Origin of the sequence: Bacteroides cutis (genome assembly GCF_900241005.1) — a bacterium.
GTDB classification, from domain to species: domain Bacteria; phylum Bacteroidota; class Bacteroidia; order Bacteroidales; family Bacteroidaceae; genus Bacteroides; species Bacteroides cutis.
On record NZ_OEST01000008.1, the window covers coordinates 1 to 115,343 of the forward strand.

89 protein-coding genes and 1 riboswitch (1 of these 90 running past the window's edge) are annotated in these 115,343 nt (G+C 41.8%); of the genes, 50 read left to right on the forward strand and 39 right to left on the reverse strand.

Going from position 1 to position 115,343, the window contains the following annotated elements; genetic code table 11:
• Nucleotides 1–417: 417 nt before the first annotated feature.
• Nucleotides 418–1,002 (reverse strand): HdeD family acid-resistance protein, encoded by a 585-nt coding sequence (locus C1A09_RS14540; RefSeq protein WP_101545564.1) that lies wholly within the window; start codon nt 1,000–1,002, stop codon nt 418–420.
• A 641-nt stretch (nt 1,003–1,643) separates the two neighbouring features.
• Here C1A09_RS14540 and trpB point away from each other — a divergent pair.
• The 19 genes from trpB to C1A09_RS16405 all read left to right on the forward strand — a co-directional run bounded on the left by trpB (nt 1,644) and on the right by C1A09_RS16405 (nt 24,860).
• Nucleotides 1,644–2,828: a tryptophan synthase subunit beta gene (trpB, locus tag C1A09_RS14550; RefSeq protein ID WP_101545911.1), complete on the forward strand. Its 1,185-nt coding sequence runs from the start codon at nt 1,644–1,646 to the stop codon at nt 2,826–2,828.
• On the forward strand, nt 2,825–4,225 hold the full coding sequence (locus tag C1A09_RS14555) for an anthranilate synthase component I family protein (protein WP_101545568.1): 1,401 nt from the start codon (nt 2,825–2,827) through the stop codon (nt 4,223–4,225). Before trpB ends, C1A09_RS14555 begins: the two co-directional genes overlap by 4 nt.
• Before the next feature lie 87 nt (nt 4,226–4,312).
• Nucleotides 4,313–4,933: an anthranilate synthase component II gene (locus C1A09_RS14560; RefSeq protein ID WP_101545572.1), complete on the forward strand. Its 621-nt coding sequence runs from the start codon at nt 4,313–4,315 to the stop codon at nt 4,931–4,933.
• 132 nt (nt 4,934–5,065) lie between these two features.
• Nucleotides 5,066–6,061 (forward strand): anthranilate phosphoribosyltransferase, encoded by a 996-nt coding sequence (gene trpD, locus C1A09_RS14565; protein ID WP_101545576.1) that lies wholly within the window; start codon nt 5,066–5,068, stop codon nt 6,059–6,061.
• Between the two features lie 31 nt (nt 6,062–6,092).
• Nucleotides 6,093–6,947: an indole-3-glycerol phosphate synthase TrpC gene (gene trpC, locus C1A09_RS14570; RefSeq protein WP_101545580.1), complete on the forward strand. Its 855-nt coding sequence runs from the start codon at nt 6,093–6,095 to the stop codon at nt 6,945–6,947.
• 36 nt (nt 6,948–6,983) lie between these two features.
• Nucleotides 6,984–7,640, forward strand: coding sequence for a phosphoribosylanthranilate isomerase (locus C1A09_RS14575; RefSeq protein WP_101545913.1), 657 nt, complete (start codon nt 6,984–6,986; stop codon nt 7,638–7,640).
• Between the two features lie 52 nt (nt 7,641–7,692).
• A complete protein-coding gene (gene trpA, locus C1A09_RS14580) occupies nt 7,693–8,481 on the forward strand; it encodes a tryptophan synthase subunit alpha (protein ID WP_101545915.1) in 789 nt (262 codons plus the stop codon).
• 142 nt (nt 8,482–8,623) lie between these two features.
• Nucleotides 8,624–9,664, forward strand: a complete 1,041-nt coding sequence (locus tag C1A09_RS14585; RefSeq protein WP_101545584.1) for an asparaginase — start codon at nt 8,624–8,626, stop codon at nt 9,662–9,664.
• A gap of 252 nt (nt 9,665–9,916) precedes the next feature.
• Nucleotides 9,917–12,148 carry a DUF4842 domain-containing protein gene (locus C1A09_RS14590; RefSeq protein ID WP_101545588.1) on the forward strand — a complete coding sequence of 744 codons (2,232 nt, stop codon included), beginning with the start codon at nt 9,917–9,919 and terminating at the stop codon, nt 12,146–12,148.
• Between the two features lie 258 nt (nt 12,149–12,406).
• Nucleotides 12,407–14,890 carry an LruC domain-containing protein gene (locus tag C1A09_RS14595; protein WP_101545592.1) on the forward strand — a complete coding sequence of 828 codons (2,484 nt, stop codon included), beginning with the start codon at nt 12,407–12,409 and terminating at the stop codon, nt 14,888–14,890.
• A 44-nt stretch (nt 14,891–14,934) separates the two neighbouring features.
• Nucleotides 14,935–15,297, forward strand: coding sequence for a response regulator (locus C1A09_RS14600; protein WP_101545595.1), 363 nt, complete (start codon nt 14,935–14,937; stop codon nt 15,295–15,297).
• A 21-nt stretch (nt 15,298–15,318) separates the two neighbouring features.
• Nucleotides 15,319–16,485 (forward strand): sugar transferase, encoded by a 1,167-nt coding sequence (locus C1A09_RS14605; protein WP_101545597.1) that lies wholly within the window; start codon nt 15,319–15,321, stop codon nt 16,483–16,485.
• A gap of 99 nt (nt 16,486–16,584) precedes the next feature.
• Nucleotides 16,585–17,421 carry a TolC family protein gene (locus tag C1A09_RS14610; RefSeq protein WP_101545599.1) on the forward strand — a complete coding sequence of 279 codons (837 nt, stop codon included), beginning with the start codon at nt 16,585–16,587 and terminating at the stop codon, nt 17,419–17,421.
• 12 nt (nt 17,422–17,433) lie between these two features.
• Nucleotides 17,434–19,599, forward strand: a complete 2,166-nt coding sequence (locus tag C1A09_RS14615; protein WP_101545603.1) for a GumC family protein — start codon at nt 17,434–17,436, stop codon at nt 19,597–19,599.
• Nucleotides 19,600–19,626: 27 nt separating this feature from the next.
• Nucleotides 19,627–21,084, forward strand: coding sequence for an O-antigen ligase family protein (locus tag C1A09_RS14620; protein WP_101545606.1), 1,458 nt, complete (start codon nt 19,627–19,629; stop codon nt 21,082–21,084).
• Between the two features lie 4 nt (nt 21,085–21,088).
• The gene (locus C1A09_RS14625) at nt 21,089–22,282 is read left to right on the forward strand and encodes a glycosyltransferase family 2 protein (protein WP_101545609.1); all 1,194 of its coding nucleotides are present in this window, start codon (nt 21,089–21,091) and stop codon (nt 22,280–22,282) included.
• Nucleotides 22,279–23,406, forward strand: coding sequence for a glycosyltransferase family 4 protein (locus C1A09_RS14630; RefSeq protein WP_101545613.1), 1,128 nt, complete (start codon nt 22,279–22,281; stop codon nt 23,404–23,406). The genes C1A09_RS14625 and C1A09_RS14630 overlap by 4 nt, the downstream gene beginning before the upstream one ends.
• Nucleotides 23,407–23,415: 9 nt before the next feature.
• Entirely contained in the window at nt 23,416–24,642 is a 1,227-nt protein-coding gene (locus tag C1A09_RS14635; protein ID WP_101545616.1) for a glycosyltransferase, read from the forward strand.
• A gap of 146 nt (nt 24,643–24,788) precedes the next feature.
• Nucleotides 24,789–24,860: a smalltalk protein gene (locus C1A09_RS16405; RefSeq protein ID WP_158557872.1), complete on the forward strand. Its 72-nt coding sequence runs from the start codon at nt 24,789–24,791 to the stop codon at nt 24,858–24,860.
• A gap of 96 nt (nt 24,861–24,956) precedes the next feature.
• On the opposite strand, the gene C1A09_RS14640 is transcribed toward C1A09_RS16405, so the two are convergent.
• From C1A09_RS14640 to C1A09_RS14650, 3 genes are read right to left on the reverse strand one after another with little or no spacing between them, the layout of a single operon-like run.
• The gene (locus tag C1A09_RS14640; RefSeq protein WP_101545619.1) at nt 24,957–26,009 is read right to left on the reverse strand and encodes a glycosyltransferase family 2 protein; all 1,053 of its coding nucleotides are present in this window, start codon (nt 26,007–26,009) and stop codon (nt 24,957–24,959) included.
• 5 nt (nt 26,010–26,014) lie between these two features.
• On the reverse strand, nt 26,015–26,887 hold the full coding sequence (locus C1A09_RS14645; protein ID WP_101545622.1) for a glycosyltransferase family 2 protein: 873 nt from the start codon (nt 26,885–26,887) through the stop codon (nt 26,015–26,017).
• Nucleotides 26,866–27,954 (reverse strand): glycosyltransferase family 2 protein, encoded by a 1,089-nt coding sequence (locus tag C1A09_RS14650; RefSeq protein ID WP_101545625.1) that lies wholly within the window; start codon nt 27,952–27,954, stop codon nt 26,866–26,868. Before C1A09_RS14650 ends, C1A09_RS14645 begins: the two co-directional genes overlap by 22 nt.
• A 70-nt stretch (nt 27,955–28,024) precedes the next feature.
• Here C1A09_RS14650 and C1A09_RS14655 point away from each other — a divergent pair, with 70 nt between their 5' ends.
• The gene (locus C1A09_RS14655; RefSeq protein ID WP_101545628.1) at nt 28,025–29,557 is read left to right on the forward strand and encodes a lipopolysaccharide biosynthesis protein; all 1,533 of its coding nucleotides are present in this window, start codon (nt 28,025–28,027) and stop codon (nt 29,555–29,557) included.
• A gap of 4 nt (nt 29,558–29,561) precedes the next feature.
• Here the strand turns inward: C1A09_RS14655 and C1A09_RS14660 are convergent, their stop codons facing one another.
• The 6 genes from C1A09_RS14660 to C1A09_RS14685 form a co-directional block, all read right to left on the reverse strand.
• Nucleotides 29,562–30,434 carry an alpha-1,2-fucosyltransferase gene (locus C1A09_RS14660; protein ID WP_101545630.1) on the reverse strand — a complete coding sequence of 291 codons (873 nt, stop codon included), beginning with the start codon at nt 30,432–30,434 and terminating at the stop codon, nt 29,562–29,564.
• 12 nt (nt 30,435–30,446) lie between these two features.
• Nucleotides 30,447–31,487 (reverse strand): glycosyltransferase family 2 protein, encoded by a 1,041-nt coding sequence (locus C1A09_RS14665; RefSeq protein WP_158557866.1) that lies wholly within the window; start codon nt 31,485–31,487, stop codon nt 30,447–30,449.
• Nucleotides 31,484–32,422 (reverse strand): glycosyltransferase family 8 protein, encoded by a 939-nt coding sequence (locus tag C1A09_RS14670; protein WP_101545636.1) that lies wholly within the window; start codon nt 32,420–32,422, stop codon nt 31,484–31,486. Before C1A09_RS14670 ends, C1A09_RS14665 begins: the two co-directional genes overlap by 4 nt.
• A gap of 157 nt (nt 32,423–32,579) precedes the next feature.
• Nucleotides 32,580–33,761 carry a glycosyltransferase family 2 protein gene (locus C1A09_RS14675; protein ID WP_101545639.1) on the reverse strand — a complete coding sequence of 394 codons (1,182 nt, stop codon included), beginning with the start codon at nt 33,759–33,761 and terminating at the stop codon, nt 32,580–32,582.
• A 605-nt stretch (nt 33,762–34,366) separates the two neighbouring features.
• Nucleotides 34,367–35,035 carry a bifunctional 4-hydroxy-2-oxoglutarate aldolase/2-dehydro-3-deoxy-phosphogluconate aldolase gene (locus tag C1A09_RS14680; protein ID WP_101545643.1) on the reverse strand — a complete coding sequence of 223 codons (669 nt, stop codon included), beginning with the start codon at nt 35,033–35,035 and terminating at the stop codon, nt 34,367–34,369.
• A gap of 86 nt (nt 35,036–35,121) precedes the next feature.
• Nucleotides 35,122–36,147: a sugar kinase gene (locus C1A09_RS14685; RefSeq protein ID WP_101545647.1), complete on the reverse strand. Its 1,026-nt coding sequence runs from the start codon at nt 36,145–36,147 to the stop codon at nt 35,122–35,124.
• Between the two features lie 348 nt (nt 36,148–36,495).
• On the opposite strand from C1A09_RS14685, the gene C1A09_RS14690 reads away from it, so the two are divergent.
• The 5 genes from C1A09_RS14690 to C1A09_RS14710 all read left to right on the forward strand — a co-directional run bounded on the left by C1A09_RS14690 (nt 36,496) and on the right by C1A09_RS14710 (nt 42,456).
• Nucleotides 36,496–37,578: a LacI family DNA-binding transcriptional regulator gene (locus C1A09_RS14690; protein ID WP_101545650.1), complete on the forward strand. Its 1,083-nt coding sequence runs from the start codon at nt 36,496–36,498 to the stop codon at nt 37,576–37,578.
• Nucleotides 37,579–37,604: 26 nt separating this feature from the next.
• Nucleotides 37,605–39,095 (forward strand): UxaA family hydrolase, encoded by a 1,491-nt coding sequence (locus tag C1A09_RS14695; protein ID WP_101545653.1) that lies wholly within the window; start codon nt 37,605–37,607, stop codon nt 39,093–39,095.
• A gap of 117 nt (nt 39,096–39,212) precedes the next feature.
• Nucleotides 39,213–40,520, forward strand: a complete 1,308-nt coding sequence (locus C1A09_RS14700; RefSeq protein ID WP_101545657.1) for a Na+/H+ antiporter NhaC family protein — start codon at nt 39,213–39,215, stop codon at nt 40,518–40,520.
• A 157-nt stretch (nt 40,521–40,677) separates the two neighbouring features.
• On the forward strand, nt 40,678–41,232 hold the full coding sequence (locus C1A09_RS14705) for a 30S ribosomal protein S16 (RefSeq protein WP_101545661.1): 555 nt from the start codon (nt 40,678–40,680) through the stop codon (nt 41,230–41,232).
• Nucleotides 41,233–41,355: 123 nt separating this feature from the next.
• Entirely contained in the window at nt 41,356–42,456 is a 1,101-nt protein-coding gene (locus tag C1A09_RS14710) for a TlpA disulfide reductase family protein (RefSeq protein WP_101545665.1), read from the forward strand.
• Between the two features lie 161 nt (nt 42,457–42,617).
• On the opposite strand, the gene C1A09_RS14715 is transcribed toward C1A09_RS14710, so the two are convergent.
• Nucleotides 42,618–43,586, reverse strand: coding sequence for a uroporphyrinogen decarboxylase/cobalamine-independent methonine synthase family protein (locus C1A09_RS14715; RefSeq protein WP_101545668.1), 969 nt, complete (start codon nt 43,584–43,586; stop codon nt 42,618–42,620).
• Nucleotides 43,587–43,641: 55 nt separating this feature from the next.
• Nucleotides 43,642–43,861, reverse strand: a riboswitch (cobalamin riboswitch).
• 278 nt (nt 43,862–44,139) lie between these two features.
• Here C1A09_RS14715 and C1A09_RS14720 point away from each other — a divergent pair.
• The 10 genes from C1A09_RS14720 to C1A09_RS14765 all read left to right on the forward strand — a co-directional run bounded on the left by C1A09_RS14720 (nt 44,140) and on the right by C1A09_RS14765 (nt 55,334).
• Complete coding sequence (locus C1A09_RS14720; RefSeq protein WP_101545671.1) at nt 44,140–46,347, forward strand: anaerobic ribonucleoside triphosphate reductase; 2,208 nt, start codon at nt 44,140–44,142, stop codon at nt 46,345–46,347.
• A gap of 11 nt (nt 46,348–46,358) precedes the next feature.
• Entirely contained in the window at nt 46,359–46,859 is a 501-nt protein-coding gene (nrdG, locus tag C1A09_RS14725; protein WP_101545675.1) for an anaerobic ribonucleoside-triphosphate reductase activating protein, read from the forward strand.
• A gap of 126 nt (nt 46,860–46,985) precedes the next feature.
• Nucleotides 46,986–49,439, forward strand: coding sequence for an adenosylmethionine--8-amino-7-oxononanoate transaminase (gene bioA, locus C1A09_RS14730; protein ID WP_101545678.1), 2,454 nt, complete (start codon nt 46,986–46,988; stop codon nt 49,437–49,439).
• Nucleotides 49,440–49,441: 2 nt separating this feature from the next.
• On the forward strand, nt 49,442–50,605 hold the full coding sequence (locus C1A09_RS14735) for an 8-amino-7-oxononanoate synthase (protein ID WP_101545682.1): 1,164 nt from the start codon (nt 49,442–49,444) through the stop codon (nt 50,603–50,605).
• A gap of 39 nt (nt 50,606–50,644) precedes the next feature.
• Nucleotides 50,645–51,415, forward strand: coding sequence for a pimeloyl-ACP methyl esterase BioG family protein (locus C1A09_RS14740; protein ID WP_101545685.1), 771 nt, complete (start codon nt 50,645–50,647; stop codon nt 51,413–51,415).
• A gap of 13 nt (nt 51,416–51,428) precedes the next feature.
• A complete protein-coding gene (bioC, locus tag C1A09_RS14745; RefSeq protein WP_101545689.1) occupies nt 51,429–52,244 on the forward strand; it encodes a malonyl-ACP O-methyltransferase BioC in 816 nt (271 codons plus the stop codon).
• Nucleotides 52,241–52,885 (forward strand): dethiobiotin synthase, encoded by a 645-nt coding sequence (gene bioD, locus C1A09_RS14750; protein ID WP_101545691.1) that lies wholly within the window; start codon nt 52,241–52,243, stop codon nt 52,883–52,885. Before bioC ends, bioD begins: the two co-directional genes overlap by 4 nt.
• Before the next feature lie 78 nt (nt 52,886–52,963).
• Nucleotides 52,964–53,302, forward strand: coding sequence for a hypothetical protein (locus tag C1A09_RS14755; RefSeq protein ID WP_101545694.1), 339 nt, complete (start codon nt 52,964–52,966; stop codon nt 53,300–53,302).
• A 28-nt stretch (nt 53,303–53,330) separates the two neighbouring features.
• Nucleotides 53,331–54,056 carry a type II restriction enzyme NmeDI-related protein gene (locus tag C1A09_RS14760; protein ID WP_101545697.1) on the forward strand — a complete coding sequence of 242 codons (726 nt, stop codon included), beginning with the start codon at nt 53,331–53,333 and terminating at the stop codon, nt 54,054–54,056.
• A 105-nt stretch (nt 54,057–54,161) separates the two neighbouring features.
• Nucleotides 54,162–55,334, forward strand: a complete 1,173-nt coding sequence (locus C1A09_RS14765; RefSeq protein WP_101545701.1) for a glycosyltransferase — start codon at nt 54,162–54,164, stop codon at nt 55,332–55,334.
• A gap of 139 nt (nt 55,335–55,473) precedes the next feature.
• On the opposite strand, the gene C1A09_RS14770 is transcribed toward C1A09_RS14765, so the two are convergent.
• Nucleotides 55,474–56,718 carry an ABC transporter permease gene (locus C1A09_RS14770; RefSeq protein ID WP_101545917.1) on the reverse strand — a complete coding sequence of 415 codons (1,245 nt, stop codon included), beginning with the start codon at nt 56,716–56,718 and terminating at the stop codon, nt 55,474–55,476.
• Nucleotides 56,719–56,723: 5 nt separating this feature from the next.
• Nucleotides 56,724–57,923, reverse strand: coding sequence for a pyridoxal phosphate-dependent aminotransferase (locus C1A09_RS14775; RefSeq protein WP_101545704.1), 1,200 nt, complete (start codon nt 57,921–57,923; stop codon nt 56,724–56,726).
• Between the two features lie 225 nt (nt 57,924–58,148).
• Between C1A09_RS14775 and C1A09_RS14780 the strand changes: the two genes are divergently transcribed.
• Nucleotides 58,149–59,384 carry a fucose isomerase gene (locus C1A09_RS14780; protein WP_101545708.1) on the forward strand — a complete coding sequence of 412 codons (1,236 nt, stop codon included), beginning with the start codon at nt 58,149–58,151 and terminating at the stop codon, nt 59,382–59,384.
• Nucleotides 59,385–59,394: 10 nt separating this feature from the next.
• Here C1A09_RS14780 and C1A09_RS14785 read toward each other — a convergent pair whose 3' ends face one another.
• The 7 genes from C1A09_RS14785 to C1A09_RS14815 form a co-directional block, all read right to left on the reverse strand.
• Nucleotides 59,395–62,001 carry a sensor histidine kinase gene (locus C1A09_RS14785; protein WP_101545711.1) on the reverse strand — a complete coding sequence of 869 codons (2,607 nt, stop codon included), beginning with the start codon at nt 61,999–62,001 and terminating at the stop codon, nt 59,395–59,397.
• Nucleotides 62,002–62,282: 281 nt separating this feature from the next.
• On the reverse strand, nt 62,283–63,836 hold the full coding sequence (locus C1A09_RS14790; RefSeq protein ID WP_101545714.1) for a sulfatase-like hydrolase/transferase: 1,554 nt from the start codon (nt 63,834–63,836) through the stop codon (nt 62,283–62,285).
• Between the two features lie 40 nt (nt 63,837–63,876).
• A complete protein-coding gene (locus tag C1A09_RS14795) occupies nt 63,877–66,696 on the reverse strand; it encodes a M60 family metallopeptidase (protein ID WP_101545718.1) in 2,820 nt (939 codons plus the stop codon).
• A gap of 106 nt (nt 66,697–66,802) precedes the next feature.
• Nucleotides 66,803–68,128: a BT_3987 domain-containing protein gene (locus C1A09_RS14800; RefSeq protein ID WP_101545720.1), complete on the reverse strand. Its 1,326-nt coding sequence runs from the start codon at nt 68,126–68,128 to the stop codon at nt 66,803–66,805.
• A 37-nt stretch (nt 68,129–68,165) separates the two neighbouring features.
• Nucleotides 68,166–70,100: a RagB/SusD family nutrient uptake outer membrane protein gene (locus C1A09_RS14805; protein ID WP_101545724.1), complete on the reverse strand. Its 1,935-nt coding sequence runs from the start codon at nt 70,098–70,100 to the stop codon at nt 68,166–68,168.
• A 19-nt stretch (nt 70,101–70,119) separates the two neighbouring features.
• Nucleotides 70,120–73,494, reverse strand: a complete 3,375-nt coding sequence (locus tag C1A09_RS14810; protein ID WP_101545728.1) for a TonB-dependent receptor — start codon at nt 73,492–73,494, stop codon at nt 70,120–70,122.
• Between the two features lie 46 nt (nt 73,495–73,540).
• Nucleotides 73,541–74,479, reverse strand: coding sequence for a FecR family protein (locus C1A09_RS14815; protein ID WP_101545732.1), 939 nt, complete (start codon nt 74,477–74,479; stop codon nt 73,541–73,543).
• A gap of 144 nt (nt 74,480–74,623) precedes the next feature.
• On the opposite strand from C1A09_RS14815, the gene C1A09_RS14820 reads away from it, so the two are divergent.
• Nucleotides 74,624–75,169 carry an RNA polymerase sigma-70 factor gene (locus C1A09_RS14820; RefSeq protein WP_101545734.1) on the forward strand — a complete coding sequence of 182 codons (546 nt, stop codon included), beginning with the start codon at nt 74,624–74,626 and terminating at the stop codon, nt 75,167–75,169.
• Between the two features lie 43 nt (nt 75,170–75,212).
• Here the strand turns inward: C1A09_RS14820 and C1A09_RS14825 are convergent, their stop codons facing one another.
• From C1A09_RS14825 to C1A09_RS14870, 10 genes are all read right to left on the reverse strand, one after another.
• Nucleotides 75,213–76,481: an ABC transporter permease gene (locus tag C1A09_RS14825; protein WP_101545738.1), complete on the reverse strand. Its 1,269-nt coding sequence runs from the start codon at nt 76,479–76,481 to the stop codon at nt 75,213–75,215.
• A 3-nt stretch (nt 76,482–76,484) separates the two neighbouring features.
• A complete protein-coding gene (locus C1A09_RS14830; RefSeq protein ID WP_101545741.1) occupies nt 76,485–77,765 on the reverse strand; it encodes an ABC transporter permease in 1,281 nt (426 codons plus the stop codon).
• A 20-nt stretch (nt 77,766–77,785) separates the two neighbouring features.
• Complete coding sequence (locus C1A09_RS14835) at nt 77,786–79,033, reverse strand: ABC transporter permease (RefSeq protein ID WP_101545743.1); 1,248 nt, start codon at nt 79,031–79,033, stop codon at nt 77,786–77,788.
• A 26-nt stretch (nt 79,034–79,059) separates the two neighbouring features.
• A complete protein-coding gene (locus C1A09_RS14840) occupies nt 79,060–80,352 on the reverse strand; it encodes an ABC transporter permease (protein WP_101545746.1) in 1,293 nt (430 codons plus the stop codon).
• Nucleotides 80,353–80,401: 49 nt separating this feature from the next.
• On the reverse strand, nt 80,402–81,019 hold the full coding sequence (locus tag C1A09_RS14845; protein WP_101545750.1) for a GIN domain-containing protein: 618 nt from the start codon (nt 81,017–81,019) through the stop codon (nt 80,402–80,404).
• A 33-nt stretch (nt 81,020–81,052) separates the two neighbouring features.
• A complete protein-coding gene (locus tag C1A09_RS14850) occupies nt 81,053–81,718 on the reverse strand; it encodes an ABC transporter ATP-binding protein (RefSeq protein WP_101545753.1) in 666 nt (221 codons plus the stop codon).
• Between the two features lie 34 nt (nt 81,719–81,752).
• Entirely contained in the window at nt 81,753–83,048 is a 1,296-nt protein-coding gene (locus C1A09_RS14855) for an ABC transporter permease (RefSeq protein WP_101545756.1), read from the reverse strand.
• 8 nt (nt 83,049–83,056) lie between these two features.
• Nucleotides 83,057–84,376, reverse strand: coding sequence for an ABC transporter permease (locus C1A09_RS14860; protein ID WP_101545759.1), 1,320 nt, complete (start codon nt 84,374–84,376; stop codon nt 83,057–83,059).
• On the reverse strand, nt 84,373–85,620 hold the full coding sequence (locus tag C1A09_RS14865) for an efflux RND transporter periplasmic adaptor subunit (RefSeq protein WP_101545762.1): 1,248 nt from the start codon (nt 85,618–85,620) through the stop codon (nt 84,373–84,375). The genes C1A09_RS14860 and C1A09_RS14865 overlap by 4 nt, the downstream gene beginning before the upstream one ends.
• A gap of 215 nt (nt 85,621–85,835) precedes the next feature.
• On the reverse strand, nt 85,836–86,756 hold the full coding sequence (locus tag C1A09_RS14870) for a glucosaminidase domain-containing protein (protein WP_101545764.1): 921 nt from the start codon (nt 86,754–86,756) through the stop codon (nt 85,836–85,838).
• 101 nt (nt 86,757–86,857) lie between these two features.
• Between C1A09_RS14870 and C1A09_RS14875 the strand changes: the two genes are divergently transcribed.
• The 9 genes from C1A09_RS14875 to C1A09_RS14915 all read left to right on the forward strand — a co-directional run bounded on the left by C1A09_RS14875 (nt 86,858) and on the right by C1A09_RS14915 (nt 96,362).
• Complete coding sequence (locus C1A09_RS14875) at nt 86,858–87,340, forward strand: cytidine deaminase (RefSeq protein ID WP_101545767.1); 483 nt, start codon at nt 86,858–86,860, stop codon at nt 87,338–87,340.
• A gap of 364 nt (nt 87,341–87,704) precedes the next feature.
• Nucleotides 87,705–88,244: a flavodoxin family protein gene (locus C1A09_RS14880; RefSeq protein ID WP_101545771.1), complete on the forward strand. Its 540-nt coding sequence runs from the start codon at nt 87,705–87,707 to the stop codon at nt 88,242–88,244.
• A gap of 19 nt (nt 88,245–88,263) precedes the next feature.
• Nucleotides 88,264–89,763, forward strand: a complete 1,500-nt coding sequence (locus C1A09_RS14885; RefSeq protein ID WP_101545774.1) for a 4Fe-4S binding protein — start codon at nt 88,264–88,266, stop codon at nt 89,761–89,763.
• A gap of 13 nt (nt 89,764–89,776) precedes the next feature.
• Nucleotides 89,777–91,180, forward strand: a complete 1,404-nt coding sequence (locus tag C1A09_RS14890; RefSeq protein ID WP_101545778.1) for an aldo/keto reductase — start codon at nt 89,777–89,779, stop codon at nt 91,178–91,180.
• Nucleotides 91,181–91,244: 64 nt separating this feature from the next.
• The gene (locus C1A09_RS14895; RefSeq protein WP_101545793.1) at nt 91,245–93,137 is read left to right on the forward strand and encodes a TonB-dependent receptor; all 1,893 of its coding nucleotides are present in this window, start codon (nt 91,245–91,247) and stop codon (nt 93,135–93,137) included.
• A 277-nt stretch (nt 93,138–93,414) separates the two neighbouring features.
• Entirely contained in the window at nt 93,415–94,089 is a 675-nt protein-coding gene (locus C1A09_RS14900; protein WP_101545795.1) for a flavodoxin, read from the forward strand.
• A gap of 134 nt (nt 94,090–94,223) precedes the next feature.
• A complete protein-coding gene (locus C1A09_RS14905) occupies nt 94,224–95,039 on the forward strand; it encodes a carboxymuconolactone decarboxylase family protein (RefSeq protein WP_101545797.1) in 816 nt (271 codons plus the stop codon).
• A 318-nt stretch (nt 95,040–95,357) separates the two neighbouring features.
• Nucleotides 95,358–95,921, forward strand: coding sequence for a YiiX/YebB-like N1pC/P60 family cysteine hydrolase (locus tag C1A09_RS14910; RefSeq protein WP_101545799.1), 564 nt, complete (start codon nt 95,358–95,360; stop codon nt 95,919–95,921).
• 30 nt (nt 95,922–95,951) lie between these two features.
• A complete protein-coding gene (locus C1A09_RS14915) occupies nt 95,952–96,362 on the forward strand; it encodes a DUF4878 domain-containing protein (protein WP_101545801.1) in 411 nt (136 codons plus the stop codon).
• 118 nt (nt 96,363–96,480) lie between these two features.
• Here the strand turns inward: C1A09_RS14915 and C1A09_RS14920 are convergent, their stop codons facing one another.
• The 5 genes from C1A09_RS14920 to C1A09_RS14940 form a co-directional block, all read right to left on the reverse strand.
• Nucleotides 96,481–97,362: a helix-turn-helix domain-containing protein gene (locus C1A09_RS14920; protein ID WP_101545804.1), complete on the reverse strand. Its 882-nt coding sequence runs from the start codon at nt 97,360–97,362 to the stop codon at nt 96,481–96,483.
• Between the two features lie 86 nt (nt 97,363–97,448).
• Nucleotides 97,449–99,746 (reverse strand): TonB-dependent receptor, encoded by a 2,298-nt coding sequence (locus tag C1A09_RS14925; protein ID WP_101545808.1) that lies wholly within the window; start codon nt 99,744–99,746, stop codon nt 97,449–97,451.
• 135 nt (nt 99,747–99,881) lie between these two features.
• Nucleotides 99,882–100,223 (reverse strand): DUF8478 family putative metalloprotein, encoded by a 342-nt coding sequence (locus C1A09_RS14930; RefSeq protein WP_101545811.1) that lies wholly within the window; start codon nt 100,221–100,223, stop codon nt 99,882–99,884.
• Nucleotides 100,224–100,267: 44 nt separating this feature from the next.
• On the reverse strand, nt 100,268–102,013 hold the full coding sequence (locus C1A09_RS14935; RefSeq protein WP_101545813.1) for a bifunctional metallophosphatase/5'-nucleotidase: 1,746 nt from the start codon (nt 102,011–102,013) through the stop codon (nt 100,268–100,270).
• A gap of 13 nt (nt 102,014–102,026) precedes the next feature.
• A complete protein-coding gene (locus tag C1A09_RS14940) occupies nt 102,027–103,901 on the reverse strand; it encodes a sensor histidine kinase (RefSeq protein WP_370448218.1) in 1,875 nt (624 codons plus the stop codon).
• Nucleotides 103,902–104,053: 152 nt separating this feature from the next.
• On the opposite strand from C1A09_RS14940, the gene C1A09_RS14945 reads away from it, so the two are divergent.
• Nucleotides 104,054–106,195, forward strand: a complete 2,142-nt coding sequence (locus tag C1A09_RS14945) for a Tex family protein (protein ID WP_101545819.1) — start codon at nt 104,054–104,056, stop codon at nt 106,193–106,195.
• Here the strand turns inward: C1A09_RS14945 and C1A09_RS14950 are convergent.
• Entirely contained in the window at nt 106,128–107,018 is an 891-nt protein-coding gene (locus C1A09_RS14950) for a CPBP family intramembrane glutamic endopeptidase (RefSeq protein WP_101545825.1), read from the reverse strand. The two genes, C1A09_RS14945 and C1A09_RS14950, sit on opposite strands and share 68 nt — an antisense overlap.
• A gap of 121 nt (nt 107,019–107,139) precedes the next feature.
• On the opposite strand from C1A09_RS14950, the gene C1A09_RS14955 reads away from it, so the two are divergent.
• On the forward strand, nt 107,140–108,186 hold the full coding sequence (locus C1A09_RS14955; protein WP_101545828.1) for a leucine-rich repeat domain-containing protein: 1,047 nt from the start codon (nt 107,140–107,142) through the stop codon (nt 108,184–108,186).
• A 127-nt stretch (nt 108,187–108,313) separates the two neighbouring features.
• Here the strand turns inward: C1A09_RS14955 and C1A09_RS14960 are convergent, their stop codons facing one another.
• Entirely contained in the window at nt 108,314–109,930 is a 1,617-nt protein-coding gene (locus C1A09_RS14960) for an ABC-F family ATP-binding cassette domain-containing protein (protein ID WP_101545831.1), read from the reverse strand.
• A 314-nt stretch (nt 109,931–110,244) separates the two neighbouring features.
• Between C1A09_RS14960 and C1A09_RS14965 the strand changes: the two genes are divergently transcribed.
• Both C1A09_RS14965 and dnaJ read left to right on the forward strand, forming a co-directional pair.
• Nucleotides 110,245–110,871 (forward strand): nucleotide exchange factor GrpE, encoded by a 627-nt coding sequence (locus C1A09_RS14965; protein WP_101545919.1) that lies wholly within the window; start codon nt 110,245–110,247, stop codon nt 110,869–110,871.
• A gap of 12 nt (nt 110,872–110,883) precedes the next feature.
• On the forward strand, nt 110,884–112,050 hold the full coding sequence (gene dnaJ / locus C1A09_RS14970; protein ID WP_101545833.1) for a molecular chaperone DnaJ: 1,167 nt from the start codon (nt 110,884–110,886) through the stop codon (nt 112,048–112,050).
• 76 nt (nt 112,051–112,126) lie between these two features.
• Here dnaJ and C1A09_RS14975 read toward each other — a convergent pair whose 3' ends face one another.
• Together C1A09_RS14975 and C1A09_RS14980 are read right to left on the reverse strand one after the other, a co-directional pair.
• On the reverse strand, nt 112,127–115,264 hold the full coding sequence (locus C1A09_RS14975) for a cyclically-permuted mutarotase family protein (RefSeq protein ID WP_101545837.1): 3,138 nt from the start codon (nt 115,262–115,264) through the stop codon (nt 112,127–112,129).
• Nucleotides 115,265–115,271: 7 nt separating this feature from the next.
• Nucleotides 115,272–115,343: the end of a family 20 glycosylhydrolase gene (locus C1A09_RS14980; protein ID WP_245875056.1), read on the reverse strand. Its footprint extends 1,926 nt past the window's final position; the window shows 72 of its 1,998 coding nt (coding positions 1,927–1,998); its start codon lies beyond the right edge, outside the window — the gene reads right to left on this strand; it ends in the stop codon at nt 115,272–115,274.

Here is a 115,343-nt window from a genome sequence, read left to right on the forward strand (position 1 = left end):
GCTGAAATCGTATGGAAACGAATGCCAAAGAGCAGAAAAATGACAGGGTTCTTACACCGTTTCTGCCAGAATGTCAAACCATCGCTGCTCTCGTTCCCGAAAGCGGATGCAAAAGTAGGGCATTTGACAATAACACGCAAATATATATGACTCTTTTTTTAAAAAAAAAATCAAACTTTTTGCTAATACGCTGACTGATAAGGATGTTATAAAACATACCTTTCAAGAAAAGAAGAACAAAGACAAAGACAGAGCACATTATATATATATGCACGCGCGAAGAAAGCGTACATATTATATAATATACATACGCGCGGAAAGTGATTTCAAAAACAATGGTAGAGTTTTTATAAAAAGACTCGTCACACTTATGATGGTAGTAATGACATAAAAAAGCTACTAAACATAAATTATTTTTTAACCAATAATCTCCGCATCTTCAATAACATTGTCGGCCTCAGTAATCTTTCCAGATGTAACAGGTGTCTGAGGACGGCGGCGCGTAAATTTAAACCAGTTTATCAGCTCGGAAACCGCATAAACCAAACTTGTGACTCCGATAATAATAAATACAGTTTTTTGCGCTCCGATGGGGTTAAACAACGCAATGAGTCCAGCTATCAAAATCAAAACAGGGACAATGTAGAATACACTGGGAACCAACATCCAACGACGAGCGGCAGCAAGAGAAGATATTTGCTGAACTCCTCCCATCACAAGGATAAAGCCCAAAACGATTGTCAGGAATTTCGAAAAGAAGCCCGCCATAATAATGAGCAACAGTCCAAACAACAGGCTTCCCACTCCTTCAATAGGAAAACGTTTCTTTACTTCAGCATTCTGCACAAGATATCCAATGATACTAATGAGCGATGGTATCAGAAAAACGACGCCAATCGTTATTATAAAATACTCACCGGCACGATCAGGAAACATAACTAAAACCAAACCGATTATCAACGCGCATATAATACGCAAAAATGAAAAACTTAGTCCTTTCATGAGTTTATGATTTTCTGCGAAGATACATTTTTATCCGAATAACTCCATACTAAAATTCCGAAAAATCAATTTACATTCAGCCAGGCATTCAGGTCTTCGGCCACAAAAAGCCAGTAAAGTAGTAGTATTATTGCAATGACAACGCCTATGGTAACTAAATATTTTCTATTCATAAATTTATTCCTTTCTATCTGTTTATTAATAATAGCTTGTTTTCTCATTATAAAACAAAATTTCAAGAAAATTGTTCTTGTATTAAAAAAAAGTAAGATTTAGTTTGCTATTTAAAACAAAGTGCATATATTTGCTGCCGTTAAAAACAAAAAAGATAATGAAAACTATATTCGTAAATACATATTGGTGGTGGCACTCGTTACAACTCCGACAGTCGTAAGGGAGCAGCGCTCGTATGTATATATAATATATTATAGAAATGAAAAGAGCCCTGTCGCAACCTTGCGACAGGGCTCTTTTCATTTAGCCATGCTTATCTTCCCAAATATTAAATCAAAAGGCAGCCGCAAACAGTCACTGAAATTGTGCACCCCATAAGCATAGCGATATTTTCTACCGAAAATATACACTTAATGAAAGGAAAAATAACATTACAAACAAAGTTAAATAGTAAAATCGAAAATAAAATGAAAAGTTTTTTAGTTGACAAAGAAGGTTATTACGGAGAATTCGGTGGTGCATACGTCCCCGAAATACTCCACAAATGTGTGGAAGAGCTACAGAAAACTTACCTCGAAGTGTTGCAGAGTGAAGACTTCAAGCGCGAATACGACCAGTTGTTACGCGACTACGTAGGCCGTCCTTCCCCACTCTATCAGGCCCACCGTCTTTCTGAAAAGTATGGTTGCAAGATTTACCTAAAGCGTGAAGACCTGAACCATACCGGTGCGCATAAAATAAATAACACCATCGGCCAGATATTGCTGGCACGCCGCATGGGCAAACATCGCATCATCGCCGAAACCGGTGCCGGACAACACGGAGTTGCCACCGCTACCGTATGTGCCCTGATGAATATGGAGTGTATCGTCTATATGGGCAAGACCGACGTGGAACGCCAACATGTCAATGTGGAAAAAATGAAAATGCTCGGCGCGACAGTGGTGCCCGTCACCAGTGGCAACATGACCCTGAAGGACGCCACCAACGAAGCCATCCGCGACTGGTGTTGCCATCCGTCGAACACCTATTATATAATAGGCTCCACCGTAGGTCCGCATCCCTATCCCGACATGGTGGCATGTCTGCAATCCGTTATCAGCGAAGAAATCAAAAAACAACTCCAGGAAAAGGAAGGACGCGACTACCCCGATTACCTCATAGCCTGTGTAGGTGGTGGAAGTAATGCTGCCGGAACCATTTACCATTATATCGACGACAGCCGCGTACAGATAGTACTTGCCGAAGCCGGAGGCAAAGGTGTAGATACGGGTATGACCGCCGCCACCATTGCTCTCGGAAAAATGGGTATCATTCACGGCGCCCGTACATACGTTATTCAAAATGAGGACGGTCAGATAGAAGAGCCCTATTCCATTTCCGCCGGACTGGATTATCCGGGTATTGGACCCATGCACGCCAATCTCGCCGCCCAAAAGCGTGCCATCGTATTGTCGGTAAATGACGATGAAGCTATCCGTGCAGCCTACGAATTGACGAAACTGGAAGGTATCATTCCTGCCCTGGAAAGCGCTCATGCCCTCGGTACTCTAGAGAAACTGAATTTCAAATCGGAGGATGTAGTGGTGCTGACAGTTTCGGGCCGGGGAGATAAGGATATAGAAACATACTTAAATTATGCTCAACTATGAAAACCTACAACTACACCACCGTCAGCCGTACCATACTCGGCGACCTGCACACTCCGGTGAGCACTTATCTGAAAGTACGTGACATCTTTCCGCAAAGCGCACTCATGGAAAGTTCCGACTATCACGGCAGTGAAAACAACCGTTCCTTCATCGGTCTCTGTCCCGTAGCAAGTGTCAGCATAGACCACGGTATCGCCATCTTCCGCCTGCCCGACGGAACACGCGAAGAACACCTCGTGACCGATGAATATCGCGTAGAAAACGCACTCAGTGACTTTCTGAACCGCTTCAAGGCAGAGGGTGAGTACAGCAATTATTGCGGACTTTATGGCTATACCTCCTTTAATGCTATCCGTTATTTTGAAAACATCCCTGTGAAAGATAGTCGCGAAGCCACCAATGATGCACCCGACATGCTATACATATTATATAAGTATCTCATCGTCTTCAACGATTTCAAAAACGAGATGTTACTACTTGAAATGCTTGTACCAGGAGAAACCAGCGAATTGGACAAGGTACAGAAGGCCATCTACAACCGCAACTACACCGCATACGACTTTCGTGCAGTGGGTGAAACCACTTCTCCGCTGACCGACGAGGAGCATAAAACGAACATCCGCCAAGGCATAGCACATTGTCTGCGCGGAGACGTCTTCCAGATTGTACTTTCCAGACGTTTCGAGCAGCATTTCGTGGGCGATGACTTCAAGCTATATCGTGCCCTACGCAGTATCAATCCCTCTCCTTACCTGTTCTACTTCGATTTCGGCGGTTTCCGCATCTTCGGTTCGTCACCCGAAACGCATTGCCGCATCGAAGGCAGGCATGCCTATATCGACCCTATCGCCGGAACTACCCGGCGTACCGGAAACCCGGAGCAAGACGCTGTCAACGCGCAATATCTGCACGATGACCCGAAAGAAAATGCAGAGCACGTGATGCTTGTAGACCTTGCCCGCAACGACCTCAGCCGTAATTGTCACGACGTAAAAGTGGACTTCTACAAGGATATGCAATATTACAGCCATGTCATCCACCTGGTGAGCCGTGTCTGTGGTACGTTGAACGAAGATGCGAATACAATCAAGGCATTCATCGATACTTTCCCTGCCGGGACATTGAGTGGTGCACCCAAAGTACGTGCCATGCAGCTCATCAGCGAGCTGGAACCGCACAACCGTGGTGCTTATGGCGGATGCATCGGTTTTATCGGACTGAACGGCAGTTTGAATCAGGCGATCACCATACGTACCTTTGTCAGCCGTAATGGTGTACTCTGGTTTCAGGCAGGTGGTGGCATTGTTGCCAAAAGTAACGAAGAATATGAATTGCAAGAAGTAAACAATAAACTGGGGGCTCTAAAGAAAGCCATTGAAATGGCAGAAAAGATGTAAGTGTACAGTGTCCCCGGCAAAATCACCATTCGGCATACACACAAATTATCATTTAATTAACAAATTACTCAGTAAATACAGATAATAATGAAAATAGTAATCATTGATAATTACGATTCGTTCACCTATAACCTGGCACATCTGGTGAAAGAGCTTGGTGTAAATGTGGAAGTACTTCGCAATGACCGGTTTAAACTTGAAGAATTGGAAAAGTACGATAAAATTATTCTTTCCCCCGGTCCCGGTATTCCCGAAGAAGCAGGGTTATTGCTGGATGTTATCCATACTTATAAAGGAAAAAAGCCCATACTTGGTGTCTGTTTGGGCGAACAAGCCATCGGGCAAGCGTTCGGTGGAAAGTTGAGCAATCTGAGCGACGTGTTCCATGGGGTACAAACAACTGTAAAAATTAAAGAAGGAAACGGCAAGTTCAAAGATATTTCCAGAGAGAGTAAGGAGAATTCGATTGCAGAAGACTACATCTTCCGTGACCTTCCCGAAAAAATTCCTGTAGGGCGATATCACTCTTGGGTAGTCGATACGGAAGGGCTTCCCGACGAACTTGCCGTGACCGCCATCAGTCCCGAGGGACAGATTATGGCATTGAAACACCGGAAATATGATATACATGGTATCCAGTTCCATCCCGAATCAGTGCTGACCCCTGATGGAAAAAAGATTATGGAAAACTGGCTGAATCATAGCTGATGCAGAATTTGTAATGATGCACTTCAATGAGACAGATTTAAGAAATATTTTTAACCGTATATCATAAATGTACCTATGTGCCACAATCAAAGGATGCGGCACAACCGTAGAAAATAAATCGTAAACAAACAGATGAAAGCAATATTAACCCGTCTCTTCAACCATGAAGAGCTCACTTCGGAGGAAACCAAACAGATACTCCTCAATATCACCCGGGAAATGTATCCCGAAGCACAGATAGCAGCATTACTCACTGTCTTTCAGATGCGCGGCATCACCGTAGATGAGCTTATCGGTTTCCGCGAAGCGCTTATGGAGACTCGTATACCGATAAACTTCGCGCCTTATCGTCCCATCGATATCGTGGGCACCGGCGGCGACGGAAAAAACACATTCAATATCTCTACGTGTGCCTGTTTTGTGGTAGCAGGAGCCGGATATAAAGTAGCCAAGCATGGCAATTACGGAGCAACTTCCGTCAGCGGAGCCAGTAATGTCATCGAACAGCACGGGGTTCGTTTCACCAACAACCCCGATACCCTGAAACGCAGTATGGAAGAATGCAATATCGCATACCTACACGCACAACTATTCAATCCGGCAATGAAATTTGTAGGACCTGTACGCAAGGCGTTAGGGGTACGTACACTGTTCAACCTGCTGGGTCCTTTGGTGAATCCCTGCAAACCGGCTTATCAATTACTCGGCGTGGCAGACCTCTCACAGATGCGTCTTTACACGAATGTGTTCTATAAACTCGGCATCGACTTTGCCGTTGTCAATAGCCTGGACAGTTACGATGAAATCTCCCTGACGGACGAGTTTAAAGTGATGACACGTCACTATGAGCGCATCTATCGTCCGCAAGCCCTCGGTTTCAGCGATGCACGTCCCGAAGAACTCTTCGGAGGTGCTTGTAAAGAAGATGCCGCTCGTATTTTCGATAATATTCTGACGAACCATGCCACTCCCGCCCAAGCGCAGTGCGTCATAGTGAATGCCGCATTTGCCATCCAGGTGATGGAACCGGATAAGGAAATAGATGAGTGTATCGCCATTGCCCGTAAATCGCTGGAAAGTGGACAGGCATTGAAAACATTGAAAAAATTTATTGAAATAAACAGTTAATCACACTCCCATTTATAAAAACATCAGGGCAATGAAAGATATATTATCCGAAATAATAAAGCATAAACGTATAGAAGTGGAAATGCAAAAACAGGCTATTTCATCGGAACATTTACGCGCACAAGTAGACGTTCTAATGAATGAAAACTCACCCCGGCGCAGTATGAAAAAAGCACTTGCCGCTTCTACTACCGGCATTATCGCCGAGTTCAAACGTCGTTCTCCGTCCAAAGGATGGATATACGAAGCTGCCGATGCCGAACAGATTCCAGCAGCATACGAAGCTGCCGGTGCTTCCGCAATTTCCATTCTGACGGATGAGAAATATTTCGGAGGTTCCTTACGCGATATCCGTATCGCCCGACCACTCGTCAACAGTCCTATTCTTCGCAAAGATTTCATCATTGACGAGTATCAATTGTTCCAAGCACGGATTGTAGAAGCAGATGCCATATTGTTGATAGCCGCTTGTCTCAGCCGGGAAGAATGCTCTCGACTCACTGCCCGGGCACACGCTCTTGGCCTGGAAGTATTGCTCGAAATCCACTCCCCCTCCGAACTCAGCTATATCAGTCAGGAAATAGATATGATAGGTATAAACAATCGCAATCTCGGTACCTTCGTTACGGATGTGGAGAATTCCTTCCGTCTAGCCGGACAACTCAGTCAAGCCGTCGTCCACTCACATGAGCCCTCTGCCAAAATCCCGGAAAACCTCCCGCTACTCGTTTCAGAAAGTGGTATTACCCATCCGGAAACGATCCGCAAGCTTCGTATGACCGGTTTCCGCGGTTTTCTTATGGGAGAAACATTTATGAGAACGGAACATCCCGAAAACACGTTGAAAGAATTCATATCACAAACCTATCCAACACAAGGATACTAAGAACCTCTGTCGTTGAAACAAAAAAAGAATAACGCCATGAATAAGATTATCAAAGTATGCGGAATGACCGAAGCGGAAAATATTCGCAATGTAGAACAACTGGGTGTCAACATGATTGGGTTTATCTTTTACCCCAAATCTCCCCGTTACCTATACGAGATACCTGAGTATCTGCCCGTTCACGCCAAGCGTGTCGGTGTCTTTGTAAATGAGACGAAAGAGAATATCCTGATGTATGCCGATCGTTTCAGTCTGAATTACATCCAATTGCACGGCAAAGAATCTCCTGAGTATTGCCGTTCATTATATAATAACGGTCTGCATATCATTAAAACTTTCTCTATATCCTCGCCCAAAGATTTAGCAGTGACAACTGCCTATCAGGGGTTATGTGATTACTATTTGTTTGATACCAAAAGTCCGCAGTTCGGTGGTTCCGGCAGTCAGTTCGACTGGAACATACTGAAATTCTATAATGGCATCACGTCTTTCCTACTTAGCGGTGGCATCAACTCATACAGTGTCAAGGCTCTTAAAGAGTTCCATCATCATCGGTTTGCTGGTATCGACATCAACAGTCGCTTTGAAATCGCCCCGGGCATAAAAGATGTAGAACGTATCCGATGTTTCTTAAAAGAGCTGAAAGAAGATTTCACCACAGATAGCACGTTCAGCATAAGTGAAACCGATTAATACAGCCTTTTTCTGTAGCAAAAAATATGAACCTTATAACAATAAAATTAAAATGAATCGTATTAACCAACTTTTCCAAGACACTCCCCAAAATCTGTTGTCCATCTATTTCTGTGCCGGATGTCCCACCCTTGAAGGTACTGCCGAGGTTATTCGTACCCTCGAAAAGAATGGTGTCAACATGATAGAAATCGGTATCCCTTTCAGTGATCCGATGGCCGACGGTATCGTTATTCAGAATGCAGCTACCTGCGCTCTGCGAAACGGCATGTCCCTACGCCTTCTCTTTGAACAACTGAGAGATATCCGTCGCGACGTACATATACCCCTTATCCTCATGGGTTACCTCAATCCCATCATGCAATTCGGCTTCGAAGCTTTCTGTAAACAATGTACAGTGTGCGGCATCGATGGTGTCATCATCCCTGACCTTCCTTTCAAAGATTATGAAAAAAATTACAAAACCATATCACAAAAATATGATATCCGCGTCATCATGCTCATCACTCCCGAAACCTGTGAAGCACGAATCCGCGAAATAGATGTTCATACCGACGGCTTCATCTACATGGTTTCCTCGGCCGCCACCACAGGCGTACAGAAAGATTTCGACACACAGAAACAAGCTTATTTCAAGAAAATTCAAGCTATGAATTTACGAAATCCACGCATGATAGGTTTCGGTATCAGTAATAAACAAACTTTTGACTCCGCCTGTGCCAACTCTTCCGGTGCCATCATCGGGAGCCGTTTCGTGAGCCTGCTTAATGAAAGCAAAGGAGATGCAGAAAAAGCGATCAGGCAGTTAAAAATGGAAATTAACGAAACGGAACAGGGGTGATAAAGTAAAAGGGCGATCAGGTGGCTGTATTACGTTATCACTCTATCTTATCGCCCTACCACTTTTTAATTATCATCTCCCACAACTTTTCCATAACTTTTATGTATCTTTGTGCCCGAAAAACAACAAAAGCAAGGCATTTATGAAAGCAGATTACCCTTCTGTACTCTTGATTTACACCGGAGGTACTATCGGAATGATAGAAAACCCAGAAACCGGAGCGCTTGAAAACTTCAACTTCGACCAACTGCTCAAACATGTTCCCGAACTGAAACGTTTCAACTACCGTATCTCCTCCTATCAGTTCGATCCACCTATCGATTCTTCTGACATGGAACCATCTTTCTGGGCAAAGATTGTAAAAATAATTAACTATAATTACGATTACTTTGACGGCTTTGTCATCCTGCATGGAACCGATACGATGGCCTACACAGCCTCTGCCCTCAGCTTCATGCTCGAAAATCTGGCAAAACCCGTTATCCTAACCGGCTCACAACTTCCTATCGGCATGTTGCGTACCGACGGCAAAGAAAACCTCATCACTTCCATCGAAATAGCTGCTGCCAAGCATCCCGACGGCACTCCCATCGTTCCAGAAGTGTGTATCTTTTTCGAAAACGAGTTGATGCGCGGCAACCGTACCACCAAAATCAATGCTGAGAATTTCAATGCCTTCCGTTCTTTTAACTATCCTGCGATAGCCAAAGTCGGTATTCATATCCGTTATAACGAAACCCTCATCCGCCGCCCCGACACCATGCGTCCCATGAAGCCTCATTATCTCTTCGATACCAATGTCGTGGTGCTCACCCTTTTCCCTGGTATCCAAGAGAGTATCATCAACTCCGTACTTCATGTCCCCGGTCTAAAAGCAGTCGTGCTCAAAACCTTCGGTTCGGGCAACGCTCCGCAAAAAGACTGGTTCATCCGCCAGCTCAAAGATGCCACGGATCGTGGCATCATCATAGTCAACATCACCCAATGCCAATCCGGCGCGGTCGAGATGGGACGATACGAAACCGGCCTCCAACTTCTCCAGGCAGGTGTCATCAGCGGTTATGACAGTACTCCCGAATGTGCCGTCACCAAACTCATGTTCCTTCTCGGTCACGGACTCAGTCAAGAAGAAATCCGCTACCGCATGAACTCTGACCTGGCAGGCGAGATTACAAAAGAGTAATCTCGCAGGCTCTTTTTATTCTCCCCATAGTTTCTCTCTTCCATATCATTGGATAACATTTGCAAGTTTACAAAAACGGCAAAACAGTACGAATATTAACAATTTAGGTACATATATAAAATAATCAAGAAAATAAAGTTGATTATTTTACACCTATAATAATATATTCCGTACCTTTGTTGCATTAAACGGTCAATAAATATATATGATATTATCATATAATATAACATTGACGCCTAATCTACACTAATTATGGAAGGTGAAAATTTAAACCTATCTCACATTCTTCCCACTATACTATTGGGAGGAATTCTTGTTCTATCAGGCTGCAACGATAATAACGGCGTCTACAACCCTGACCGTATTCAAGAGGAAGCCCAAGCAGACTTCCCGGTAAAAAACATTGATCCAAACCAGACATGGGAAACAAGTGCAGTGTGTAATGCATCCGTCTCTGTCAATGAAGACAACAAGAATACTTATACAATCAAGGTATATACGGCAAATCCGTATTATGTCGATGGCGACGCCACACTGCTTGCCCAAACCACCGTAACGGATGGTCAAATCGTGAATTTTAAATTCGACGTACCGGCTGCTCTACAGTATCTATATGTGATGAAAATAAACAGTAAAGGATACAGTTCTGCAATACCCGTAGCGGTTAAAAACAAGACAGTTAAAGTGACGTTCGGAGAAGGCGGTGGAACAACACGGGCAATAAGCGGCAAAGGCTCCATTCAAGGAAGCGGCATCAACCTCTCTAATCCCCCGAGAGATCTGCCGGAAGGAAGTATCAAGTTATCCACATTGAACAACCAATGGACTGATGTAACCGAAAACGGCAACTACATAGTCACTTCAGACATAACAGAAGTAAATATCGGTAAACCGGTTCATCTATATATAGAAGGAAATGTTACATTATCCAAACTATATATCCAGAAGCCATGGGATGCCCCTGTCGGATTAGCCAAGATATACCTTTTACCCCACTCCAAGCTTACGCTCATTGCTGATAAAAATAAAGCGATAAACAACGTATCAGGAGAGTCCGAGACCATAAGAGCTTTCAGTATGGAATCGGGATATGAAATCGGAATTACCAGAGAAGCTGAATTGATTTGCGAAAATGCAATTATCTTTAACGCAAACACAAATATCAACAATCGCGGAAAGATCAGCGCCACTCACCTGGAATTCAACAACAACTCCCAGCTACTCAATAATGGAGAAGTTGCTCTTACCAATCTTTTCAGTTGTGAAAATGGAAGGACTGTAATCGAAAACAATTATCATATCACAGCAGGGTCATTCCATCTGGCAGGCAGCTCCGCTTTCTATAACGAGACTCTTGGTGAAGTTATGATCAACGGGCTTTCAAATATCGATAGTAACTCCTCCACGTGGTATAACGACGGTCTCTTCCATACAACCAATATCACCTTCAACGCATCCTCTCCCAACTGGATTAACAAATGCCGTCTGTATGTAGATGAAAAATTCACTTACGATGTCAGCAACAACAACGACGGGCTCATCATGGATGCGGGTTCCTACGTCCAGTGCGGCACATTCTATGCAGACCAAGCCAACATCAGAATGGGTAACAAATCTTTCTTCAACGTAATAGGAGAAGCCAGATTTAATCATAACCCGATAGGATTTGTCACCACAGGCGATGATTATGCCCTCCTAAAAATGGGAAGTGCGGTCCAAGAAGACCCGATGCAAGGATTTTCCATAACCTATGACGGAAAGCTTTATGTGGCCTGCAGCAAGCATTTTGCACAGGGAAACGACGGTTCTCCCGAGCGCCCGTTAATCAGTATAAAGAACGGAGCCGAAATGACCAAGTCCGACAAATCTGATATCATCATAGAACATTCACATTGCAACCCCGGTTACAAACCGAATCTTGACGATAAAGATAATGAAGACAAACTTCAGACATACGCCTATGCATTTGAAGATATGGCAAAAGGCGTAGGAGACTACGACTTCAACGACGTAGTGCTCTACGTCACCGTACCCTACAACAAAGACGGTAAAAAAGTGATAGACGTAACGCTGAAAGCAGCCGGAGCCTCCAAGCAACTGGCAGTACTCTTCAACAACAAGACAATATTCGGGAATGTGCATGAAGCTCTAGGAGTTCCGACAGGTACCCTCGTAAACACAGGGCAAGCAACAGGAACCGCAAAGACCGAAACCATCGAAGTGGGAAGTGACTTCAACCTGACAACTAATGGAGATTTCTATATCTCCGACGGAAAAAGCAGTATACATATTCCCAACTTCACCACCGGCTTCATGAAAGGAAATGTTCCTTATGCCCTTCGCATAGCCAACGTCGACTGGAAATGGCCGAAAGAAAAAATCAGCATAGCCGAAGCTTATACAAACTTTGAAAAATGGGCGCAAGACACTTCGGCCGAACTTACCTGGTATAAGATATACGACAGCAATAAAGTGATGAATTAACTGCCATAATTATGGTAATCCCATAAAAGATTTCTTCCAAATATATGACATAAGCCCGATGGATAGATAAATCAACTCTATACCACCGGGCTTGTTGGCAAAAAAACACTTTAAAGGCCGAGTAACAAGCGGTAGAACCGACAATCGCCCTTAAATAGTTTAAAAAAGTTAACAAATATACTTTTATCCCACTTCATCAGATATTATTCACCTAAATAAACGTATTTTTGCTTGTTATCAAATCAAAGAAATATAGCGATGAAAAGAAACTTAAGATTAATTCACTGCATACCGTTCGCAATGTTTGTTACAGGTATGTTTTTTCATAGCTGTAAAGACGATGTCTTTAATGCGGAAAAGGTAAAAGCAACCTATCAAAACAAGTTCCCGGTAAAAGACATCGATCCCAATATGGATTGGAAAATGACACGCCAAGTAGCAGTTGACATTTCTGTCCACGAAGACTACGGAGTGAATTATACTGTTGAAATATTTGACCATAACCCATTTGCAACGGATACGATAATCCATTTACTTGCCAAAGGTACAGCCAATCAAGATTTGCCATTCACCACAACAATCGATTGTCCCTCGATCATTTCCACCCTATACGTTACACGTGTAGATCCGGCCGGACGACGTACCATGAAACCGGTATATATATCCAATGACAAACTAATCACCTCTTTCGGCAGCAAACCAATAACGACCCGTGCCGCATCGCCCCAAAGCAAAGAAGTAACTTTGCAAACGATGACACGCCCTTATACCGACCGGGAAATAGCAGACATGCTATCAAAAGCGACAGAATATACCGGACAAGATATGGATGTAAACCTCACCCAACATACTCTATACAAAATAACAGGACAATATAAAGGCGGCATCAACCATGCCGGTACCCTTACCCCCAATGCCGGTACGATAAAACTGATCGTAGCCCCCGGCGCAGAATGGGAAATACCTTCCCTACAAACCATCAATCAAGGTCTGGAAATAATAGTTGCGTCCCAAGGAAAAATAGAATTGAAAGCCGGTAGTCAACAGAAACCGTCATTAAAATTCACCAATACCTCATCGCTCGTTGTCTTAGGAACCGCTTACCAGGAAGATGAAGATGATGATGAAGAAGACCTCCGAGGTAAGATATCAGGTAACGGTTGGATTGAGTTTTCCAACGGAGGCATCCACTATAATGCCGGAGATATTGATATAGACGGAATTAACAATAATGGCGGTACTTTCTTTAATTATGGCGAAACAGATGTAGAAGAATTGATAGGATCTTCTACCGGAAGCCTGTACGTCAATCATGGCGACCTGGAAGCCGACAAGATCGGTGCAGATGAGAGTACAGGGCCGAAACTGGAAAACAGCTGTAAAATAAAGGTAGAAACACATTTATCCAGTACAGGTATCAAGATGGGAACAGGTGCGCAGATTAAATGTAAACATCTATATGCGTATGGTTATATCGACCTCAGTGAAAACTCCATGATCAAGGTAGAGAACAACACCAAATTTTACAACTGTAACATTACAGGCCCTACTGCAGACAAAAGCTATGCCTTGCTGAAACTGAAAACCATATCGGAAGCCAGTTGGAAAGGTACCTATGGAATAGAAGGTACCTATGGAATAGAATGTACGGCAGGTTATCTCATTAACAATATATATTGTGAATACAAAGCCGAAAACTCCAGCTGGGATTTCACCAATTGCTACTTAAACGGAAAAGCCGGCGGCAATGGTCGGAAAGGTAATGGCAATGCAGTTCTATGCCGAGAAGGCGAAGCTCCCGCCTATATTCCCGCCGGAAGATGTACCGGTGAAGGAAATACTCCGGATGAAGGAGGAGAAGATATCCCCGCTCCCCCCATCACCCACACCTATGTTTTCGAAGACAACTTCCCATTGGTCGGAGACTATGACTTTAACGATGTTGTACTAGATGCGCAACTGTTCTACGACCGCGAAGGCGACGATGAAACGGATGTCAACAATAAGATAAAGAAAGTAAAAATATACGTCACGCTTGCAGCAGTAGGCGCCAGCAAGGAACTGGGAGCCGGCCTGCGCATTATCGGTCTTCACGAAGCCGACATCAAAGAACTGAAATGCAAAGGCAATGCCGACAGGCAATACTTCAGTACACTCAGCGGTTCATTCTTTGCCAACGGCTACAACAACATCAGCGACGGCCACCGTTATACAGACAGCAACGAGGGGATTGTCATCCCCCTCTTCGGTGATGCCCACAAAGCCATTCTCGGTCAAAGCGCGCTGACTTCACGTCTCTTTGTCAACACATTGACCGAAGGCATTAGCCACACCGATCTAAAGACCTACGAAATAGAGATAGAGCTACACAAGGACCGGCAAACCACTACCCCGTATGTCACCTTAGACGACCTCGATTTTTTTATCGGTTATCGCTATAAGAATATGGAACAACGCATGGAAGTTCACCTCTATGAGTTCTGGCAACTCACCGCCACAGGCCATCCCAAATATGGCCCTACCCCCGGTGGAACCATGCAGACTGCCAACCTCGACCTTGCAGGTAACAACACATGGGCCATCTGTGTACCCAACTTCAGTTACCCTAAAGAATATATCAATATCAGCGATCGAGAAAACAAAGATGATTGCGCATATCCCCTATTTATCGGCTGGGCATGCGACCGCAATACCAATCAAGACTGGTATATGCGTCCTAACAAAAAAAATATATATAGGTAATATACAGGAATAAGTGAATATATCAAAAAAACAAAAACAATATAATGAAAAAAAAGATATTATTAGTGGACGATAAAGCCACTATTGGAAAAGTACTCAATATCTATTTGATCAAGGATTTCGATGTAATATATCATGAAAATGTGATAAAAGCCATTCAATGGTTAAATGAAGGCAACTATCCCGACCTCATTATATCCGATATCCGTATGCCATACATGACAGGAAAAGAATTCCTTATGTTTTTAAAAAAGAACGAACTGTATAAAAACATACCGATCATCATGCTCTCCAGTGAAGAAAGCACCACAGAACGGATTGAATTACTCCAAGCCGGAGCGATAGATTATATTCTCAAACCCTTCAACCCCTTGGAATTAAAAGTACGTATCATGAAACTTTTCTAAACAAAACTTAAAGGACAAGAAATGTTATACTACATCTATATAGGAAATAATAAAATCATCATCGATCACTTAAGTAAAGTCACCGGAGGTATGTTTATTGCCGTTTCCAGCAGTCATAAAGCTGCCAAAGTCATAGATGGAATTCGTGAACGATATAACACTTCTATCCTCTACGAGCAAACCGACTCACAAAAAGACTGTCTCGAAATAACATATCTCCACAAAAGATTTCCGAGAGTATATATCACCCTCATAACCGAAGAACTACTTGCAGAAGACCGGCAACTCTATCTGCAAGCAGGTGTCAACAATACTTTGCCTCCTCAGGCCGATGAAGAAAGTATCCAATTCATGAATAAATTCCTGCAAATACGCAAAACACACAAAATGCGGGAATTCAGCGATGCCCACCGTAAAAAGCTAAACACATTTCACCTTCCTTTATGGAAGCGCTTGTTCGACATCTTCTTTGCCATGGGCGCCATTGTGGTACTCTCCCCCTTATTGATAGGTACTGCCATTGCCATCCGCCTCGAAAGTAAAGGAAAAGTTATATACAAATCCCAGCGGGTAGGCAGCAACTACCAAATATTCAACTTCCTGAAATTCCGTTCCATGTTTACCAATGCAGACAAACGTTTGAAGGAATTGAACGCCCTCAACCAGTACAAAATGGAAGAAGAAACAGGCAACGACACCCCTGAAATCCTTTTTGACGAACTAACCGGAAATCTGGAGGAAGAAGGCAACCTGCTGATCTCGGATGATTTCGTAATCTCCGAAGAAGACTATCTCAAGCAAAAAGCCCAGGAAACCCAAAATACATTCGTCAAGATAGAGAACGACCCACGCGTCACCCGCGTAGGCCGTTTCATCCGTAAATACAGCATCGACGAGCTGCCGCAACTCTTCAACATCCTGAAAGGTGACATGAGCATCGTGGGCAACCGCCCCCTCCCCCTTTACGAAGCGGAACTGCTGACCAGCGACGCATACATCGACCGCTTCATGGGTCCTGCCGGGCTCACCGGGCTGTGGCAGGTAGAGAAGCGCGGAGGTACTGGTAAAATGTCGGCTGAGGAACGGAAGCAACTCGACATAAAGTATGCCCGTGAATTCTCTTTCTGGCTGGATATGAAAATACTACTGAGAACATTTACGGCATTTGTGCAGAAAGAAAACGTATAAAAGAAACGCATTAATGATGAGTGATGAACAATAGATAAAAGTTGAACAACAAATGATAAGTAAATCACAATCATTTTATAATTTATAACCAGTAACATAATGAACAGTTTTTCTAAAATAATCGTATACAGCATAACTCTTTGGAGTCTTTTTGGTCTTCCTCTCCTCGTCTCGGCGCAACAGGAAATGACACGTGAAGAACGTATCAAAGCATTGGAAAAGTTAAAGTTACAAGATACAAAGTTAGAAGCAAATACCAGTGGCTTGATTGAGCAAAGTATGCCCTACGAAGTAGAGAAATTGGAACTTCCCCCTTTGTCCGTTTTCCTGGATGCAGTAACGGAAAACGCAACAGTGAAACGTGTACAATCACAAGTTGCACAAGTTCAAAACGAATATCGTTTGCAAAAACGTGATTGGTGGAATTATTTTCGCTTAAACGCAAACTATGCTTATGGACGTTTCAACACTCTCAATGAAAACAGTGAAACATTAGTTGACTGGTATCAAACAACAACTGTAGGTTCTCGCCACACATTTAATGTAGGAGCAAGTTTCAGTGTTGGATTAGGAGATTTATTTAATAGGCGCATTAAACTTAAAAAATACAAATACGATATTGAACAGTTGCAATATACCCAAGATGAAGTAATGGAGGAACGTCGTCTCAGGGTGCTTGAAGCATACAATGCGGTAACCGAACAACTTGCCACTATTAAGGCTAAGGCTGAAACGGCAGCGCTATATAATGCGCAGATGAAGATTTCCGAATACAATTTTATACAAGGAAAAATGGACATTACTTCATTATCTATGGAACGTGCACGTCGTACTGGTGCTGTCACAGCTTACGAACAAGCCCGAGTTATGCTACACAACTCAATCATTTTATTAGAAATGTTGACTAATGTCAAAGTTATTAAAGATAATTTGTAACAGAATACACACATGGATATAGCTCAATTCATAGCTCAGTTTCTTTATCGTATCCGTTATTGGTTACTATGGGGAACCTTAATTATCACAGGCATTGTAATTTATATTACCCAATTTCTACCTTTTAGTTATACAGTAGAAGGTAGTTTATATGCTGGAATTACAAACTCTACATCCATTGACGGAAGTGCAGTCAACGGATTTACCGTTAACAGTACATTTGATAACCTGATAAGTATAGCAAAATCACGGGGAACACTTGAAAAAGTGTCTATCCGCCTGTTAGCCAATGCACTTACTTATGGTGAAGAATGGAAAGATAATCACTACATTCAAGCTAAAAATTATCGTAAATTACTCCAAATGACCCCTAAGGAAGTTTTAGCCTTGGTAGATCATAAAAACTTAGACAAGACCGTTGAAAAACTAACTTCTTATCGCAAAGAGACAGAAAATAACTTTGTCTACATGATGTTCAATCGTCCTGTAGCCTTTTACAGCGCAAAAGCCCTTGAGGAAATTATTGTAAAACGTGCCGGTTCCAGTGATATTCTCAACATATCATATACCTCATCCGATCCGGGCATGACTCAACAGACCATTGAAATTTTAATAGATGAACTCATTAAAGCTTACGAAGTATTACGTTTCAAGTCGACATTAGATGTTATTGCCTATTTTAAAGAACAAGTAAGGCTCGCCAAAATAGAACTCAAAAAAGAGGAAGATGATTTGATGAACTATTGCGTACAAGAACAAGTCATCAATTATGGAGAAGAGACTAAAGCTTTGGCAAATACCCGATATAATGTAGAAGACCGTCTGGAAGAGGTTACACGTAACTATGAGAGTGCCGTACAACTCCGTTCCATGCTCGATAAGGAGATGGATATCCGTGCAAAAATGATTCGTAACAACAGCCAACTATTGCAAAAGTTGGAAAAGGTAAGTAACCTGAACCAGGAAATTATGGAGCAAGAAATCTTCATATCCGATAAAGTTCAAAAAGACAATGAAAAACTAAAAAAGAATAAACAAGAACTTCGTAAAACGGAAGAAGAAATAAATTCTATTTCCGATAACCTCAATGAGTATGGAATTTCGAAAGAGGGAATCTCCATTCAAAATATGGTAGACGAATGGCTTGCTGCCCTTATCAATGAAGCCAAAGCCAAAGCCGAGTTGAAAGTCATCAAAAATAGACAAGAAGACATATTCAAACAATACGGACACATGTCCCCCATCGGAACTCAAGTCAACCGTAAGCAGCGTGCCATAGGCATTGCCGAGGATAATTACCGGACTCAACTAAACGGTTTGGCAAGTGCTAACCTCCGTCTGAAAAACATAGAAATGAGTACCAGTAACCTACAAGTTATTGCCGCTCCCACCTATCCACTCACCGACAATGGCCGCAGACGTGCAATATATGTATTGGTTGCTTTCATCGGAAGCGTATTCTTCATTATAGGTTATTTCCTGATAATAGAGCTGTTAGACCGCACGCTACGAGATCCCATCAGGAGTAAGCGTCTCAGCGGTCTCTCCGTCATCGCAGCATTCAATGGTACCAGTAACCTAAAATTTCGTGGTTTCCTGAAATTGTGTAATCGCCTGGCCGCCGCCTATAGTTGCCGAAGATTTAACAATTTTCTGCAATCCAGCCGACCTACTGTCATCAATCTACTCAGTATGGAAAAAGGAGAAGGTAAATCTTTCCTTAGTAAATATTTCGCTGCTTACTGGGAATTGGAAGGTATGAATGTACGTATCGTGAAGTATGGAGAAGATTTCACTACCGACAACGTTTCTTATGTAAATGCTCGCCAACTCTCCGACTTCTGGAAACTCAACGAAGCAGAAATAGAGCCAGACATTATTCTGGTAGAATATCCAGCCGCCAGTACTTCAAGTATTCCGTTGCCGGTACTCCAAAAGGCAGATCTCAATCTTATGGTTGCCAACGCCTGTCGTTTGTGGAGTTACGATGACGTCTCTCGGATGAAGCCGTTCAAAGAAGCCCTTGCCTCCGTACCTTTCTACCTTTATCTAAACAATGCCGATCGTGAAGTGGTAGAAATGTTTACTGGTGATTTGCCGCCCAAAACCCCAGTTCATTCATTCTTCAGCCGCATTGCCCAGTTAGGTTTAACCTCTAAAAGCGCAGCTGTAAAATAACAACTTGAATAAAGATTATCAGATGAGATGCTAACATTTACAGAGAACTATAAAGAAATTCTATCGCCTAAGATGGTTACAATCCTACTACTCATAGCAGGATTGTGCGGTATCGTTTTTTTTGTACTTTCTCAAAACTGGGTTGCTCTAGTAAGTGTCTGTACCACTCCCCTTTTTATTCTTTTATTTGTGTACAGCACCAAATATCCCATTATAAGTTTTACCCTATATGCAGCAACAGCCTACTTTTTCGGAGCTCTTGACCGTTATACAGATATCGAAGGAATTAGTATTGTATTGGATGTAACCCTGTTCTATACTCTGATCACATTAATTCTTAATTATATCTCACATACAAACTCAAAAATCCATTTTAGAAATATAGCTAACACGCTTACAATAAGCTACCTATTTTGGATGGTGTTTATTATTTTACAACTTATCAATCAAGGAACTGATTTACAAAAAATAACGACCAGTTCCCGTAGTTGGTTTTTAGGTATTCCCATTTTATATATTTTGGCCTCTCTATTGCTGGACAGTCCTAAACGTTTACGTAACGCTCTCATCACACTAGGTATTTTTACCATTATAGCATTCGGTAAATTATTGTGGCAGAAATACCGTTGGTTCGATACAGCCGAAACAGCCTGGCTCTTGGAAGGTAGTTGGCACACACATTTATTAAGTACCGGCATACGTTATTTCTCCCTATTCAGTGACGCCGGAAATTTTGGCGCAATCATGGGAATGACCACTACCGTATATTCCATTCTATTTACCAAAACATCATCCCGGAAATTACGCAATTTCTATTTAGTCATTGCAATCATGGGATTTTTAGGCATGCTGATGTCAGGGACACGCGGTAGCGTGATGATCCCATTAGGAGGACTTCTGTTATACTGCTTGATTTGTCGTAACATAAAAGCCACTATAGTTACAGCTGTTAGTGGAATAACCATTTTTTGTTTTTTCTCTTTTACCGATATAGGTGAAAGTAATGCGATGATACGTCGTATGCGTACAGCTTTCAGACCCACAGAAGACGCCTCGTTCAACGTACGCTTGGAAAATCAAGAGAAAATAGCCCGATATCTTGAAGAGCATCCTATGGGAGCAGGTATCGGGGGAAGTATTCTCACTACGATATGGGAGGGTGACAAATACCAGGACTACACCATTCCCCCCGACTCTTTCTATGTAGATATATGGACTCAAACAGGCTCTTTAGGTTTAGGACTCTATATACTGATCCTGTCGTGTATAACGCTCCGTTGTTGCTACATCATCATGTTCCGTATCCACAATCCGGAGTTGCGGAATACATTTGCCGCCCTACTTTGCGGTGTCTTCGGATTATTCTTAAATGGATACGTAGGACGAGGTATGGGATTTCAACCCGGGGTCAGCATAATAGGTATATTTCTGGCATTTATACTGAATGGTCCCTATATAGAACAACAAATTACGAAAAATAAATAATAATATGAACGATTTTTTTTCCATATTTAATCCCGAATGGTGGATAAACGAGAACAATAATGCCTTGCAAATGGCAGATGCTATCTTATTCCTATTATTGGCAATACCGGTAGTTTATCTTTTCATCTACGCACTAGCATCTCTAAAGAAATATAAAAATCCCTATCCCCCTGCTAATAAGTCCCACCGTTTTTTGGTGCTATTTGTCGTATTGCGTAACGGGAAAGAAGTTATCGAATCCATTAATCATTTTTTGGATACACAAATATACCCACGTGAAAAATACGATATAGCCGTAGCCGCAACACAACTCCCAGAAGACGATCTGGTAGCTTTACTACAAATGCCCGTTAACATTGTTGTACCCGACAAGGAATATTGCACCAAAATCTATGCCATCCAGCAGGTCATGGAGCGTTATTCTCCTCAAGAATACGATGCAATCACCATATTCAATTCAGACAATAAAGTAGTACCCAATGCGCTCCAACTTTTCAACAACGCATACTATTCCGGTTGCGATGCCATCCAAGCCCACCGTATGACGGAGAACCTCACCAGCAGCGTGGCTGTACTGAGTGCCGCCAGTGAAGAAATAAATAATCATCTATTCCGTAAAGCTCATACGACATTAGGATTTTCATCCGCACTGATAGGATCGGGTATGATGTTTGATTTTGAAATGTTCCATCGCCTAACTCCCCGTTTGACCGGAAGTGACCTGACAAAAGCGATGGAAATGGAACTATTGCGAGAAAACATTTACACTGAATATATGGAAGAGGTAGTATGCTATTGTAAAAAAACAGAAGATACCTCCGGTTACAGCAAGGAACGCCAACGTTGGTTGAAAGCACAATACAAAAGTTTTCTGATTGCCATAACCCAATTTCCTTTCGCCTTTCTGCAAGGTAAGTGGGATCTATGCGAAAAACTGTTCCAATGGCTCATGCCCTCACGTTTACTACTTATTGCTTACATTGTATTGTGCGCACTTGCCATGACTATGCTTGATTGGACACTTTGTCTGAAATGGTATGTTTTGTTAGGTATCCTCTTCCTTTCATACTTGCTGGCATTACCCGAAGGTGAAATCAACCATCGTTTCCGCAAAGCATTCTGGACATTACCATTGCTAATTTTCACCTCCGCGTTCAGCCACTTCAAACATACGTCAAGAAAAACAAGAGAAAGATGAAAATAGGCATCGAAGCGCAACGGATATTCCGTCCGGATAAGCATGGAATGGATTTTGTCATTCTAGAGGTATTACGTCGATTGCAACGCCAAAAAGGTAAACATGAATATTTTGTATTTACTGCTCCCGGAGAAGACCGTTGCCTTACGAGTGCCAGACAAATGCACATAGTAGAAATACATTGCCCCACCTACCTCTTATGGGAACAATGGGCATTACCTCACGCCGTACGTAAATACAAGGTTGAAGTATTACACTGTACATCCAATACAGCTCCACTACGTTGCTCCGTACCACTGATACTGACCCTGCACGATATTATTTTCCTGCAAAACCAAAAACCTCTGGGAATGTCACTTTATCAACAAATGGGTTGGTACTACCGCCGTTGGAACGTTCCCCACATCATTAACCACTGCCAACATATTATCACGGTTTCTAAAACCGAACAAAATAATATTCTAAAACGCTTTTCCCAGATAAAAGATAACCTCCATGTGATATACAATGGTTATAGTGATTGTTATCGTCCCATAACTGACGCTTATTCCATTACCCGTCAATATTTATCAGACTCAACATATCTTCTTTTTCTAGGCAATACTGATCCGCGAAAAAATCTGGATGGTATATTATATGCCTACAATGAATATCTCAATCGTTCAAAACGAAGATTAAAACTTATTATCACCGGGGTGACTCAAGAGCATGTGGAAAATCGTTTAAGTAAACTAAATATCGAAATATGCGCTTCCAACCTCATTTATACAGGATATATTGCAAGTTCCGATTTACCGGCTTTGTATAATGGAGCTTTCGCCTTTCTCTGTCCTTCTTTGCTCGAAGGTTTCGGTATACCCGTACTCGAATCCATGGCCTGCGGTACTCCGGTTATTACCAGTAATTGCTCCTCCTTGCCTGAAGTAGCAGGCAAGGACAGTATACTCATCAACCCTTATATCCCATGCGAAATCACCGACGCCCTGATACGCTTGGAAGAAGATCCAGAATGGTATCAGCAACAAGTGAACTACGGCCTGGAACGAGTAAAACAATTTTCATGGGAACATACAGCCAATGAATACCTGAAAATCTACGAACAGTTACATCCTCAAAACTCTTAAGATATAGCCATGAGAGACTTCATCATCACCAGCCTGCAACCCTGGGACATCGAGATAGGCAGTACGATAAAGAATACAGCCCTTGAAATCTCCAAACAGCACCGGGTGTTGTACATCAGCCCCCCCCTAAATCTGATAACCCGCCTGAAACGGAGAGGTAAAGAAAGTACGGCCTATCGCCGTCGCATAGACGTCATCCGTGGAAAAGTCTCCCCGATAAGGCGGATCAATGAAAACCTGTGGGTATCGGACTGCCCTTTCACACTATTGTCTATCAACAAACTACCCGCCGCGCTATTCGATTTTTTCAACCGGAAGAACAACAGGAAACTGGGAAAATGGATTGTGGAGCAAGCCTCCGGACTCGGATTTAAAGAGTACATACACCTGATAGACACCGACCTCTACCGCAGCCGTTACCTGAAGGAATACATCCGCCCCGCCATCAGCATCTACTACCGCCGCGACTACATCATCGGTTTCCCCTATTGGCGCAAACACGGCCCGCGCTGTGAAGAAGCCCTGGTACGCCAGTCGGATATAGTGCTTGCCAACTCCAGCTACTTTGCCGGACAACTCCGCCCGTGGAATTCCCGTACCTGCGTACTGAATACGGGGGTGAATCTTGATCTATACAATCCCCGCCGCCCCTGGGAACAGCCGGAAGACCTGAAAAACATCCCCTCACCGGTGATAGGATATACCGGAGCCATTATCGAAAGCCGTCTGGACAGCAGCCTGTTATACGAAACAGCCAGCCAACTGCCCCAATACAGCTTCGTCTTTGTGGGCCCCGAAGACAGGCACTTCGAACAGCACCCGCTACACCGGCTGAAGAACGTATACTTCACCGGCCGTAAGGAAGTGGAACAGTTACCCCAATACATACGATATTTCGATGTCTGCATCAATCCGCAAGTTCTCAACCCGATAACAGACGGTAACTATCCGTTGAAAATAGACGAGTATCTCGCCATGGGCAAACCTGTGGTAGCCACCTCCACCCACACCATGCGCGATGTCTTCGCAGACTACACGTACCTGGCCGGTTCTACGCCCCTGGCATGGGTGGACGCGCTACATACCGCCGTGACAGAAGCTACCGATGCCCCCCTGCGTGAAAAGCGCATCGCCTTTGCGCAGACACACAGCTGGGAAAATAGCGTCAAGAAAATATACGAAACGATCAAAGAATACGAACACACCCAGACTTTATCACAAAAAATGACAGAATGAGTCATAATATCCATAAAAGTACAACTTTCGCAATATTTTTTCAACAAACATGATATGATAAAAAATGTATTCAGACTCTTTGTATTGAAAACGAAGAGAAACATCGCCTAAATACTTTAGTTTTATAACATTAAAACTTATTGAGCATGAAAAAATCTGTCTGGAGTACAATCTTGAAGTTTGTCATCACCATTGCAACCGTCATACTCAGTGTATAGTATAAAAGCGATAACAGTCTGATTATAGGTAGAATATTCTTAACCGTATCTCTTAATGATGAAAAACACACTCTCTCTTTTTTATCGTTAAAACCCTCAGAAATGTATCCAACGACGAATTATCTGCTTTAGTTGTACGGCTACCATTACCCGTATCACTCCTAACTTACCAAACATGGGTAATGCAAAAAAAACACGAAAGAAAAGATATTTCAAAGTCCGCTTTCCCGCTTTCTTTCGCGGTGAAAGACATGAACAGGTTAGCAATTCACGCAACAACTCATTCTTGCATATTTTTGACAACAGAGGTGTACAACCAATCCTATAAGCATGATAAACACTCATCTGCATGATATCCACCAACAAGTTACGGTAAAAACTTTCATTAGCCAATCCACTGATATATGCTGACTTCAATTTCTGTACATCGACATACTGGCGGGCAATTTTTTCCGAATAACCCTTAGCTGCCGAAATACCAGATACTGATTGAGGATTGTACGTGTAAAACAAAGTACATTCCGGTATCAATCTGCAAGAAGCGGCATTGATGATGACTTGGTACGTAAACCAAGGGTCCTCATTAAGGTGTCCCTCCTTGCAGCAGATGTGATAACGTTTAAGGAACTCCAATGAATAAAGTTTGTTCCAAGTAGCTACAAAAATCTCCTTTTCTTGCCCATAGCGATAACGAGCTACCGGGTGGCGTTCTCCTTCTATCAACGTATCGGTATACTGGCATCCTGGATATTGTTTACCCTCCATATCTATGCGTACAAAAGAACCTGCCACAAAATCCACCGGATACCGGAACATGTAACCATACAGAGTTTCTATGCAATCCGGAGTTATCAGATCGTCACAATCCATAGTAAAGAGATAATCACCTGTAGCATATTCCAAAATAGTATTACGAGCCGCTCCAATTCCCCTATTCCTTCCTTGGTCAATAATTCGTACGGCACTCCTCCGCGGATGTTCCGCTACCACTCGTTTTACAATGTCCATACTGTTACCTTTATCGTCTACAAATACATACTCGATATTAGGGTACGTCTGATTTAAGACAGACAACAAAGTCCGTTCTATCAGTCCGGCAGCATTATAAATAGGAATTCCCAAAGTAATAAGAGGTAATTTTTTTCCCATAACCCTCAATAAATTTTAGCGAACAATCCAGCAAACGTACCTTTCCATATGGAAGAAATCATATTCCAATTGCCCTTGCCCACATAGTTCAGCATTTTATAGGGAGCAGATATTACAACGAGGTATAGGCAAGACAAAAAACAGGAAACACCTTTATTATTCCTTCTGGCGAATATGATACGACTCCGTGTCAGATAGTAGTTACGAAGAGGAGTCTTTGACTTTATGGTCATGCTCTCTTTGTGGTAAACATTCGACGAAGGTTCATAAAACAATTTATATCCCGCTTCACGAAAACGACGACTCCAATCGAATTCTTCATAGAAAAGGAAATATGTTTCAGCCATCAACCCCACTTTTTCGATAGCTTCCCGGCGAAACATCATGGCTCCTCCATGCAATACTTCAGTCGGCACAGGTCTGAGAAAATTTTCCCTACGTGCCGGATCAAACAGTTCGGTAGTGTGGCGTAGTGTAATGCGCGTCATATCATGATAACCATAATATTGTATCTGCCCCGGTTTATACAAGAAATGGATGCAGGGAGAAACCCCGGCATAATCTCCCTCTTGCAAGCTATGAACCAACGGTGCCAAAAAAGAAGATTTTATCAGCATATCATTGTTCAGAAAGAGAATATAATTTCCACTAGCATACCGATAGCCCAAATTATTTCCACCGGCAAACCCTAAATTCCTATCACTCGCCACAACTTGTATGTCTGGAAATGCATTACGCAAACGCTGTACATCATCTCCTTTTGACGCATTGTCCACCACAATTACTTCATAAGGATAAGTCTCGTATCGCTTTAGGGAATCTATCAATTCACAGGTATCCTGCCAGCCGTTATAGTTTATCGTAATAATTGAAACCACACCTCTCTACTTTTATTTTTTACCGGCCCTCTGAAAATAGGAACAAAACCTAACTTAAAAAGGAAACGCATATATATATCATAAACAGTAAAATAACGAAAGCGAAGAAGAATCTTTCCCAAACGGTCACTTTTACACACCGGATAATAACACCGGCACATTATTTCATAATTAGTAACTATCAGTTTCTTGAGATTATCCAATCGCATTTTTCCAGACACTTTTTTTCTATGATAGAATTGATAATCAGTCTTCAATGCTCTTTGAAAACATTTCATCATAGCATTGATGATATGAGGAATTACAGATGATGACAAATTGAAAACTGACATTAAAGCTTGTACACGCTTCTGGTATTCCATAAAGCAAAGATATTCCATTTCAAAAGGATGAAGCACAGCCGAAAGAGAAGATGGATACTTTACATATGCATAATCTTGCGCATTACCTATAACCAAAAAATCGGCATGCAACAAATAATCATACATAAAAAGAAGATCTTCACAAAAGGATATACGTTCATCGAAATGTATATCATAAGTTTCCAATAAACTCCTATTATAGAGTTTTGAAACAGAAAAACCACATTCTCCCAAATCAAACTTCTCAATCATCTTTCCGATATCGGCTCTATCAGTAGAAAACGTATATTGGAAAAACTTATCTTCACCCCATCTTTTCCCATCCGGACTATACGATTGAAAGCCTTGTACAACCAATCCGCTCCTATCATCTTTGGGAACAAGCTCTAAAAGATGTAACAAATAATCAGGCATTACCCAATCATCCGCATCAACAAATACAACGTATTTTCCTTGGGAACATGCTATTCCTTTATTACGAGCCGCACTAACCCCCAAATTATACTGATGAATGGCTTTTATTCTTTTATCTTTTTTACACCATTCATCGCACAGTTTTCCGGAAGCATCCATACTTCCGTCGTTCACCAATATAAGCTCAAAATCCATAAAAGACTGTTTCAAAACACTTTCAACGCATCTTGAGAGTAAATCTTCTTTATTAAATATCGGAATAATAACTGATATTAAAGGAAAATCATCCATACATAAGTCTTTTAATCATACAAAGATACGATAAATTGTATACCTTTGTAGCATTAAGAAATAAAAAACTATGCCGCAAGAGTCACGTGTAAAAAAATCTCTTCTAAATGCCCGGATTAACCTGATATTCTATTTCTTAAGCCTGGTATTCGCTTTCTTCTCCAGAAAGACCTATCTTGACATGCTAGGAGATGACTTCATGGGACTTACAGGAACATTACAAAACTTATTAAGCTTCCTCAATCTGGCAGAGTTAGGAATAGGAAGTGCTATCGGATATGTGCTTTACAAACCTCTATATACCCAAAACCATGAAAAAATCAATGAGATAATATCTGTATTCGGATATATTTATCGCCAAATAGGATTTATCATCCTTGGTGGCGGTATTATTATGGGAGGATGTCTACCCTTCATTTTTCCAAACTCAATCTTTCCACTTGGAGTTACTTTCTTTGCATTCTCTTCTTATTTATTTACTTCACTCATCAGTTACTTCATCAACTATAAACAGACCTTACTTAGCGCCGATCAAAAAAATTATGTAGTAACCGCTTATTTTCAAAGCGCTGTTTTGATAAAAACCATCCTTCAAATAGCATGCGCTTACTATACAAGAAATTTCTACTTATGGATATCCATGGAAGTTTTATTAGGTATAACCTACTCTCTTATTTTGAACTGGAAAATCAAACAAGTGTATCCATGGCTAAAGAGTGAAATACGGTTAGGAAGAAAAATCTTCCGAAAATATCCGGAAGTAATAACCTATACAAAACAAATTTTTATCCACAAGATGGGTAGCTTTGTACAATCTCAAACCGTACCTTTTCTAATCTATGCATTCGTTTCGTTAAAAATTGTCGCCTTTTACGGTAACTACACCATTATTGTGGACAAAGTAGCACAATTTGTCAATAATCTATTGGGAAGTACCAGCGCAGGAGTAGGAAATCTCATTGCAGAGGGTAATACACAAAAAATAAAGCAAGTCTTTTGGGAATTATTAGGAATCCGTTTTTTTATAGCAGGGATCATCTCTTTTGCACTATTTCATCTCACAGAACCTTTTATATCCCTATGGATAGGCAAAGAATACATATTATCTACCCATATACTCTTTTTAATAATCCTCAATACTTTCATTGGATACACCCGGGGAGCAACTGATCAATTTCTCTATGGATATGGATTATTCTCGGACACATGGGCACCCATAACAGAGATTTGTATAAATCTTACTGTCGCCATTATAGGTGGCTATTTATGGGGGTTACCCGGAGTATTGTTAGGAGGTATAACCAGCTTAATTATCATTATAACTTTTTGGAAACCTTATTTTTTATTCAAAGCGGGATTTAAAACTTCTATCTGGATATATTGGTGGAAATATCTTACTCATTTATTCCTAATCTTATTGCCCGGTTTCGCCTGTCATATAATTATCCTACCTAAATATTTCCGTCCGGAAACGTCATTCTTACAATGGATTTTGTATGCCGTATGTATCTGTATAACATATGCTCTACTGACTTATCTCCTTCTCTACCTTTTTACACAAGGTATACGTGATTTTACACATAGGATCATTAAAAGGAAATAGACTACTACAGTCTTATCCATTCATCGGGAACTACATCATCGTGTTCAAAGTAATACCACCATTTACGAGGAGCTATCACTTTCTTATCAGGATTGGCATTCAAAAATGCTCCCCACCAACTAAATGTAGAATTGGCAATTATATTATGAGAGCATCTGCTCATCAGAAACATGTCTTGCCAGGAGTTGCTGTCTCGGTTTCCGTCTACAAAAACAATATTATCAGCTTTCAGATATTGTCGGACATATTCTATATCATCTGAAAATACAAAAAATACAGGTTTCTCCATATGCTCCTCCATATAAGAGACAGCACGCTGATAATAATCCATTGGACAACACAGTAATAAACCATCGTATTTTCCCGAAGCATAGTCTCCTCTACGTACATGTATACTCACACTATTTTTATATTCACTTATCCTCTTCAACATGGCCACCGAATAGGATGACATCATCTTCTCGTCGAAAGTAAAAGTTTTCAGTATTTCCGGTACAACGTGAGCAAAGTATTTTGGGCTTTGCCAAGTACCACGAAACAAACAATTTTCACCTTTATGTTCAAAAACATCCTCGTAATAGATGAAATTTTCTTTAGGACGGATTTCTCTAAACGGATATGTTATCAGCTTATAATGCGGTAATCCAGCTGCCCCTAGAAATTCTACGAAATGTACATAAATTTTCTGAAAAAAATTCAACCCTTCATAAGGTTTAACCTTAAACAGTTTTTCCAATTCGTAGCCTTGATGATCAAACCTTGATCTCTTATGAACAAAGAAACAACATCCTTCTTTGCTCCTGAAACGCAACTCGCAGAGAAATGCATATTGAAACATCACATTTCCTAATCCCCACGCAGGTATCACAATCTTCATAACATTATCTCTTTAAAACGGAGGACAAAACATTTTCTTAACTTTCAACCGAAACAAAAGAGTAAATAATCTGTCGTATATCCACACATAATTACTTTTTAATAAGAAACGTCCTAATTTATCTATCAAATAAGCCGGTATATAGTAGGAAGTCATATAGTCTAAAGAAACTGCCCTCAATAGTTTTAGATGTTCTCTTCTCTCAGTTCCAGAAACACTACTTAATACATGATAATCTGCTTTCAGCGCTCTACAAAGAGGTAAATATAATGCCTGAAACGGTGCTTCTATTTCACGGCTATTCAACCTATATTTCTTCGACAAACTGTTTATCATTTTATCGCACAGAACAAACGCATTGTATTCTGAATAAAAAGAACTTACTTTTCGAGATAACGTTCCAGCCCGAAGAATATAATGGTAATCTACACAATCACCTACAACAATATAATTACTATGTAATATAGAGTTCAATATGAACAATACATCTTCGAAATAACTGAGTTGAGGTTCAAACCGTAAATGATGTTCATTCAGAAAACTACGACTAAATAATTTAGCCCATGGACTAAACATTCCACCAAATTCTTTACTTTTGAGAAGAATTTTTATTTCCTCATTAAAATAACACCGGAACATGAAGTGCTTATTTTCTATATTTAGTCCGTTCCCATCGTTTTTTTCATACCCTTGCACAACAAAACCGTCTTCATTCCTTCCATCTGGTAATAATTGATATAAATGTAACAGATAATCGGGCTCTACATAATCATCAGGGTCACAAAATACGATATACCTTCCCTGTGCCTGCTCTATTCCTTCATTACGTGCAGAACTGACGCCTCCATTCTTCTTATGGAATACGCGAATACGCTTATCCCGTATCCCCCAAACATCACATAACTCCGGAGTACCATCGGTACTTCCGTCATCTATCAACAAAAGTTCAAAATCTGTAAAAGTCTGTCTCTGAAACGAATACAAGCAACCAGACAAGTATTTCTCTTGATTATATATGGGAAAGACAACTGATATTTCAGGCATGGTATTCATAACTCTAAATTTCGATAACCATTCTTCAACAAGCCAAGAGAAATTCTTATAGTATGTATTCTCCATTTCGCACGTTTCCATATTGAAGCCTTTGGTTTGAAACTTCTCCATGGAGAGAGTCGCAAATATTTATAGTATTCAAAGCACAATGGATTGTCACATGGGTATATCCATGGTTTCCAAGCACATGTATAGTGTATAATCACCCGTTCCTCTATTTCTTTGTCTATCTCTTTTAATAATTCTGGAGTATAATAAGGAAAAGGACGCATCAACGTATTCATCACATTCCAACGATAAGGAAGACGTAACCAACATTTATGAAACAGCAAGTTTAGTATATCTTGATCGTGCCATAGTAAAATATCCGACTTTGTTTCCGTTATCCGTAAGGCCTTCCCAAAAACATCCACTTTACGCCAATAATCTAAATTGATAAGTAATGTTCCTGAATTAAAATATCCATCACCGACAGGCAAAGATAGACGACTAAAAGTCTCAGGAGTGAAAAACAAATTATCCATCACCGCTGCAACAGCTTTTCCATTCATGTCAACATCCCATAAAGGACGGAGCAAGCCGGTTACAATCATATCACAATCTAAATACAATATACGAGATATCTCTTCCGGAAGTAACTCCACTAACATTAAACGGTAATATGCCGCAATAGATATATGGTCTCTAGTTCGTAACGGAAATTCTTTAAAGAGGATCTTATCCATCTCGTAAAAAATCAGGCGTTGTCCATATTGCAGATCTACAATTTGGGATAATAACCGTTTATTTTTATCCGAAATATTATCTGTCATCAGATGGATAAGCATAGTTTCTTCCCTATTATTCTCAAATATAGAGACAAGCAATACACCCAAATGCTGAACATATGCATCATCCGAAGCTAAAACGATATGAATAGTATCTGCTTTTGACATTTCGCCCTATTTTTCCTGTAAATATATACTATTTCCAAGATATTTCCAACTTACGGTCAAGTTTTCAATATTCAACGTCTCCGTTTTTCTCTTATTGAATTACTCCCACCAATGACGAACCTCAGCAAGTATAAAACGTAGATCATTGTTATATCTGTTATTTCGAATTCCCGGTTTCTATGCCGTGTGACGTATGAATGAAGTTTTTATTCGCTCCTTTCAACTTAAACACATTGGTTACCATCAGCAGGAATGTATAGGGCAACGACCTGATGGCCATTGCCAGGCGGCTGGTACAATATCTGCGGGGAACGGCTACAAGCAATGCCGTAACAAGTAGAATAAACATCATCCACCACTTCAGGCTCCAAACCCAGTTATAGAAAGTAAGGAAAAGGGTAAAGATGGAGGTGAAACCTAATAACAGCAGACGGGGAATACAAAATTGCTGGAACATCTTGTCACAGAAATCCCAATTCCGCTTATAGATGGCTTTCCATAGATATTTGGCAAATGCCATACAGTAGTGCCACTGTGCCGACAACCAACGACGCCGCTGGCGGGAAAAATCATCAGAGTTCTGTATCTTTTCATCAAATACGTATGTCTCGGGCAGGTAATGAAAATATTTACCTTGATAGAGAAGGGTCAGTTCCAATTCGCGGTCAAAACCGCCTACGGCTTTGACGTTCGCCATGGTCTCACGGAACAAATCGTAGCAGAAGGCCATGCCCGAACCAATGAGGGCGGCGGACATACCCAGCTTGACATGTCCCAAACGGAAAATTGTGTTATTGATTTCTTCGCTGATGGCATCGAGCAGAGCCATGTCGCTGTTGATGTTCTTTGCCATGCGATGGGTTTGCACTATCTCTACACCGGGACGAGCATAGAGGTCGTTGACGTCGTTCAGATAATCGTAGGGAATGACGTTGTCGGCATCAAGTACCAGGGCTATGTCATAATCATCACCGAGAGCTGCCATCGCAGCATTCAAGGCTTTTGACTTGGTACTTTTTTCAAAGTGAACCTCTATCAGGCGAATGGGAAGGACGGAAAGAGATGCATTGGTTTCGGGTTTCATACTGTCGGATATGACCACCGTATCGAAACAGTCTGACGGATAATCCTGGTCTATACAGGAATGCACGCATTCGTGTATCACGGCATCTTCTTTATAGGCGGGAATGAGTATGGCAAAACGCTTATGTGCTTTTGCCGGAACCGGCTTGTCAAGCTTTCGGCGAAGGGAAGCCAAACTATAAACCAGAAGGTAACACACGTTTATCGCAAACAGTACATATAGTATCCAGTCTAATATGTGAAATATATATCCCAATTCGATGTAGTTTTATACAAGGTTAAACAAACAGCCATCCTTGCTGCTATACCAGGCAAAGATACGAAAAAGAAAACACGTTTGAATAAAATATATAAAAAAGAGAAAGGAATAAACAAAAAAACGAGCAAACTCTTTCGAGTCCCTCGCCCCCTGTAAGAAAAGCCTTAAAGGCTTTTCTTTTTAAATCGTCATCAAATTGTTACCCAAAAATCAATCTTTCTTTTTACCTCTAAAAAATAAACTTCAATTACCTATCCGAAAACTATAAATGTTCAACTTTTTACCTTTACTTGTATACCTAATTTCCAATCTAAAAAAATTCAACTTATGAAAATCAAATTCAATCTTTTTACCTCTTAACTAACTACCTATTTCTTATTGAAAACTATTAAATCAAAGCAGTTTCCCAACTGCATTACAAAGGTAAGTGTTTTTTTCGTGCGCGCAAACGGTATAGGATAAAACCGTATGTTTTATAACATTGTTTTAGATTTCAAGGAGTGCTTTTACACTTATAAACAAAAAACAAGCCACCGAAGCACCGTAGCACTTCGATGGCTGTCCCCTTTAAACACCTTTAAACAAAATGAAATTATGTATGATTACTTTCTTGCTTCGGCAATGTAGCCCAAAGCTTCTTTACATTTTTCGGTAACGTAAGCCCAATCTTCAGCGGCAACTTTATCTTTCGGGAAGAGTTTTGATCCCATCCCTACACAGAATACGCCGGCTTTGACCCAAGAGGTCAGGTTTTCTTGTGTGGGTTCTACACCACCGGTTACCATCAGCTTAGACCAAGGCATCGGAGCCAACAGTCCTTTCACTAATTTAGCACCGAGTACGTCGCCCGGGAAGATCTTGCAAAGATCGCAACCTACTTCTTGAGCGAAACCTACTTCTGAAACGCTTCCGCATCCCGGAGTGTAGGCAACCAAACGACGGTTGCAGATTTTAGCTATTTCGGGGTTGAACAACGGACCTACGATGAAGCATGCGCCCAACTGGAGGTACAGGGCTGCCGTGGCAGGATCCACAATAGAACCTACACCCATTGCCATTTCCGGACATTCTTTTGCGGCGAACTTCACAACTTCTGCAAATACTTCGTGGGCAAAATCACCACGGTTAGTAAATTCGAATGCGCGAACACCACCATCATAACAAGCTTTTACCACTTTCTTTGCTATTTCTGCATCTTTATGGTAGAATACAGGAACCATACCGGTTGAACCAATTTTGTTCAGAACGGAGATTTTATCAAATTTTGCCATCTTCTTTTTTACTATTTATTCCCTATGGCCATGACACATCTTTTATCTTTGAACACATAGGTAGGTTGACAGTTTATAATTTTTTCTTAGCGTTGTACACGTCCACTCGCATCACCACCTGCCAAAGCTTCCACTTCTTCTACGGAAACAAGGTTAAAGTCACCGTTGATAGTATGCTTCAGTGCAGAAGCCGCAACTGCAAATTCGAGAGCAGCACCTTGGTTAGGTTTCGTCAACAGACCGTGGATAATACCACCAGAGAAGGAGTCACCGCCACCTACACGGTCGATAATCGGGTTGATATCGTAACGCTTTGATTCGTAGAATTCCTCACCGTTATAGATCATTGCTTTCCAACCGTTGTGAGTGGCGGAGAATGATTCACGCAAAGTAGAGATTACATATTTGAAACCAAATTCTTTAGCCATAGCTTTGAAAATACCTTTGTAGCCTTCAGCATCTGTCTTACCACCTTCTACATCAGCATCGGGTTTAAAACCGAGACAGAGTTCGGCGTCTTCTTCGTTGCCGATGCAAACGTCTACGAATTGCATCAACGGTTTCATAATGGACTGGGCTTTTTCTTTTGTCCAGAGTTTCTTACGGAAATTAAGGTCTACAGATACCGTAACACCATGACGCTTAGCAGCCTCACAAGCCAGACGGGTCAATTCTGCCGCTTTGTCGGAAATAGCCGGGGTGATACCTGACCAGTGGAACCAGTCGGCACCTTCCATGATAGCATCGAAATCGAAATCAGAAGGATCAGCTTCAGCGATTGAAGAATGCGCACGGTCATAGATAACCTTGCTGGGACGCATAGATGCACCGGTTTCCAGATAATAGATACCTACACGATCGCCACCACGTGCGATAAAGTCTGTCTTTACACCATATTTACGCAATGCGTTGACTGCAGACTGACCGATTTCATGTTTCGGCAACTTTGTTACAAAGTAAGCTTCATGACCGTAGTTGGCACAGCTGACAGCAACATTGGCTTCACCACCGCCATATACCACATCAAAAGAATCGGACTGTACGAAACGAGTGTTTCCCGGAGTGGACAGTCTCAACATAATCTCACCTAATGTAACGACTTTCTTTCCCATAATTCTATATTTTTATTTAATATGTGATTAATTTATTCCTTTCAATTTGTCATTTCCGCCCCTAAACCGGAGCTAAACATCTGATACTATGGAGAGTAAACTTGAAACAGGTTTGTTCTTCATAGCTTTCGTGTGCGGGCACAAAGATACAACAATTTTCGTAATTACAAAAATTGTTATATATTTGTATCGATAATATTAAGATTATTATTGTGTGCGAGCACAAAAAACATTTACTATTTGATGATTTGCTATTGACCCTGCGGCATATCCGTCTCCAATCTGTAAATCTAAATACGAAAACATTCAAATAGTAAATCGCAAGTCGTCAACATACTAAATAAGAAGATGGAAAGGATTCGAATTAAAGACATCGCCAAGATGGCGGATGTGTCGGTAGGAACTGTAGACCGCGTCATCCACGGACGAAGCGGAGTATCCGAAGCCAGCAAGAAAAGAGTGGAGGAAATCCTGAAGCAATTGAATTACCAGCCTAACATGTATGCCAGCGCTTTGGCTACCAACAAGAAATATGCTTTCGCATGCTTGTTGCCGCAACATGAGAAGGGTGAATATTGGACGGATGTAGAGAATGGAATACAGGATGCACTGACTACTTATTCGGATTTCAACATTACGGTGGAGCTCTCTTATTACGACCCGTACGATTACCGTTCGTTTGCCGAAGCAGCACGTACCATCCTGACACAAGAGCCCGACGGAGTGCTGTTTGCCCCTACCGCACCGCAATATACCACTCCTTTTACGAACGAGCTGGAATCGCATTCCATACCTTATATATATATAGACTCGAATATCAAAGAAGCCCCCGCCCTCTCCTTCTTCGGCCAAAACTCACACCAAAGCGGCTATTTCGCCGCACGAATGTTGATGTTGCTTGCCGGTGAAGATGCACAGGAAGTGGTGATTTTCCGCAAGATAAACGAAGGTATCGTGGGATCTAACCAACAGGAACGCCGGGAGATCGGTTTCAGGGAGTACATGCAAGGGCATCATCCCGACTGCCATATCTGGGAATTGGATTTACATGCAAAGCGCGATAGCGAGGACTCGCAGATGCTGAATGAGTTCTTTCAGGCTCATCCGAACGTAAAAAACGGGATTACATTCAATTCTAAAGCATATATCATAGGGGAATATTTGCTGAAACAACAAAAAACGGATTTCAACCTTATGGGGTATGATTTGTTACAACGGAATGTGGCTTGCCTACAACAGGGAAGTATCTTCTTCCTGATTGCCCAGCAACCTACGTTACAAGGATTTGATGGAATAAAGGCGCTATGTGACCATCTGATTTTAAAGAAAGAGGTGGCCAGAGAAAACTTCATGCCGATTGATTTGTTGACAAAGGAGAATATCGAATTTTACTATAACCAGCGTAACGCCGGAACAAGGCTTTTAATTTAAAGAAATAATCAATTAATAACATAATAATGAAGACGAAATACCTTAAAATCAATCCTGCGGATAATGTTGCAGTAGCTATCGTGGCACTGCCGGCAGGCGAAAAACTCACAGTGGACGGAAAGGAAATCGTTTTGAACGAGGATGTGCCTGCCGGACATAAATTCGCGCTGAAAGATTTTGCAGAAGGCGAAAATGTAGTAAAATACGGATATCCGATCGGACATGCACGTATGGCAAAGAAACAGGGGGATTGGATAAATGAAAATAACATCAAGACAAACCTTGCCGGACTGTTAGAATATTCGTATAACCCGACGGAAGTATCGCTGAATATACCGAAGAAAGATTTGACATTCAAAGGATATCGCCGTAAGAACGGTGATGTGGGAGTGCGCAATGAAATCTGGATCATTCCTACCGTAGGTTGCGTAAACGGTATCATCAACCAACTTGCCGAAGGATTGCGTCGTGAGACAGGTGGCAAAGGGGTGGATGCTATTATGGCTTATCCGCATAATTATGGTTGCTCGCAACTGGGTGACGACCATGAAAATACTAAGAAAATATTGCGTGACATGGTATTGCATCCCAATGCCGGTGGAGTACTTGTGGTAAGCTTGGGTTGTGAAAACAATCAGCCTGACGTATTCCGCGAGTTTCTGGGTGATTATGACTCTGACCGTGTGAAATTTATGGTAACACAAAAGGTGGAGGACGAATATGAAGAAGGAATGAAGTTGCTGCGTGAACTTTATGAGAAGGCAAGCCAGGACAAACGTGTGGAGGTGCCGTTGAGTGAGTTGCGCGTAGGATTGAAATGCGGTGGCTCCGACGGTTTCTCGGGTATTACCGCCAATCCGCTGCTGGGGATGTTTTCTGACTTCCTGGTTGCTCAGGGAGGAACGAGCGTGCTGACAGAAGTACCGGAAATGTTTGGTGCAGAGACTATCCTGATGAACCGTTGCCGCAACAAAGAGTTGTTTAACGAAACGGTGAAACTGATTAACGACTTCAAGGAATATTTCCTCTCCCACGGTGAACCGGTAGGCGAAAATCCTTCTCCAGGTAACAAGGCAGGAGGTATCTCGACCCTGGAAGATAAAGCGTTGGGATGTACGCAGAAATGTGGCAAGAGTTATGTGGAAGGGGTATTGCCTTATGGCGAACGCCTGAAGGTAAAAGGTCTAAATCTGCTTTCCGCTCCGGGCAATGACCTGGTGGCTGCTACGGCGCTTGCTTCATGTGGATGCCATATGGTATTGTTTACTACCGGACGCGGAACACCTTTTGGAACGTACGTGCCGACTATGAAAATTTCTACAAATTCTACCCTCGCCAAGAATAAACCGGGATGGATTGATTTCAATGCGGGAGTCATCCTTGAGGACGAACCGATGGAGAAGACATGCCAACGGTTCATTGAGTATGTGATCCGGGTGGCAAGCGGTGAGTTTGTGAATAACGAGAAAAAGGGATATAAAGAAATCGCTATCTTCAAAACAGGAGTTACGCTGTAGAAAGAAGTTAAAGAGACAGAGGCAAATAGCTAATTATAATAAGAGCGACGCAGAACCATTTTGTGTCGCTCTTCGTTTTTTTATAACTTTGCAGCGAACTTATAAATAATCTTTTATATGTCTACAAATATAAATACAGAGACCACCTCAAGACACAAAGGAGGCTGGTGGTCATTGAGCCCACTGGTAGTATTCCTTTGTCTTTATCTGGTGACATCACTGCTTGTCAACGATTTCTATAAAGTACCTATTACGGTAGCGTTCCTGCTTTCTTCCTGCTATGCTATCGCCATCACCAGAGGATTGAAACTGGAGCAACGTATTTACCAGTTTTCGGTAGGTGCCGGAAATAAGAATATATTGCTGATGATCTGGATTTTCGTCCTTGCCGGCGCCTTTGCACAAAGTGCTAAACAGATGGGAGCCATTGATGCCACTGTAAACCTTACGCTACATATCCTGCCGGACAACCTGTTGTTGGCAGGCATTTTTATTGCCGCCTGTTTTATCTCGCTTTCCATAGGGACGAGTGTAGGAACAATCGTGGCTCTTACGCCGGTAGCCGTGGGACTGGCGGAAAAGACCGGCATCGACCTTCCTTACATAGTGGCAATCGTCGTAGGAGGATCATTTTTCGGAGATAACCTTTCGTTTATTTCAGACACGACGATCGCATCCACCAAGACGCAGGATTGCGTGATGAGAGACAAATTCAAGGTGAACTTTATGATCGTAGTACCGGCGGCACTTATCGTATTGGGCATCTACATCTTCCGGGGATTTTCCTTATCGGCTTCACCGCAAATACAGGAAATAGAATGGATGAAAGTAATCCCCTACCTCATCGTACTGGGTACCGCGATAGCGGGAGTCAATGTGATGGTGGTTTTGCTGCTCGGTATCATCTCCACAGGAATTATCGGATTATGTACGGGGATAGACCTCTTCAACTGGTTCGGAGCGATGGGAACGGGCATCACAGGAATGGGCGAGCTCATCATTATCACCCTGTTGGCGGGCGGTATGCTCGAGACAATCCGTTATAACGGAGGAATAGATTTCATTATATCACGTCTGACACGGCACGTCAAAGGTAAACGCGGAGCAGAATTCAGTATTGCAGTATTGGTAAGCATAGCCAATCTCTGCACCGCCAACAATACAATCGCCATCATCACCACAGGACCTATTGCCAAGGACATCGCCCTACGTTTTCATCTGGACCGCAGAAAAACAGCGAGCATACTGGATACATTTTCCTGCCTGATACAGGGCATCATTCCATACGGAGCACAGATGCTGATAGCGGCAGGACTAGCAAGCATATCGCCACTGAGCATTATCGGCAACCTGTACTATCCTTTCTGTATGGGTACATTCGCCATATTGGCTATATTGATAAGGTATCCGAAAAGATACTCTTGAAAATGAAGTATTGATAATAAACGTTGGGTGATAATAGGTTATCCGAAAAATAATTCATCGTTTATAATTCATAATTCATAAATATTCCGTACCTTTGCACCCGCTATTACGAGATAGTAGCATAATTCAAATCATTAACTAAAAACATTTTAATTAAATGGCAACAAAAATCAGATTGCAAAGACATGGACGTAAAAGCTACGCTTTCTACTCTATCGTAATTGCAGACGTAAGAGCGCCACGTGATGGTAAATTTATTGAGAAGATTGGTACTTACAATCCCAACACCAATCCCGCCACAGTAGATTTGAAGTTCGACCGCGCACTTGACTGGGTATTGAAAGGTGCACAACCTACCGATACTGTCCGCAACATCCTTTCCCGTGAAGGTGTTTACATGAAGAAGCACCTCCTTGGTGGTGTAGCTAAAGGTGCATTCGGCGAAGCAGAAGCAGAAGCTAAATTCGAAGCTTGGAAAAACAACAAACAAAGTGGTTTGGCTGCTTTGAAGGTTAAAGAAGAAGAAGCCAAAAAAGCTGAAGCAAAAGCACGTCTCGAAGCCGAAAAGAAAGTAAATGAAGTAAAAGCTAAAGCATTGGCCGAAAAGAAAGCTGCTGAAGAAGCTGCTAAGGCTGCTGCTGAAGCACCGGTTGAAGAAGCAACTGAAGCTCCAGCTGAAGAAGCTCCCGCAACAGAAGCTGCCGCTGAATAAAAAAGCACAGCATCCCTATAAAAATGGGACAACAAAACATAAAATCCTCTCCGGTTATGCCGGAGGGGATTTTTTATTATTATCTTTGTCCCCTACAAAAATTATTTATTAAAAGAATGAACAATGAAAAAAATTACTTATCTGCTCGCTGTCGCCGCTGTATTCGCAGCTTGTAACAGCAACAAGGGTTACACCGTAACCGGAACTGTAGAGGGTGCTGCCGATGGCGACACTGTTTATCTGCAAACTATACAAGGGCGTCAACCCGTTAAATTGGATTCAGCCGTCATCACTAATGGAACTTTTACCTTCAAAGGTGCTCAAGATACCGCAGTCAACCGCTACATCACTTACCAAGCTGCCGACAAAGACGGCATGATGACCATTGATTTCTTCCTCGAAAACGGAAATATCAATGTAAAACTGACTTCCGGAGAAGAAGATTCCGCAACAGGTACTCCCAGCAATGACGCCTATCAGGAAATCAGAACCCAGCTCAATGGATTGAACAGCCAGATGATGGCTATCTATAATTCGATGTCCGACACAACTTTGACCGACGAGCAACGCGAAGCCAAAGGAAAAGAAATGGAGGCGTTGGAAAACAAGATGATGGAAGTTACCAAAGCAGGCATTCAGAAGAACATCACCAATCCGGTAGGTGTACATTTGCTGAAACAGAACTTCTACTATATGGATGTAGCCGATCTTGATCCGTTGATGCCGCAAATTCCTGCCGCATACGAAAACGATGAAATCATCGTCAAAATCAAAGACAACGTTGAAAAGATGAAAGCTACTGCTGTAGGACAGAAATTCACAGATTTTGAAATGCAGACACCGGAAGGCAAGACAGTGAAACTGTCCGATTACGTTGGAAAAGGTAAGGTAGTGCTCGTTGACTTCTGGGCGAGCTGGTGTGGTCCTTGCCGTCGCGAGATGCCTAACCTGGTAGAAGCATACGCCCAATACAAGAATAAGAATTTCGAGATTGTAGGTGTTTCTTTAGACCAAAGCGCCGACTCTTGGAAAGAAGCTATCGAAAAGCTAAATATCACATGGCCGCAAATGTCTGACTTGAAATACTGGAATTGCGAAGGTGCCAAACTGTATGCTGTAAGCAGCATTCCCCACACCGTATTGATTGACGGTGACGGAACAATCATTGCACGCGGCTTGCACGGTGACGGTTTGCAACAGAAATTAGTGGAAGTCATAAAATAAGTGGAAGCCGGATAAACAGAGGCCGGCCCCTCTACATAATCAAAGCCTCGCATTAAATTAATTAATGCGAGGCTTTTGTATATATATGTAGGATTAGCTCCAATGAAATACACCATTTACTCCCATAAGATGTGGCATTTGCCTCCATAAGGTGTGGCATCTCAGAAAGAAAATATCCGTTCTGCCATATCCATCCCCAGCTTCACCGTCTGCCACTGTTTTTCTTCATCGGTATCAGAAAGATGAAGAAGGCTATCCGCATCGGGCAGACAAAGCGTGAAGCGCTTCAATGGAATATAATTCAATACTTCCTCTATTTTCGCCTGCAACTCATCCAGCTCATCTTCTTCCGGATAATAGGAAATTACAAAGCCAAATACAGCTTCTTTTTCACGGACAAACCACAACAGACGGCTACGGTCGCAAATGCCGCAATCATAATTCAGAAAATATGCATCGGCTCCATGAAGCCGTATCAGCATATCTGTCGCTGCATGAAAAGCGACAAACAATCCGTCCGGCCGTTCACGCAACACCCGGTTATTCAGCCGGACAGCCTCATCCATCAAAAGAGATTTCGCACCATCAAACTGCACATAACGACATCCTAAATTATAGAGTGCTGATAATAAATTCTTGTAGGCTACCGCCAAGTCATCCGACAATACATTTATATCCGGATAAATCCGTTCCAACTGCAAAGCGTCAATTTCACGAAGAATTTTGGTGAGTAATTTTCCCGGAGATGGTATATGCTGCTTCACCAATACATCCCCGGCAACAATCCCTGTCAGAAAAGTATAATCATCAAGAATGGGATGGTGCGACAGGCTAACCCTTCCGGTCAATTCCAGAACTTTGGATGCAAAATCACCGGTATGCGATTTATAGCCAAGTCCTTCCCAGCCTTCAAGGAAATCACGGTTACGAAAGCCTCCATCTGTAACGACTTTCATTCCTTCGGATTTAAGACGTTCGACAAGGTTGCGTATTTCAGCATTTTCGATGGCCTGCAAGGTATTTAAACTAATCTGTCCTTTCTGATACTGCGCCCATGCATCTTTCAATGTAGCCGGTGCCCACAATGTCCCTGCAATATCAACTTTGAACGGGGGAGACAATTTTTCCATAATCGTTCTTTTTTGAAATTAAAAATTCACCTTCTGCTCTATCCCACGAGTAGCAAAAGAACACTAAAGAATGGCAGGTCTTCTGACTTGATTTCCATTTCGAGCAGCCTTCCCAATCATTCTCCAATATCGAAAAACCATTAGTGGCAGGAGGTAATTACTGAAATGTTTAATATGAAACCTTACAGCAGCGGGACTGTACGGGACTTACACCCGTTTCCCTTTTAATTGCAAATAGCGAAAGCCATAAGCAAACCAATTCGCTACAAATATAACTAAAGTATTTGAAAACACATAAGTAGACTTTTCTTTTTTCATTTATAAATTCAAAACAATTTTACATCATCGAATGATACGATCTTCATTAAAGTTTACTTATAATCATCCCATTTAAAATAAAGTTTTCCATTCAACAAACAAATACACTTGGTTATCAACATATTAACCATTTTTAATCACACAAAAGTTTTCCAAAAAGAAAATCATATAGAGAACTATTATATCTTTGTCCACTCAATTAAGTAAAACAATAAAATCTAAAAAAGCAACGGTAATGATACAAACGGTAATCAAGCGTGACGGACGTATTGTCGGTTTCAATGAAGAAAAAATAGTGACTGCCATTCGTAAAGCCATGCTCCATACGGACAAAGGAGAAGATTTGCAGTTAATTCATCAGATCACCGATCACATCTCTTTCAGAGGAGAGCCGCAGATGACGGTAGAAGCTATTCAGGATATGGTAGAAGTAGAACTGATGAAAAGCAGCCGCAAGGATGTCGCACAGAAATACATCGCTTACCGCAATCAACGCAGCATCGCCCGCAAGGCTAAGACACGTGATATCTTTCTGGAAATCATCAATATCAAGTCCAATGATATCACTCGTGAAAATGCCAACATGAACGCAGATACTCCTGCGGGGATGATGATGAAATTTGCCAGTGAAACCACCAAACCGTTTGTAGACGATTACCTGTTGAGTGATGATGTTCTGGATGCCGTCAGCCAAAACTACCTGCACATCCACGACAAAGATTATTATCCCACGAAGAGCTTGACCTGTGTACAGCATCCGTTAGATCGTATCCTTAACTACGGTTTCTCTGCCGGACATGGAGAGTCGCGTCCTGCCAAACGCATCGAAACCGCCAGTATCTTAGGTTGCATCTCATTGGAAACGGCTCAGAACGAAATGCATGGCGGACAGGCTATTCCCGCTTTTGACTTCTATCTGGCTCCGTACGTCCGTAAAAGTTATATTGAAGAAATCAAAAACCTGGAGGAATTGTATGGCAAGGATTACTCCCACCTTTATCAGAAGGAGTTGACGGACTATCTGCCACAACCCTTGGACGGACTGTCTGATGAGAAACGTATCGTCCAACATGCCGTCAACAAGACTGTAGCCCGTGTACATCAGTCTATGGAAGCATTTATCCATAACATGAACACGATACATTCCCGTGGAGGTAACCAAGTGGTATTCAGCTCCATCAACTATGGTACAGACACCTCTGCCGAAGGACGCTGTATCATCCGCGAATTGCTGAAAAGTACTTATCAAGGAGTGGGAAACGGAGAAACAGCCATCTTCCCCATCCAAATCTGGAAGAAAAAACGAGGAGTAAGTTATCTGCCCGAAGACCGTAATTACGATCTCTATCAGCTTGCCTGCAAAGTAACCGCCCGCCGTTTCTTCCCCAACTTTCTGAACCTTGATGCTACTTTCAACCAAAGTGAGGAGTGGAAAGCTGATGATCCCAAACGCTACGAACACGAAGTAGCCACAATGGGATGCCGTACACGTGTTTTTGAAAACCGTTTCGGACCGAAAACCTCCATCGGACGTGGAAATATTTCATTCTCCACAATTAATATCGTCCGCCTTGCCATCGAATGTATGGATATAGAGAATAAAGAACAACGCATCGCCCGCTTCTTCTCCAAGTTGGACTCCATGCTCGAGATTACGGCACGCCAGTTGCACGAACGTATGGAATTCCAGAAGACTGCATTCGCCAAACAGTTCCCCTTGCTGATGTCTGCCCTATGGATAGGTAGCGAAAAGCTGAAACCGAACGATAGCATTGCCCCGGTTATCAATCAAGGTACATTGGGTATCGGTTTTATCGGTTTGGCCGAGTGTCTGGTTGCACTACTTGGAAAACACCATGGCGAATCGACAGAGGCTCAGGAGCTGGGAGTCAAAATCGTGACCTACATGCGCGACCGCAGCAATCAGTTCTCCGACCAATACCAGCATAATTATAGCATATTGGCCACTCCGGCCGAAGGGTTATCGGGCAAATTTACCCGGATAGACCGTAAAAAGTTCGGTATCCTTCCGGGTATCACAGACCGTGATTATTACACCAACTCCAACCATGTACCTGTATATTACAAATGCAGTGCCCGTCATAAAGCTGAAGTGGAAGCTCCCTACCATGAACTGACGCGCGGCGGGCATATATTTTATGTAGAGATGGATGGAGATGCCACGCACAACCCGGAAGTCATTATGCGTGTGGTAGATATGATGGATCGTTATAATATCGGTTATGGCTCTGTCAATCACAACCGTAACCGTTGCCTGGACTGCGGATACGAAAATTCTACTGCCAATCTGGAAGAATGTCCGAAATGCGGAAGCAGACATATCGACAAGTTACAACGTATCACTGGCTATCTGGTAGGTACTACCGATCGTTGGAACCAAGCCAAGCTTGCGGAGTTAAACGACCGTATCACTCATCATTAATCGTTGAAAAAATGATTTCTATTCTCGACATATTAGAAGATACTACTGTAGACGGTCCCGGTTTCCGTACCGCTATTTATGCAGCCGGATGTCCTAACGGATGTCCCGGCTGCCACAACCCCGAATCATGGGACATCCATCGCGGATACTGGATGAGTACGGACGAGATCCTGAAAAAAGTACTTGCCGACAATTTTGCGGATGTGACCTTCAGCGGCGGTGATCCGATGTTCCAGCCGGAAGGTTTTACAGAGTTGGCATCGGCCATCAAAATCAAAAGCCGGAAAAACATATGGTGTTATACGGGATATACCTTTGAAAATCTGTTACGTAACCCTCGGCAAGCAAAGTTACTGGAATATATCGATGTGCTGGTAGACGGCAAATTCAGAAAAGAGCTACGCGATGAGAGCCTTTACTTCCGTGGCAGCAGTAACCAACGGTTGATTGACGTACAAGCGTCACTGAAAGCAAACAAAACCGTGAACTACAACTACAATCCGGGAATTTAACGGCTTAGTTTCCCGGCAAGTCTTTCTTGTGAATTTTGAATTAACTTCTATAGACGGCATCCCATCAGAATATTTTTCCTACATTTGTGCCACGAAAAGAATTTATAACGAAGGATTCTGAACACCATGCATAAAAAACAAGCCAATAAGAAGACGATACGCTTCCGCCGCTGGAGCCGGAAAACTTATGCCGCATTTGCCAGCATAGGCCGCCAAGTCACGATTGGCTACCTGCGGAAAAATGTAGCAGACAGTTCGCTGCGTAAGCAAAATTCGGTTCAGACTCTCCCCTATTATATCCAAATTATGACTACAAATGAATTAAAAGCCCAGATATTGTCAGGCATAGACATATCGCCCGACCAAGCAGTCTGGCTGGCCAATATGGCCGATCGTGAAGCGCTGTACGCCGCCGCACACGAAATTACCGTTGTATGCGCGCCGCGCGAATTCGACATGTGTTCCATCATCAATGCAAAATCAGGACGATGCCCCGAAAATTGTAAATGGTGCGCACAATCTGCCCACTACCACACGAAAGCCGAAATCTACAACCTGCTGCCCGCTGAAGAATGCCTGAAACAGGCACAATACAATGAACAACAAGATGTCAACCGTTTCTCCCTCGTAACCAGCGGACGCAAACCTTCATCCCAACAAATTGAACAACTTTGCGATACGGTGCGCCACATGCGCCGCCACTCGTCTATCCAGCTGTGTGCTTCACTGGGCCTGTTGGATGAGGACGAGTTAAGGGTTCTGCACGAAGCCGGCATTACACGATATCATTGTAACCTGGAGACAGCACCTTCTTATTTCCCTACTTTATGCAGTACCCACACACAGGAAGAAAAACTACACACGCTCCAGGCTGCCCGCAATGCAGGTATGGATATTTGTAGCGGTGGTATCATCGGTATGGGAGAGACGATGGAACAACGTATCGAATTTGCCTTCACCTTGAAAAAATTGGGAGTGCAATCCATTCCTATCAATTTACTCAGTCCTATCCCCGGCACACCGCTCGAAAATCAGCAACCGCTAACAGAAGAAGAAGTACTGACTACCATCGCCCTTTTCCGCTTTATCAATCCTACAGCCTATCTTCGTTTTGCGGGAGGACGTTCCCAACTCAGTAAAGAAGCGGTAAAGAAATCTCTTTATATCGGAATTAATTCTGCCATCGTAGGCGATTTGTTGACCACTCTCGGCTCAAAGGTTTCGGAAGACAAAAAGCTGGTTGAAGAAGCGGGATATCAGTTCAACGGTTCGCAATTCGACCGGGAACATTTGTGGCATCCTTACACATCGACCACCAATCCACTGCCCGTATATAAAGTGAAGCATGCCGAAGGGGCAACAATTACCATTGAAACGCCGCAAGCCCCGAACGGCAAGCAAACACTTATCGAAGGTATGTCGTCATGGTGGTGTGCCGTACATGGATACAACAATCCGGCATTAAACAAAGCGGCAGAGGAACAACTCGGAAAAATGTCGCACGTAATGTTTGGCGGACTAACCCACGATCCGGCGATAGAACTCGGTAAGTTACTGTTGCCTTTGGTTCCTCCTTCCATGCAAAAAATATTCTATGCGGATTCGGGATCGGTAGCGGTGGAAGTAGCTCTGAAAATGGCGGTACAGTATTGGGTTGCGAAAAGCCAAGCCACCCCATCGCAAAGCGAGTTGAAGCAGAAGACCAATTTTGTGACCATACGCAGTGGTTACCACGGAGATACTTGGAATGCCATGTCCGTATGTGATCCAGTGACAGGTATGCACTCCCTGTTTGGTTCGGCATTACCCGTCCGGTATTTCGTACCGCAACCTCGTTCGCGATATGACGGGGAATGGGATCCGCGAGATATCGTTCCATTGAAAGAAACGATAGAACAACACTCCGGAGAGTTGGCGGCACTTATACTGGAACCCATTGTACAAGGAGCAGGAGGTATGTGGTTCTATCATCCTCAATACTTGCGTGAAGCGGCAGAGTTGTGCCGCAAACATGGTTTATTACTCATCTTTGACGAAATAGCAACCGGATTCGGACGTACAGGGAAACTGTTTGCCTGGGAACATGCGGGGACAGAACCGGACATCATGTGTATTGGTAAAGCACTGACGGGAGGATATATGACACTGTCTGCGGTACTGGCAACAAATGAAGTGGCCGATGCCATTTCTAACCATGCTCCGGGAGCATTTATGCACGGCCCTACTTTCATGGGAAATCCATTGGCATGTGCCGTGGCATGTGCTTCAGTGAAATTACTGACATCCGGTGAATATAACTGGAAAGAAAAAGTATCACGTATCGAAGCACAACTGAAAGAAGAGCTGGAACCTGCCCGTCATCTGCCACAAGTAGCGGACGTACGGATATTAGGAGCTATCGGGGTTATTGAAACCAAAGAACCGGTGAATATGGCATGGATGCAACGCCGGTTCGTGGAAGAAGGAATCTGGGTACGTCCATTCGGGAAATTGGTGTATCTGATGCCACCGTTCATTATTGAGCCGGAACAACTGAGCAAGTTGACGAAAGGACTGATTAAGATCGTAAAGGAGATGTAACCATGCACACAACAGACTTTATGCAGCAAGAACTGCAACAGTTAAAAGAGCATAGCAATCTGCGCCGTCTGCCAGAAATGATACACGACGGACGAAACGTAATCGTAGACGGAAAACGGATGCTTAATTTATCGTCCAACGACTATTTAGGTTTGGCTGCCGACCGTGTATTGAGAGAGGAATTCCTGAACACACTGACTTCTGATACATTTATGCCGACTTCCTCTTCTTCCCGGTTGTTGACCGGCAATTTCTCCATCTACGAAGAACTGGAAACAGAACTTGCCCGGCTGTTTGGAACGGAAACAGCCCTGATATTCAATAGCGGTTATCATGCCAATACCGGTATTCTGCCGGCAGTAAGCAATGCACAGACCCTGATACTTGCAGATAAGCTGGTACATGCCAGCCTGATTGACGGTATACGGCTTTCTGCGGCAAAATGTATCCGTTACCGTCATAACGACTTGGAGCAACTTGCCCGGTTACTGAAAGAACATCACGCATCCTATATCCGGATTATTATCGTCACCGAAAGTATATTCAGCATGGATGGCGACCAGACCGATTTAAACGCTCTGGTACGATTGAAACAGACTTATGACAACGTGTTGCTCTATATAGACGAAGCGCATGCTTTCGGAGTACGGGGCAAGCTCGGATTGGGGTGTGCCGAAGAAACCGGATGCATTGGCGATATTGATTTCCTGGTCGGTACTTTCGGAAAGGCAGCCGCATCGTCAGGAGCGTATATCGTATGCCGTCTTCTGCTTGAAAAAAAAAACATCAACCGGATGCGTACCCTTATCTTTACCACCGCCCTTCCTCCGTTGAACATTGCCTGGACATTATTTATGATACGAAAAATGGCAAGCATGCAGAAACGGAGAGAACATTTAGCCCACATCAGCCAAATTTTGCGGGACGCCTTGATCGCACAAGGATACGAATGTCCCAGCGTAAGCCACATCGTACCAATGATTGTAGGATCGAGCAAAGACACCATCCTGCGTGCAGAATACCTGCAACGCCACGGGTTCTATGCCCTGCCCGTCCGTCCGCCTACGGTACCGGAAGGTACATCACGTATCCGTTTTTCGCTGACAGCAGAGATAAAAGAAGAAGAAATGGAGCAACTGAGAAACTGCTTAAATGAGAGTTTTTAAACATATATCAAATAATAACTTAATTAATTCAGAAAGAAAATGAAACAAATTTACGTTATAAACGAGAACCAACCCAAGTTACTCCTGTTCTTTGCCGGATGGGCAGCCGATGAAACCCCTTTCAAGCAATATCGGCCTAAAGGTATGGACTACATGGTTTGCTACGACTACCGCACACTCGATTTCGACCTGTCTATCTTCGATCGCTACCGGCAAGTAAACGTAGTGGCATGGTCCATGGGAGTATGGGCAGGTTCGCTCATACTCAGCCAAATACCCGGAGACAAGATAACCAGCATATCCTTCAATGGAAGTACTCATCCCATAGACGATCAGGAAGGCATTCCCCTGGCAACCTATCAAGCTACCCTCGATGGGCTTACTCCCGCCTCACTCCAGAAATTCATGCACCGCATGTGTCAAGACAGTAACGCCTACAAGGCATTGATGGAAATAACTCCCCGACGGAACTTCGAAGAAATCAAAGATGAGCTGAAGCGCATCAAGGAACAATATTTTGAAATGTGTGGAGACTATTCCGATAAAAGCATTGACGATAAAGTTATAGATGACATGATTGAAAAATATATAGACAAGTATGAATACAACTACGACTATGCCCTCATAGGTAAAAACGACCGGATTATCCCCCCCGAAAATCAGGAAATCAATCATGAGGAAGCAGCCAACCTTATCATAACGGATTGTGCACACTATGACGAACCCATGTTCCGTTTTTTGCTACAAGACGCATGGGAAATGCCCATTGATGACTTCCTGTGGCACCTGAAGAGAATGTGTATCCAATGAAACGTTGAAAATGATGATTTGTAACACTACCATCCAAACCATCGATAAAGCACTCATTGCCGAACGGTTTGCCAAAGCACGTAACACGTATGGCAGCAAGGCGCGTGTACAGCAATTGGTAGCGGAAAAAATGCTACACCTATTGATGGAGCATACCTGTACACCCGCCGCAGTGCGAAACATCTCCTGTAACGCATCCCCTTTTCAACATATCGTTGAATTCGGATGCGGCACAGGTTATTACTCTCGCTTGCTGCTGCATTCCCTACAGCCGGACACATTGTTGCTCAACGACTTATGTAGCGAGATGGAAGAATGTGTCAAAGAACTATGTACCTCACCTGCCGTACATTTTTGTGCCGGCGATGCAGAGTTGATGAGCTTTCCACAAGAAACGGACTTAATAACATCCTGTTCGACCTTGCAATGGTTCTCCAATCCGGAAGACTTCTTCGTCCGATGCCATCATTTCCTTACCGACAGTGGAATACTTGCTTTCAGTACTTTTGGAAAAGAGAATATGCAAGAGATACGTAACCTCACAGGAAATGGCCTTGATTATCTGTCGCTCGGAGAGTTGAAAACATTATTATCTTCCCGTTACGACATCCTTCATGCTGAAGAAGAAATCGTCACTCTACCTTTTGCCACCCCACTCCTGGCATTACAACACCTAAAACAGACCGGAGTAACAGGTACGGAAAAGAAAATATGGACCCGAGGTCGCCTACAAACCTTTTGTAATGATTACGTAAGGTTATTCAGTAACGTTAATCATGATGTTGTACTAACTTATCATCCCATTTATATTATTGCAAAGAAAAGATGAGACCAAACATTTATTTCGTCAGTGGCATCGATACCGATGCCGGAAAAAGTTATTGTACCGCTTGGTTGGCCCGTGAACTGGCACAAAACGGTAAGAGTGTCATTACTCAGAAATTTATCCAAACAGGTAATACCGGCCATTCCGAAGACATAGACTTGCATCGGCGCATCACAGGAACAGGTTATCTGCCTGAAGACGAAGAAGGACTGACTATGCCGGAAATCTTCTCATATCCCTGTTCACCTCATCTTGCCTCACGCATCGACCGGCGTCCCATTGATTTCGGCAAGATAGAACGTGCCACGCAAGAACTTGCACGCCGCTATGACATTGTACTTGTTGAAGGCGCAGGAGGGCTGATGGTCCCTTTAACGGAAGAATATCTGACTATCGATTATATTGCCGAAAAGAAATGCCCGTTGATATTCGTAACTTCCGGCAAGTTGGGCAGCATCAATCATACGCTGTTGAGTTTCGAAGCAATCAAGAACCGGGGCATCACGCTGGATACCGTTCTCTATAATCTTTATCCAACCGTGGAAGATAAAACAATCCAGGAAGATACGATGCAATATATCAAGAACTATCTAACGAGACATTTCCCTGAAACAAAATTTGAGGTGGTACCAGAATTAACATAAACAAAGAGAATATAAATTTTTACTTTTTTTTACAAAAACCGTATATTTGCCTGAATTAAGAATAAAAAGCCCCCCAACATGAATAAAATAGATAATGAAAAAACTATTCGTGCCATTGTCAGTGCATATATAGAGGCTTATATTTCAGGATTTACCTACAATAATATTCTGAAAACAGGAACCACCAACTTTTTATATAGTGAATATACTACCTATAATCTTTTAAAGAAAATAGCTATTAGTCTCACTACCTTTTTCCACATGAAAGATCCAAATTTCAAGAGAAAAAATTACAAAGAATTAATAAACTCTATCACTCTAAATGAACTTTATACCAATACTGAATTATGGAATTCAATATGTAAATCAAAAAATGGTTATAGTATTGTAATGAATGAATACAATCAATATAAATAATTAGATAATTATTAAAGATTTCATCGTTATGACGAAAGTTGAAGCTATAGAAAAACTCATGATAGACAATGGTGGAACTTCTACTTTGTCTTTTATCTATAATAATATCGAAAAATATTATCCTACAGCAAAAAGATCCAAAGATTGGGAGGCAGGCATCAGAGGTGTTTTATATAGAGAAATAAATAAAAAACAAAGGTTTAAAAAAATCGGATTAAGCATTTATGCACTAAAAGATTATGTAGAAGAACAAAAGCCGCAACCCCAAGAGACAATAAGAATGCATTCATATATTGAAGGGATTTGTTTAGAAATAGGAAATTTCAAGAAATTCAAAACATATACAGCAGATCCCTCTGCTATTTATAGGGATAACCTAAGTTTAAATAACTTTGCTTCACTACATAGCCTCCCTCCATTTTCCTACAATGAGATTATTCAAGAGGTTAAACGAATAGATGTTATATGGTTTAATGAAAAAGGGCTTGCATTTCCTCAAAAAGTTTTTGAAATAGTAGATAGTATCAATACTTTGGATGGTGCATTTAATAGAAGTATGCAACTTCACTGTTTCAATACAGAGTTTTATATTGTAGCTCCAGAGAAACATCGAAACAAATTCATAAAAACAATAACTTTAGAACGATATAACGAAAATATAAACCGTTTCAAATTTATCAACTACGAAGAAATAATCTCTTTGTACGAAAGTATATCTAATGCCAATAAGATAGAAAATAAGATATTTAAGTAATATCAATTTAGAACAATGATAAGTTTATAAAATAAAAACAGGAATTAATAACGTACTCTATAATGGAATTCTTTAAATTTGCACCACAAAAACGTCAAGTGATTCATGGAAGCATTTATATTCGATACAACAGAAAAGGTATTGCTCGCACTAACGGGTATCCTTTTTTTTGTTCAGCTCCTCTATTATTTTTGTCTTTATAACCGTATTTATCTGCACAACCGTGCCGTGAAACGGAACAATGTGCATTTCTCACAAGACCCCCCCCCCGTTTCAGTCATTATTTGCGCACGTGAGGAGTCCGAAAACCTGCGTCGTAACCTGATTGCCGTATTGGAGCAGGATTATCCACAATTCGAGGTCATTGTCATTAATGATGGCGATACAGACGAAAGCGAAGACTACCTCACAATATTGGAAGAGAAATATCCACACTTGTATCACAGTTTTGTTCCTGATTCCTCCCGGTATATCAGCCGTAAAAAACTCGCTATCACACTGGGTGTCAAAGCCAGTAAATATGACTGGTTGGTGTTCACTGAAGCCAATTGTATGCCCCAAAGCAATCAATGGCTACGGTTGATGGCACGCAATTTCACCTCACGTACACAGGTCGTTTTGGGATATAGCGGTTACGACCGCAGCAAGGGATGGCTACACAAACGGGTAGCGTTCGATAATCTGTTCACTTCCATGCGTTACCTCGGTTTTGCCCTTGCCGGTAATCCTTATATGGGTATAGGACGTAACCTTGCCTATCGTAAAGAACTGTTTTATCAACAGAAAGGTTTTTCTGCCCACCTCAACCTGCAAAGGGGCGACGATGATTTGTTTATCAACCACATCGCTACCCCCGAAAACACACGGGTTGAAACTGATGTGAACGCCATTATGCGTACGCAGCCCGTACTCCGTGCCAAAGACTGGAGGGAGGAAAAGATCAGTTATACCTCCACCGCACGGTTGTATCATGGTGCACAACGCTGGTTGGCAGGTTTTGAAACTTTCAGTCGCCTGATATTCTATGGTTGCTGGGTAGCCGCACTCGTCATCGGAATACTGCACTTTCATTGGTTTGTAGCGGGTGTTGCCTTTCTTCTGTGGTTACTTCGTTTCACTACCCAAGCCATCATTATCAATAAAACGGCTAAAGAACTGGATGATAAACGCCGCTATTGCTTCACACTTCCTGTATTCGATCTCCTTCAACCTATGCAGTCCCTTCGCTGGAAACTGTATTGCCTGTTCAGAAAGAAGAGTGATTTCCTGAGAAAATAAGAGTAAATTCCGTTTCCATCAATAGGGAACGCTTGTTCCCATAAAGAGAAACGCTCGTTCCCTCAAAGAGAAACTGTAGTTCCCATTAAGGGGAACGCTCGTTTCCACGAGAGGAAACTGTAGTTTCCGTTAGGAGAAACTATTCATACCTCATGGAGTTGGCGGGATGTATGCGTGTGATAAGATAAGAAGGTCCCAGCAACATAAAAACGGAAGCAAGCAACGTACCCACATTCAGCAATAGGAATAGCCAGATGTTGAAAGATACCGGAACAGTATCCATATAATATGTCTCAGGATCGAGACGGAACAAGCTGAAACTTTTCTGGAGAAAATAGAAAGACAGTCCTATAACATTTCCCCACAACATACCCCTTCCGATGAGGAAGACAGCAAACCAAAGGAAGAGTTTACGAATGGTGAAATTATTGGCACCCAATGACTTCAAGACCCCTATCATGGAAGTACGTTCGATGATGATAATCAAAAGACCGGACACCATGGTAAAACCCGCCACACCAATCATCAAGATAAGGATCACCCAAATATTGACGTCCAGAATATCCAGCCAGGCAAATATCTGAGGATTGAGTTGCTCTATGTTGCGAACGGCATACTCTGCTCCATTGCGGTCAGGACGTTCGTTCACATCATCCGCTATCTCGTAGGTAGCGGCATTCAGTTCATCATAATCGTCAAGTTGCAACTCGATACCACTGACCTGATCTGGTTCCCACTTGTTAAGACGGTTTACAAGACAAAGGTCTGTAAGCAAAAAGAGGTTATCATATTCAGAAAAGTTCGTTTGATAAATACCAACAATCTTCAGACGGCGTGCACGCACATCATCTTGGATATAATAAGTGTCTATCTTGTCGCCCAGTTTCAACTTCATCTTATCGGCAATTGCCCTGGAGATTACAACACGATTGGTAGAAGCGGAGTCACTGAATTGCGGAAACTCTCCTTCCAATAAATGGCGACGGAAGAATGAAGTATCATACTCCGGGCCGATACCTTTCAATACCATGCCCTGAAAAGCATCGAAAGTCTTTATCATACCCGGTTTAGTGGAATAACGCTGAACATGCTTCACGCCAGGATAATCGGCAAGAGCAGCAAACATGCTGTCTTCCACGGCAATAGGGCGGGTTTCGTAAGAACGGGCGGCATCAGAGTTGGTGAGTTGGATGTGTGCGCCGAAACCTACGATTTTATCTCTTACCTCACTCTTGAAACCGATAATTACCGATACGGCAATAATCATCACCGCCAATCCGATAGCTACACCGATAGTGGCGATGAGTACGGCAGGACGGGATACTTGTTTTCCGACATCACTGTCGTGGTAAAGGCGGCGGGCAAGGAAGAGGGAGAGACTCATTTTCTTCATTCCGTCCGTCCCGGATACGCTTCCAATGCTTTTTGCAACACAAACAGCGCGCGGGTCAAGTCTTCCTTTTTCAGCACATATGCAATGCGAACTTCATTACGTCCGGAACCGGGAGTGGTATAGAAACCTGAAGCGGGAGCCATAAAGACAGTTTGTCCTTCGTATTCAAAATCGGAAAGACACCAAGCACAGAACTTATCCGAATCGTCGACAGGTAGTTTCGCTACAGTATAGAAAGCCCCCATCGGAATGGGAGAATAGACTCCCGGGATACGGTTCAGTCCATCAATCAGACATTTACGACGTTCTACATATTCATCATAGGTGTCACGCAAATACTCTTCACCAGCGTCAAGAGAAGCTTCAGCGGCAATCTGTCCAATCAACGGAGGACTGAGGCGTGCCTGGCAGAACTTCATAACCGCATCACGTATCTCTTTGTTTTTGGTTATCAAAGCACCGATACGGATGCCGCATTCGGAGTAGCGCTTGGATACAGAATCAATCAACACAACATTCTGCTCGATACCTTCGAGGTGACAAGCAGAAATATAAGGAGAACCTGTATAAATAAACTCACGATACACTTCGTCGGAGAAGAGAAAAAGGTCGTACTTCTTTACGAGGTCACGTATCTGGTTCATTTCACGGCGGGTATACAGATAACCTGTAGGATTGTTGGGATTACAAATCAGGATGGCACGGGTACGCTCATTGATCAGTTCTTCAAATTTCTCTACTTTAGGAAGCGAAAAACCTTCTTCGATAGTAGTGGCAATCGTACGGATTTTGGCTCCCGCTGAAATGGCAAATGCCATGTAATTGGCATACGCAGGTTCGGGAACAATAATCTCATCACCCGGATTCAGGCAAGCCATAAAAGAAAACAGTACGGCTTCCGACCCACCGGAAGTGATGATAATGTCATCAGCAGTGAGCTTGATATTGTACTTGTCATAATACCCTACCAACTTTTCGCGATAACTACGGTAACCGGCACTGGGACTATACTCCAACACTTTACGGTCAATGTTGCGAATTGCATCAATGGCGACTTGCGGTGTAGGTAAGTCTGGCTGTCCGATGTTAAGATGAAATACATGCGTACCCCGCTGTTTGGCTGCATCTGCCAGCGGAGCCAGCTTTCTGATAGGAGATGCGGGCATTTCTGTTCCGCGAATGGATATTGTCGGCATGAGATTATTTACGATTTACGATTGATATTACTATCAGTTTATTATTAAAGTTGCAAATGTAGTGATTTATTTGAAACCAAAGGGAAGCAAAGACATAAAAACTTTAAAAACCTTATCTATATTAAAAACACTATGCTATTTAAAAAGAAACTTGTACCTTTGAAAAACAAGCGAGCGAAGTGGCTTCAATCGTAATTTGTAAATTGTTAAATCGTAAATAGTACCATGGTCATAAACCTAATAACTTTTGCTTCACTACTACATAAACAAGCATCTGTTCGCAGTTCCCATGAAGTGATATTGACTGAATTGGAAAAATATTTCACAGTCAATTTTGTAGATTATCAAGATATCAGTAAACTAACTCCCAGTGATTTCAGCATTTTGTTCATTGCTACCGGCGGTGTAGAACGGTTGGTTATCCAACACTTTGAGTCTCTGCCTCGCCCCACCATCATATTGGCCGATGGCATGCAAAACTCACTTGCTGCAGCTCTTGAAATATCATCCTGGCTGCGTGGACGAGGTATGAGAAGTGAAATTCTGCACGGTGAGTTATCCGAAATCATCAAGCGTATATTTGTTCTTCACAGTAACTTCAAGGCTCAACGCAGTCTTTTCGGCGTACGTATCGGGGTGATAGGTACTCCCTCGAACTGGCTCATTGCAAGCAATGTTGACTATTTGCTCGCTAAACGACGCTGGGGAGTGGAATATACCGACATCGCATTGGAACGTGTCTATGAGTACTTTGAACAAATTACGGATGATGAAGTAGGTGAAGCCTGCGCCCATCTTGCAGGAAAAGCCTTGGCATGCCGTGAGGCTACTCCGGAGGATATGATAAAAGCGATGCGGCTTTATCGTGCCCTCAAAAGAATAGTAGAAGAAGAAAAACTGAGTGCGATTACTTTAAGTTGTTTCCGTCTGATAGGCCAAACGGGTACAACAGGATGTCTGGCGCTTGCATTGCTGAATGATGAAGGTATCATTGCCGGATGCGAGGGCGACCTCCAGTCTATCTTCACCATGTTGGCAACCAAGGTACTGACCGGAAAGTCCACTTTCATGGCAAACCCCTCCATGATTAATGCCCGTACCAACGAAATCATATTGGCGCATTGTACCATCGGTATCAAACAAACCGAACAGTTTATTATCCGTAATCATTTTGAAACGGAAAGCGGCATCGGCATTCAAGGTATCTTGCCCACCGGAGATGTTACCATCGTAAAATGTGGCGGAGAATGTCTGGATGAATATTACCTGACTTCGGGTACGTTGACTGAAAACACCAATTATATCAACATGTGCCGTACTCAGGTACGCATAAAATTAAGTAGTCCGGCCGACTATTTCCTGAAAAGTCCGTTAGGAAATCATCACATCCTATTACATGGTAACTATGTGCAGATGCTGGATGAATTCTTACAGTCGAACAGCTGCAAAAGAATAGAATAAGCATTGAATACTATTCGTTCGTATCGGGAACGCGTACTTCAAAGCGCGTTCCTTCACCCAATCGAGAAGTCACCTTTATAGTACCCCTCAGACGTTCTACAATTGTCTGGCAGATACTTAATCCCAAACCTGCACCCTGCGTAAAACTGTCCGCTTTATAGAAGCGCTCGAAAATACGTTGCTGGTCTTGCTCCGAAATACCTGCTCCGGTATCTTGTACAAAGATCGTAGTGTAACCGGGATCATGTATCTCGTAACCGAAAGTGATATTCCCCTTCACCGTGAACTTCTTGGCATTGTTTATCAGATTATTCACGACTTGCTTCAAACGTACGGAATCGGTTATCACGTATTTACCGGAATCTTCGGGAATTTCCATACACAACTCCACTCCTTGTGGCATACTCAAGCGTTGAGAATCATATACTTGCTGCATGATATATGTCAAGTTAAAGGAGGAGAACTGGAAGTCCATCGTACCGGACTCAATACGTGAAAGATCCAAAATATCATTGATCAATGCCAGCAACAAGGTACAGTTGGTATTAATGGTCTCTACAAATTGCTGTACCTCTTCGGGTGAGAAAGCATCAATATCTTTCAACAAATCAGAGAAACCGACAATCGCGTTCAGCGGTGTACGGATTTCATGGCTCATATTGGCAAGAAATGCAGACTTCAGCTTATCTGCCTGGAGTGCGCGGTCTCGGGCGGCTATCAAGGCTTCTTCCGTATCCTTATAACGCTGGATACTTTGGCACACACCCAAAACCATATAAGGAGTATCGGAGGTCATACCGTCATAGGCAGTACTACGGAACTCCCACCACTCATAGCCCCCATCCACATTTTGTAAACGGAAGTTCATACGGGAATTCAACTCATATCCGGCAATGATGGCATCGAAACGTTTACGGATGTTTATCAAATCATCGGGATGGATCAGGTCATCCAACTCTTCCCTGGAAACATAATCTTCCGTCGCACCCGAATAGTTAAACCGTTGCAGCAGTCCGCCAGGGAAATGGAAACAATTCATACGCATGTTATACTGCCACGGATAGATGGAACTTTCCTCAACGGCCATATTGAAGAAACGCCTCTGCATTTCTTCATCAGAAATATTGCGGCAGACAATCGCCATACCCGTCAACTTATCATTGGCAAAGATGGGTACCACTTCACCGGATATGGGGAAATAGGTTCTATTTACATTTTCCTGCATAAAAGTCTTTTCCGGAATAGACATCGGTTTCTTATCGGTACGAACCTGTTTCAGCAAATCATGCAGAATATTCTCTCCATCCCTGTATATCCTGAAAATGGAACCGGCTATTTGACCTTCATAATGACGCGCCGAATGCGTCTCGGGTGAAAGTCCCAGCATCACCATCAAAGCACGGTTTACGAAATGGATACGCAGGTCGGTGTCGTACGTAATCAATCCGTCACGGATGGAGCAGAAGATATTATCAAATTCATCCCTTTGTTCCACCAAACGATGCTGTATCAACAGCCGCGTCTGTGCATGTATACGCCGGCGTGATTCCCGGCGATTGGCACGGATCAGCCAAAGTACCAGTAGGACCAACGCCCCTACAATCAATGAATATAAAATAATAAAAAGCGCACGGTAACGTTCCATCAGTGGAATATTCAAGATAATGCCTTTTTTCTCTGCGATATCAGGGTCTACATTAAAAAAATCCAACTGTTTATAGTCATACAATAATTTTCCCTTCTGATCGCTCACACCGAAAGAAGCCGGAGATTTTCCCCTCAATATTTGCGCAGCCTGTACACCTGCGGCATACGCGTCTTCGGAGGGTTTAACATCGTAGACACATAAAACTCCATTCGTCATGGCCAGGTTTTGGCTGGCAAAGACGGGAGCTTTCAGTTTTAAAGAAAGGAAAGGTATCCATTTAGGAGAAATGACAAAATGTTTATAAGCATTATAGTCATAGCAGATGGAAGTAATAATGGAATTCAACGATTTAACCTGTACATTCAGTATCTTCAAACTATGCTCGGGATACTTGGATCTTAAACGTTCCCAAGACTCTTCCACAGCTTTTACACCTTTAAGACTCAAGAAGCTGCTGTCTGACAAACAAACTATTTCTTTACGATTACCAAACAAACGTATACCTTCTTCCATCAGTACATCAAAATCAGTTTCCGACGTATAACCGGAGACATTAGGCATTCTCTCCAACAATTCCTTATCAGGAAACTTAATACCGGAAACCACTACAGGTAACTGATAGGGTAAAGAATCGCCACAATGCATCAAAGTGAAGAAAGCCTCATCACCGGAAGTCACAATCAAATCGGTTTTTCGTTGACGAGCGCGCTCACAAATACGCCGCATGATGACACACTCGGAAGAAAAAGTCCAAAAGTCGGCATTCAAATATTCCGTAAAAATATTTGCATTCACTCCTCCTTTCTCCAATCCATTACGTAATCCCTCTATCAAAAGTCCATGCCACGGAGAATGACTGGTATATGATTGTATGAATAATACATTGTATGATTTTTCATTCGCTGAAAGTGTACCTGATGTCAAGCACAAAAGAACAAACGAGTATATTACGAACAGGTGTTTCCTCATATTTTTATTTTGGATTGTCGCGCAAATATTTCTTTAAATAACGCAAATATACAAGTTATATTGGGAAAATGCACCAATTCTGCAAAAAATATTTAATTACCATAAAAAGCTTGTCCAATAGAGTTTTTAGCCTCTCTCTTCTTGACATTTTTGGTATGGATAAGCATTAAAAAAACGGATTATCAGGGTAAAAAAACAAAAAAATGCGGTTTCTGCCTTATAATACGTTTCATTATCGAAACAACCCGTATTATCCTGCAAAAACCGCATTAAGAAAATAATTAATATCGTGTCACTTTATTCGTCGTAGACTTCAAATATTCAAAACGATTGATCATTTCGCCCATCAGCTTCGGATATTTATAAGCTACATTTTCTTGTTGCCCGATATCCTTCTTCAAATTATACAACTTATATCCATAGCCAAGGCCGATATATTCTCCATCTTCTTTACTATAAGGATTGTAGTAAGGAGGGATCAAAGCCCAGTCTCCTTGGCGGAATGCATAATTGAACATGCCTTCGATAACCAGCTCTTTGCGTCCCTGCTTACTTTTTCCCAAGAAAGCATCCATCGTATTCTCGCTGTCCAACTTTTCAGGATAAGTCTGTCCCAGTAAAGACGCGAAAGAAGCAAGCATATCCATCTGGCATACAAAAACATCGGATACTTGAGGTTTCACCGCTGCAGGCCAACGAAGCATGAAAGGAATACGTGTACCACCGTCAAACATGCTCGTTTTCCCTCCACGAAGAGGACCTGCTATCTTATGATCACCCACCAACTTCACTGCATCATCCTTATATCCGTCATCAAGTACCGGCCCATTATCACTGGTAAATATGACTATTGTATTTTCAGCCAGTCCCTGTTTGTCCAATTCCTTCAAAAACTCGGATACACACCAATCTGCTTCCAAAATAACGTCTCCACGCGGTCCCATCCCCGACTTACCGGCAAAACGTTCGTTCGGCACACGGGGTACGTGCGGCTGGTGCAATCCGTAATACAAGAAGAAAGGAGCATCTTTATGATCATCCACAAATTGCTTTGCCTTATTCAAGAACAATTCGGCCATTTCTTCATCTTTCCATTGCGCAGCCTTACCTCCTTTTTGAAAACCGATACGCGGCACACCGTTTACGATGGAACCGGCATGTCCCACACTCGGGTGCATCCGTAATAATTCAGGATTGTCTTTACCGGTAGGTTCTCCCGGAAAGTTTTTACGATAATCTACATACAGCGGATCACCGGGATCCAAACCAACAACACGCCCATTCTCCAAAAACACACATGGAACACGGTCATTAGTAGCCGCTTGAATAAATGAATAGTCATACCCTATCTCGGCAGCTCCGGGACAAACATCTTTATTCCAATCCACTTTACCGTCGCCCAGACCTATATGCCATTTTCCTACAGAACCGGTAGCATATCCGGCTTGTTTCATCAACTTGGGCAAAGTTATTTTCTTCGTATCGATAATCAAGGCAGCATTACCAGGAAGAATTTTCGCATCTACATTAGTCCAGGGATAAAGCCCTGTCATCACCGAATAGCGACTGGGGGTAGAAGTAGCCGCCGTACAGAAACCTTGTGTGAAACGGATACCTTCATTGGCTATACGATCCATACCCGGTGTAGAGATACGATGGGCGCCGTAACAACTCAAGTCACCGTATCCCAGATCGTCCGCCACAATCAGAATGATATTCGGCCGTGCCTGCCTGTCAGCTGCTTTTTTCTCCGGTTGCAACTGTCCGGCCAGCATAGTAGCAGGTAATGAAGAAAGACCTGCCAACGCACAAAATGCAAAATTAAAATCTCTCATATTTTATTTATTTAAAGTTAGACATAAGATTGCCTGTCCATCATTTGAATGATACCTGTGTTTTAGTTCCATTTGCAGCAACGGCATAAACTTTGAAGCCCTGGGGCAATGTAGCGTTTACGGTAAATGATGTCTCCGGCGATACAAATATCAGTTTACTACTGTTGTCATAAACCTCGAATGCCACTACATTTTTCCAACCGGTCATTGTCAGTTTGGAACCGGAATAGGCAGCCGTTCCCGCAATGACCGACGCACTTGTCTTATACATTTCCAGATTATTATCCGTTATATATTCTAATTTATGCTGCGGAGCGGTATATCCCAACTGGGAAATTCGTTCTATCAGGGCATCTACCTGAGATTGAGTCACTTCGACCTTACCTTTATTATAGGTATCGCTACCCTCAAACAACCCTTTTTTCAAAAATCCCCATTTGATAAAGAAGTCCGTCAAGTTCAGTCCTGACACCTTGCTACAGATATAGGCAAATTCTATCTGCCGTTCACCATCCGTCTTCAAATCCGGATTGACACGTATATATTCGTATACATCTTTGTAAAAATCGGATTTACCCAATGCATAGTCCATATATAGTTCTAACTGCCAGAAAGGTACTAATTTATCGAATACATCTTCCAATTTTGCATGGAAAATATCGCTGTTGCAAAGAGCAAGTGTCATTGCATGCTCATAATAATTATTAAAACTGCCTTTCGAAGCCGCAGGAGCCGTAGTTGCCAATCGTGAAGCAATCTTATAAAGCTTCTGAATGTGCATCGCACAAATATTATTCGTTACTTCTACCGTTCCGAACCATTTCAATCCCGGACGTGTCTGGTTACTATGCCCCACTTCATGGGCAGGTCCCCAATTATTGGTCTTCATCTCGTCCACACTACACAGCCTGCTCATTGTAGACAGATGATAAGCAGTATGGTAAGCGGTTGAATACATATAATCGCCTTCACCGTACATCACATTAAAATACATACGGTTTTTAAACATACGATTATCGGTTTCAGTACCGGCACCGCCATCATTATTATATTTTCTCAATCCCAGAAACAATTGTTCCTGATATACGATATCATCAAAAAGATCAATCAAGTCTTTCCCATTGGAAGCATTCTTCAGATTGGCAACAGGGAAAGTGAGATGTGCGTATTTTCCTATTACATCGAAATACTTATCCACGGCTCCGTTGAGTAGTGTCGCCCACTGTTCACGAGTATGCTTCGCCACATCAAAATATCCATTGACACTACCGGATGCAAAATGTATCTTTATCTCCGGATAATTTGCCGGATTGTCATTGACATGATACATCAGGTATATCAAACCTTTCTTCTCCGGAACAATCTTGTTTACACCTGTTTTCAAAGCATAAGAAACACTGCTGTTGAAGCCGTCCTTGTTAGTATCCATATCCTGTATACGCAAACCGATATTCTGTTCGTGGGTATCGCCCACCAATACAATCAACGCCTCGCCTTTCTTGGCAAAAATACCAGTAGGATTATCCAGTAAACTATAGGTACTGGTCTTATTAAGAGCTGCCTGTACATCCGGATGCTGGTATGGCTTATAAGCAGCAATACGGAAATCAGCCGGATATTTACCTTTCAACATGTAATAGGCTATATTCTTGAACAACGGATATTCGCACGCTTCAATCTCCGCTTCTCCAATACCATCTTTTAATTCGGAACAAGTAGCATCAGTAAACAATGTCAACGGATCAAACCCTTGCGGATTTTTAGCAAAGAACTGCATCTCGGCACAAGAAGCATGTCCTCCTACTCCGGATTTTACAATCAAACGGACTGCTTTGGGTTTCTGTATTGTATTGTTAAATGAGAAAGAAGCCGTGACACCTTTCGAGCCGAAATCAAAATTCTTGTTACCTGTGACACTCACAAAAACAGGATGTTCTTCAGTGGATATCTGAACCTCAACCTCGCCAAAATGCCCATTTGTTCCACTGGTACGCGGATAATAAGTGAAGTAGTCAAGAGTTTCCGTATGATCTTCAAAATACCAGGTCAACGTTACGGGATAATGGCTTGTAACGCCTGTGGCAAAAGGGTAATTAGAGTGATAGATGGTAGCCATATCTCCATCAAAAGTATTATCTATATTCTCTCCGGCATGATAAGTGGACGCTTCGCCCTTTATTACTTTCAACTGAACATCATCTACTATTCCCTCTGCATCGCCGGCGGTGTAATTATCCAATCCATTCTGCACAATCACAACTTCGGCTGAAGCATTGGACTTTTTGTCTTTTACCACCACCTTGTCAGTACGTGAACTGCTTCCACTATTGGCATTCACGGAAAACTTATAGGAGACTTCAATCGTAGTAGTACGTGTAGCAGGTATTTTCTTCATCCAATCCGGATACGTAATTTCCAAGTCATTTTCCATTAAATTGGTCGTCACTACAAAATCAAGTTGACCTCCTGCCGCACTTAAAGTAAAAGAGGTGGGTGATACTAATATATCGGCATCGGTACCTAACTGACGTACCAATATTTTCTCACTCAACTTACCATTGTTTATGGTAACATTGGTACTACGGACTGTCTTATCCGGACTATCCGTCACGTTAATCCTTACTCCCGTGCCTGAATTAACAGGTTGGGCATCACACCATTCAGCACCATTCTCATCTACCGAAACCGTCCAGTCTACAGGAAGTGATTTTACATCAATAACAACAGAATTCGCCTCTTTATAAAAATCAGCGTTTTTCGAACTCAATTCCAATACGGGAATTGAATCATCATCGTCTTTACAGGACGATAATGAAAATAGCAATAAGGATATAAATAAATATACAAAGCTTTTTTTCATACTCTCAGTATTAAAAGAGGGCTGATCAAAAGGAATCTAATTTACCATTACATTACCTGTTTGTCAGCCCTCTGAACGTTTTAATCAAGGTTAGAAGAGAATGCGGTTATTTTCCATATAATTCGAACTCAGAAAGAGCCCACGTTTTAACACCATTAGGATTAGTAGATTTATGAACCTCAAAACGAACATAAGTATAAGAATTACCCAAATCCATCACCGGACAACCCTCATAATAAGTAGTAGTGGTAGTAGGAAGGCCATCTGCTGAAGTAAACTTCTTAATTTGGGTCCAACTTGCCCCATCATTGCTCACATAAATGATGAACTCTGACGGATGCTGATTAGTATTTCTTGTTGCATACCTTATTTTCAGCTTGGAAATAGCAGCAGCTAAATGGATATCCAGCATATGCGGGAATGGCTTAGCTGCACCTCCGTATGCAACCTGTGCATAAGTATTTAATTTTCCATCAAACCAATCTGCAAAAGTACCTTCAGCCATAGTAGTTCCGGTTAAACTCAACATATTCGGTGTAAGCGTTATTTTCGGTATCGAGTTCTTCAATCCGATTATAATCGTATTGTCACCGTAGAAAGGATATTTTGAAGTTATTTCCAATGGAAGTGCAAAATCTCCTTCCAAGTTGGTGATATCAACTTTCACTGTCAAGTTAGCGGTTGTATTACCCTTTGTAATGGTAAGCGTACCTATGGTATAACCGATAGTCATCAGTTTATAATCTACTCCATTCTCCAAATTATAATCATCCAACAGCGATTTTTTTACGGTCACTGCACATGTTATATCCTCCGTTAATGGCGTACTTAAAGTTACGGGAAGTTCATAAGTATACTCCGTTACCCCCTGAGTGATTGCAAAAGGTAGTTTAAATCCGTTTTCTGCAAGTGACAACTCCGGTTGATAAACCGTAGGTTTCACAATAATATATTTATTCTTAGCATTAATAGGCGAAGTACCTTCGGCAAGTTCCATCATCAATACATAGGTAGAACCATCTGCACTCAATCCGGAAAACTCCTCAGGATGGAAAGTAACTGTTTTGACTTGATACAAATCTTTTTCTCCAAAAGAAACAGACATATCAGCGGGCAATTCATAACACTCGGCAGGCAGTTGCTTGAAATCAGTCTTATTTTCATCATTATAAGCTTTGACATCAAAATCGCTCAAGACCTTCAGTACAGCCGAAGCTGCCATATTCAAATTGTATCCTCCCTTGTCAATAGTAATGTCATAAGTAGCGGGTTCACCAGTATTATAGAATGTCACGTCTTGTTCGTTACTATTCAAGATGCAAAGAAATGATGTATATTCATCCAAATAGTCTTCTTTTCCATCACTCAGACAGGCTCCCATAGTCAACAGCAAACAGCCCAAAAGTGAAAGTGTATATATTTTTGTCTTCATATCAATTTAATTCTAATTAGATTAATAATACAATAGCTTATTTCCAACCGTAATTCTGCGTCAGCAATTTGTTACGATCCAGTTCCCTCTGGCTAAATGGATACAAATAGTGGTTAGCTCTGAATACCCGATTTTGAACAACTGTTCTACGCCAAAAAGCACTCGGAGTATCGTCGCTTGAGGTTGCTTTCGCTTCAATGTTCATACCATAGATTGGGCCATTATCGGTACTTGTAGCAATCATCCATGTACGTGTATCAAAATAACGATGGTTCTCAAAAGCAAGCTCTACCCTACGTTCCTTACGACATAACTCAATCAATTCAGCAGTAGTAACATTCGGATAAACCTCTGTTATCGGTTTCAATCCAGAACGGTCACGCAAATCATCCCAATATTTCATTGCATTGGTACGATACTGCGCATCTCCTGTCCTGTTTTCCCACTCCAAGGCTGCTTCAATATAATTCAGATAAATTTCTCCCAAACGGAAAGTTGGAAATACCATATTCCCAGGTTGATTATTCACAAAATTTGCTTTGTGATTAACAAAACGATTTATCAGGTATCCACCTCTTGAATGGTCGTGGGAAGTATTCGAATTACCACCATTTGCCAGACTGCATAGTACATAATTATCTTTATTCGGTCCACATCTCCAATAACTATCACTCCAATATACGGCTATATAAAAACGTGGTTCACGCCCTACAAACATATTACGGCATTTACGAGTAGTATATTGAGCCTGATCTGCCTGACCTTTCCCCAGATAAGCAAGATAAGGATTTTCAAATAACGTCTCACCATCTTCCGAATATTTGGAAGCCTGATCAACAACAGGAGTCCCGTCAGCCTCATATCCCGTAATCGGATATCTGCCATCCTTCATCGCATAAGCATCTACTTGTTGCTGTGAAGGTCCCAAAGCACCATAAGCTTCACCATTACCTCCCATTTTTGTTTTTACACCAGTCGGAGTGGTTCTTCTGGCAATGATATTCCGGTTTGCATAACCCGTAGACCAGATAAGTTCACTATTCCAATTTTTTTCGGTAATACCTAAGTAATTGGCGTACGCATTTGTACCGTCGCCCTCCCTGTATAATGTATATTTACCCAGATCAATTACAGCTTGAGCCGACAACACAGCTTCTTGCCATTTTGCATTATCATATGTTTGTGGAAAAAGTTCTTGTCCTGAAAGATCCGGAAATTCTGCAGTCATAGGATTCTTTACCGCACTATACAAGGTATTACCATTAAATAAATCGCGGGCAGAATAAAGTTTCAACCTTGAAATTACAGCTAAAGCAGCACCCGCCGTAGGCAAGCCGTATTCTTCACCTGCATTCCAACTCTCTTTACCTTGTGACTTAAAATATTCAGCACATTTGGTCATCTCGGCTGTAACATAATCAACGCATTGTTGCCAGGTGTTACGTGGACGATATAAAGATTCTGTGGTTGCATCATAAGGCAAGAGTTCGTCTCCTACAAGGAATACCGGTCCATAATTGCGCATCATAAGAAAATAATAGTAGGCCCGTGCCCAACGTACATACCAGTACCAATTATCTTTTTCTTCCTGTGTTACGGTAGGATCTGTACAATTCTGAACATTCTGCATGAAAATATTACATTCACGTATTCCATTATAAAGATTTAAGTTGCCAGAAGGTATATTTGAAGCATTCCAAGCACCGGTATTTATAGATTCAGCACCTACACTGGCCGCATTAATCAGCTCATCTGTCGCAGTACTCTGAGGGGTATTCACATAACCGGTCAAATCATTTGGCAGAAAACTCATTGCACCGTGAAAATATCCACGCACGTATGCCCTTTTTTGCCAAATTTGTTCGAAAGTCATATCTTCCGTTTCCTGCTTATCCAGAAAACTCTCACATGCAGTTAACAATGGAATTACTCCACAAAGTAACAATATATATTTTACTATTGATAGTTTCATATTGATTTCGTATTATTAATTAGAAATTAGCATTTATACCGATAGTCACAGTCATATTATTAGGATACTTTGCTCCGTTTGTAGTATCCAACAATTCAGGATCCCATAGTTTAAACTTACTGAACGTAAGTAAGTTTGTACCGGCAACATAAAGTCTGAAAGACTTGATAAAAGTTTTATTCAACAATGTTTTCGGTAATGTATAGCCGATTTCCGCATTTTTCAGACGAAGAAAATCACGATCGCGTAACCACAATGTAGATGACTGGTTATTATTAGAGCTACCGGCTTCTGAACCATAAGCTACTCGGGGATATTTTGCCAAGGCATTTTGCTCGGCTGTATTGGTTGTTTTCCATGAGTATTTATAAATATCCTCATAAAAAGCGGAACGATCCATATTATCACTAGCGAAAGGATGCAAAGGATTACCATTTAAATAGATGGAAGAATGTGCTACGCCCTGGAAAAATACGCTTGCATCAAAATCTTTCCACTTAGCGGTCAAACCAAATCCATAAGTAATTTCAGGCAGATCGGTATAACCGATGGCAATCTGGTCATAAGAATTAATGACGCCATCTCCATTTATATCCTGATATTTAATATCACCTACTCTATATTCTCCAAATGATTGTTTCGGGCTGTTGTCTATTTCTGCCTGGCTCTCGAAATAACCTAAAGCGATATACCCTTTACGCTGTACGGCACCATTACGTCCAAACGGTTTACCAATAGAATTTTGATATTTATATTCCCAATCCGGTTCATCATTGTTCAACATCTGATTGCGTGAAAAAGTAAAGTTTCCACGACCTGTCAACAAGACTTTACCCACTTGTTGTTGATATTCAAGGGTGCCGTCAATGCCGGATACTTTGGCCTTACCGACATTTACATACGGAAGAGTAGAAAGACCTACAAGCGCAGGCAATCCTGCACGTTGAAGGAAAATACCATCACGTTGTTCATAGAAATAGTCTACCTGAAGTCTCAATTTATCAAACAAACGAGCCTCAACTCCTATATTTACTTTCGTAGCTTCTTCCCAAGATACATTTGTGTTTTCAATTTCACCTACCCGATAGGCTGTAGGTTTCTGATTGCCAGTCTCTCCATAAGCCCATACATTGGCAGCCGCCAATGTATTAATTGTCGACTCATACGCCCATCTTCTTGATGTTCCGATATCGTCATTACCCACTTTACCATAAGATGCTTTTACTTTCAAGTCATTTACCACTTTAGTCAACGGCTCAAACCATTTCTCATTAGAGATCATCCAGCCTAATGCATAAGCCGGGAAGAAACCGAAACGATGCCCACGGGCGAAATTCTCTGAACCGGTATATCCCATATTGAATTCTGCAAAATATGTATCCTTATAGGCATAGGTCAAACGTCCTGCAATTCCCTGGCTTTTGTATGGCAAGGACTTTTTTTGATTTTCCGCAGTCAACAGTTTATATATTTTATGGTTGTACAAGAACAATGCACCAATACGATGCTTTTCTGCAAACAAACGAGTATAGTTAAGAGAACCTTCCATATATGTGGTCATTTTGGAAACAGTTACCGGTTTTTCATATGACAAGTTATTGGAACCTTCATAAATAGTTTTATAAAGTAAATTACCATTTTCATCCCGCCCTGTCGCATGATACTGTGGAGCAGTCTTTGAACGTACCTGTAATGTATTATTGGAGGCATCCCATGAGAACTTGATATTGGCTGTCAATCCCGGAGTAATCATATCTAATTTTTGAGTAATTCCAACCAATGATTGTGCAGAGTTCCAATTTTGCTCACGATAACCGGAGTGTACAAGCGAATTCCACGGATTATCTCCACTTGCAGCACTTGGTGCAGAAAGAGTACCGTCAGAATATTGTGCAGGATAGGCATTCGGAGACGCATTGAATGCTGTTGTCCATATATCGTCTACTTTTGCTCCTGGTCCCCATGAACTTTCATAAATATTAGCCAAGTTCACGTTAAATGTGGTAGTCGGGGTTACCGCAAAATCCATATTGGCACGGAAATTAAATTTCGTATAATGGATGGAAGAATTGTAATCGTAAACATTACCGGCATTTCTAAAAATAGAACCTTCATTATAGAAACCACCTGATATATAGTATTTACAAATATCGCCACCACCAGAAAGGTTCAAGGTGACACGTTCGCTTGAAGCCAAATTTTTATACATTTGATCCAACCAATTCACATTCGGATAAAGATCCGAATCGGAACCATCTCTATATTTCTGAATATCTTCTTGGGAGTATCCTCCGTCACCATTACCGGTCAACCCTTTGGCTTCATTATACATCTCGGCCCATTGCATTGAGTTTACCATTTCGGGCATACGGGTAGGAGTTTTAAATCCCATCTCTGCACGTACATTAATACGCGGCTTGCCTTCGGTACCTTTCTTTGTCGTAATCAGGATAACACCATTGGCTCCGCGCACACCATAAACAGCCGATGCAGAAGCATCTTTCAAAATAGAAAAAGTAGCAATATCATCTACGTCAACTAAATCCAGTTCACGTTCGATACCATCTACCAAAACCAAAGGAGTAGAATTTCCTTTGAAAGAAGCAATACCACGAATGTAGAAATCGGAAGCACCATTCTTACCCGGTTCACCGGACGCCTGCATAGAAACGACACCAGCCAATTGCCCAGCCAACACATTGGATATATTAGCCCCCGGAATATTCAGCCCGCTTACATCCATTGAAGAGATAGCACCTACCACACTCTCTTTCTTCTGATGTCCGTAACCTACTACAACTACTTCTTCCAATGCTTTTGTATCCGAATACAGGGTAACATTAATTACATTATCATTGCCGATAGCCACTTCCTGTTTCTTCATACCGATATATGAAAATTCAATGACGCCACCAATGCCTTCTACAGTAAGAGTATACCTTCCATTCAAATCAGTAATAGCACCGGAAGAACTGTTTTTTAACCATACACTGGCACCAATGATAGGCTCTTTCAAATCCCCATCCATAATGATACCTGTTATTACACGCTTCTTGGGCTGCTGTTCAATACTTTCAGATTTTGATACTTTGAAAATAACATCCTTATCTTTGATCACATAATCAACATCAGTGCCTGCAAGCAACTGTTCCAATAATTTGTCGACCGTACCACTGAAATTGATGTTTCTTTTGGAATTATCTTTTAAATCACTATCCTTATAAAAGAAAGTATATTCACTGTTTTTCTCTATGAACCGGATAGCTTCTTTTAAAGAATATTGTCCTTTCACCGAAATATTGCTCTGCGCAGCCAGAACCGAAATCGGATATAAGAACAAAAGCACCGCGATAATCCTAAGATATCGCCAATAAAAAAAATCTCTTTTTTTCATGTTTTACTTAATTAATATTAGACATAAGATTTACTTTAAAACTATTTTAGTTGCTTATTATAATTTTGTCATTATCCCTTGTTTCATGGAGATTCATTATGAAACAAATCTTATCAATCACATTCCTCAATGACTCATCCTGACGAATTGTACCACTAAATGACGGATTTATATCTCTACCCTCAAATACAATCTGCACATTGTATATCTGGCCAATAACATGTAATAATTGATTTAAAGGCATGGCATTAAACTTGAATTTTCCATCCTTCCATTCTATATTCTCTATCTTTCGGGTTTGTATTTCACTATTCAGTGAATTGTACAGCACCTGCTGTAAAGGTTGCATTTCAACCTGTTTTCCTGTGGGTTCCACCTTAAAGGTTATACTACCATTGAAAAGGGTTATTTCATTTTTTCCATTTTCTTGTTTTTCAACTAAAAAACGTGTTCCTTTTACCTCTATAAATGCTTTGTCTATATATACATGAAATTTACTTCCCAAACGCTTACGTACTTCAAACAAAGAACTTCCCTTTAACCAAACATTTCTGTCTTTCACAAAATTTTTAGCAAAACGAATGGAACTCTGCGGACGCATCCATACTTTTGAGCTATCAGGTAATATATAGAGCATACTATTTTTTGCCACTACTTCCATAAACTCCGTTTTCTCTAAAGCCTGAGTTCCTTTCAGTACAAAATAGCCACTAATAACCAAAAACAAACTGATACAGGCAGCAATCAACGGTCGGCGCATCCGAAGTATAAGCCTTCTTTGCCTTCCTATCTTATATCTCTTCAGTATGTTTGCCCATATTTGTTCTCCTATTTTAGGATCTATGTTTTCTGTACCTTCTTCCCACTGTTCTTTCATTCTCTCTTTTACGATATCAATCTCGGTCAAGTGTTCGAGGTCTTCCCTCCTAAGCTCATTTTTAAATAAACTTTTTATCAGTTTGGTATTTTTCTGTCTTTCTTTCATTGGATATATTTTACCTATATACTATAAATACACTTCCCAAAGTCCACACCCTAAACAGAGCCATTACTTTTTTCTTAAAATTCTTTTTCTTTTTTTTATTTCAATAATAAAAATATTAACTAACTTCGCACATCAAAGGTTAAAATGACGCACAAAGAATTAATAAGAAAATTCAAGGAAGGTAATGAGGAAGCCTTCTCGGTAATATATAAACTATACTGGGAAAAAGTATATCATTTTTCCAGCCTCTACATTACTTCCCCTGAAGATGTGGCAGAAGTTGTGCAGGAAGTTTTCATTAAACTCTGGGAGGCAAGACACTTAGTAGATGAGGAACAATCTTTCGAAGGGTTTCTGTTTATTATTACCCGTAATAAGGTTTTCAATCATTCCCGCAAACAATTGAATTATGCTTTTTTGAAAGTAACAGTATTACAATCTATAGAGAAGTCGTACGAAGAGGAAGATAAACTTGAAATGTCCGATTTAAAACAGCACCTTTCTTTATTACTCTCTCAACTGACGGAACGACAACAGCAAATATTCCGTATGAGCCGACAACAGTATCTGACTTATAAACAGATCGCCGAGCAATTATCTATCAGTGAAAAGACAGTAGAATACCACATGACAGTCATATTAAAATATCTGCGAAAGAATTTATATATGCTGTCACTTTTCATTGGATAAGTGGTATCTACTTCTTTGTATTTACTAATCATGTCCTTTATTCTTAGTCATCATGTAAAGCCTCAGCCGGTTGAACCTTCATCGCCATCCGTGCAGGATACCAAATTCCGGCTATAATCATCAAAGCCATTAGTAACCAAGTGACTGCAAGGGCAAGTAAGAAACGGCCGACGGTGAATGGCATCTTGTCAATATTCACCAACTCAGCAATTCCGATATTAAAGGTAATGCCTATTGCCAATAGTGTTGCAAGGGCAAGCAATACTACCCCTTCACCCATCAAGCGAGAGAAAATTGCACTACGACTACTGCCCAATGCCATACGCAGAGCCACCTCTTTGCGCCGCTGTTGCGTACGAAACCAAAATGTACCAATAACGCCAAGAAAAATATTCATCAACAAGAAACCAAGTACACAAAGCTGGGTCTTGGCTTCATTCATATCCTCACGTTCGCAAATCTCACGCAAATCTTTGAAAGAGGTTACATCAAGCAGGTAGAGATTTCCTACCTGATAAAGCCGGTCAGCGTCATCCATCAACTTCGCCATAAAATCGGTATCGTCATCAGGTCGTACACGTAAACTGAGCGTGATGTACCGTGGATTACCATACTCTTTCAGTCTGTCAAGACTAAGGTGCAAAGCCGCATAGGAGCCACCCCACTCCGAAGAAGTATAGAAGTGCGACCAGCGTACAGGCGCACCGACTGCTCCCACACGGCATCGTTCATCGCTACCGAAATTCAGTAACATAAGCTCACGGTCTTGCAACGAAGCCGCATCATCCAAGTGCAATCGGGGATAACCGGCAAAAAGATTGGAAGAAACCACCATACGATTATCACGTATAGTAGAAGCCATACGAGTAAGCATCTCCTCATCTGAACTCCCATAACGGAACACTCTGAAGAAATCGGGCTCTACCCAAAGAAGATGGACATTCACCGATAGGGTATCCAGTCCCAGATTGAGACCGTTACTGCCGTCATTATAAGGAAAACAATTTTGTGAAAGTGCCACAGCTTCCACACCGGGACGATGTCTCAACCGTTCGGCAAGTTCCACAAGATGTCGCATATCATCGTCTGTAGTCAAATCCGGATTATAGGCAACAGACTTGGGAGTAAGTTTATTGACTGTAATATTATAACAATGTTCCGTGTCAAAACCCATCGGGGCATTATAAACACGGAAAGTAACCAAAGTCCAATCTACAATGTACCACAACACTACAAACACCAACAGCAATTCCGTAAAAAGAAACAGACTGGAACGCCATTCATTCTTGATTTGAATCAGCATATTTTTCATACGTTATTCTCCCTTCTGATTAATTGCATCCACTATATTCATCCTGGAAGCTCTCCATGCCGGAATACCGGCTGAAAGTAAATTCATCAGCATACAGAAGCCAAAAGCTGCCAGAAAGGCCCATGGCGAAAGCAACATACCGGGTGTCAATGAAGTATCTCCACTTAAATAAGCATTAGCACTATTGCCAAAAAGAAAACCGTTCAGTAAGAAAGTGGCACCATAACTCAAAGCCAATCCAAGTATCCCGGCCAACAACGAAAGCAACAGATTTTCAAAAAACACCTGTCTCACCAATTCACCACCCGTAGCGCCGAACGCTTTACGTACCCCGATTTCGCTCATACGCTTTCGCATCCGCGAGAGTGTCATTGAAGAAAGATTGATGGCAGGTACCAGCAACAAAATGGTAATGACAAGCACATAACGCAAGACAGTTCCTTTCACATCCGGTAAATGATCCCATTTGCGATATAGATTGGCAAACACCGCATCAGGCTGGTCACGATAAAAAACTTCCGCATCAGACAAACCGGAATTATAGGCAAGACGTAACCGTTCCGCCTCTTCACGAATAGCCGGAAAATCGGCAGATGAGTGTGCCAAAATAACGGTTTTCATCTGTCCCATCGTATTTTCCCACCAGGCAAAGCCGGCAGCGTCTGTAGAATTATAAGGTACCCACACTTGTCCATATGCTGAAGTAGCAAGCATGGAGACATCTGCCACAACCCCCGAAATCCTATAATCCACATGATTTAATTGCAATATCTGCCCTGCTACTTCCGTAGTACCGAATAATTGACGTGCCACAACAGCCGAAATAACGGCACATGGTATCCCGGCATCACTGTCTGCTTTGCTAAAACCTTTTCCACTCAAAAAACGGAAACGAAAAATATACCAAAACTGCTCATCCGTCTGTACCATATCTGCCGTAAACTTCGCTCCGGCAGGCAACGACACACGTACTTTTTCCGGTAAAGATATAAGTGTGACAGCTTCTGCCGTAGAAAGTTGCTTGAAACATCCCTTACCCGTCTGTACAGACATATGACCATAAGCCCCACTGTCAGTTCCTTTCTGTCTCACTGCCATTGTAGAGACATAAAGCGAACGCGATCGGTTCACTTCCGGTTCACAATCCACCATACGTACCTGTAAAGTGATGACAAGTACCATAATCATGCAGATAGCAAGGGCTGTACCTATCACGGAGACCCAAGTGACAATCGGATTTTCACGCAAATGGTAAAAAGCTTGTTGAAAGTAAAGTCTTATCATTATAAGAATAATATTAGTGTCTATTCGTCATGTAAAGCCTCGGCAGGTTGTACCTTCATCGCTTTTCGTGCAGGAATGCCAATACCGATGGCAATCATCAGAGCAATAAGAACAAAGGTGATAACTGCGCACAGCAATAAACGTCCCCATTCTAAAGTTGTACCATTGCGCCAGGAATTCAGTTCCAAGCTTGCCAGATTATAATCAATAACCAGAGCCAGTGGAGTAACTAATACCAACAAAAGCCACCCTTCGCACAAAAGACGTTTGAAAATGCTGATATCCGTAGCTCCATGGGCTTTATGGAGCGCTATCTCTGACCGGCGTTGCTGTGTGCGAAACCAGAACGTCCCCAGCAAACCGAGAAAAATATTCAGTAACAAAAATCCCATACCCGTCATATAGTTACGCAATCCATTCTTCCAGCTACGTTGAAAATCATCGCGGATCTCAGTAAATGAACGAACCTCGGCTATGAATATGTTACCCACACGATATAGTCTTTCACTGTCAGCCTTCAGACGTTCAATAAAGTCATGATCCTGATCAGCACGCACACGCACACACCATTCCTTACTATAATCCATCCATGTAGAAGGCATTTTATAAAGCATACGGTATGAGTAACGAGCCTGCTGATAGTCACTATAGCGTACATTCTGTATGGCAGCAGCCAACTTCACCGTATTGGTCGTATCCCCAAAGAGGTTAAACCGTTTTCCTACCAATGAGGTCAACGGAACATTATACTTTCTGAAAAGATTATCCGAAGCAAGAAACTGGTCATCTTTTTCCAACATGACAGCTAACTGTTCGGGAGTCTCACCACGCGTACCTCGATAACGGAATACCCGGACGAAGTCTGGTGTCACAAGAGATCGAATAGTCCAATTGGGTGACCGTAACGTATCATATTGTACCTCTGCTGTACTATTACTCCCATTGTAAGGATAGGAATTCTGCGAAAGACTCACAGCCTCCACGTCCGGACGGTGTTTCAAACGATCTAGCATTTCCTGTATATCCTCCTGTTGTTCTTCGACAGACTGGTTGGGTATATAGTCAGGACTTTTATCAGTAAGCCGTCCCATATTGATAAGGTAACAATGCTCAATGTCGAAACCTCTCGGCTCCATAGCGGTGGCTGCCTGCGTATAAATGTAGTCAACAATATACCACATCACCACACTAACGACCAATAACTCTAAGGCCAGCCATGTATTACTACGCCACTCGTTCTTTATCTGTGTAAAAAGTTTCTTTGTCATCTTACTTATTTCAACATATTAACATTCTATTTTTGAAGTTTTCCTCCCAAAGCATCTACTATTCCCACTCTTGAAGCTTTCCATGCAGGCATCCCACTACTCAATAAATTCAATATAAAACAGAAAAGCAATGCCCATCCAAAAGTAGAAACATGCAACAAAATGGATGTATCGATAAGAGGTACATTCACGGCCTTGCTAAATCCTTCGGCAAAAAGTACAGACTCACCCAGATAAGCAAATATCACACTCAACAATAATCCCAATACACCGGCAAAAAAAGTCACTACCATATTTTCGGCTACAATCTGTCCCATTATCTCTCTGCGTGTACTACCGAAAGCTCTTCTTATTCCTATTTCACTGACACGTTGCCGCAAGCGGCTCTGAGTCATGCTACTCAGATTTATAGCCGGAACAATAAGCAAGATAACGAAAATAACAAGCCGTTGGCAACGTGCCGCATGCACATCCGGCTCTACATTAGCACCGATTACAAGTGCATTTTTTTCCTGATCATAAGGACGGTTACGATAAACCAGCTCATAACCTTGCTCACCGATAAGCGTATTATATTCCTGTTGTCGACGCTCAACTTCTTCACGGATAGCAGGAAAATCATTTCGGTCTCGAGCCAGGATAATACAACTGGCCATTCCCATATGATCGCTCCACACATCATCCTTGAAATTGGTAGAAGTAAAAGGGATCCATACCTGTCCATAAGCTGTAGTAGCAAGGGTGGAAACGTCCTTCACTACACCACATACCCGATAGGGAGCATGATTCAACAAGAATTCACGACCGACAGACTCCGTAATTCCAAAAAGATGGCGCGATACACTCTCTGTAATAACAGCTACTGGTATGCCAGCATCAAATGTTGCTTTGTCATACGGCTTACCTTCTATAAAAGAGAAATCAAATATCCGCCAGAATATATCATCCGTTTGCAACATATCTACTCCTGTTGACGGTTGTCCCGGCAAGCTGACCGGTGTAGTTTCTGTCTGACATGCATAAATAGAAATTGCTTCAGGAGTTTTCAATGACTGAAAACACTCTTGGGCTGTGCGGACACTCATCGGACCATTACTCGTAGCGTCTCCCCATTCTTTATTAGAAATACTCATCCACTTAACGTGCAAAAAACGATCACGGTTACTCTCTGGAGCAAACGGGACTACCTGCACTTGCTGTATCATTACTACCAGCATAATGAGGAAGATGGCAAGTGCCGTACCTGCGATACTGACGACACTGATCAACGGTTGCTGACGAAGCTGTGCCCATGCCTGGGTAAAGTATTGTTTAATCATTCTTCAGTTTACGGTTTATTATTTACAATCAAGATGACGGCATTTTTAGTCACTGACCGACTTTTAAATTGCGGGTATTTACACTACCAATACCACTTTTCGAGATATCAGTTATTCCGGCAGTGCCGCTCAGTTTTACACTGCCCACACCTTCCACACTGGCACGTAAACGGTCACAATCCACATGTATATCCGCATCGCCAACTCCTTCCAAAGTGATGGTAAGCGACTTACATGTCAAATCTTTCACATTAAGGTTTCCTACACCTTCTATGGCAAACTTCACATCCTCCAACTTCAACGGAGTTTTACAATTAAAAGAACCTACACCGGTAAATTCCACCTTTTTCAAATCGGGAGCAGACAAATAAATAGTCACACCGTATTTCTTGCTACGGTTCTCCTTCTTATTTTTAAATCCAATGACCAAACAGCCATTGTTTACAGAAGAAGAAATGTTTTTCACATATTCTTCCTTACCTTCTATTTTTAAAGAATAAGTATCACTCTGTATAAAGTGTACGGTTGCCACGGAAGTCATATTGATAGATGAAAACGCTTCTACCTTACGAACCTCACTCACCTCAGAATTCTTGTCATTGGCAGCATAAACAGTGTTCGCAATAGCGGCAAATAAAAAAGTCAAAGTTATTAATAAAGTCTTCATATTAATCTGTTTTTTAGTTTGAATACAAGATAATTATTCTATTTGACGTCCGTCAAAGAAACGAACAGTGCGACTGGTTTGTCTGGCTTGTTCTTCATTATGAGTTACCATCACAATAGTACGTCCGTCTTCCTTATTCAGTTGATGCAAGAGTTCCATTACTTCAGCACCCATCTTGGAATCCAAATTACCGGTGGGTTCGTCGGCAAGGATTATTTCGGGATTGCCGATAATGGCACGGGCAATGGCAACACGCTGGCACTGACCACCGGAAAGCTGTGTAGGCATGTGGCGCATACGGTGGCTCAAACCCACTTTCTGTAATACCTCTTCTGCTAAATGGCGACGTTCTTTTGCAGATACTTTTCTATATAATAAAGGTAATTCTACATTATCCAGCACATTCAGCGAATTAATCAAATGGAAAGACTGAAACACAAATCCTAACTTCTGATTACGGAAAGCAGCCAGTTCTTTATCCTTCATTCCATCTACTTTAACGCCGGCAATCTCAATGGTTCCACTTGAGGGTGCATCCAGCAACCCCATAATATTCAACAAGGTTGATTTACCGCAACCTGACGGTCCCATAATACTAAGGAATTCCCCCTTATTCACTTCAAGGTTCACATTTTCCAATGCAACAGTCTCAATCTCATTAGTACGATAAATCTTGTTGATTTCAGTTAACTTAATCATAATGGTAAGTATTTAATTATTATTCTATTTCCAATTATTCATCCCTCAGTGCATCCGTAGGTGTTATACGACTAATACTACGTGCAGGAATATAGATACCGATCAATACTACTACAAGCAATATCAGCAGAATAATGAGTGACACGATAACGAAATGCGACGCAAAATCAGACACCCAGTACGTTTTCACTTCTCTCATCCAATTCATCCCCTCATCCAATCCTTCTTTTATGGCATATTGCAGATAAAGTAGAAAACTGATAAATGAAGCGAATACAGTCAGTACCACTCCCTCACCCATCAATAAGCGCATCACATAGCCGGGAGTAGCACCGAAAGAAAGCATCACTCCCACTTCTTCACACCGCGTCCGCGTCTGTAACCAAAAGGTTCCGATAACTCCAAGACAAAGATTGACAAGAAAAAAGATTGCCATCGCCAAGTTACGCCGATAAATGGGAGTGGAAGATCCCGCCTCTGTTTCCCTGATAATGTCGTCGTATGATTGTATACTACGGGCAAAAAGATTACCCGCACGCAGTTCCTTCACCATCCATGGACGAAAATCGTGAAGAAAGCGTTCCATACTGACACCTTCGCGCAAACGCACCAGAATACGAGCATATTCGGGAATATCTTCTATATCCACAACAAGTAATGGACTAAAATAGACTGGCGACGGTCGCCAGTCACTATAAGCTTTAAAAGTTCCTACAGTACCGATGACAGGCAGATAAGTAGTATCTTGGTTATGATACCGTACACAACGTTTACCCTCTACATTCACTGTACCAAAAATATTTTGTGCCGTATTCTCACTGAGTACAATGTCATTCTGTGTATAATCATAATCGGAAAGTTGTTCAAGACTCCTCCCCTTACCGGGACAGAAACCATAAGTCTCGAAAAAATTTGTATGAGGCAGAAAATTCATAAACATAACAGGATGTTTCAAGGTATCCCCCTCGGCAATGAGTTCGTTATTACCGTTACCCTCTGAATTAGGATAACAGAAACCTAATACGGGAGTGGTAAGTTCCACACCTTCAAAATCGCACACCCGCCGCACCATATTCAAATAGCCGTTCATCATCATAACAGAATCCTGAACCTGTTCATCATAGCCAGGTGCTTGCGGTTGCAAAGCACCCAAAGAAATAAGGCAGAGACGATCGGCATCATATCCCATAGGAATATGACGGTCATGCGTCAATACAATCACCGGATCCAAAATAACCCAACTAATAACGCCCACTATTATCAGTTCGGCAAGTAACCAACCATTACGACGACGACGCGCCCAAAGATTTTTCAATATCAGTTTCAACATAATACAAATTATTGCTTTTCGCTCAACGAATGTACAATCGGTTTACGTAATGAATACCAAGCAGGTATTAATGCAGACAACATATTCAGCAAAATGCACAGCACCAAGGTTAGCACGAATACCAGTGGAGCAAACAACATCTCACCGGATACATGTACATTTATACCTTCGGGTACCATATCGGGCCACTTGTCGAGCATTGTGAATACCCAATCACGTCCTATATAGAGCAATAACCAAGCCAACAACAATCCCAATATTCCCCCCAAAAGCGTCAATAACAGATTTTCCCACATCACTTGCGAAAGCAATGAACCACGTCCTGCTCCAAAGGATTTACGAACTCCCATTTCTGCCAGTCGCCCTTCCATACGACTGGAAATCATGCCGTTCAAGTTCAGTGCAGGCACTAACAACAGTACCAACAGGACAAGCAAAAAATAACGTATGGTGGCTCCTGCATCAAACTCTTCACCGGCAGAAGACTGGAAAACACTGACCAAATGCGAAGTGGGTTGGTTCCAAAATTCTACCGACCACTCATCTTTATACATCAAATTCGTTTTGCGGACAATCTCGGTTATTTCCTTTCTCAAATCATCGGCTTGCGCATCATCTTTCACCATAAAAGTGACAGAGAAAGCTCCTAAATAATCCATATCGTATTTGGGTTCCCGATAGCCGGGAAATACACTGTAAGGAACATACAATTGTGAGTAAGATTGAGAAGTCAGATAACTTGCCTCCTCCACCACACCACAAACCCGATAGTTCACATAATTCAGACTCAACCTACGTCCCACTACTCCTTCCACAGTACCAAAAATCCGACGAGAGAGTCCATCGGTAATGACAGCAGTATGTATCCCGCTTGTCAGATCGGCTACAGTAAAAGGCTTTCCTTCAAGGAAATGAAACTGATAGATATGAAAGAAAGCGGGATCAGTCAATCTTACATCTACTTGAAAGTCCCCACTATGATCATCGGGCTGGATGTAGCTATTTTTTCTCATATCACATTGTAACTGTGCAGATACATAAAGGACATTCTTAAGAGAATAAAACCAGTCTTGCAATGCTTTGTAGGACACAGCCCACTGAACGACATTTTTATTCCCTGCCACATTCTTCTCAAAACGGGCAGTAGTAAGATAAAGTGTCTTCATCCGGTTCGTCTCAGGATAGACAGGGGCTATCTTGACATAGTATACCACCGCCATAATCACAGTCATGGCAATAGCAAGCCCCGTACCCGCAATGTAGAGACTACTAAAAAGTTTATTCTGCTTCAACAGCATCCAAGCCTGTTTCAAGTAGACTTTTATCATTTCAACTTCAGTTTATTCTTGTTCTTATAACTACTCATATCACTTACTACCACTTCATCACCAGGTTGTAAACCGCTAATTACTTCCACAAACTCAAAATTGCTGTCACCCAACTGGACTTTACGTTTCACGATTTCTTTATCAGAGTCACGAACAAAAAGTTCATACTCTCCACGCCCCACATAATAAGAAGCATTGGTAATCCGCATTACATCTTCTTTCACGGCATTCATCACATACACATCCGTTTTCAAACCAGAACGGAGACGGCGGTTATTATCCTCATTCAGTTGTACGGTAAAAGAGATTACACCATTCTTGGAAAGCGGTGTCACGCTGCTTACCGAGCCTTCCAGTTTCTCGCTACCAATCTTCACGATAGCCTTGCCACCGGCAGCTACGCGATCACCGTAAGTATCGGCAATTTCGCCTTCTACCTTGAAATGACTCAGGTCGGAGATAACGGCAATCTGAGAACCTTCGGGAACTTGTGCACCGATTTGATTATTAATATAAGTAAGGATAGCTTTCCGGGGAGAACGAACCTGCGCATCGTCTAATGTCCGTTTTGTTTCTGCCAAACTTTTTCTAAAGATACTGAATTCCAACTCTTGTACCTGATACTCCGCTTCCAACACTTCTTTCTCATTGGCATATTGTTGTTTCAACTGTTCGTACTCCAATTCAGCTACATTATAACTGAGTTCTGCCTGGCGAACCTTATCGGTTGTTCCGGACCCGAGACTATCCAAATATTGTTCATTACGTAGCTCTACCTTTTTCCTGTTCAGTTGCATGGCAGATACTTTAATTTTCATTTGGAGGTCATTCAGTTTGGTCATATTGTCAAGCTTAAGCTGCTTCAATTTATAACTACGCATCTGTTCTTCATCCAACATTTTCTTATAATCGGTTTCGGCACTCTGCAAATCCAGTTTCAAGATAGGAGTTCCGATATCTACACTGTCTCCACCTTTCTTATAAACCTCCAAAATACGAGTATTAATCGGTGAGTTCATAATTTCCTCGAACGCAGGAACCACTTTCCCAGAAGCACTGACACTGACTTCAATCGTACCTTTATCTACTTTTGAGAAAACAAGATCTTTTTCTTTCACTCCTGTACGCATCAATGAAATGAGCACACTGATCACTACTACACCAGCTATACTCATACCACCATAACGAATGATTTTCTTATTGCGTTCTTTATTACGCACTTCTTTTGGAATTTCTCTATCCATACGATTATTTACAATTTAATTATATACAATGTACGATTATAGTTATTTGTCTTCAAAAAAATAGTTTCTTCTATATTAATACTAAATCCGTGCCAAAAGTGTAAGTATCTGAAAAATAAAGAATAGGCCAAAAAGAAGGGTGTCCGATATCGGACACCCTGTACATTTTCGGATATTTTCTGATAATTACATTATTTTCCTATAGAAATGGGCATTCATCGCAACCTCAACCTATCACCCACCTCAGGTACATATTCTGAATCCTTACGATTCATCTTATACAGATTTTTCAAACGAATACCGTATTTCTGTGAAATAGTATGCATAGAGTCGCCATCCTTTACAACGTAAACCGTATATGGCTTGGCAGCTTTCTTACGTTTACCTTTCAGATAAATGACATCACCCGCTTCTAACGTATAATCTTTTTGCAAATCATTATATTTCACTAACTTACGCCAACTAATATCAAATTCTTTACCCAAAAGCTGAAAAGTATCTCCATCGCGGGCAACAATATAAGCTATATCGTTGGCTATATAAACCTGGTGCGGATGAGCAAGCCAAGGTTTCTTTTTCAGTTCCTTTTCCCAATTACGCGCCTCGCGTTTACTTCCACCTTTACTGTCATATTTATATAACTCATAATCTTCAATAATCGTAATCAAACGATTTGCATACGAAGGATCTGTAGCATATCCCGCCTTCTTCAACCCGCGTGCCCAACCTTTATAGTCTGTAATCTTCAAATCAAACAAAAAAGCATATCGTGCACCGCGTTTCAGGAATATGGAATGATCTTCGTATGACTCCTTCGGATGACGATAGGCACGAAAACATTCCTGACGCCGGTCATCATCATGGCGTACTGTTCGACCTTTCCAATTACCGCCACACTTAATGCCAAAATGATTATTACTCTTCCGGGCAAGTTCACTATAACCGGCACCACTCTCCAGTAACCCTTGAGCCAAAGTAATACTAGCAGGTATCTTATGTTGTTGCATCTGTTCCACAGCGAGAGGAGCGTATATCTTGATGTATTCATTGTAACGTGCGTTTCTGCGTTGTGCCTGTGCAGCCACAGAAACAAAAAGAAGTGCAAAAATAGCAGCCAGTCTGAAAATATGTTTCATGCTTCGATTATTGAGTTCGGCACAAAAGTCCGCAAAAGAATTGAAAAATCCAATCTCTTTCCTATCTTTGTAACATTAATTACAATATAATCTCCTACGCCATGCAAGACTTGAATATTCGCATTGACCTAAAAATATACGAGTTGAACGAATTAAGTTCTTCCGACCGCGAACTGGTAGATATTGCCTGTGAAGCAACTCAGCGAAGCTATGCTCCCTATTCCCATTTCTCGGTAGGTGCGGCGGCACGTTTGTCAAATGGAATAATTGTCAGTGGTACCAATCAGGAAAATGCCGCATACCCCTCCGGACTTTGTGCCGAACGAACTACTCTATTTTATGCCAATTCGCAGTATCCCGATCAGGCAGTGACGGTACTTGCCATAGCTGCACGTAACGAACGGGGAGAGTTTCTGGAAAATCCCATTCCTCCCTGTGGTGCATGTAGGCAAGTAATGCTCGAAACCGAAAAACGCTTTAAGCAACCCATGCGTATATTACTTTTTGGTAAAAAGGGTATCTATGAACTGAAAAATGTAGGAGCATTGTTGCCACTTTCATTTGATGCTTCTGCCATGGAATAAAAAATTATTTCAATCTTTGCGCCCGCTAACTAAAAAAAATCGATGAGAATATCTAAGTAAAGACGGCACATTTCGGTAAACATCATTTATACATGCTTTTTCATATAGAACGCCGGGAATCCCCAAATATCGATGTTTAGCCATTACTGTGTGTATCCTCACAGTTACGATACGAAACTGTACCGGCATGATACTCATCATTTCTCATGACCGGGATTTTCAAAAAGAAATCGGCACAAACAGGGAAATTTTATTAGAACCGTAAAATTGGTAAAAACATCTGTAATGTATATACAGGGATTTTTAATCAAACAGCGTACATTTGCAATGTAAAATCTGATAACGCACTAAAAGAACAAAAATTATGACTAAGAAAGTATTAATCCTCTCTTCAAGTCCCCGCCGTGGTGGAAACTCCGACACTTTGTGTGATGAATTTATGCGCGGTGCTCAAGAAGCCGGTAACCAGGTAGAGAAAATATTCCTGAAAGACAAAAACATCAACTATTGTACAGGGTGTAGCGTTTGCAGTATGTATGGCAAACCATGTCCGCAAAAGGATGATGCCAACGAAATAGTAGAGAAAATGATTGCCGCTGATGTCATCGTCATGGCAACTCCTGTTTATTTCTATACCATGAGTGCACAGATGAAGACTTTAATAGATCGTTGCTGCGCCCGTTATCTGGAAATAAAAGATAAAGAGTTTTATTTCATCGTAGCGGCAGCAGAAAACAGCATACCGCTGATGGAACGTACCGTTGATGGTTTCCGTGGTTTTCTCGACTGTCTGGAAGAGCCGAAAGAATGTGGTGTAATCTACGGTGTAGGTGCATGGCACGTAGGTGAAATCAATGACAAGCCTTCTATGAAAGAAGCTTTCGTGATGGGTAAGAACGTATAAGTAAATATCCATAGAATTCATGTTACGTACTATCAGAATAATTATTGCCACTGTACTTTTTGCTCTTATCACGATGTTGTTCCTCGACTTCACAGGAACTCTGCATACGTGGTTCGGATGGCTGGCAAAAATACAATTTTTACCTGCCGCATTGGCGTTGAACATTGGTGTGATACTTTTTCTCATTACACTGACATTGGTATGTGGACGTATCTATTGCTCTGTAATCTGCCCGCTCGGTGTGTATCAGGATATAGTCTCTTGGATTTCCAGTAAACGAAAGAAAAACCGTTTCCGTTATTCATCGGCATTATCGTGGTTGCGCTACAGTATATTGGTAATATTCATACTGGCCATCATCGGAGGTATCAACTCTTTTGTGGTATTGTTAGCACCCTACAGTGCATACGGACGTATCGTTTCCAATCTGTTCGCTCCAGTATACCAATGGATCAACAATGGATTGGCATACCTGGCCGAACGCACTGATAGTTACGCTTTCTACGAAACGGATGTATGGATGAAAAGTCTTCCTACTCTTGTCATTGCGGCTGTAACGTTGATCGTACTTATCCTGTTGGCTGCACGTGGAGGACGCACCTATTGTAACACTGTTTGTCCTATAGGTACTGTTCTCGGTTTTCTATCTAAATATTCGCTTCTCAAACCAGTTATAGATACCACGAAGTGCAACGGTTGCGGACTTTGCGCCCGCAACTGTAAAGCTTCGTGCATCAATGCCAAGACCCATGAAATAGACTATAGTCGATGTGTGGCCTGTATGGATTGTATCAATAAATGCAGACAAGGTGCCATTACCTATACACATAGAAAGACAAACGTTTCTATCCAAACGTCAATGAAGGAAGAAGTTTCCTCCACATCTATCAACGAAACTCGCCGGGCTTTTTTATCTGCAACAGCCATATTTGCCACCGCTACGGCAATGAAGGCACAAGAGAAAAAAGTGGACGGCGGACTGGCTGTCATCGAAGAAAAGAAAAAACCTGCACGTGCCGTAGCCATCACTCCTCCGGGATCATTGAGTGCCCGTAACTTCACTTCACATTGTACCGCTTGCCAGCTTTGCGTGTCCATATGTCCCAATCAGGTATTACGCCCTTCTTCCGATTTGACGAAGTTGATGCAGCCTGAAATATCATACGAACGTGGATATTGCCGTCCTGAATGTACCAAATGTTCGGAAGTATGTCCGGCGGGGGCTATATTACCGATTACCCAAGCCGATAAATCGGCCATCCAGATAGGTCATGCCGTATGGATAAAAGAAAACTGTATTTGCATGACCGATGATGTAGATTGTGGAAACTGTGCTCGTCATTGTCCTGTCGGCGCCATACAAATGGTATCTTCTGATCCGAAAAACGATGAAGCCCGTAAAATACCGGTTATCAATACCGAGCGATGCATAGGCTGTGGAGCGTGTGAGAACTTATGTCCGTCACGCCCGTTCAGTGCTATTTATGTGGAAGGACATGGAAGACATAGGATGGTATAAATAATTATTATATATGGAGAAAAACAAAAAAAGTAAGATAACCCGTCGTGATTTCTTCAAACTTACCGGAGCGGGGGTAATGGCATCTGCCGCCGCATTGTATGGCTGTTCGCATAAGAAAGAAAATACTGATAGTGAAACGGCTGCATTAGGCGAAATCCCTACTGATAAAATGGTGTATCGCACCAATCCCACTACAGGTGACCGTATATCTTTATTAGGCTATGGTTGTATGCGTTGGCCTACTCGTAAAAAAGCAGATGGAAGCGGAGACGAAATAGACCAGGAAGCTGTCAATGAACTGATAGATTATGCCATTGCCCATGGAGTAAACTATTTCGATACATCCCCAGCTTATGTGCAAGGCCTATCGGAACGTGCCACAGGCATTGCCTTGAAACGCCATCCGAGAGACAAATTCTTCCTCGCCACCAAACTATCAAATTTCAGCCCCACTACCCACAGCCGGGAAGAATCGCTTGCCATGTATCACCGTTCTTTCAATGAACTGCAAGTGAACTACATCGACTACCTTCTACTACACGGCATCGGCATGGGGGGTATGGAAGCCTTGCATAGCCGCTATCTGGATAACGGTATGCTTGATTTCCTATTGAAAGAACGGGAAGCAGGACGTATCCGCAATCTAGGCTTTTCCTATCATGGCGACATCGAAGTATTCGACTACCTCCTATCCCGACATGACGAACTGAAATGGGACTTCGTACAAATCCAGCTGAACTACGTAGACTGGAAACACGCCAAAGAAGTGAATGCCCGTAACACCGATGCCGAATATCTGTATGGTGAACTCGTAAAACGTGGCATCCCCGCCGTCATCATGGAACCTTTACTGGGTGGACGTCTTTCCAAACTGAACGACCACCTGATGGCACGTTTGAAGCAACGCCGTCCGCAAGACAGTGTCGCCTCTTGGGCTTTCCGTTTTGCAGGTACATTTTCCAATGTACTGACCGTATTAAGCGGCATGACCTATATGGAACATCTTCAGGATAATTTACGTACATTTTCGCCTCTCATCCCCTGTACGGAAGAAGAAATAGCTCTACTGGAAGATACTGCACAAATGATGCTGACCTACCCTACCGTACCATGTAACGATTGCAAATACTGTATGCCATGCCCTTATGGACTGGATATACCCGCTATTTTACTACACTACAACCGATGTATAAATGAAGGAAATGTACCTAAAAGCAGTCAGGATGAGAATTACCGGAAGGCACGTCGCGCATTCCTCATCGGCTATGACCGTAGCGTACCCAAACTTCGACAAGCAAGCCATTGTACAGGGTGTAACCAATGCAATCCTCATTGTCCGCAAGGTATCGATATCCCGAAGAAGTTACAGGAAATAGACCAATTTGTAGAAAAGCTCAAACAAGAGAGACTATAGTACAAAGAAAATAAAAAAAGACACCGTATTTTTGACGAAATAAACAGATAAGAAAATAACCGATATGAAGAAGAAATATGTATTTCTCCTCGCCATAACCAGCCTTTGGACTCTGGCAGGACTGGCACAAACCACCAAAGATAGCATCCAAATAACCAAAAGCCTGACCATAGATGAAGTGGTGGTGACCGGAACAAGGAACGAAACCGATATCCGGCATTTGCCAATGACAATTTCAGTAGTCGACCGCAAACTGTTGGAACAAAGCTATCAACCTTCTTTACTCCCCACCCTGACGGAACAAGTACCCGGACTTTTCACAACATCCCGGGGAATGATGGGATATGGTGTATCGACAGGTGCTGCAGGAGGTATGAGTCTGCGTGGCATAGGTGGTAGTCCGACTGCCGGCTTATTAGTATTGATTGACGGACATCCCCAATATATGGGGTTGATGGGACATCCTATTGCAGATGCTTATCAAACCATGATGACCGACCGTGTAGAAGTGCTGCGCGGACCGGCTTCCGTATTGTATGGTTCCAATGCAATGGGTGGCGTTATCAATATTGTTACCCGCCGGATGCAGGAAGATGGCGTAAAAACAAGTGCACAGATAGCATATGGTTCTTATAACACTCTACAGAGCGAGATTTCAAACCGGGTGAAAAAAGGACGTTTCAGCAGTATAGTTACCGGCTCTTACAACCGAACGAACGGTCATAGGGATGATATGGAGTTTGAGCAATACAGTGGTTACGCCAAATTGGGTTATGAATTTAACAATTTCTGGAAAGTATGGGGAGATGTGAACATCACTCAATTTAAAGCATCCAACCCCGGAGAAATCAGTAATCCGTACATTGACAACGACTCGCGCATCACACGTGGTATGACGTCTTTCGCCCTTGAAAACCACTATGAGCAAACTTCCGGAGCACTCAGTTTCTTCTATAACTGGGGACGTCATAAAATAAACGACGGCTATCATCCCGGAGGGACGCCACAAACCTTTCTTTTCAATTCCAAAGACCGGATGTTGGGTGTATCATGGTATCAGAGCGCGACATTCTTTTCCGGGAACCGCATAACCGTCGGTTTCGATTATCAGCATTTTGGTGGCGAGTCCTGGAACAGAGAAATTGTTACCGGTGAGCGTGTACCGGGTGTTGACAAGCAGATGGACGAATTTGCCGGTTACATCGATTTCCGGCAAGACCTCGGTAGTTGGCTTTCATTGGATGCCGGTATTCGTGTAGATCATCACTCTCATGTAGGTACGGAATGGATACCGCAAGGTGGTCTTTCTTTTCACTTGCCTAAGCAAGTCGAAGTGAAGGCAATGGTCAGTAAAGGTTTCCGCAACCCTACTATTCGTGAGATGTATATGTTTCCGCCACAAAACCCGGATTTAAAAGCGGAAAGTCTGATGAATTATGAATTATCCTTCTCACAACGATTATTGAACGGGAACTTGTACTACGGAGTTAATCTTTACTACATCAACGGAGACAACATGATCACAAGTCTCCCCGTAAATGGTAAACCACTGAATGTAAATACCGGTGAGATTGAAAACTGGGGAATTGAAACGAATGTGGGTTATCGTATTGATATCCATTGGCGGATAAATGCGAATTACAGTTGGCTGCACATGGAAAATCCAGTAGTTGCCGCTCCTGAGCACAAACTCTACGCAGGTGTAGATTTCACCCAAAGACGCTGGGGAGTATCAACCGGTTTGCAATACATCAAGGACCTGCATACTAATGTAGTCAAAAGTAAGGAAAAACAAGAAAGTTTTGTCCTTTGGGATCTTCGTGCCAATTACCGTCTATGCCGATACGCCGACATCTTTGTGAAAGGAGAAAACCTGTTGGCGCAACGATACGAAATAAACAATGGTTTCCCCATGCCCAAAGCAACTTTCATGGGCGGAGTGAATATCAATTTCTAATATCAAATAGTAAATTCCTTTTTTTCGGCGACTTGCACAATACTAATTCCACCGATGGCCCATTTTGGGTTAGCTGAATAACATATTAGTGGATATAGTTGTGCAAAGTCGCCTGTTTTTTTTAATCGACACATATATACAAAAAAATGGCCATTTTAAATAGATATCCGAATACCAACACATGAAAATCAGTAAAAATGGTATAAACTCCCCGCATATAGTTAAGTCCATTTTTACACAACGCGGTAACTTTGCAATATAAAAAAACAAATAAATTATGAAGAAGTTATTATTAATTTTCCTAATGCTACTGACAGTATTGTCTGTAGAAGCTTGTGGCGGTTCCAACAACGAGCCATATACACCCGAACAGCCCGGAACATCCGAACAACCGGACGAAGAAGGTAATGATAAACCCGATACTCCAGCACCCGGAGGTAAAGGGCGCTATTTAGTACTTTACAACTCACGTACGAGTAATACCGAACGTGTGGCAAAACGAATTCAAGCGGTACTCAATTGTGACATACTGGAAGTTGAACCGCAAATGCCTTACGAGAATGATTATAATTCCATGTTGAAACGTGCACAGGAAGAATTAGCTGCTATCCGACAAGGAAATTATCCGGCTGTTAAAACCTCAGTAGAGAATTTCGATGATTATGATATTGTCTTCATCGGCTATCCGATCTGGTACAGTAGTATAGCAACTCCGATGCAGACATTTCTGCATGAACATGCCTCGAAACTGGCAAGTAAACAAGTTGCTCTATTCGCGACAAGTGGAAGTAGCGGCATTTCAACCTCGGTCAGTGAAGTCCGCAAACTTTGCCCCTATGCGACAATAATCAACCAGACATTACTGTTGACTTCTTCGGATCTATCGCAAATGGACACCCACATTACCGAATGGCTCAACAAGATCGGAGTAAAACGGGAAGATCAGGAGTAACCCGGTGTCTCTTCATGGAACGGAAATATAACGAAAAAAAATACCTGTCAGTATGGGCAAACAACATTCTCGAGCCAAACGTCGTTTAACCCTGCAAACCAGATCAATAACTTTATCCAATAAATGAAACGATTATGAATAAATTTCTTTTATTTTCAGCACTCTGTATTTTAACACTCAATGTTATGGCACAAGAAAAAATTGTACAGACAGCAGGGCGTAACCAGTTAGGTACATTCGCCCCGAAATTTGCGGAACTCAACGATGATGTCCTCTTTGGCGAAGTATGGAACCGTACCGACAAACTTGGTCTCCGTGACCGAAGTTTAGTAACCATCACCTCCCTGATCAGCCAAGGTATCACGGACAGTTCTCTCATCCACCATCTTCAATCAGCAAAGAAGAATGGTATCACCCGCACAGAAATAGCCGAAATTATCACCCACATTAGCTTCTATGCCGGTTGGCCGAAAGCATGGGCAGCATTTAATCTTGCAAAAGACATATGGGCTGAAGACACGACCGGTGAGGATGCCAAAGCAACCTTCCAACGCGAAATGATTTTCCCCATCGGCGAACCTAATACTGCCTACGCACAGTACTTCATCGGTAACAGCTACCTCGCTCCTGTTTCACGTGAACAGGTGAACATATCCAATGTCACTTTTGAACCTCGCTGCCGCAATAATTGGCACATCCACCGTGCAACGAAAGGCGGCGGACAGATGCTTATCGGTGTAGCCGGTCGAGGATGGTATCAGGAAGAGGGCAAACCAGCGGTAGAAATCCTGCCCGGTACAGTCATCCATATCCCCGCCAATGTAAAACACTGGCATGGTGCAGCGGCAAACAGTTGGTTTGCCCATCTGGCCTTCGAAGTTTCCGGTGAAAATATTTCCAACGAGTGGCTTGAACCGGTAACTGAGGAAGAATATTATAAACTTAAATAGGCTTGATCAGATTATTAAAATAATACTATTATAAAACATATAAACTCCCAATAAAATAAATTAAGTCTCACAGAAAAACTGTGAGACTTAATTTTACATTTGTATCATAAGAAAAATAATCATTGATACCATTTTAGACAATAAAAGTAGTATCTTTGAACCATTGGAAACAACAAACTCAAATTTAGTCCGATAAAAGAATTGTTGTGATTTGCTTTCATTTTTTTATATTTGTGGCAAATGGAAAGGAAAATTCATATATCATCGATTGTGAACGGACTGCTTTGCTTGTTTTGTTTATTCAGCTTTACAAACTGCATGGACAGAAACAAAAGCAAGAAACAATCGGTTGATTTGCCACAAGAACTGTTCCGGGACGGAGATATCGTCTTCAGAAGAGGTACAGGCATTACAAGCAGGATTGTATTGGCGGCAGACCGGGAAGGCAGTTATTCGCACGTGGGCATTCTGAAAAAAGAAAACGGAAAATGGCATGTAATACATGCAGTCCCTGGAGAACCGGATTTCAAAGGTGATGCAGACAGGGTGAAAATGGAAACGATAGAACATTTTTTTGAGGCTGGAAAAGCCATAAGAGGTGCAGTGATGCGTGTATCGAAAGATTCAACCGTAGCATGTAAAGCAGCAAAAAACGCCTTGAACCTCTTTCTGAAACGTGTGCCGTTTGACCACAGTTACAACCTGAATGACACAACTGAAATGTATTGTACGGAGTTGATAGATTATGTATACCGTAAAGAAGGAGTAGACTTACCTGAGGGACGTATCAGCTCTATCAATATACCGGGGCTCCGTGGTGACTATTTATTGCCGAATGACATTGTACAGAGCAAACGTCTCTGTTTGATATACTATTTTTAAACACACATTATTCATTTAAAACAAAAGCGTATGAAAAAAGTATTGTATTTCAGCCTTGTGTTGACAGTCATGCTGGCAATGGTATCTTGTTCTTCCTCCACGAATTCTCCCGGAGCTGCAATGAAAGAATACAGCAAATACCTCCAAAAAGGTGATTATGTAAAGTTTGTAGATGGACTGGCATTCGATGACAAACAAACTCCCGAACAGATCAAAGAGCAAAAAGAAGGATTGGCTTCCATGATCAAAGAAAAAGGGATGAAAGAGTACGAAAAGAAAGGTGGAATTAAGGATATCGAAATTTTATCTGAAACAATCTCTGAAGATGGCAATACAGCTGTTGTAAAAACAAAAACGACTTTTGGAAACGGTGAAACGGAAGAAGGCGACCAAAAGATGGTGAAAAAAGATGGCAAGTGGCTGATGTCGTTGGGTAAATAAATAGACCTATGATATATAAAAAGCCGGACAGGAACGGAAAGAAAATGCTTTCAACCGTTGCTGTCCGGTTTTTAATTACATCATGTAACCTTCAATAGAAAATATTCTCAAAATAGTTCTATTGCCTACGGTATTCTTTGGGCGACAATCCGGTGTGATGTTTAAAGTACTTGCCAAAGAAAGACTGATTGGCAAAGTGGAGTTCATCGGCAATTTCCTGGATACTCAATTCGGAAGATTTGAGTAAAGCTTTTGCTTCAAGGATGACAAGACTATCAATCCATTCGCCGGCAGTCTTTCCACTCACCTCTTTTACTACCGTAGAAAGGTGTTTGGCAGTAAGGAACATTTTATCGGCATAGAATGATACGCTACGTTCATTCTTATAAGACTCGGTAATGGAACGGATAAAACGTTCGAACAAATCTTCCTTACGGCTTTTCGGTATGCGCTCCTGTACGACATGCCCCTGATAGATATTATAAATCTCATAAAAAAGAGCCATCAGCAATCCCTGTGTAATCTCTTTACGATAGGGATTGTCCTTCAGTTTCACTTTACTCCAAAGGAAAGAATGATATTCCCGGAAAGACTGCAGTTCTTCCGGACTAATAGACATACAAGGGCGCTCTTTTATCATAAAAAACATAGGAAACAATTGTTGCATGGTAGGTATCACCATATCCATAAAATCTCTGGACACGGCAATAAAACTACCGGAGAAATCTGTAGAACGTTCACCTTGCTGTACAATCTGCTCCGGCAGAATGACGGCAAGCATCCCCTCCTTCATTTCATATTCCTGCAAATTGATATTCATTCTACACCATCCCCGATTACAGACAGCCAAGCAGGCTACATTCAATCGGGTGGGATAAAGTGATAAAGGCATATCTTTTATATCATCAAAAATCGCGAAATCATTACCGATAAAGTCAATCTTCGGTAAATGATGTATTAATGATATATCTACATTGCGTATACTTTTTTGTTTGTCCATCAGCTTCTTCTTTTGACGACAAAAGTAGAATTATTCCTTGAATTATTGCTCATGTCTTCGCAAAATAAGAAAATATGAACATTTTTCTAGTTCATAATCTTAAATCCGATAAAGAAAGTCCTCGGCTGTGTGGGACCATAGAAATAACCTGCATCCCGAAATTCCCCTTTATCCAAATCTTTCTGGAAACTATTAAAAATATTTTGTACACCTATATTCAATTGAAACTTGATGTGATCGTGCAAAACGAACGTATAATTCAATTTCAGGTTCAGATCAAAGAATTGAGGAGTATGCTCCATATGGTCTTTCTCTACATATCCGGCATAATGAGGTACAATCATTTTACCCGTATAAGTACCGGATAGTGAAAAATCAAAGTTCTTTACCGGAGCGGATGAAAACGTAAAGTAACCATGATAGTCGGGAGTACGCGGCATACGTTTAGTTGTCAGGTCTTCGCCATCTACTTGTGTCCAGGCTTCTTCACGAGTATAACGACTACGCTGTGCCGTAAACCCCAACTGGAATTGTGCTTCCTTGCCATGCGCTATCTTAGCGTCGAGATTGGCACCGAATACACGGGCACCATTACCATTACGACGTTCTTTGATGACATCACCATTCTCATCCTTGCCTATATCCTCCAGCACAAATACATGGCGTAAGTCTGTATAGAAACCTTCCACCAGAAGATTTGCCTGCCAATGCCCCAAATGAGCAGTCCAGTCGATAGAACCGCTGTAACTATTGGAACGCTCTTCACGCAAATTATCCGACAGTTTGATTTGTACACCTTCACCCCCCACGGCAGTCACATGCAAATCTTCATCGTATGCCTGCGGGGCACGGAAACCGGTAGAATAGGTCAATCGTGCCTGAAAGTCTTCAGTAGGTTTATAAAGAAGATTGACACGAGGACTGAAAATCAATTTGTCAATCAGATTATGTTTATCCAGACGGGCGCCTACCAACATCGTCAGCACATTCATCTTCCATTCGTTCTGAACAAAGGCACTGGCAATGCGTACATCCTGCTCCATATCACGGTGATATCCCGTCATAACATCGTGCATGGAATTACTCTGATATTCCAAACCACCCGTGAAAGTAGCCGGAGCAAAAAAACAGTTATCCATATTACCAACATACATTCCCCCGGCTACCCAAGTGAGATCATCCGTCTTGCCGTATGCGTTTGCGTCCCTTTGAGCTCCATAATAACTGTTGCGGTCAGTGTGCTGGACAGAGCCATATACTGAGAGTTTATGTTTATATTCACGCCAAAACAGATCGTAACTTACCCCCCCGCTATTGATAATATGTTTGGTTTGTTCGGTGATATCGGTTTCATGTGGTTGAAGATCGAACTTATTACCGCCACGACGAAACTCATTGGTGGTATGATACTCCAGATTGATACGGCTGAATTGTGTAGGGCGATAGTAAGCACGGAAACCGAAAGTGTTCATATTCAACTTACCTAATTCGGAAAATCCGTCGCCATCACGATCGTAAGGATTACGGTTACGATAACTCTCATAGAGAGCGATACCGTAAGAATTATCCTTGGCTACCAAAGAAACGTTGCCCCCCATGTATTGTTCCCAAGACTTTCCATCCATATTAGAGAACATGCTCGATACCTGAAAAGAGTTATTAATAGGATCTTTAGTAATGATATTAATGGTTCCTCCTACCGCATTGGCACCGAAAAGAGCGGAACCTCCACCACGTACCACCTCTACACGTTCGATCATATTCACAGGAATTTGTTCCAAGCCATATACGCCACTCAATGCGCTGATAATAGGACGGCTGTTGATCAGGATTTGCGAGTACGGACCTTCCAGTCCATTGATACGTACTTGAGGAAAGCCACAGTTCTGGCAGTTGTTTTCCACACGAAGTCCCGACTGATAATTCAAAGTCTTGGCAAGGTCGGTAGAATTCACCATTTCAAAAAGTTTGGTACTCATCACATTCACTACTACCGGAGCAGCTTTACGGCTTACTTCATTACGATTAGCTGATACGACCACCTCATCCGTCATAAAACTTTCCTCTATCATCTGAAAATGTACCACAGCGGTATATTCTTTGGATACCTCTATCTCTTTTTCTTGCGTTTTATATCCCACTGCCGACACACGCAGTTTATACTTGCCCGGTGAAAGGTTCTTAAATTGAAATTGTCCTTCTTCATTGGATATCGTTCCCTGTCCTGTCCCTACAATCAAAATAGTGGCGTACGGTATATTTTCTTCACTTCCTTCCACAATGACGTGGCCTGAAATCATATTACCTTCCCTGATAGGATTTACGGCAATAGCTACGCCGGTGCTTACTACAGTAAGTACCAACGCCAATATAAATTGTTTCATGATTAGCGTATATAAAAAATTATCAATAAATATCTGTCACATACCAAATGCTGGTACGATAAATACCAAATAACGGTACAACAAATATCAAACGCTGGTACAGTACATACCAACAGTCGATATTACAAAATGCATTTAAAGAATGATAGAAGATGGAGGGGCACGAAGGGAAATCACCCTATATGCTTTACCTTTAACGGCAACGCTTCCAGATTCAACTCTAAGCACTGTCAACAAGGGACACATCGGATGCAACTGTTCGCAACAATCCGGCTCGGATGAGATAAAATGAGACAACAAGCCGATGACAAGAAGTGAAGCATCGGAATGCGAATGTTTATTATGAAAAGGATGCGAGTGGGTAACCAATACCCCATTTACGTAGTGGACATGAGTAAACGCCGTTATACTTGCCTGGTACGCTATGAAGAGTACAAGCAAGAATAAGGCGCCTATGATTTTTCTGAGTTGCTTCACGTCCCGATACCTATCTTTTTAATTTGAAGCGGCAAAGATAGTAATTATTTGTCAGTTTTACCAAACAGGTATTCATAATCACGTTTGGAAGCAGGCACTGTCCATTTTTCAGGAATGAATTTCCACTGACCTAAAGCATGGGGAGTAATCACTTTCCGCTGTTCGATATATTGCACCAGATAATAACGTAGATCTTTATCGGTAGAATTGATGATACGTCCTTTCAAGTCATCCTGTGAGATACCCGCTCCCTTGGTAAGAAGTTCTCCACCCCCATTACCACGATAAGAGTTCAGGGCAACCGTATAAATCTTATTCATATCGAACGGTTTACCATCTGCCATACTGATAATCGTTACTTTCTCCCCCGCCGGTTTCGTCACATCCACTGTATATATGATACCGGCAGCAGAATCAAAGTTAAAGCTAAAGTTCTTAAAAGAAGCACGATCAGCAGCACCCTCACGACGTTTTTCACGGAACAATAAGAGGTGATCATCCGCCGACTGCATACGATTTGTCCATAAATCATACGACATTTCCAAGGCATCATGAACTTCCTTACCCGAAAGTTTCATAGTATAGAGCATGTTCTCGTACTTATACAAATTGAACATGTCGTTCACAAAAACTTCACCTTCTTTTATCTCTGTATCAAATGACAAAGGTGCGGCCAATGAAATTTCAGCACCGCTGATTTCCAACTGTAACGTATGGATAAGATCGATGAAAGCAGAAGAGCCGAAATATGCAGGACGCGTGGAAATGGTTTCAGTGAACCGTCCTATTTTTTTGGAAACAAAATCCTGAATAGTACCATATTGAGGCGTAAAATGCTTCATAAAGTCTTCACTGATACCGTAATCCTTGGTGTCAGAGAGCCTTCCTTCTATCTTTTTATCCACGACTTTGCCGTTACGCAGTTTCAGAGTCACGTCAATATCACTTACAACAAGACCGTTACTGGCAGGATCTATCACCAACACAGAATCTCCTTCAACATTCACCACTTTCTTGCACTCGCGGGCATGATCGTGCCCCATCAATACGATATCAAATCCCGGCACATTCCGCGCAACGTCTATCGAGGCATTTTCACGATATTTACCTCCCATCAACAAGGCATCTTGTCCGGCATGGAACATACCGATTATCAAATCCGGCTTTTCTTTTTCGCGAATAGTTTTCATCCATTTACGGGCAGTATCTTCCATATCATCAAAACGAAGTCCTTGCCATAGGTTCTCTGACAACCATACGGGAATAGCAGGAGTAATCATCCCCAATACCACAATCTTCACACCATCACGTTCCATCACCTGATAAGGTTTAAAATGTGTATTTCCCGAAGCTGTTTCAATGATATTAGCTCCCAAAACCGGGAAGTGACAATCGCCCGCCCAACGGTCAAAAACAGTACGACCGGTCTCTACATCATGATTACCCATATTTCCGGCATCATAACCCATGAAGTTCATCATTTCGGCAGCCACATGAGGAGAAACCGTATCAATGTAGTTGTAATAGTAGGCCGTAGGTTGTCCTTGCAAAATATCACCATTATCCAACAATATCAGATTATCTTTATATACCTCTCTATTTTTCTGCACCAATGCGTACACGCGCGCCAAACTTCCAGTTGCTTCCCGTTGTAAAATAAAGTCATGGGGATAGAAATTTCCGTGTATATCACTCGTTTGTACAATCTTCAATTTTATTTCTTTCTCCTGAGTATTTACACAAGCGGTCAGGATAAAAAAACACAGAAAAAAAACACTTACTCTTTTCATTCTATCATGTATTTTATAAATCTAACGGATGAGTGAAAATAAATCTCGCTCCCTTAGTATAAGTAGAGTCTATCCAAATTTTTCCACCCCATTTTTGTACAGTCAACCGGCAAATTGATAAACCTAATCCCGTTCCCTGAGCATATTCATTTAGTTTCTCAAAACGCTCAAAAACCTGTTTTTGCTTTTCCAAAGGTATACCACAACCGGTATCTGATACAGAAAAGACAGCCATACCACAACCTTTATCCAATTTTAAATTCAAAGTGATGATGCCTTTTTCTGTAAACTTATCTGCATTTGAAAGAAGATTGATAACAACCTGCTGCAAACGCTGTATATCCGTACGCATTTCCAATATTTCCAGATCAGACTCAAATATCAGATGATTAGAAGATCTACGTGCCTGCACTACCGAAGCCAACGCTTGACGACAAACTTGCACAACATCGCACTTTTCCATTGAAAAGTTTACCCTACCTGCTTCAAGACGCGACACATCCAGAATGTCATTAATCAGCCGTAGCAGCAAATCCGAATTAGTTTTGATAATATCGAAATATCCCCTTTGCTCTTCCAAAGAAGTATCGCCGGCAGAGAGTACGTCTGAAAAACCGACAATAGCATTTAAAGGTGTACGTATCTCATGACTCATATTGGCAAGAAAAGCACTCTTCAACCGACTGGACTCTTCAGCTTTATCCTTAGCTTCTCGCAAAGCCCCTTCGGATACTTGCAACTCGTCCTTCAATTTCTTGGTGTGGTAATAGAAATAGAGCGAAACAAACAAGCCGGCAAGCAATATGACCAAAATAGAGAATACTCCCCAAATCTGGAATTTATACTGTTCATAAAATGATGGAGCCACATTCACTATCTTTACGGGTACAGACAAAAAAGAGATATCAAGTTTTCTCTCTTTGATAAGTTTGCCATCTACCAACGCTTCATTGGGAATGACCTCTATCAGATTATTTTCATCGTGGGGATTGGATAATAACTGTATGGCCTGACGTGCCATGCCTTTACCTAACGCTCTGTATATAGGGACAATTCCACCTACTGCCCAATATCCTATACCAATCGAAGTGATGGAAAAAACCGGCAGCCCGGGAGCCGCTTCCATCATGGCATAAGTAGCGTTCCGCATAAAATAGCCATCATTCATATCTACTCGCCACGTACCCAACAGTAGGGCTGTGTTAGCAGGCAGTGCGTGAAGTTTGTCACTGATTGTATAAATAGTATTTACACGCCCATCCAAAAGGATAAGATTCAAATCGGGAAAGTTCTTCATTTCTTCTATGACATGCGCCTGCAAAGTGACACCCCCATAACTGTTATCTGATATAAACGCGATATTCCGGGTAGCCGGATACATCTTTTTAATCATCCGGACATTGGCTTTAACGTCATAATCATACATAAAACCCGCTTTAATAGGCAAACCCTGAAAATCCTCAAAGAAGTCCAAAGACTCAGGCATCCATGTCTTCAAATCCACCCCTTGTTCCGGTAATTTTATTATGTTGCGGCTCGTCAACGACGTAAGTACAGGAATATTTCCACGGACGGACTCCTCCACCGATAGATAGGCAGCCCAAGCTTCCTGCCCTATAAGAACAATCAATACAGGTTCTTTATTGCCTTTATATTTCGATAATAATTCTGTCATTCTCCGTTTCCACAAAGTGGATTCTGAGAAACTTTTACAGTTCATATTCTCCAATACGACTCCATTTTTACCTCCCAGACGCTGAAATTCTTCTATAAAATCAGAAATATTACCCGAAGTTTGGCGCGCGTCCGGATTATAGGAACTGATAATCAATACAGGATGTTCACCCATCATGGAGAAAGCAGACAAGACGGGAAAACAAAGTGCCATAAGTATTGACAGAACTCGATGGAATATATGTTTTGATTGATTCATTCAACAACTTTGTAACTGGTACAAAGATATAATAAAACTTATAAAGATATAGAAAAAAGATACTTTTTCGTACATTTGCTCTCTATTATCAATATCATTTAATTGACATGACACAAATTTTTCACAACATAATATCTGCCACTCTTGGGATATCTGAAAAACAAATCGGGCAGACTTTACATTTGTTAAACGATGGAGCTACCATTCCATTTATCAGTCGTTACAGAAAAGAAGCAACAGGCGGATTGGATGAAGTACAGATTGAAGCCATCCAAACTCAGTATGAAAAACTGAATGAAATCGCTAAACGTAAAGAAACCATCATCAATACTATCCGGGAACAAGAAAAGATGACACCTGAGTTACAGAAACGTATCGATGAAACATGGGACAGTACTGTGCTCGAAGATATTTACTTGCCTTATAAGCCCAAACGCAAAACACGCGCGGAAGTCGCACGACAAAAAGGATTGGAACCGCTTGCCACTTTATTGATGTTACAGCGAGAGCCTCATCCGGAGAAGCGTGCTACCGATTTCGTCAAGGGTGATGTAAAAAATACAGATGACGCATTAAAAGGAGCACGCGATATCATCGCCGAACAAGTGAGTGAAAATGAGCGTGCAAGAAACACATTACGAAATATTTTCTCGCGCCAGGCAATATTAACAGCCAAAGTTGTAAAGGGTAAAGAGGAAGAAGGTAACAAATACCGGGACTACTTTGATTGTTCCGAATCATTAAAACGTTGCAGTTCCCATCGCCTACTCGCCATTCGGCGTGCAGAATCCGAAGGTATACTGAAGGTAAGTATCAGCCCGGATGATGATGAATGTTTGGAACGTCTGGAACGACAATTCGTGTTTAATCATAATACTTGTGGACAACAAGTGACCGAAGCTGTACAAGATGCTTACAAACGCCTGTTGAAACCTTCTATTGAGACAGAATTTGCAGCACTGAGTAAAGAACGTGCCGATGAAGAAGCCATACGTGTGTTCACAGAAAACCTGCGTCAACTACTACTTGCTTCACCACTGGGACAAAAACGAGTAATGGGCATCGATCCCGGTTTCCGTACCGGATGTAAGGTGGTATGTTTGGATGCCCAAGGAAATCTTTTGCACAATGAAAATATATATCCACATCCACCGGTGAACAAACCGAAAGAGGCCTTTTCAAAATTACAAAAGATGATAGAGGCTTACAAGATAGAAGCAATTGCCATCGGTAACGGAACTGCCAGCCGTGAAACGGAGGATTTCTTAAAACAACAGACATTCAATCTCAATATCCAGATTTTCATTGTAAGTGAACAAGGAGCATCCATTTATTCTGCGTCTAAAATAGCAAGGGATGAGTTTCCCGAGTATGATGTAACCGTACGCGGTGCGGTATCCATTGCCCGCAGACTGATGGATCCGTTGGCAGAACTCGTAAAAATAGAGCCTAAATCTATCGGAGTGGGACAATATCAGCATGATGTAGACCAAACTAAATTAAAAAGATCACTGGATCAAACAGTAGAAAACTGTGTAAACCAAGTAGGTGTAAACCTAAATACGGCCAGCAGTCATTTGTTGACCTATATATCCGGACTCGGTCCGCAACTGGCGCAAAACATCGTAAATTACCGAACTGAAAACGGAGCTTTTGCTTCCCGTAAGGAATTATTAAAAGTACCCCGTATGGGAGCAAAAGCATTTGAGCAATGTGCCGGTTTCTTACGTATTCCGGAAGCAAAAAACCCATTGGATAACACGGCTGTACATCCGGAAAGTTACTACATTGTAGAACAGATGGCGAAAGATTTAGGATGTACCGTAACAGAGTTGATTACCAACAAAGAATTACGACTGAAGATACAACCGGAACGATACCTTTCTCCCACCGTAGGTATGCCTACCCTGAAGGACATACTTCAGGAATTGGATAAACCCGGACGAGATCCTCGCGGTCCTATCAAGATATTTGAATTTGACAAGAATGTGCGTACCATCAATGACTTGCGTATCGGTATGGAACTTCCAGGTATTGTAGGCAATATTACCAACTTCGGTGCTTTTGTCGATATAGGCATCAAGGAAAATGGTCTGATACACCTCTCCCAACTTGCTCAAAGATACATATCAGACCCGAATGAAATAGTTTCCATTCATCAGCATGTCCGTGTAAAGGTGCTTAGTGTGGATCCTGACCGCAAGAGGATACAGTTGACGATGATTGGAGTGGAACAAGAAACTTTATAATAACCACTGTCCCAATTATCATAAGTATCGTGCAAATTATAGATCCTTCAAATCCGAAAGAACCACCATTCATTATATTGGCTTCGGGAAAATGCAGGGTCAGTAAGCTAGTACCAAATTTGTTGCCACTGACTTCATAACCTAATATTGGGCCTTGCAGCCAATTCCAGAACCAGTGTAAAGCAATAGGAAAACAAAGATTACGGGTATATAGATAGGATGCCCCTAAAAGAATTCCTGCCAACACAATGTTGAGGAACGGCAGAAAAGCAAAATTAGGGTTTGCGATGTGTATCAATGAAAAAAGGATGGAAGAAATGAGAAGTGCCCAAAACTTGTTCACACCTGCATCCAGCAAACGCCCCAAGACAAAACCGCGTAAAGCCAGTTCTTCTGTGATGCCTACCAAGAGAAAAAACATCAAAGTCATCAGCAAAGTAGATAGTTGAAAGGTTATTCCTGTTACCTCTACCACGCCTACAAGTAGAGAAAACCCAAAACCTATCATATAAAGTACAAAAGCGAACAAAGTTCCACCCAACCAATCTTTCCAACGTCCTTTCAAAGAAAGTCCTAAACCGGTAAGCGAGAGCCCACGAAACCGCAATACAATCCATGCTGCCAAAAACACACCGATCAGCATGATCGTTTCATTTATCATGAGAAAAGGAATGTTCTCCGCCATATCTGTACCCTTCAGTTTATCAAACAGGACTCCAAAAGGTATAGTGATAAACATCATTATAATAAATGCAAGCACTATAAACATGATAATATCTACTGCGGCAAGTCCTACACGTATCTTTTTAGTCATTGCTTCCATAAACAAAATCGGATATAATTGATTAATATCCGACAAAAATAACAATAAAAAGAAAAAACATTAGTAATTCTTTGCATATTCTCGCTATATTTGAAGCACTTAATTAATCTGAATTCAAAACATGAGCCTAAGAAAAATACTATTAGTCACTGTTGGAATGTATTTCATGCTGAATGTCTCCGCACAGAATTCCAAAAGATATTATGTAGCCAAACCGGGTACTTTAGTTGAAATGTTGACTGAAAATGAAGCCAACCAAATAACTCATCTTACACTGCAGGGTAAGCTGAATGCTATTGACTTCCGCCACTTAAGAGACAAATTCAAAAATTTGCAGATATTGGATATTTCTACCGCATCCATCAGTATGTATGCCGGAAAGAACGGCACGCATCCTGACCGTTTTTATGTTTATCCCGCCAACTGTATACCTTCGTATGCCTTCTGTACGCAAGTCAACGACAGTACATTCACAGGAAAGACATCGCTGACAAGAGTGATTATATCCGACAAGACTAAAAACATTGAAGATGGTGCATTCAAAGGTTGTACCAATTTGAAGATCTGCCAGATCCGAAAGAAAACTCCTCCCAATTTACTGCCCGAAGCATTGGCAGACAGCATAACAGCCATATTTGTACCACTAGGCAGTAGTGACTCTTATCGTCGTGGGAAAAGATGGGAAGCATTTGCATTCATCGAAGGAGAACCGATAAGTATTACTGTACAAATAGGGATGATGGGAAGCTTGGCAAGTGAACTTATTCAGAAAGGTATACAACCCAAAGATGTGAATTTTCTCACTGTGGAAGGTAAGATGGATGAAGCCGATTTCACTTTGATACGCAACTATATGCCCAATCTCGTTTCTATTGATTTATCGAAAAGTAATGCCACAATAATTCCCGACTATACTTTTACACAAAAGAAATATCTACTAAACATCTCCTTGCCTCATGCTTTGAAAAGTATCGGACAACGTGCCTTTAGCGGTTGTACCCGTTTATGCGGTACCATAATATTACCTTCCAGTGTAACAGCTATTGAATATGGAGCTTTCATGGGCTGTACCAACTTGCGTAAAGTACTTGCTACAGGAAACAAAATTACGACCCTTGGGGATAATATTTTCGGAGAAGAAGAAGATAAATTGATTTATAAACAATAATTCAAGCACGGACTACGCGGATTTTTTATTTAACCAATAATATCGCAGTCTGTACCCCCCGTAATCCGTGCCCCAAAATACATTATCTTACCGGAGCGCGAATGCCATCACGCCCCTAAGTTCATATTTATTCCCCGTACATCCGTGTTTTCAATTCCTTGATATGGTCGGAAGTGATATACTCATCATATTCCATCATCTTATCAATGATACCATTCGGTGTTAATTCAATGATACGGTTTGCTACAGTCTGAATAAATTCGTGGTCATGAGAGGAGAACAGAACATTCCCTTTATAAATCTTCAGATTATTATTGAAAGCCTGAATAGATTCCAAATCAAGATGATTGGTAGGTGTATCTAAAATCAGACAGTTGGCATTACGCAATTGCATACGTGCAATCATACAGCGCATTTTTTCACCTCCCGACAGCACACTGGCTTTTTTCAAGACCTCTTCACCAGAGAAAAGCATACGCCCAAGAAAACTCTTCATATACACTTCATTTCCTTCACCAAACTGACTCAACCAATCTACTAAATTCAAATCGGTATTGAAAAAGTCTGTATTATCCAATGGTAAATAAGCTGTGGTAATCGTAACACCCCAGTTGAAAGTTCCCGCATCCGGTTTTATGTTACCATTGATAATCTCAAACAAAGCAGTCATAGCACGTGGGTCATGTGAAAGAAATACAATTTTATCCCCTTTTTCAACGTTAAAGTTTACATCACGGAACAATACCGTACCATCTTCCAAGGTCTTCGTCAAACCCGACACTTCCAATATCTGATTACCCGGTTCACGCTCCGGTGTAAAGATAATGCCTGGATATTTACGGGAAGACGGTTTGATTTCTTCTATATTGAGTTTCTCCAGCATCTTCTTACGGCTGGTAGTCTGTTTACTTTTTGCTACGTTGGCACTGAAACGGCGAATAAACTCTTCCAACTCCTTCTTCTTCTCTTCAGCCTTGGCCTTCTGATTCTGCTGCTGACGAAGAGCCAACTGACTGGATTCGTACCAGAAGCTATAATTACCGGCAAAAAGATTGATTTTTCCATAGTCAATATCCACCGTATGTGTACAAACAGAATCGAGGAAGTGACGGTCGTGACTCACTACCAACACTGTATGCTCAAAATTAGAAAGATACTCTTCTAACCAGCTTACGGTATCCATGTCCAAGTCATTGGTAGGCTCATCCAGCAACAAGTTATCCGGGTTACCATACAAAGCCTGTGCCAACATGACACGCACTTTTTCTTTATTATTCAGTTCACCCATCAATACATAGTGCTTGTCTTCCTTAATACCCAATCCACTAAGAAGGGCAGCCGCATCACTTTCGGCATTCCATCCATCCAGTTCTGCAAACTTTTCTTCAAGCTCAGATACCTTCAAGCCGTCTTCATCGGTAAAATCTTCCTTCGCATATAACTCTTCACGCTGTTTCATAATGTCCCACAACACCGTGTGTCCCATCATTACAGTATCCATCACTGTAAAAGCATCCCACTTAAAGTGGTCTTGGCTCAAAACAGAAAGACGTTCACCCGGTCCTAACATAATAGACCCGGTAGTCGGATCTAAATCTCCCGAAATAGTCCGTAGGAAAGTCGATTTTCCGGCACCATTGGCACCAATAATTCCATAACAATTACCACTTGTAAACTTCAGGTTTACATCATTGAACAACACTCTTTTACCAAACTGTACCGAAACATTCGAGACTGTAATCATCTTTATATTTACGATTTAATTATGATTTACTATTTTGAAGTTGCAAAGATACGAAATAATACTCTAAATCAGGCTACAACAAGTTAACTTCTTGCATCAGATGAAGTTAACTAACTATACACAATGAAGTTAACTAACTGCATCTTATTCAGTTAACATTATACAAATGCGATATTAACTTCCTATTTATAGAATATTTCGCTGTCAATCTGACATAAAAGTACTACCTTTGCAACGTTTTCGACGAAAACAGTCTTTTTGGCAAAGTTTTTGCAGAAGAAGTGGTATCATATTAACTTAAACCCTTGACAACAATGAAAACAAAAACATTTTATAAGAATAATAAGCATAACAATATGAATTCTAAAGAAAAAGAAACCAACAAAGAAGAAGAATTGAAAGCTCAGGCTGTTCCCAATGAGGAAGAGACAATTGAAAAAGAAACTTCCGAAAAAGAAGAGACACCTTTGACCGAAGAAGAAAAGCTGAGTCAGGAGTTGGAAAAAGCCAATCAGGAAATTGAAGAACAGAAAGATAAATATCTGCGTTTGTCTGCTGAGTTTGACAACTATCGTAAACGTACAATGAAAGAAAAAGCTGAACTTATACTGAATGGCAGTGAAAAGAGTATCAGTAGTATTCTTCCTATCGTAGACGATTTTGAGCGTGCCATCAAAAACATGGAAACAGCTACTGACGTTGCTGCCGTAAAAGAAGGCGTTGAACTTATCTACAATAAGTTTATGAATGTATTGGGACAGAATGGTGTAAAGGTTATTGATACCAAAGAACTCCCTCTTGACACAGACTATCACGAAGCAATTGCCGTAATTCCGGCACCTGACGAAGCACTGAAAGGTAAAATTCTGGATTGCGTACAAACCGGTTACACGCTAAACGACAAAGTCATCCGCCACGCCAAAGTAGTGGTTGGAGAATAACATAAAAGTTATATGGAAAAAAGAGATTATTACGAAGTATTGGAAGTCGAAAAAACAGCATCGACAGAAGAAATAAAAAAAGCTTATCGTAAAAAAGCCATTCAATATCATCCGGATAAAAACCCGGGTGATAAAACGGCGGAAGAGAAGTTCAAAGAAGCGGCAGAAGCATACGATGTATTAAGTAATCCGGACAAACGTGCCCGTTACGACCAATTCGGCCATGCCGGACTGGGTGGCGCTGCCGGCAATGGAGGGCCGTTTGGTGGTTTCAGTGGCGGTATGTCCATGGATGACATTTTCTCCATGTTCGGTGACATTTTTGGCGGACACAGCAGTGGATTTGGCGGTTTCGGCGGATTTGGCGGTGGTAGTGCCCAACAACGCCGTTATCGTGGTTCGGATTTGCGGGTAAAGGTAAAACTGAACCTGAAAGAAATCTCTACCGGTGTTGAAAAGAAATTTAAACTGAAAAAATATGTTCCTTGCAACCATTGCCACGGAACAGGTGCCGAAGGTGACGGAGGTGCAGAAACTTGTCAGACTTGTAAAGGTAGTGGTACGGTTATACGTAATCAACAAACCATTCTCGGTACTATGCAGACACGTGCCACTTGCCCCACATGTGGTGGTGAAGGTAAAGTTATCAAGAATAAATGTAAGGAATGTGCCGGTGAAGGTATCGTTTACGGTGAAGAAGTAGTATCTGTAAAAATTCCCGCAGGCGTAGCAGAAGGTATGCAACTCTCCATGAATGGTAAAGGTAATGCCGGTAAACATAATGGTGTACCAGGCGATCTTCTGATACTCGTAGAGGAAGAAGCTGATAAAGAGTTAATCCGTGACGAAAATGACCTGATATACAACCTTCTCCTCAGTTTCCCAACAGCAGCTTTAGGTGGTGCAGTAGAAATCCCTACTATTGACGGCAAAGTGAAAGTAAAGATCGAATCGGGTACACAACCGGGTAAAGTTCTTCGCCTGCGTGGTAAAGGTTTACCCAATGTAAATGGATATGGGACCGGTGATTTATTGGTAAATATCAGTGTATATGTTCCTGAAACTCTAAACAGAGAAGAAAAGAAAGTTCTTGAAGAAATGGAAACATCGGATAATTTCAAACCGAATACATCAATTAAAGAAAAGATTTTCAAAAAGTTCAAGAGTTTATTCGATTAAAATAAATTCTACTATAAAATCGTCAAAAGCGGGATAATAATTATCCCGCTTTTGACGATTTTATAGTATTAATTTCCTATTTCTCCAATCGAATTCTAGTGATCTCCGGAGTACGTATGCCCGGTTTCAGTTCGCCATTAATATAGAACAAGTCTTTACCCCATACCACACATGCAGCGCCTGCTCGAGCTGTAGCGGGAATACATTCTATAGTTTGCCATTTCTCACGATGAGTATTATAGGCAAGTAAAAAACAATTAAAACGATACCATTCTACCGGATGTGATAAATAATCTGGAGCAGGTTTTCGAAGTGCTTGCAAGAAAATATCTTTATTCACCCCTCCCATACAAAGAATCAGACTATCTCCCCAAGCAACGGCAGTACCTCCTCCTAATGAAATCGTTTCTCCCTGCCTATTTACAGGAGCAGGCAAAGATGTCCATTTTCCTGAATTCGGCGAATACACATACCCATCCAGTGACAATGAAGCTGGAGAACCTCCCACCCCAACCGCAAAACCACCCCATAGATAAAAAGCCGGACGACCTGTTACATCAGTTTGCACTGCACACACCGGTTGTATACGGGGAAGACCGGGAAAATCCGGAAGTTTTTGCCAACCTTCTAAAAGTTTTTCCAAATTCAGACAATAAAAAACATTAGATGGTTTACCATCTTTATTACCTCCGGCAATATATACTGTATTACCTAAAATACAACCCGACATATTATCCAATGCACATGGTAAAGACGGCAATACTTCTATAAGCACTTTTTTATCATTCTCCATACTAATGCGATATACCGTATTCAATGTCCCTTCAGCATTCATACCTCCTACACAAACAATTCCATCCGAAGTAGAAACCGACACTCCATAAGCCACAGGTTGCGGAAATTCCCCTACCTTTCGCCAAAAGAACACAGAATCGTCCGAAAGTTCTGTAACATAGATATCCCGATAGAACTCTTTGCTTCCTCCATCCTTGGCGGATTTTTTTGGAAAGTTACATCCGCCGGCTATCAAAAGCCACCCATCTGTAACCCCTGCAAAACAGGCAGAAACCCCTTTCGCAAAATTCTTATCCTTTTCTGGAAAACCCTTCATAGCCTGTATATCCACTACATTTACATATGCAGAAATCGCTTCTGCACGGAAAGTAGAAGCAGGTAGTCCAGCAGCATTTACCAAATTCGCACGAGTAAACGGTTGCCACCCATAACGTACATAGCGCGGAGATTTTAAATTCTTACTATACACTTTCAGACAATTATTTTCCACCTCTGCAATAGCCGGTTCAAACAGTCCATCTATTTCGGCCACTTCAAATGTACGCAACGCTTTTCCATCAGCGCTATGCATTCCTTCCCCATAATCAAAAGAGACATATACTGCACCATTCCGGAACTCGGCACTACGGAACAAAGGCCCGGAGGGTACTATATGTTTCCAACCATACGTTTTGTTTAATGCCCAATAAGCCAATCGTTCCCCAATAGGTCGCTTGTCAGTAGGATGCACATTCAAAGAGTCTCCTTTATCACTGGACACCACCATCCCTGTATTCCGGATATCCTTCATCAAACGACGTTGGCTGTCACGAAACCAAGGCCATGACGGACGATCGATACTTGAAAGCTGTACATAATAAAAAGGCATCTCTGAATTCGACCAGTTTTTACGCCAACTTTCCACCAGAAGTTTAAAAAGTTTTTCGTGCACATCTTTATTATGCGCATTCGATTCTCCCTGATACCAAATGACTCCTTTCAACGGAAATTGCCTCAAAGGACGAATACCTGCCTCAAACAAATAACAAGGCTCATAAGGATGACGTTGCCGGTTATTTTCTGATTTCCGCACATTCAAAGCCGCTCTGCCACGTACCCAATCTTGGATAAAATCATTTTTTGTCCAATTCCTCAATATTGCAGGGAACCGATACTCCAGTGTATTACGGTCAATCCAAGCTTCTGCCGGTGAACCTCCAACAGCATTACAAATCAATCCGACAGGAACTTTCAAACTGTCCTGTAACATTTTACCAAAATAATAGGCTATAGCAGAAAAGTCTCTTGCGGATTGCGGAGAGACAGTTTCCCACTTTGTATCTTTATAGTATTGCAAACTATTCAACGAATCAAGTACGGTACTCTCCCATTCTACGGCATTCGTACGCCAACGCGCTTTCATATCAAACAATCGTATCCTACTATTAGTAGCTAACGGAATATCCTGTTTCCCGGAAATGGCTTCTTTCATCATAAATTCCATATTAGATTGTCCCGAACATAACCAAACTTCACCTGCCAATATATCCTTATATTGCAAGGTTGTTTTCTGACCATCCGTTATAGTCAATGTATAAGGTCCTCCTGCAGAAAGCGGCAACAAAGTTACTTCCCAATGTCCGTCACTACCCACTTTTACTGTTTGCTTTTGCTTAGCTATACTCACTGTCACCATTGCTCCGGCATTAGCCATACCTTGAATATGCAACGGAATATTACGTTGTAAAACCATACTATCCGTATAAAGCATGGACATCTGCAGTCCGCCAAAATCACCGGTTATCGCTGAATAAACTGTTTCCGCCAAAATTCTGGCTCCTGCCGGATTAGGATGCACTGCATCCGGAAACATAAAAGGATAAGGATATAATGGTTTCTCAAAGTCGATGAGTTGCACATCTGCAAACCGAGCTACAGTTTCGATGGCTTGCTGTATTTCCCCTCGCCAATCACGAGTACCGGATTCAAAACGCTGATGACGATCTGAAATGGGAGTCAGTCTAGCGATAAGAATTCTACATTGAGAGGACTTAGCCTTGAATGTATGTATCAAGTCCAAATAGTCTTTCACAAAACTATCCCTATAATTAGGCCAATTACGTGGATCTGTATCATTAATTCCCAAATGGATTACCACAATATCGGCAGTAAACTCTATAGCCTGTTGATATTCCTTTTGTAAAATATAAGGACGATGTCCTTTAGCCAACAAGGTAGTTCCTGATTTTCCAAAATTCGCTACTTCATAGCTATCTCCTAAAAGTTGTTGTAACCGTACAGGATAAGCTTGTGTATCACGGTCAGGCAGAGCTGCACCATATGTAATGCTATTTCCCACACAAGCTACTTTAATACGTTTCTGGGCATATCCACTGATTACACCCATCAACAACAAGAAAAGAATTATTATCTTTTTCATACATAAATCAATTTAATTTTTTCTCAGGAGAATAAATAAGTCCTTCCACAGCTTTTTTTCCATCCAAAGTGACAAACAC

Bases quoted from the DNA above. Each gene is read 5' to 3' on its own strand.
- C1A09_RS14540 (WP_101545564.1), bottom strand. From the start codon at position 1,002: ATGAAAGGACTAAGTTTTTCATTTTTGCGTATTATATGCGCGTTGATA.
- trpB (WP_101545911.1), top strand. From the start codon at position 1,644: ATGAAAAGTTTTTTAGTTGACAAAGAAGGTTATTACGGAGAATTCGGT.
- C1A09_RS14555 (WP_101545568.1), top strand. From the start codon at position 2,825: ATGAAAACCTACAACTACACCACCGTCAGCCGTACCATACTCGGCGAC.
- C1A09_RS14560 (WP_101545572.1), top strand. From the start codon at position 4,313: ATGAAAATAGTAATCATTGATAATTACGATTCGTTCACCTATAACCTG.
- trpD (WP_101545576.1), top strand. From the start codon at position 5,066: ATGAAAGCAATATTAACCCGTCTCTTCAACCATGAAGAGCTCACTTCG.
- trpC (WP_101545580.1), top strand. From the start codon at position 6,093: ATGAAAGATATATTATCCGAAATAATAAAGCATAAACGTATAGAAGTG.
- C1A09_RS14575 (WP_101545913.1), top strand. From the start codon at position 6,984: ATGAATAAGATTATCAAAGTATGCGGAATGACCGAAGCGGAAAATATT.
- trpA (WP_101545915.1), top strand. From the start codon at position 7,693: ATGAATCGTATTAACCAACTTTTCCAAGACACTCCCCAAAATCTGTTG.
- C1A09_RS14585 (WP_101545584.1), top strand. From the start codon at position 8,624: ATGAAAGCAGATTACCCTTCTGTACTCTTGATTTACACCGGAGGTACT.
- C1A09_RS14590 (WP_101545588.1), top strand. From the start codon at position 9,917: ATGGAAGGTGAAAATTTAAACCTATCTCACATTCTTCCCACTATACTA.
- C1A09_RS14595 (WP_101545592.1), top strand. From the start codon at position 12,407: ATGAAAAGAAACTTAAGATTAATTCACTGCATACCGTTCGCAATGTTT.
- C1A09_RS14600 (WP_101545595.1), top strand. From the start codon at position 14,935: ATGAAAAAAAAGATATTATTAGTGGACGATAAAGCCACTATTGGAAAA.
- C1A09_RS14605 (WP_101545597.1), top strand. From the start codon at position 15,319: ATGTTATACTACATCTATATAGGAAATAATAAAATCATCATCGATCAC.
- C1A09_RS14610 (WP_101545599.1), top strand. From the start codon at position 16,585: ATGAACAGTTTTTCTAAAATAATCGTATACAGCATAACTCTTTGGAGT.
- C1A09_RS14615 (WP_101545603.1), top strand. From the start codon at position 17,434: ATGGATATAGCTCAATTCATAGCTCAGTTTCTTTATCGTATCCGTTAT.
- C1A09_RS14620 (WP_101545606.1), top strand. From the start codon at position 19,627: ATGCTAACATTTACAGAGAACTATAAAGAAATTCTATCGCCTAAGATG.
- C1A09_RS14625 (WP_101545609.1), top strand. From the start codon at position 21,089: ATGAACGATTTTTTTTCCATATTTAATCCCGAATGGTGGATAAACGAG.
- C1A09_RS14630 (WP_101545613.1), top strand. From the start codon at position 22,279: ATGAAAATAGGCATCGAAGCGCAACGGATATTCCGTCCGGATAAGCAT.
- C1A09_RS14635 (WP_101545616.1), top strand. From the start codon at position 23,416: ATGAGAGACTTCATCATCACCAGCCTGCAACCCTGGGACATCGAGATA.
- C1A09_RS14640 (WP_101545619.1), bottom strand. From the start codon at position 26,009: ATGGGAAAAAAATTACCTCTTATTACTTTGGGAATTCCTATTTATAAT.
- C1A09_RS14650 (WP_101545625.1), bottom strand. From the start codon at position 27,954: ATGGATGATTTTCCTTTAATATCAGTTATTATTCCGATATTTAATAAA.
- C1A09_RS14655 (WP_101545628.1), top strand. From the start codon at position 28,025: ATGCCGCAAGAGTCACGTGTAAAAAAATCTCTTCTAAATGCCCGGATT.
- C1A09_RS14660 (WP_101545630.1), bottom strand. From the start codon at position 30,434: ATGAAGATTGTGATACCTGCGTGGGGATTAGGAAATGTGATGTTTCAA.
- C1A09_RS14665 (WP_158557866.1), bottom strand. From the start codon at position 31,487: ATGAATACCATGCCTGAAATATCAGTTGTCTTTCCCATATATAATCAA.
- C1A09_RS14670 (WP_101545636.1), bottom strand. From the start codon at position 32,422: ATGTCAAAAGCAGATACTATTCATATCGTTTTAGCTTCGGATGATGCA.
- C1A09_RS14680 (WP_101545643.1), bottom strand. From the start codon at position 35,035: ATGGCAAAATTTGATAAAATCTCCGTTCTGAACAAAATTGGTTCAACC.
- C1A09_RS14685 (WP_101545647.1), bottom strand. From the start codon at position 36,147: ATGGGAAAGAAAGTCGTTACATTAGGTGAGATTATGTTGAGACTGTCC.
- C1A09_RS14690 (WP_101545650.1), top strand. From the start codon at position 36,496: ATGGAAAGGATTCGAATTAAAGACATCGCCAAGATGGCGGATGTGTCG.
- C1A09_RS14695 (WP_101545653.1), top strand. From the start codon at position 37,605: ATGAAGACGAAATACCTTAAAATCAATCCTGCGGATAATGTTGCAGTA.
- C1A09_RS14700 (WP_101545657.1), top strand. From the start codon at position 39,213: ATGTCTACAAATATAAATACAGAGACCACCTCAAGACACAAAGGAGGC.
- C1A09_RS14705 (WP_101545661.1), top strand. From the start codon at position 40,678: ATGGCAACAAAAATCAGATTGCAAAGACATGGACGTAAAAGCTACGCT.
- C1A09_RS14710 (WP_101545665.1), top strand. From the start codon at position 41,356: ATGAAAAAAATTACTTATCTGCTCGCTGTCGCCGCTGTATTCGCAGCT.
- C1A09_RS14715 (WP_101545668.1), bottom strand. From the start codon at position 43,586: ATGGAAAAATTGTCTCCCCCGTTCAAAGTTGATATTGCAGGGACATTG.
- C1A09_RS14720 (WP_101545671.1), top strand. From the start codon at position 44,140: ATGATACAAACGGTAATCAAGCGTGACGGACGTATTGTCGGTTTCAAT.
- nrdG (WP_101545675.1), top strand. From the start codon at position 46,359: ATGATTTCTATTCTCGACATATTAGAAGATACTACTGTAGACGGTCCC.
- bioA (WP_101545678.1), top strand. From the start codon at position 46,986: ATGCATAAAAAACAAGCCAATAAGAAGACGATACGCTTCCGCCGCTGG.
- C1A09_RS14735 (WP_101545682.1), top strand. From the start codon at position 49,442: ATGCACACAACAGACTTTATGCAGCAAGAACTGCAACAGTTAAAAGAG.
- C1A09_RS14740 (WP_101545685.1), top strand. From the start codon at position 50,645: ATGAAACAAATTTACGTTATAAACGAGAACCAACCCAAGTTACTCCTG.
- bioC (WP_101545689.1), top strand. From the start codon at position 51,429: ATGATTTGTAACACTACCATCCAAACCATCGATAAAGCACTCATTGCC.
- bioD (WP_101545691.1), top strand. From the start codon at position 52,241: ATGAGACCAAACATTTATTTCGTCAGTGGCATCGATACCGATGCCGGA.
- C1A09_RS14755 (WP_101545694.1), top strand. From the start codon at position 52,964: ATGAATAAAATAGATAATGAAAAAACTATTCGTGCCATTGTCAGTGCA.
- C1A09_RS14760 (WP_101545697.1), top strand. From the start codon at position 53,331: ATGACGAAAGTTGAAGCTATAGAAAAACTCATGATAGACAATGGTGGA.
- C1A09_RS14765 (WP_101545701.1), top strand. From the start codon at position 54,162: ATGGAAGCATTTATATTCGATACAACAGAAAAGGTATTGCTCGCACTA.
- C1A09_RS14770 (WP_101545917.1), bottom strand. From the start codon at position 56,718: ATGAGTCTCTCCCTCTTCCTTGCCCGCCGCCTTTACCACGACAGTGAT.
- C1A09_RS14775 (WP_101545704.1), bottom strand. From the start codon at position 57,923: ATGCCGACAATATCCATTCGCGGAACAGAAATGCCCGCATCTCCTATC.
- C1A09_RS14780 (WP_101545708.1), top strand. From the start codon at position 58,149: ATGGTCATAAACCTAATAACTTTTGCTTCACTACTACATAAACAAGCA.
- C1A09_RS14785 (WP_101545711.1), bottom strand. From the start codon at position 62,001: ATGAGGAAACACCTGTTCGTAATATACTCGTTTGTTCTTTTGTGCTTG.
- C1A09_RS14790 (WP_101545714.1), bottom strand. From the start codon at position 63,836: ATGAGAGATTTTAATTTTGCATTTTGTGCGTTGGCAGGTCTTTCTTCA.
- C1A09_RS14795 (WP_101545718.1), bottom strand. From the start codon at position 66,696: ATGAAAAAAAGCTTTGTATATTTATTTATATCCTTATTGCTATTTTCA.
- C1A09_RS14800 (WP_101545720.1), bottom strand. From the start codon at position 68,128: ATGAAGACAAAAATATATACACTTTCACTTTTGGGCTGTTTGCTGTTG.
- C1A09_RS14805 (WP_101545724.1), bottom strand. From the start codon at position 70,100: ATGAAACTATCAATAGTAAAATATATATTGTTACTTTGTGGAGTAATT.
- C1A09_RS14810 (WP_101545728.1), bottom strand. From the start codon at position 73,494: ATGAAAAAAAGAGATTTTTTTTATTGGCGATATCTTAGGATTATCGCG.
- C1A09_RS14815 (WP_101545732.1), bottom strand. From the start codon at position 74,479: ATGAAAGAAAGACAGAAAAATACCAAACTGATAAAAAGTTTATTTAAA.
- C1A09_RS14820 (WP_101545734.1), top strand. From the start codon at position 74,624: ATGACGCACAAAGAATTAATAAGAAAATTCAAGGAAGGTAATGAGGAA.
- C1A09_RS14825 (WP_101545738.1), bottom strand. From the start codon at position 76,481: ATGAAAAATATGCTGATTCAAATCAAGAATGAATGGCGTTCCAGTCTG.
- C1A09_RS14830 (WP_101545741.1), bottom strand. From the start codon at position 77,765: ATGATAAGACTTTACTTTCAACAAGCTTTTTACCATTTGCGTGAAAAT.
- C1A09_RS14835 (WP_101545743.1), bottom strand. From the start codon at position 79,033: ATGACAAAGAAACTTTTTACACAGATAAAGAACGAGTGGCGTAGTAAT.
- C1A09_RS14840 (WP_101545746.1), bottom strand. From the start codon at position 80,352: ATGATTAAACAATACTTTACCCAGGCATGGGCACAGCTTCGTCAGCAA.
- C1A09_RS14845 (WP_101545750.1), bottom strand. From the start codon at position 81,019: ATGAAGACTTTATTAATAACTTTGACTTTTTTATTTGCCGCTATTGCG.
- C1A09_RS14850 (WP_101545753.1), bottom strand. From the start codon at position 81,718: ATGATTAAGTTAACTGAAATCAACAAGATTTATCGTACTAATGAGATT.
- C1A09_RS14855 (WP_101545756.1), bottom strand. From the start codon at position 83,048: ATGTTGAAACTGATATTGAAAAATCTTTGGGCGCGTCGTCGTCGTAAT.
- C1A09_RS14860 (WP_101545759.1), bottom strand. From the start codon at position 84,376: ATGATAAAAGTCTACTTGAAACAGGCTTGGATGCTGTTGAAGCAGAAT.
- C1A09_RS14865 (WP_101545762.1), bottom strand. From the start codon at position 85,620: ATGGATAGAGAAATTCCAAAAGAAGTGCGTAATAAAGAACGCAATAAG.
- C1A09_RS14870 (WP_101545764.1), bottom strand. From the start codon at position 86,756: ATGAAACATATTTTCAGACTGGCTGCTATTTTTGCACTTCTTTTTGTT.
- C1A09_RS14875 (WP_101545767.1), top strand. From the start codon at position 86,858: ATGCAAGACTTGAATATTCGCATTGACCTAAAAATATACGAGTTGAAC.
- C1A09_RS14880 (WP_101545771.1), top strand. From the start codon at position 87,705: ATGACTAAGAAAGTATTAATCCTCTCTTCAAGTCCCCGCCGTGGTGGA.
- C1A09_RS14885 (WP_101545774.1), top strand. From the start codon at position 88,264: ATGTTACGTACTATCAGAATAATTATTGCCACTGTACTTTTTGCTCTT.
- C1A09_RS14890 (WP_101545778.1), top strand. From the start codon at position 89,777: ATGGAGAAAAACAAAAAAAGTAAGATAACCCGTCGTGATTTCTTCAAA.
- C1A09_RS14895 (WP_101545793.1), top strand. From the start codon at position 91,245: ATGAAGAAGAAATATGTATTTCTCCTCGCCATAACCAGCCTTTGGACT.
- C1A09_RS14900 (WP_101545795.1), top strand. From the start codon at position 93,415: ATGAAGAAGTTATTATTAATTTTCCTAATGCTACTGACAGTATTGTCT.
- C1A09_RS14905 (WP_101545797.1), top strand. From the start codon at position 94,224: ATGAATAAATTTCTTTTATTTTCAGCACTCTGTATTTTAACACTCAAT.
- C1A09_RS14910 (WP_101545799.1), top strand. From the start codon at position 95,358: ATGGACAGAAACAAAAGCAAGAAACAATCGGTTGATTTGCCACAAGAA.
- C1A09_RS14915 (WP_101545801.1), top strand. From the start codon at position 95,952: ATGAAAAAAGTATTGTATTTCAGCCTTGTGTTGACAGTCATGCTGGCA.
- C1A09_RS14920 (WP_101545804.1), bottom strand. From the start codon at position 97,362: ATGGACAAACAAAAAAGTATACGCAATGTAGATATATCATTAATACAT.
- C1A09_RS14925 (WP_101545808.1), bottom strand. From the start codon at position 99,746: ATGAAACAATTTATATTGGCGTTGGTACTTACTGTAGTAAGCACCGGC.
- C1A09_RS14935 (WP_101545813.1), bottom strand. From the start codon at position 102,013: ATGAAAAGAGTAAGTGTTTTTTTTCTGTGTTTTTTTATCCTGACCGCT.
- C1A09_RS14940 (WP_370448218.1), bottom strand. From the start codon at position 103,901: ATGGCACTTTGTTTTCCCGTCTTGTCTGCTTTCTCCATGATGGGTGAA.
- C1A09_RS14945 (WP_101545819.1), top strand. From the start codon at position 104,054: ATGACACAAATTTTTCACAACATAATATCTGCCACTCTTGGGATATCT.
- C1A09_RS14950 (WP_101545825.1), bottom strand. From the start codon at position 107,018: ATGGAAGCAATGACTAAAAAGATACGTGTAGGACTTGCCGCAGTAGAT.
- C1A09_RS14955 (WP_101545828.1), top strand. From the start codon at position 107,140: ATGAGCCTAAGAAAAATACTATTAGTCACTGTTGGAATGTATTTCATG.
- C1A09_RS14960 (WP_101545831.1), bottom strand. From the start codon at position 109,930: ATGATTACAGTCTCGAATGTTTCGGTACAGTTTGGTAAAAGAGTGTTG.
- C1A09_RS14965 (WP_101545919.1), top strand. From the start codon at position 110,245: ATGAAAACAAAAACATTTTATAAGAATAATAAGCATAACAATATGAAT.
- dnaJ (WP_101545833.1), top strand. From the start codon at position 110,884: ATGGAAAAAAGAGATTATTACGAAGTATTGGAAGTCGAAAAAACAGCA.
- C1A09_RS14975 (WP_101545837.1), bottom strand. From the start codon at position 115,264: ATGAAAAAGATAATAATTCTTTTCTTGTTGTTGATGGGTGTAATCAGT.